The organism is Fundicoccus sp. Sow4_H7 (genome assembly GCF_052115865.1).
GTDB lineage: Bacteria > Bacillota > Bacilli > Lactobacillales > Aerococcaceae > Fundicoccus_A.
Window position 1 is genome coordinate 1 of sequence record NZ_JBQKME010000005.1, and the last position, 115,343, is coordinate 115,343.

Below are 115,343 nucleotides of genomic sequence, written 5' to 3' on the forward strand. Positions count from 1 at the left end.
TGAGTATGGGATTAAAGATACCGGCATAAAAAAATACCATGTATGATAAGACATCATACATGGCACAAATATTTTGTTTATTTACCTGTCTACTTGACAGGGGGCAGTTCATATGTGACTTGATTTTTTTCTTTGGATCTGGTTCATAGAGTCGTGTCATTAATAAAATACAATCTCTAAAATAACTGAAATTGCGATATCCATAAGCAATTCTTTTCTACTTTTATTTTAACTATTTGTGCCTTGAAACTACCAGATCCACTACCACCACTTCTAAGACTAGATTTAGCTAAAAATATTTGTCGTTCCTTATGATTCTTCAATGCAATTGCTAATGCCTCTTGTACCCAATCACCATAGCTAAAACCAGTAACGTATTTTAGTACACCGTCAACTATATATCCTGAAAGCATACCACCTACGAATACAGCAATTATTCCCGTTACACTCTGTATGGAGTAGCTTGAAGAAGCAGAATCATCTATTTAGATAATCGTATATGAAATATCATCATTTTGTTCATGTGCATAAATCAATACAGAAGATATATTATTCAGATGTAATGTACTTGTTAATGTTGTGATAGTTATTTTTTTTCATATGAGACATCCTCTCTTAGTGTCTTTTATTAAATTAAATACTAGTTCGATTAATTTATAAGCAACTGATAAATTACAAAAAAATTATACTCATTCTACTCTAGCAAAATAGTTATCATCTATCCGGATGATAACGCTCACTTGTTTATATGTCAATTTATTTACATTTAGAATATATAATATACATCATACTTTAAAATAAAGAACAAGACGGTTCATTAGCTGTTAAGTTTTTTGATAAAACATATTATCAATTAGTTTATGAATATATCTTGTATAGATGTACTTGTAACTAAAGTTTTAGCGATATATATAAGCTGTTGTTATTGTTGTTCTTCTGCTTATTTGTTATTTATGAAATTATTATCTAATTTCAAAACTTTAGAGGTTTACTCTAATAGCAACACCTTTAAATGCAGGTGATGCTTTAACCGTTAACAATCAATCAGTTAAATCTTGCTTTAACTTCATAAGTTAGGTATGATAGTGAAACTAAAAATAAAATACAATAAGATTGTATCTATTTTTATGTGTTGTATAATAGATTGTAAGTAATAGGGAGGTGACCGTTGATGGAGATGGAGCATATTAATGAAAATTTAATTAAAGTCATGATAGACATGGACGATTTAGAAGAACGTGGCATTGATTTCCTAGATTTAATTGGAGATCAAAGTAGTATAGAACAATTTTTCTACTCTATCTTGGAAGAAGTTGATGTGGACAATCATTTCCACGACTCAGAGGCTGTCACATTCCAAGTCATGCCGAATTCTGAAGGTTTGGAATTATACATCAGCCGAACGAATTTTGATGAAATGGATGCTTTTTGGGAAGACGAATTAACCAATCGCTTACATGAACATCGTAGACAACCACGAAAAAGTCGGAATACAAAAGCTAAAAATGATGAGAATCAAACAAATGATGCAGTACAAAACGAGAAAGAATCAAGTTCTTATTTTAATTTAAACAAAAAATATAGAAACAAATTAGGTCAAATCGTACGTTTCCAAACATTAAATAATTTTCTTGCGTTGGCACGTGAAATACCAATCGATACTATCCAGACGAATTTATACCATATGAATGGTAATTATTATTTAGTGATTAAATCAATTGATGAAGACTTAAGTGAGAAAAAAGCTTACTCATATGTATTAAAAATATTAGAATTTAGCGAACCATTCTCGACTACCGAAGATATTTTGATGGAATATGGTGAACTTTTACGTGAATCAGATGCCTTAAAATTTTTCGGCGAAAATATTTAACACAATTGTAATAATGCATTTCCCCTTTTTTTACGTATATATGTAAAAGGGGGATTTTTTTTATGAATGTAGCAAAAAATCAAAATGGTAAAGTTTATTACATTACACAGCCGCTCAATCTACCGCAAAAACAAAAATGGTATTGTCTCAAATGTGATCAGCCTATGTACTTAAAGAAAAGCAAGAGAGATGTCTATTATTTTAGTCATATTACTGCTTGTGGATCAGGACTGCAGAAAAAAGCTGCTCGTGAAACATCGATTCACCAAAAAGCTAAAAAAGAATTATGCAACTTTTTAAAGCCTACTGCTAAAGCTGTTCACAATGAATTTCTATTTCCGCGCATTCAACAGACGGCAGATGTCTACTGGGAGACAAATGAATCAAGTAAAATTGTCTTAGAATTTCAGCATAGTCCCATTCCGCGAAATGAAGTAATAAAACGCCATAAACTCTATTTAACAGAGGTTGACCAATGCATTTGGTTACTAAACGAAGATGATTTTAATATTAATAAAATGAATTTTTGGCATTTTTCAATGCTGCAATACAATGATGCTTATAAAAATTATTGGATAAGTTTGGATTTAGTCCGTAATCTTTTGGTTGTCCGTCCCTTTATCCCGCTCTTATATAAACAAAATTCATCTATAGAAGAGCGTTTTTATCCGATTGATTTTAATCTAGGGGACATACTAAAAGTTGATGTTAATTCTTTTAACTATCGACAAAAAATGACTCCCTTAAAGAAAACTAAAACCAAAAGCTTTGAACAACAATTAAATGCTGTTTTGCGTAATAAGCATTATTATCTTAGTCTTCATAAACTTTATCGTCATCATTTGGTATTAAGCCGGGCACCCCGTTGGATACTGGAAGAAAATTGGTATTCACCCCTGGTCCATCAACCGATGTGGGAGTTTTTTGCTTGGCTTATTGTTGAACTTAAGGAGTATGTGCTTGACTATATTGATTTAGATGATTTGAAATCATTAATAATGGACAATCCTATCAATAGTCATTTTCATTTTTGTTATTTACCTTTGATTGATGAAAAATATCAACAAGTATTTTTTGAAGATTTAATAAAATTACTGGTAGATAAAGGTCTTTTATATCCAGCCAAATGTGGTTTTTATAAAATATTAGTAAAAGCAGTTTTATTAATTTAAAAACGTGGGTGATTATGATAAGATATTTCTAATGATTTTTTTAGGAGGAATATAATAAATGGTAGAAAGTTATCAATCTCGTAATGATGTACCTGTTGAAAGTACTTGGGACTTAACCGTTCTTTTTGAAAATGATGAAGCTTGGGAAATAGCTTATAAAGATGCTGAATTTGAATTAGAAAAAATTAGTGCGTTGAAAGGGACTTTAGCAAATTCAGCTGAAGCTTTAGTTCATGCAATTGATACTATTTTAGCCGCTTCAAGAAAAGTATCGAATGTTTATACTTATTCGCATTTAAAATATGATCAAGATTCCACAGACTCAACTTACCAATCTTTAGATGCGCGTTCTAATCAATTATATAGCAAACTTTCAGAATTAACGGCATTCTTTCAACCAGAAGTTTTATCGATTCCCGAAGAAAAACTAGCTGAATTTATTGAATCTAATGAAACTCTAAAAGAATACCAACAATATTTAGACAATATGACGCGTCAAAGAAATCATGTGTTAGCTCCTGAACAAGAAGTCATCTTAGCGCAAGCTAGCGAGGTTTTATCGGCTGCAAGTAAAACTTTTGGTGTTTTAAATAACGCTGATTTAAGTTTTCCAGAAGTAGAAGATCAAAAAGGTGAAAAGATCCAACTTACACATAGTATTTATGGTAAATTACTAGAAAGCACAGATAGACGTGTTCGTAAGGATACATTTGAAAAATTCTATTCAGTTTATGATCAATATAAAAACACTATGGCTTCTTTACTAAGTACCAATATTAAAGCGGACAATTTTTCTGCGAAAGTGCGTAATTTTAACTCAGCACGTGAAGCAGCGTTATTTACTAATAATATTCCTGAATCCGTTTATGATACTTTATTAGAAACAGTAGGTGAACATTTACCAAGTTTACATCGTTACGTTGCTTTACGTAAAGAATTACTAGGTATTGAAGATTTAGAGATGTACGATATGTACACACCGATTTTAGGGGAAGCACCTTTAAGCTTCAATTATGAAGAAGCTAAGGAAATTACGCTAGAAGCTTTAGCACCATTAGGTGAAGAATATATTTCGATTATCAAAAAAGCTTTTGATGAACGTTGGATTGATTTATATGAAAACAAAGGAAAACGTAGTGGAGCCTATTCTTCAGGAACTTATGACAGTAATCCATATATTTTGATGAACTGGCAAGATAATGTGAATTGGCTGTATACATTAGTCCATGAATTAGGGCATAGTGCACACTCCTATTTAACTCATAAAAACCAACCATATATTTATGGTAATTATTCCATCTTTTTAGCAGAAATTGCTTCCACTACGAATGAAAACTTGTTAACGAGTTATTTATTAGATCGTTATACCGATCCAAAAGTGCGTTTATATATTATTAACCACTTCTTAGATGGGATGAAGGGTACTGTTTACCGTCAAACTCAATTTGCAGAGTTCGAACATTTTATGCACACGGCAGATGCGGAAGGCAAACCATTAACACAAGCCTTTTTATCTGAAAATTACAAAGCGATGAATGAAAAATATTATGGTCCAGATGTCAATTCAGATTCAGAAATTGCCCTTGAGTGGAGCCGTATTCCTCACTTCTACTATAATTACTATGTGTTCCAATATGCTACAGGTTTTGCTGCAGCCACTGCCTTATCGGAAAAGATTTTAAGTGGAGACAAAGAAAGCTTGGATAAATACTTGAATTACCTTAAAGCAGGTAAAAGTAATTATCCAATCGAAATCATGAAACAAGCTGGTGTTGATATGACGCAAAAAGAGTACTTAATGTCTGCCTTAAATGTATTCGAAGCGCGTTTAAATGAATTTGAAAACTTGCTGAAAGAACAAAAATAAGAAACATCATCAATAAATATTAGGAAAAGCCACCATAAACGTTTATAAAATAACGTTCATGGTGGTTATGTGTTTCAAATTTCTTTTTGAGGAAAATAAGCTTCTAGTCGATAAATACGTTGGCCTCTAGCAGAAAACTTCATCTCATATTCTGTTTCAATGTTACCTTCAAAATCTGATTGATGTAAATCTAGCCATACTTGCTTTAAGATAATACCAAATTGTGACATACTTGCTAATGAATATTCAAATAAGCCTTGGTTATCGGTTTTAAAATGGATTTCACCTTCTGGATGTAAAATTGATTGGTATTGTTCTAGAAATTCAGGACTCGTTAAACGTCTTTTAGCATGTTTTTTCTTAGGCCAGGGATCGCTGAAGTTTAAATAGACACGATTAACTTCGCCGTGTTCAAAGTATTGATTTAAATGACGTCCATTAGTGTGTAAAATTAAAAGATTCGGAAGATTTAATTCTAGTTGTAGTTCGAGAATTGAAACAACGACACTAGTTTGAAGTTCGATGGCAATAAAATTAAACTCCGGATAAGTTTTAGCCATTTCTGTTATAAAACGACCTTTTCCAGAACCAACTTCTATAAAAATAGGTTGTTGCTTTTGAAATTTGTCTTGCCACATTCCCTTATATTGTTCAGCTTGGGGTACAACAAATTTTGGGTGTTGATCAATTAAATCTTGTGCCCATGGCTTATGTCTTAAACGCATTAAAAATCTCCTTTTTAAAAAATAAAAGTTATTTAACTTGATTATAGATGGACTTGATTAACAAAATCACTTCATTCATACGTTGATAGCGATTTTCAATCGAAAAATGTTTAACCAATAACAAACAATTCATCAGTGAGTACCATTGGACGCGTTTAAATACCTTTTTATCCACTTCGATTTCATAGGAATTAAACCAAGACATCCATTGACTCGGCTCAAAGTATTGACATAACAACCAAGTGATGTCACTGATTGGATCAGCAATCCGCACATTTTCCCAGTCCACCAAATACAATTGATTATCATTACTCAATAAAAAATTGTGATGATTTAAATCACCATGACAGACGACATAGTCAACCAGATAAAAATCATCATCAATTTGATTTTCTAGAAATTGAATCACTTCATTAAAAAACATATGAGACTTTAACGAAGGAGGCAAATCTTTAAAATAAATATCAATAAAATCGAGTGGCTTACAAACACGATTATCAATCCGTCGTAATGTCATCAGCAAATTTTTTGACTGATGGATGTGACGAATCATTTTAATCACTCTGTCATCGGCCATATTTTTTTTGCTTAAGGTTTTTCCTTCTGCCCATTCTTGAGCGGTTAAAATATCACCTGAATAGGTTCGCTGTGTCCATTTCAATTTGGGGGTAATCCCGTCTGCGGCTAAAGTGGCTATTAAAGGAGATGAATTTCGCTTGAAAAAAATTTTTTCATCTTGTTTTGTCCCCATGAACGCTTGGCCAGTTGCACCTAATATCGGACGCAACTCCCATTGTTCTTCATTTTCAACCAAAATATCACCTCCGATAAATAATTTTACAAATGAAATATCATTGTATCACGTTTAGTAAATCAAGCAAGACAAAGTATGATTAGATTTCAGTCAAATCAATAATTTCTCCTGTGTAAATATCACTAGCAAAACGATAAGTTGTTACTTTATCCATTTCTTTTGTCGAAATTTCTCCAATATACACTAAAGGTTGACTTTGAAATTGCTCATAAGGAATTGGATCATAATCAATCCATGAACCGATCACAGTGTTGTTGTCTTTAAAATCAATTAAGAGTTGTTCGAGTACTTTGCCGGCATTCATTGGTTTATTTTCTTTGATGAGTAATGTTGTAGCAACTCCAACGATAACACCAGTTACTAGAAGTAATGTGCCAATAATATTGTCTTTTTTTGATTCGTTCATGCTTAAACATCCTTTCGATAAATGTTGGTATTCTTCATTGTAACATGATTCCCGTCGAAATAAAAAATGAATAAATTAGGCGTTTAGCATTTTTTATAGGCTAAGGATGTAACAAGCCTCAAAAAGCTCACAATAGATAACTTTCCTTAATTGATTTATCTGTCAAATTATGACACAATAAAATAACTAAAATGTATTTGTTAGGAGGAAACCGAAAGCTCATTTCGGTAATATTATGCAAAATAAAACATTCCAATTAATTAAAGATTTAACTGAATTACAAGCTACTTCAGGTAATGAAAAAAATGTACGTAACTATATGAAACATTACATGGAACCGTTGGTAGACCATGTGGAAGTTTCACCATTAGGCAATGTCTTTGGAGTTAAAGAAAGCAAAAAAGATGATGCACCAACTCTTTTAGTTGCTTCACATATGGATGAAGTAGGATTTATGCTGAGTCAAATTACTGATAACGGACTTTTTAAAGTTGTCCCCTTAGGTGGTTGGAATCCTTACGTTGTTTCAGCCCAAAGATTTACACTACAAACATCAAAAGGTGATTATCCATGTGTGTCTTCTGCAGTAGCCCCTCATTTATTAAGAGGTAAAGAAGGTAATCATAATGTTGATATCAGTGATATTTTATTTGATGCAGGTTTTACTTCCCGAGAAGAAGCAGAAGCATTTGGTGTTCGACCAGGCGATACCATTGTTCCGTTAGTTGAAACGATCTATACAGCCAATAAAGAATCGATTATTAGTAAAGCTTGGGATAATCGATATGGCTGTGTTGCTGTTTTAGAAACGTTGGAAGAAGTGAAAGATTTAGATTTAAATAGCCGATTAATTATGGGAGCGAGTGTTCAGGAAGAAGTTGGCTTGCGCGGTATTAAAGGGGCAGTGCATCAATACCAACCAGACGTATTTATTGCGGTTGATTGCTCACCAGCAGCAGATACTGACGGTAAAAAAGATGCCTCTGGTCGCTTAGGTGATGGATTCCTTCTAAGAGTACAAGATCCTGGTCATTTAACCCACCGTGGAATGGTAGAGTATTTACTTGATACAGCTTCTTCAAATAATATCCAATATCAATACTACTTCTCTAAAGGTGGAACAGATGCTAGCGCAGCACACGTTATGAATCAAGGAGTTCCAAGTGGAGTTATCGGTGTTCCAGCTAGATATATTCATGGACATCAAACGATTTTTAGAATTTCAGATTATGAAGCTGCTCGCGAAATGTTACAAACAGTAGTGAAAACATTCGACCGAACAACTTTAAATACTATTATGGAAATGAATTAATTAAGAGGAGTGTATGATTTGTTAGCTTTTTATAATAAAGATAACGTAGGCGATACATTAATGTTAACTTTTGGATCTGTTGGAGAACATGGTGTGGACGTCGAACAAAAAGATACTGTTACAGTTATTAAAGACAAAACGACTCAAGATGTGATTGGGATTAATGTATTTAATATCAGTGATTCTATGTCTTTAGTTGGAAATGGACCAATTAAACTAACAGACGAACAAATTAATCAAGTTAATGATTTGTTAGAAAAGAATGGTTTTGCTCCATTAAGTGACACAGACCAATTAGCTAAATTAGTAGTAGGATATGTAGAAAGTTGTGTGCCACATGAGGACAGTGACCATTTAAGTGTCACACAAACACGTGTGAATAACGACGAAGTATTGCAAATTGTCTGTGGAGCTAAAAACATTGATGCTGGACAACATGTTATTGTAGCAAAACCTGGTGCTGTTATGCCAAGTGGAGAAATTATTTGGGCCGGTGAGTTACGTGGCGTTAAAAGTTCAGGTATGATTTGTTCGACGAGAGAACTTGATGCCACCGATATTGAAGACTTACCAGGAATTTGGGAATTAAATGATTCATTTGAAGTTGGAACGCCTTTAGAAGAAGTTTTAGAATGGTATCGTAAGAACTAATAATAAATAGAGGAGGCACTGAGATGTCCGACAACGAAACATCCCAAAGAAGAAAATTCTTAGATAAAAAAGAATATCGTTTCGAACAAAATATTAATCGTGATTCAAATAAATCACGTTTTACACCGGCACTCAAAGCCGAAAAACAAAAGATTTTAGAACCGCTAAATAGCGAATTAACTGTAAATGATAAAAATCAAGATGATTTTCAGTCAGAATATATTGACTTAGATCAAAACTTATATGATTTTGATAAGATTGACCCTAATAGTTTACAAGCTGAAATGAAGGCTTATAATAACAAGGAGAAGGGAAATCTCGAAGTTTCAACTAATGAGCAAACAATCGACTCTTCAAAAGTTGTTGAGACTTCAAAACGTTCAAGACCATTAGAAGATTATCAAATACCATTTTTGAAGCAAAACAAAGCAGCAAAAGAGTTTTCAGATTATTATGTTTATTTAGAAAATGAAACAGAGCAAGTCCAGGAAGTGAGTTCTGTAAAGCAAGAAGAGACGATTGATTCTGATATTGATCATCATGAGTCAATTCATCCTCCCTCTAGCCGTTCAACTTATACCCCTTCTTTCAAATTAACAAATAGATATGAAAGGGTAGATTCAAAACAAAATCATCCCTTAAATCAAGATTTGGAAGTTGAAGTAGAACATGCCAAAAATCAGTATGAAATCGTTGATGCAAAAGCATCCACTTTCGTACCTAAGAAAATTCCTACACCATACAAAGAAAAAATAACAAAGTACCATCAAGTGGACAACCAATTAAGAGTATTAGCAAAGCGTTTGGTCAAAACAAAGGATTCTTTTCTTCGTTTTGAAAATTAGGAGGCAAATAGTAACAATGTTAAAAAAAGATACAATTTATCATTTTGTAGGAATAAAAGGCTCTGGAATGAGTGCCTTGGCTCTCATTTTACACGGTGAAGGTTACCAGGTCCAAGGTAGCGATATTGGTAAATATTTTTTCACCCAACAAGAATTAGAGAACCAAAACATTCCTATTTTTGAATTTAATTCAGATAATATAACTGAAGGATTGACGATTATTGCGGGAAATGCTTTTGGGGACGAACATCCAGAACTGGTAAAGGCGAGAGAATTAAATTTACCAATCCAACGTTATCATAAATTTTTAGGTGAATTAATTAATGGCTATACTAGTATTGCGGTTACAGGTTCACATGGTAAAACTTCTACCACAGGATTACTGTCGCATACACTTAAAAATCTAGCTCCACTCAGTTATTTAATTGGCGATGGGACAGGTTTTGGAGATGAAGAAGCCAATTATTTTGCATTGGAAGCCTGTGAATACCGCCGTCATTTCTTAGCTTACAGTCCAGATTATGCGATTATCACCAACATTGATTTTGACCACCCTGATTATTACCAATCCATAGAAGATGTTGCTGAGGCATTCCAAACGTTTTCGAATCAAACGAAAAAAGCAATCATCGCTTGTGGTGATGATGAGTACTTGAAGGAATTAACTACAGACATTCCAATCTATTACTACGGATTTGACGACAACAACCATATTCGTGCAATCAATATTGACCGTAGTGTTAATGGTTCTAGTTTTGATGTGATCGTTAATGACACTTTATTTGGATATTTTGAACTTCCAGTATATGGAAAACATAATATTTTAAATGCATTGAGTGTTATTACAGTGTTAAATTTAGAAGGTTTTCAAGCCGAGGATATTGCAGAACATTTGGCAACTTTCACAGGGGTAAAACGTCGTTTTTCTGAAAAACAAGTTGAGGGACTAACAATTATTGATGATTATGCACACCATCCTTCTGAAATCAAAGCGACTATTGATGCTGCCAAGCAAAAATACCCTGATCGTCGTGTGGTGGCTGTTTTCCAACCGCATACTTTTAGCCGGACCATAGCCTTATTACAAGATTTTGCGGAATCTTTAAATTTAGCTGATGATGTGTACTTGGTTGATATTTTTAATTCGGCAAGAGAAGAAGCTGGGAATGTATCGATCATAGACTTGGCTAATCGCATTGACAAAGATGTTGAGATTATTTCTCAAGACCATCTTTCACCGTTAATGGCGTATCAAGATGCAGTCATATTATTTATGGGAGCTGGAGATATCGATGTAATTGGTAATCAGTTTGTATCTTCGTATGCTCAATTAAAGCCAAATACATTGTAGTTGAACAAAATGATACGAATAATAAATCATTTCTAAGCAGCCCGTACAAACGTAGTTGTAGATGATTTATTATTCTTTTTTGTCTTATAGAACATGTCCGTAAACTATCTTAAATGAAATGAGGAATATATCATGTCCAACCGTAAAATAATGTTAATTGATGGGAGTAGTTTAGCTTTTCGCGCCTTCTTTTCTATCTTAAACTTTGAACAATTCAAAAATAAGGCAGGTTTACATACCAATGCTTTATATAGCTTCAATTTAATGTTAAATACCGTTTTAGATCAATTTGAACCGACACATATTTTAGTTGCATTTGATAAAAGTGAAACAACTTTTAGAACCGAAAAATATACTGAGTATAAAGGCGGAAGACAAAAAACACCGAGCGAATTTAAAGAACAGATGCCTTACTTTAGAGTGCTACTAGACGCTTATGGGATTAAACATTATGAAATTATACGCTATGAAGCGGATGACATTATTGGAACACTAGCGCATCAAGCGGATGAAGACGACGAAGTGATTGTTATTTCAGGTGATAAGGATTTAATCCAATTAGCAAGTGGCAATACAACGGTTTATATTACCCGTAAAGGTGTCAGTGATTTAGAAGCTTATACTCCTGAAACGATTCAAGAAAAATATGGCTTAACCCCTCATCAAATTATTGATTTAAAAGGTTTGATGGGTGATAGTTCAGATAATTATCCTGGTATTACTCGTATTGGAGAAAAAACAGGCATCAAATTACTCAAAGAATTCGGTAGTATTGAAAATATGTATGACAATTTAGATGATATTAAACCATCTAAAATGAAAGACAATATTATTAATGATAAAGACAATGCTTTTATGAGTAAAGATTTAGCTAGAATTTTAACAGATGCCCCTTTAGAAATTTCAATCAACGATATTGAATTAATAGGTAAAAATATCGATGCCTTAGCAGAGTTTTATCGCAATATGGATTTTCATTCGTTCTTAAATAACTTGCAGACAGAATATAGCGATCAACTAATTGATGAAGGAGATCAATTAGAATTGGATCAATATGAATACGAATATTTAGATGAGCTGCTAGCATCCCATTTACCTAAACAAGCAGTTATTTATTTTGAAACACTAGAAGAAAATTATCATTTTGCAGACATTAAGGCTGTCGCTTGGTTAGATATTAATGCTAAAAAAGCTTATATCACATCGGCAGAAATAGCCTTTGCTAGTGATGCTTTTAAAGAATGGCTAGCTTCAGAAAACCATGCGAAAATTTCTTGGGATTCAAAACGCGATACTGTTTTAGTATCTCATTTCGATACTACTTTAAAAGGCCTTCAATTTGATACTTTAATTGCAGCTTATTTAATTGATTTGAATAATACCAAGGATATTACAGATGTCCTTTCGATTGCTGAATTACCAAGTATTGTTAAAAATGATGAGGCTGTTTATGGTAAAGGGGCTAAAGCTTCGATTCCAGAAGATCAAGAAGTTTTAGGGCAACATCTTCTAACTAAATTAGTAGCATTAGAGCATTTAATGCCAGAGTTGGAAAATCGTTTAGCGGAGCTTGAAATGATGGATTTGTATTCTACCATCGAATTTCCTCTAGCAAAAATATTGACTTCAATGGAAATACTAGGGGTTAAGGTAAACGGATCTGAACTTGGGGAAATGAATGCCGAAATGTCCGAAACCCTTGCCAATATGGAAGCTGAAATTCATGAATTAGCTGGTGAGGAATTTAATGTTAATTCGCCAAAACAATTAGGGGTTATTTTATTTGAAAATCTAAAATTACCTGTCATAAAGAAAACAAAAACAGGCTATAGTACAGCTGCGGATGTTCTTGAAAAACTTTCAGGTAAGCATCCAATCGTGGATAAAATCCTCGATTACCGTCAATTAGCTAAATTACAAGGAACTTATCTTGCAGGCTTACCGCCATTTATTAAAGAAGATGGACATATTCATACACGCTTTGTTCAAACCTTAACCCAAACTGGACGATTAAGTAGTACTGATCCAAACTTGCAAAACATTCCTATCCGTATGGAAGAAGGGCGCAAAATTCGGAAAGCTTTTGTACCTTCAAAAGAAGGTTGGTTAATGTTTGGAGCGGACTATTCACAAATTGAGTTGCGTGTTTTAGCTCATATTTCAAAAGATGAACATATGCAACAAGCCTTTATTGATGGCGAAGATATTCACTCAGCAACTGCAAGACGTGTATTTGGTATAGGAGAAGATGAAGCAGTTACTTCTGAGCATCGACGTCAAGCTAAAGCTGTTAACTTTGGGATTGTCTATGGAATTAGCGATTATGGTTTATCTCAAAATTTAAATATTAGTCGTAAAGAAGCGAAAGACTTTATTGATCGTTATTTTGAACAATATCCTGGGATTAAACAATTTATGGATGATATAGTTAAGGAAGCAAAGGAAAATGGCTATGTAAGTACCTTGTTCAATCGTCGTCGTTATTTACCAGATATTCATTCAAGTAATTTTAATTTACGCTCATTCGCTGAACGAACAGCCATGAACTCACCAATCCAAGGAACAGCGGCAGATATATTAAAAATTGCCATGGTATCCCTACATCAAGCCATTATTGATGAAGGCTTACAAGCAAAAATTTTATTACAAGTCCATGATGAGTTGATTTTAGAAGCACCAGTTGAAGAAATTGAACGCTTAAATGAACTCGTTCCACAAATTATGGAAGGAGCCGTCGAGCTATCTGTTCCTTTAAAAGTTGATTATAACAGCGGAACGAATTGGTACGACTTAAAATAGAAAGGAAATAGGCATGCCGGAACTACCCGAAGTTGAAACAATACGTCAAGGATTAGAGCCATTAATAAAGGAGAAGGCAATTGCTTTAGTTGATGTTAGTTGGCCTAGAATTATTAATACCGAATTGGATTTGTCAGATTGGCAAAATGCTCTAGTCGGACAAACAATTCATAGCCTGTTAAGACGGGGCAAGTATTTAATTTTCCAACTCAGTAACTGTTATTTAATTTCGCACCTTCGAATGGAAGGTAAGTATTTCTTTTATCCCGCTAGTGAAGTGCCGCTGGTAAAAGAAAAGCATACGCATGTTCGTTTTATCTTCAAAGACCATTCAGAATTGCATTATCATGATGTTCGTAAATTTGGCAGGATGGAACTCATTGGTTTAGAGGATTTAACGTCCTATTTTCAATTAAAAAAATTAGGACCAGAACCGACAACAGAATCCTTTAAAATAAATAACTTTGCTGAAAAACTAAGTCGTATTAAAAAATCCATCAAACCAGCATTGCTCGATCAATATTTAGTAACAGGTTTAGGTAATATTTATGTGGATGAGGTTTTATTCCAAGCAAAGATTCATCCCTTAACCTCTTCCCAGCAATTGACCTCAAGTCAAATTAAACGATTGCATCATGCCATCATTGATGTTTTAAGTCGAGCAAGTGAAGCGGGCGGTTCAAGTATTCGAACATATCGCAATGCTTATGGTAAAGAAGGGACTTTTCAACAACATCACCAAGTTTATGGAAAAGAAAATCAGCCATGTCCTATTTGTGGCACAAGTATTGAAAAAATCTCTGTCGGTCAACGAGGAACACATTTTTGTCCGAATTGCCAGATTTTTGAGGAAAAGTAGGAGAGTCGATCCATGTATATCATTGCATTAACTGGAGGTATCGCTACAGGGAAATCGACAGTCGCGAATTATTTGTTAGATAAAGATTATCCTGTCATTGATACGGATCTGCTGTCAAGAAAAGTAGTAGAACCAGCCGAAGTCGGCTTAAAAAGAGTTGTTGAAACTTTTGGAAAAGTTGTTTTGACAGCAGAAGGTGAACTTAATCGAAGTCAATTAGCTGCAATCATTTTTAACGATGAAGATAAAAAAGAAACTTTGAATGCTATTTTACATCCATTGATCTTTGAGGAAGTTGATCGTTTACTAGAATTGTATAGGCATGAGGAAGAAGCGTTAGTATTTGTGGATGTCCCTTTATTATTTGAGATTGGTCGGAACAATTATTATGATGAAGATTGGTTGGTTTATACCAAACCAGAGCTGCAACTGGAACGACTCATTAAACGTAATGCTTATTCGCAAGAAGAGGCCACAGCGCGGATTAATAGTCAAATGCCCATTGATACAAAAATTGAATTAGCTGATATTATTATCGATAACAGTGGCACCGTAGATGAAACCTATCGACAGCTGGATATAGAATTGAATCGTTTAAATGAGAAATTAGTTAACTAGACTTTTTACAATTTGCTTACTATGTTAAAATAATGAAAACAAGTTTATTTGAGAGGAGGTTAGCTTAATGGAATGTCCAAAATGTCGACATCAGCAATCAAAAGTGATTGACTCACGTCCAGCAGATGATGGAGCCTCAATCCGTAGACGTAGGGAATGTTTAAATTGTGGTACTCGTTTTAATACTTATGAAAGAGTCGAAAGAGCGCCATTATTAGTCGTAAAAAGAGATGGGACACGTGAAGAGTTTAACCGTGATAAAATGTTAAGGGGTATTATACGTGCTGCCGAAAAGAGACCTATTTCTCGTGAACAAATGGATCAACTTGCTGCCAATGTAGAAAACGCAGTACGAGAAGAATCTGATACCGAAATTGCTAGCGAGCGTATTGGGGAATTTATTATGCCTAGACTAATGGAAATTGATGAAGTGGCTTATATTCGCTTTGCCAGTGTTTATCGTCAATTTCAGTCACGTGATATGTTCATTAAGGAGCTTGAAGCCATGAACCACAAAATGAAAGCTGACGGCTCATCTGTTGAGCTAGAATCAAATGAAACTGAAACCGAATGATCAATTTCAGGTGATTTTTCATCATTCGGTAGGCGCCAATGAATTAGAAAGACTTTCGCTCTTATATCAACCTATCATTGGAAGTTTAGCTGTCACCTTATACCAACGATTGATATTTTTTGCAAAACAAAAAAATACTTGGTCAGACTGTATTAAACACGCGACCTTCCTGCCACTTATCAATAGCGGTATCGATCAGTTTGAAAAAAGCCGTCATGCATTAGAAGCAGTTGGCTTAATGAAATCTTATGTCAAAAAAGAAGAACAGTTAGATTATCAAAAAATATTATATTACGAGCTCTTACCAACTTTAACGGCTCAAGAATTTTTAAGCCATCCCTTATTAAATACAGCTTTATATCGTCAAGTTGGTGAGGAAAGCTATCTTTCTATTGTTGAATATTTTAGCGTAGATGACTGGAACAAAAACGATTTTCAAAATATTTCTAAATCATATTCTGATGTCTTTAGAGTTTATCAAACAGATGTTCCTGTTAATGAGTCTATTCATCAGGATAATTCTAATGTAAATTCTGTTGAAATGCCGCCTACATTTAATTACAGTTTGTTTTTAAGGTATTTAATTGCTGAAGGGATTGAACATACTCAATTCACATCGCAGCTGCGCGAAAGTATTGCAGCTATTCATCAAGTTTATCAACTAGACGAAGAAGAAATGTTAGAAGTTATTAAAAACAGTTTAAATCCTCTCAAAAATACGATTCAATTAAATCAATTGAAGATCTTTGCTGAACGAAAAGTTCAACAAAAAGAAAAACAAAATGTTGAGAAAAAACCACGTCCTGTGAGTCTTCCTAAACAAGACCATAATCCATTATTATCTCAAGCAGATATGGAATTAGTAAGTCTTTGTGAACACATTCCAGCGCCAGTTTTCTTAAATAAAATAAAGCAAAATGTTGGTGGATTTGCGACAGACAGCGAAAGTTACTATTTAATAACTCTTTCTGAAAAGTCAGAACTGAATGAAGCTGTGATTAATATGTTAGTTTATTATTTGTTGGTATTTAAACAAAGAGACAATATTTACAAAGGTGAACTTGAACGAATGGCAAATTTATGGCAAAAGCAAGGGATTGATACGGCAGCTAATGCATTGTTAGCTATTTATTCAGAAGAAGAGAAGGCTAAAGAAAAAGAGACGAAGCAAACTAATTCTCAAAGTAAAAAATGGTATCAAAAAGATCATCGTCGTGTGGAAGAATTACCTGACTGGCTAATTGAACAAGAAAAAAATAAGAATGATGGACCCTCTAATGTTAAGGAAACTAAAAAGATTGCAGATGCTACTTCCAATGAACGAGAGCAAGAAATTCGTAGCAAATTAAACCAACTATTAAATGAGGGAGGTGACTAAATTTGCAATCAATGAATGATATTGTTAATAAAATGATTGGTGGAAATAGTCGCTACCAAGAAAGTTTAAATCAAACGATTAAGTCTACTTTAGCTTTTGAACCTATTCAAGCGTTTGTCAATGCCAATAGTGATCGCATTTCTGAAGAAATGATTCAGAATAGCTTTTCAAAATTAAATGAATTTAAAATTGAGTTTGAAGCTATTCAACGTGGAGAATTAGGGCAAAATCCTGGGTTTGAACCGAAGTTATTTATTAATGAAGGTTATATTGATGTGACTTATGTTCCAACACAGACCTATTATAATCAACAAGAGATGCGTAAAAAAGCCGCTTTGTTGGATAATCGGATGATGTCGCGGGATGTGCGAAATGCCAGTTTAATGGATTTTGGTACGGAAAATTCTCCTAGCCGCCAAAAGCTACTTGAAGAAGTCATGGCTTTTATTGATGTATATTTTGCAAATCCTAAACAAGCGCAAGGTCTTTTTATTGTAGGGCCTTTTGGTGTGGGAAAAACATTTCTATTGGGAGCTTTAGCTAATTATTTAGTAAGCCGTGATGTAGCGGTGACTATGTTGCATTATCCTAGCTTTGCCAGTGATATTAAGGCTTCAATTAGTGACAACACAACACAACAAATTTTACAAAAAGTAAAATCAGTGGATGTGTTGATGATAGATGATATCGGTGCTGAATCAAATTCAGTTTGGTTACGGGATGAAGTTTTAAGTGTTATTTTGGAATACCGTATGAAAGAAGCCTTAGCTACATTCTTCACTTCAAATGGCTCTATTGCAAATTTAGAATCACATTTAACTCAGTCGAGAGAAAGTGTTGAACCATTAAAAGCGAAACGATTAATGGAAAGAGTTAATTTTTTAGCCAAAGAAATTCATTTAACTGGCGATAATCGTCGCCGCATGCAACGTAATTAAAGAAGTAGGGGGTCGAATATGAACCATTATAACTCTGAAGAAGAAAAAAAGGCTCAACGTATGTTAATCGTTAATATTACGATTAGTTTTATTATTCAAATTGTATTACTATTAGTTTATTATTTTGGAGAAAAGCTAACCTTATTAGCCTTTCCAATGCTTTTAGGGATTTTAATTACAGGGAACGCCTTAGTCCAAAGTATTCAAGCTTATCGAAGACATTAGTTTGATATTTGCTTGCTTTTAAAGATAAAGAATGTTATAACTTAATTAACTTATTTGAAGACAACTAACTTTTCGTGATAGTTACAGAGAGAGACGGCTTGCTGAAACGTCTTACTTAGCAAAAGCTTAGACCCCTTCATCTTAATCTACTGGAAAATTTATTGAACAGTAGACGTCATGACTCGTTACGTCAATAATAAGTTTGTAATGATTATTACATTAATTTGGGTGGAACCGCGATAAAACGCCCCATTGTTTATTTTAACAATGGGGCGTTTTTTTCGATTTTAAGGAGGTAAATAATTTATGGAAAAAATTAAATTAACTTTCCCTGACGGAGCTGTCAAGGAATTTGATAAAGGTACCACAACTGGTCAAGTTGCTGAATCGATTAGTAAATCATTAGCTAAACAGGCTCTGGCTGGGAAATTAAATGACGAGCTGATTGATTTACATCGTCCGATAGAAGTAGATGGACGCATTGAAATCATTACTGAAAAAAGTGAAGATGCTCTACAAATCTTACGTCATTCAACCGCACATTTAATGGCACATGCCTTAACACGTTTGTATCCAGAGATACATTTTGGAGTTGGACCTGCGATTGAATCTGGCTTCTATTATGATACTGATATGGAAAACCAAATCCAAGAAGAAGCTTTACCGGCTATTGAGAAAGAAATGAAAAAAATCATTTCGCAAAACTATCCAATTGTAAGAAAAGAAGTTAGTCGTCAAGAAGCTTTAGAAATCTTTGCTAAAGATCCTTATAAAGTAGAATTAATTAACGATTTACCTGAAGACGAAGCTATCACTGTTTATCAGCAAGAAGATTTTGTTGACTTATGCCGTGGCGTTCATGTACCTTCAACAGGAAAAATTAAAGTATTCAAGTTATTATCATTAGCTGGTGCTTACTGGCGTGGAAATTCAAATAATAAGATGATGCAACGGATTTACGGAACTGCCTTTTTCAACCAAGAAGATTTAAAAGAATTTTTACGTTTGCGTGAAGAAGCCCGTGAAAGAGATCATCGTAAATTAGGTAAAGAATTGGATTTATTTATGATTTCGCAAGAAATTGGATCAGGTCTTCCTGTTTGGTTACCAAAAGGAGCTGCGATTCGTCGTACAATCGAGCGCTATATTGTGGATAAAGAAGTCGAATTAGGTTATGAACACGTCTATACACCTATTATGGCGAAAGCAGACTTGTACAAAACTTCTGGCCACTGGGATCATTACTATGAAGATATGTTCCCGCCAATGGATATGGGTGATGGTGAAATGTTAGTTTTAAGACCAATGAACTGTCCACACCATATGATGATTTATAAAGATGATGTCCACTCTTATCGTGAGTTACCAATTCGAATTGCTGAATTAGGAATGATGCATCGTTACGAAAAATCAGGTGCACTTTCAGGATTGCAAAGAGTGCGTGAAATGACCTTGAATGATGCGCATATTTTTGTTCGACCTGATCAAATTAAAGATGAGTTAAGACGTGTTATTGACTTAGTTCTAGCAGTTTATGAAGACTTCAATATTTCAGATTATCGTTTTCGTTTAAGCCTACGTGATCCAAACAACAAAGAAAAATATTTTGATGATGATAATATGTGGGAAAAAGCTCAATCCATGTTAAAAGAAGGCTTGGATGAGATGGGGATTGAATATTTTGAAGCAGAAGGGGAAGCTGCCTTCTACGGACCCAAATTAGATGTTCAATTTAAAACAGCGATTGGGATTGAAGAAACAATGTCAACTGTTCAATTGGATTTCTTATTGCCTGAACGTTTTGACTTAACCTATGTAGGTGAAGATGGAGCTAATACCCACCGTCCAGTTGTTATTCACCGTGGTGTGTTATCAACGATGGAAAGATTTGTTGCTTATTTGATTGAAGAATATAAAGGTGCATTTCCAACTTGGTTAGCTCCTGTTCAAATGATTTTACTACCTGTTAGTCTTGATGCTCATCAAGATCGAGTGGAAGAATTATATCAAACTTTCCGGACCAAAGGCTTTAGAGTAGAAATGGATTTACGTAATGAAAAATTGGGATATAAGATTCGTTCAGCTCAAACAAGTAAAATCCCATATCAAATTGTGATTGGTGATGAAGAAGTTGAAAACCAAACAGTTAATATCCGTAAATACGGTACAAAAGAGTCTAAGTCTTATTCGCTTGGTGAATTTATTGAACTTCTGAATACAGATATTACAGCTAAAAGCCGGTCAATTTAATTTTTGAATTCAATAATTAATACAAAAAAACCAAACTTTTGATATGTTAAAAGTTTGGTTTTTTGCTTATCTATAATTTTATTGGAAGAATTTAAAGATATCCCGCATGAAATTAGTAATAGGGTTATCTCTTCGATTTTCAAGTTCAACTGTTTCATCAGATGATTGATTGGCTTCTTCTTCAGCTTTGATAGATGCTTCTTCCGCTTCACGTTCAGCGCGTGTTTTATGCTTATTGGTTGGTAAAGCTTCATTTTGATACATATCTGGATATTCTAATAATCCATCTAGTAAGATTTCGATTTCCCAATAAGATGTAACTTCTAAGCCATCAGCACGATTAAAGAGTCCCATAGAAACAGCAATTAAATCCCGATCATTTTCATTAACTGTCGCTACGAATGTCCGACCGGCACCATCGGTTAAACCTGATTTTAATCCCGTTGTCCCAGGTCGACCATAGGTTAAGCCGGGAAGTAAAAGGTTACTTGTAGTAAATACCGATTCATAATCTGTGCCTTCCATAAATACATAATCGATTTTAGAAGTGACATCGAGTATTTCTGGATACTCCTCAACAATGTATTGTGCGACAAGGGCTACATCGGCTGCCGATAATTTGTTCTCATCATTTTCAGTTGAACCAGGCATCCACCATTCCTCGGGAACGTACATATTAGGTACACCTGAGGTTGTGTAGAATTCAAAATCAGTTATGCCCCAATCGGTTAATACTTCACGAATTTTTTGAACGGCTGTTTGTTCATCACCAAATAATTTCCACATCATCGTAGAAGTCGCATCATTACCTGATAACATCATGATTCCATGAATGAGATCTTCAACGCTATATTCGACGCCTGCATATAAACCAACAGCGGAAAGTTCTGGGTTGAAAGAGAGGTAATCTTCAATTGCTTGAGGTACTTCTACCATTGTGTCCATTGAAATAGTTCCTTCTTCAATGGCTTGATAGATTAAATATACAGCTAAAATTTTTGACATAGAAGCGATAGGGTAGGGAACAAATGCTTGTTCTTCTGCAAGAATACGATTCGTTTCTACATCGACAACCACATATGAACGTGCGTCCATGTTGGCTGCATACCAATCGATCAATTCTTGAGGATAATTATCTGGTAGTTCTGCTTCCGGGTATTCTTCAATATCTTCAGCATCACGTTCTAAACTAGGCGTCTTGGTAATATCCTCAACTTGAGCCAATACCTTAAATGGGGTTGAGAGTGAAATTAATAAGACTAAAAAGATAGAGAATAAATGCTTGTAGATTGATTTTTTAAAGATCAAGCGTAACGCCTCCTAATATTGATTACTTTACTATTATATACAAGTAGCACAAACTTTCCAATAATTGTTTAAAAATAATAAAATTTTTAAGTATATTAGTAGGACTAATATTACTAACAATCCAATGATTTTGAATGTATAATAGATTCATCATATCTTTTGAATGGAGAATTATATGAATAAGCTTAGACATCTTAATAATCATTCAGATATCGAATCAAATAGGCAAAATAGATTGTTTATTATGACAACCGTAGCGATCTTATTACCTTTTTATATTGGTGCCGTGGTATTGATTGTCCATTTTCTCTATTTAATATGGACAAATAGAAAAAAGTTAATTCAACAAATTAAAGAAATGGGCTGGATTGCGGTTTTCATTTTATACACCGCTCTTGTGTCGCTTGAAAATCGAAATTATATAGGATTAGCGATTTCGCTTGCCTTGTTTCTTGTTGCTCTATATTTCAGTAGTTATTTAGAAAGCTTTTCTGCTAAACTTTATATCAGTCTCTTAAAGACAATTAGCTATGGAAGTTTCTTTGTTGGGATATTTAATTTAGTCAATTATATTATTTATATTGTTAAAAATAATTTATCGATCTTCTATATATTACAAACATCCAATCCACAGTTTCGAGCAGAAGCAACATTTTTTAATGCCAATTACTATGGCTTGTTTTGTATCTTTTCTATCTTGATTTCGATTTATTTATTGAATTATACGCGTGAACAACGATTGCGAATGTTCCATGCTTTAATTATTTCAATTAATCTTATTAGTATTATTATGACAGCATCAAGGATGTTACTTCCAACCGTTGTTATTGCTATTTTTGTACTGGTCTTCTTCATCCATAAAAGAATCGCTCTTGTCTTGTTAGGGACTGGCCTCCTCGGTTTAATTGGTGTCATGCTATTCCCAACTCTATTTCCAAGGTTTGAAACACTGGCCTATGGTTTTGAAGATCGGTTTGGTTTGTGGAATACAGGTTGGAATATCTTTTTAACCAAGCCTTTAACGGGGAGAGGGCCTTTGTCCTATATCAATTTTTATTATTTATTTATTAATGAAACAGATATGCATGCACACCAACTACTGATTGATAGCTTGGCTAACTATGGTTTGTTTGGCATTTTTATTTTGTTTAATGCTTTATTTGATTATGTTAATCGATTGATTGAAGCGTTGAAGATTAGCGAAATACGTTTAGAAGTAGGACTTGTTTTAGCCTTTATAGTGGCAGTCTTAGTCCACGGTCTTGTTGATGTGTCTATTTTTTGGCTGCAAACGGGTTTTGTCTTTCTCATCGTTTGCCTATGCCCAACTGAAAGCATGTTAAAAGTTCGTTATGAACAACTAAAAAAGCTGGAGCAAGATTAAAATGCCCCAGCTTTTTGTATTGATATTTATTTTTCAATAAAAATATTGGTTAGACCAGAATTGTCTTTAAAAGTTAATTGATTTTCTTTTACACTGTAATAGATATCTTGTGCACTCAGTTGTTGTGAAATATAGGCAATGTCATCGGCAGTTGCATCCCAAACTAGAGCCCGCAAACCTTGCTGGTTTTCTTCTGGCTGTGGTAGGTTAGCACCTAACCAAATATTTGCTCCTAAATGATGGTGATAATCACCTGATGCCATAAATATAGCTTGGTTACCATATGGGTATTTAAAACCTAAACCAACATTTGTGATATAAAATTGTAAGGTTTCAGCTACATCGCCTACATGAAGATGAATGTGCCCCATGGTAGTCCCATTTGGAATTCCTTCATAAGTTGAGCTCGCATTACTTAAAACATCGTCAATATCCATTGCTTCTGTAATCCCACCGATAAAACCATCTTCGCGAATATCCCATTCACTACGATCTTTATCTGCGTAAATTTCAATGCCATTACCTTCAGGATCTGTTAAATAAATAGCATTGCTGTAACCGTGGTTAGATGCACCTTCAAGGGTAACTTCTTCCTTAACTAAATGCAGTAAAATAGTACCTAAATCTGCTTTTGTTGGTAGTAATAAAGCTAAATGATACAGTCCTGTTGTGCGTTTCGATTTTTTAACGTCAGTAGGGAATATTTCAATTAAAATAGTATGGTCAGGAGTCCCAAAGGCAAAATAACCATTATTTTCTTCGATGAGGGTTAAACCAATTTTTTCTTGATAAAAAGTGGCTAAACTTTTAGAATCAAGTGCATTTAATTGTACTCTAGATGTCACAACGGCAGTTTTTGATTGTGTTAGTGGATTTGGTGTCATAATTTTCTCCTCAATATTCAAATATACGTTTTAATGATAGTCGATAGCATTATTTTTGTCAATCATATATTTACTAAAATTAGAAATTTACTAGATTAGTTAAACGAAGAGTGCTATACTAATCGGGTTGATATTTATTAATAAAAATCAAAATTCCATTTGCATTTAATATTGTTATGTGATATTATCTAGTAGTTGAGAAAATAAGTAGGAACAAGTCGTTTCTCGCCACTTGTTAAGCAAGATGGCAAATAAAGGATGTAAACAAGTGATATAAGCTTGTTTTATTTCTTTGTGAGTAAAAGACTAGTTTTCGAACTAGTCTTTTTTTATACAACGAATCTACAAGAAATCTCAAACAATATATGGAGGTGGAAAGTTATCGTTAAAGAGCTTATTATTAACGAGGACATTCGCGCAAGAGAGTTACGTCTAATTGGTGATAATGGAGAACAAATTGGTGTTAAATCCCTTGATGATGCATTAGTACTTGCAGAATCATTTGGATTAGATCTAGTACTTGTATCGCCGCAAGCCAAACCACCAGTAGCACGAATCATGGATTACGGTAAGTATCGTTTTGAGATGCAGAAGAAAGAAAAAGAACAACGTAAAAATCAAAAAATTGTGTCAGTTAAGGAAGTTCGTTTAAGTCCTTCTATTGAAGAACATGACTATCAAACTAAATTACGTCAAGCGATTAAATTCTTAGAAAATGGCGATAAAGTAAAGGCATCTATTCGTTTTAGAGGTCGTGCAATTACACATAAAGAATTAGGTCGTGAAGTTCTAGAAGATTTTATTGCAGATACAAAAGAACTTGCAGTTGTTGAATCTCAACCTAAAATGGAAGGTCGTAGTATGTTCATCATGCTAGCCCCATCCAAAGGTGAGTAACATACTTTATTTTTTAGGAGGAATTGTCAATGCCAAAACAAAAAACACATCGTGGTTTAGCTAAACGCGTTAAGAAAACAGGATCAGGTAAACTAAAACGTTCACGTGCGTTTACTAGTCACCGTTTCCACGGAAAAACTAAAAAACAACGTCGTCAATTACGTAAAGCGAGCCTAGTATCACCAGGCGATTACAAACGTATTAAACAACAAATTTCAGCACTATAAGATAGATTACGAGGAGGATTAAATTATGGCACGTGTTAAAGGTGGATATGTTACGCGTCAACGTCGTAAACGTACATTAAAATTAGCAAAAGGTTATTACGGAGCAAAATCAAAACTTTACAAAACAGCTAAGCAACAAGTAATGAAATCATATACTTATGCTTACCGTGACCGTCGTCAAAGAAAACGTGATTTCCGTCGTTTATGGATTACACGTATCAATGCAGCTGCTCGAATGAATGGTTTAAGCTATTCAGTATTAATGAATGGTTTAAATAAAGCTGGTATTGAAATTAACAGAAAAATGTTAGCTGATTTAGCAGTTAATGACGAAGTTGCGTTCTCTGCATTAGTAGAACAAGCAAAACAAGCATTAGCTTAATTCAATTTAGACGTAGTATTAGCATAAGATTTTCTTGGGATTGAAAGAAATCTTATGCTAATACTACGCTATTTTTTTGATTAATATTATTGAGATTTATTTTTATTTGATTGAAATCACATTCAGATTGACGAATGAATGTTAAAATTGTTATCTTTAAAGTGGCATTATTTATTATTATTTTTAGAGGAGGTCAAAAATGGACTATATTTGGCGTTATATCAAAAAATATCCAAAACTTCTAACACTAGATGTTATGGGTGGTTTTTTCTTTGTTCTCGTTAACTTAGGATTACCAACAGTTTTTGCCTTTATGATTGATCAAGCAATCATACCTGGAAATAAAGATCAACTTTATTTTTGGAGTGCGGTTATGTTAGCAGTTATTATTGCAGGGTTATTTGGGAGAATTGTTTTATCATACGCTTCTAGTAAGTTAACCAACAACATGATTCGGGATATGCGAAATGATTTATATAAGAAAACACAATTATTTTCGCATGAAGAATATGAAAAAATAGGTGTTTCATCAATGGTAACGCGTATTACCAATGATGCGTTTGTTTTAATGCAATTTGCTGAAATGTCGTTGAGATTGGGTGTGAATACACCATTAATGTTCATTGGTAGTGTCGTTATGATTATTATGACTAGCCCATCGTTGGCTTGGTTTATGATTGCTGCACTTCCTCTATTGGCGATTGCTATTTATGTCATCGCAAATAAATCACGACCTTTATCCGAAAAACAACAAACATCTTTGGATAAACTGAATCAATATGCTCGTGAAAACCTGACTGGTTTACGTGTTATACGTGCTTTTGCAAGAGAAGAGTATCAAGAGAATAAATTTACACGTGAAGCGCAAGAGTACACCGATACTTCCAGTCATTTATTCAAATTGATGGGTTCGGCTATGCCGATTTTTACGCATATATTGATTTGGATGATTGTATTAATTATTTGGTTTTCACTAGGTGATATTGAGGCAGGAAACTTGGAAGTCGGAAACGTGGTTGCCTTTATTGAATATGTATTCCATGCTTTATTTTCATTTATGATGTTTGCCAATTTATTTATGATGTATCCACGGATGGCTGTATCTTCAAGACGATTACAAGAAATTGATACAATGGAGATTTCGATTGATCCAAATCATGAAGGTGTAACAGAAACAAAAACAAGAGGTTACCTGGAATTTAAAAATGTCACCTTTGCCTATCCTGGTGAAACGGAAAATCCAGTCCTACATGACATTAGTTTTAAATCAAAACCTGGAGAAATTGTTGCTTTTATCGGAAGTACAGGGAGTGGTAAATCGACCTTAGTTCAATTAATTCCACGCTTTTTCGATGTAACTCTTGGAAGTATATTAGTGGATGGCGTTGATGTTCGTGACTACAATTTAAAAGCCTTACGAAAGAAAATAGGTTTTATTCCACAAAAAGCTTTACTGTTTACTGGAACAATCGGAGATAATTTGCGTTACGGAAAATACAATGCAACAGATAAAGAAATTGAACGGGCAACGGATGTTGCGCAAGCAAAAGATTTTGTATATAAGACACAAGAAAAATATCATGCTTTCTTAGCTGAAGGTGGTAGCAACTTATCTGGTGGTCAAAAACAACGATTGTCGATTGCTCGTGCGCTTGTTCGTACACCAGATATTTATGTGTTTGATGATAGTTTTTCAGCTTTAGACTATCGGACAGACGCAGAATTACGTCGACGTCTTAAAGAAGTAACCAAGGAATCAACAACCGTTATTGTTGCACAAAGAGTGAGTTCTATCATGAATGCCGATCAAATCATTGTCCTTGATAAGGGAGAAATTGTTGGTCGCGGAAAACATGAAGAATTAATGAAAACGAATGAAATTTATCGAGATATCGCACAATCACAATTAAAAAATGCGTCATTAGAAGGATAGGAGGATAAAAATGAATTCTAATAGTGGACTGATTAGTAAAGTTTGGCAATACATGAAACCCTATAAAGTGTCATTATTTATATCTATCTTTTTGACATTCATCCAAGTTATTACTAGTGTTATTGAACCTTTTGTTTTAGGATTGGTTATCACAGAAATAACAAATAATGTTGTAGCGATGGTACAGGAAGTAGAAGGCGCAGGGATTAACTATTCCTATATATTTATGATGCTAATTTTTTATCTGATTCGTGGTTGGATAAATCAAGCATCTACCTATGGTGCTAATTATTACATTACTGAAGCGGTTCAAAAAATGATTAGAGATTTACGAATTGATATTATTCATAAACTGAATCGTTTACCTATTGCTTATTTTGATAGAAATCAATTCGGTAATATCTTAAACCGTATTACTAGTGATGTTGAATCAGTGTCCAATGCTTTGCAACAAGCTTTGCTTCAAATTGTTTATGCTGTTCTTTCCATTATATTTGTCACTTTAATGATGTTTTACTTAAATTGGCAGCTGGCTTTAATTGTTATAATTAGTATGCCTATTTCCTACTGGGTTGCACAAACAATTGTAAAGATATCGCAAAAACACTTTAAAAGTCAGGCAGATATTTTAGGAAAACTAAATGGTTTTGTCCAAGAAAACTTTACAGGTTTTAATATCATCAAGCTGTATAATCGGGAAGAAAAATCTGAAGAAGAGTTTGAATCGATTACGAATCAATTAGCAGAAGTAGGCTTTAAAGCATCCTTTTTATCTTCAATGATGATGCCGATTGTCAGCGTGGTTTCACATCTAGCCTATTTAACTGTTGCTTTAGTAGGTGGTTTGTTGGTTATTGAAAGACGCCTAACAATTGGTAACTTACAGGCCTTTACACAATATGTATGGCAAGTGAATCAACCGATTCAAACGATTACGCAATTATCTGCTCCTTTACAAAGTGCACGGGCAGCGATTGACCGTATTTTTGAAGTTTTAGATTATCCTGAAGAAAACAATGAATTTGTTACTCATGTTAAGGGTGAATTAAGTGGACAAGTTTCATTTAATAATGTTTCATTCCAATATACTGAAAACAAACCTTTAATCAAAAACTTCACAGTTGATGTTAAACCGGGTGAAATGGTAGCCATTGTTGGTCCTACGGGAGCTGGTAAAACAACCATCATCAACCTATTGATGCGATTTTACGATGTAGTAGACGGCTCGATTACCGTCGATGGGGTCGATATCCGCGATTTACCTAGACAAGAATACCGCAGTCAATTTGGGATGGTCCTACAAGACGCTTGGCTATATGAAGGTGAAATTAGAGAAAACCTTCGTTTTGGTAATTTACATGCAACAGATGAAGAAGTTATTGCTGCTGCAGAAGCTGCAAATGTTGATCATTTTATACGTACCTTACCGGGTGGATATAGCATGCGGATTAACCAAGAATCAAGTAATATTTCATTAGGGCAAAAACAGCTATTAACCATCGCTAGAGCTTTGTTAGCTGATCCGAAAATCTTGATTTTGGATGAAGCGACGAGTTCAGTTGACACGCGTCTTGAACTCTTAATTCAAAAAGCGATGCATCGTTTAATGGAAGGGCGGACAAGCTTTGTTATTGCCCACCGTTTATCAACGATACAAGAAGCGGATAAGATTCTTGTTATGAATGATGGTCAAATTATAGAACAAGGAACGCATGAATCCTTGCTAGCCGATAAAGGATTTTACTATAATCTATACCAATCGCAGTTTTCTAATTAAATGATCTACGTTAAATAAAGTTTGAAAATAACTTTGTTTAACGTATTTTTTTATCGACTTGTAAAAGTAACAAGATTAAATTAAGATGATAACTATGATTAGAAAGTTAAGATAGAAAAGAGTGGACATATGAAGATAGGTTATCAAGGTGTACCAGGTGCGTATAGTGAAATGGCTTTACGTAATTATTTCAAAAACTATGACGACAAAGAGATGACAGTGATTGAGTTTAATCGATTTGCAACATTGATCCAAGCTGTTGCAAAAAAAGAATTAGACTATGCCGTTGTTCCAATTGAAAATTCAACGACTGGGCTTATTTCTCGAACAATGGATCTATTTCGATACCAGCCAATAACGGCAATCGACCATGTGCTTCAACCCGTCAAACATATCCTTTGGGGAATCGAGGGGAGTCGACTGGAGGAAATTAAGGAAGTTTTTTCACATCCTGAAGCTTTAGCTCAAAGTCAGTCGTTTTTTGATCAGTATCCCTTGATAAACGCTCAAGCTTATGAAGATACAGCTAAAGCCGCTCAATGGGTTTTTGAACAAAATAATCCATCCTATGCAGCATTAGCCAGTCAAAGAGCGGGGGAATTATATCATTTAGTTCCTTTAAGAGAAATGATCCAAACTAAAGAATCAAATACAACACGCTTTTTCATTATTCGCCATCAAGAACATACCAATGAAGAAGGCAATCGATTAGTAGTTTATATTGAAACAAAACACCAACCGGGAGCTTTATTGAAGATATTACAAAGCTTTGACGTCTTTAATTGTAATTTGGAAGGACTCAATGCACGCCCAATACCAGGTCAACCATTTAGTTATGGTTTTTTTATTGAAGTAAATATCGAGCATACTAAAGCATCGCTTAGCCTTTTAAAAGAAGTTTTGCAGCAAGCAGCTGAATATGTTCAACTCATTGGTCGTTTTGATTAACATTGAAGGATGAAGGAGAAGGTAATTTTATGAATATTGCAATTGTCGGTTTAGGGGTTGTCGGAGGCTCGTTTGCAAAAGCCATTCGCAAACATTTTAGTCCCTTAACTAAAGTATTAGGCATTGATATTGATGTTAACACAATTGAAGCTGCCTTAGAACAAGGATTAATTGATTATGGTGAAACGACCAATGAAAGTATTATTCAACAAGCAGATTTGGTTATTATTGCCCTGTATCCCAATGCTGTCGTTCAATTTATGCAAGAACATTCTCATTTATTTAAAGAAGGGGCGATCGTTACTGAAGCAACAGGGATAAAAGTACAATTAATGGAGTCTATTAATAACTTTATTCCTGATACCATTGACTTTATATTTGGACATCCAATGGCTGGACGTGAAAATAAAGGGTTAGACTATGCTTCAGCTGAAGTTTTTGAAGGAGCTAACTACTTAATTACACCGACACCATTGAATCAACAGAAAAACCTTGATTGGTTTACTGGATTTATTGAAACCATAGGCTTTAGACGTGTGAGCTTTGTTGATGCGAGTAATCATGATGAAATGATTGCTTATACCAGTCAGCTTGCCCATGTGATTGCTGTTTCATTAATTAATAGTGATTTAGTTGATCGGAATACTGCTTTGTTTGTTGGAGATAGTTACCGTGATTTAACACGGATTGCTAAACTAAATGAGGATTTGTGGTCAGAGTTATTTTTTACGAATAAAGAAGAGTTGTTAAAAGCGATTGAACGTTTTGAAGAAAAGGTCATCGATATGAAAATGGCAATTGTCGAAGGTAATCGTGAACAAATGAAAGATTACTTTATTGAATCAACCAAGCGTCGTTTGAAATTGGAACAAGAGGACCGAAAATATAAGCAGTAAAAAACCAATCTATTCATTTATTTGATTATACAAATGAATAGATCGGTTTTTTATTATCATAGGAGACGGATATAATTTTGTTCTTTAGGACTTGATTGGTCGACTTCTTCTGAAATAATCTCATCTAATTGGGCTATGACAGTTTCCTTCGTTATATAATCATCTTCAATAATATATCCTTTATTGGAAGAAATTTGTTCAAAGATGACTAATGAAGGTGTTTTTTCAACATTCATACTGCTAGCAATTTTTTGATTATTTAAATAGAGTTCACGAACGAAATCTGAATTGATATCTTCCATAAAGACATCAACATCAAGGCCTACTTCTTTAGCAATTTGTTTAATGAAATCTTCATTGTAACGATCGATTTGATCATCAATGCGTTGTTGCATTTTCATTAAAAATAAGCGACCTTTTCGCTTTCCTTGCATAGATGCCGCTTTTGTCGCTAATGATGCATGATAAACAATTCGGTATATGTGGTTTCTTGTATTTAAATCGGTTAAATCGATATTTAATTGTTTTATATAATCTGTAACGATTTTTTGATTATGGAAACACACGATGTGTAAGTCTACTTTTGACGAAATCATTTCGAGAGCTGCATTGACTTCTTGTTCGCTATAGTAGCATTTACGTCCGAGTGGATTTACAAATAGATAAAATTCGAATAATTTTGGTTTCCCGTTTGTCCGATAATCTATTTGATAGTTACTTAACATGTGTTATTCCCTCCTTTTCTCTCACTATAGTAGTATTTTATCAAATTTAGTCAAAAAATGCGACTATCTTGATTTATGAATAAATTGTTATCTATTTTGTGCATGCTTTGAAGCCCGAGCAATCTTCTTGTCGGCTTTTTGAAAAGGGATGTCTAATTGTTTTAATAATTTATCTAAGTATATTTGGCCTTCTACTAAATTCGATGTTTCAAGTTCTAGTTCATAATCAACTTGGTCGTAATAGGTCGATTGATCAAGTGCCAAAAGGCCATCATCGACTTCAATATTCCATCGCAAAGTGGTTAATTGGATCGTTTTTTCTAGTTGGTCAATATCAATGGCTTCTTTTTCAAAAAAAGCACTGATCTCAGAACCTAATATGTCTTTTGAAAGTTTTATATTTTCATCTAATCGTTGGTCATTTTCTTTTGTTATTTCAATGGCAGTTAGTTCACTTTGTGTTTGTTTGATCGTCCATTCGCTGGTATTATCAAACAGTCTTAGTCTAAACGCTGCTTTTTTCTTTTTTAGCTGCTGATCCAAAGTATCAAAATAAATATTGACTTGCTTAATCGGTTCAATAGAATTCAGTGAAAAAAATGATTGGAGACGGTTAAAATCATTTTGACTTAACATGGTTTTTATTTCTTTTTCGATTTGAATGCTCATTTTGCACATCCTTTCAACATAAAAACTATCGTATCAATTTTTAATTCGATTCACAAGTAATTTACTCTGTTTTTAAAATGCAGATATATGCTAAAATATAAAAGTAAAAGCAAATTTTAATAATAAATATCTGATATGATTAGAAAGGAAAAGTTGTCGATGGTAGAAGATAATTTTGTAGATGATTGGGTAAGTTTTCTAGCGCCATACGAACAAGCAGTCGCTGAATTAAAACTTAAATTAAAAATGATGCGTGATGAGTTTCAAATGAAACATCGGCATACGCCCATCGAATTTGTAACAGGAAGAGTTAAAACCCCTGCAAGCATTTTAGAAAAAATGGAAGTAAGAAACATTAAGCCTGAAGATTTTTTAATTGGGGTCCAAGATATTGCAGGTATTCGTATTATGTGTCAGTTTGTTGAAGATATTTATGAAGTGGCAGAATTATTAAAAAGAAGGCAAGATTTCAAAGTATTACTTATAAGGGATTATATAAAATATTATAAGCCAAGTGGTTATCGTTCCTACCATATGGTATTAGAATATCCTGTTCATCGCTCAAATGGGATTGAAACAGTGATTGTGGAAGTTCAAATTAGAACGTTAGCCATGAATTTTTGGGCAACAATTGAACATTCTTTAAATTATAAGTATAGTGGAATATATCCTGATGATATTTTGCAGAGATTACAGCGAGCATCTGAGGCGGCCTTCCAATTAGATGAAGAGATGTCTGAAATCCGTGATGAAATCCGCGAAGCCATTCAGTATTTTGAAAATTAGAAGAAAATAATAGCGAGGAGCATTATAATTGCCGAAAAATGTATTGATTTTGTCTAATGATAAACCTGAATCAAAAGATATTAAAACTCGTTTAGTTAAATATCTAAAAAATACCGCTGTCTTGGTCAATAATTTGGAAGTGGATCCTGACATCATTGTATCGATTGGTGGGGATGGAACCTTATTATCCACTTTTCATCAATTTAAATCGCATATAAATACCGCACGCTTTATCGGTATACATACTGGGCACCTTGGTTTTTATGCTGACTGGCAAGGATACGAAGTTCAAGAACTAGCCGCAGCCATTGTTGATGCTAATGGAGAGTCTATCAGTTATCCACTTCTAGAAATTGATATGGAGCTAACGGATGGTACACGACATAAGGAATTAGCTTTAAATGAATTTTCAATCCGCTCTGTTAGTGGAACCATGGTCAGTGAAATTTATATAAAAGATCATTTTTTTGAAACATTTCGAGGTGATGGCATCTGTGTTGCCACTCCAACTGGATCCACAGGTTTAAATAAATCATTGGGCGGGGCAGTCATTCATCCTCGACTTGATGCTATTCAACTTACTGAAATTGCATCGATTAATAACCGTGTCTTTCGATCGTTAGGTTCACCTATGATTATTCCGCGTGATGAATGGTTTGAACTCAAACCTCAAGTCTATTCAAATAACAAAAATATGATTGTTAGTATTGATAATATGGCTTTTTCTGATAAAATTATTTCTTGTGTTAAATTAAAAGTTGCGAATGAACGCATTCATTTTGCTAGCTTTAAACATACGCATTTTTGGGATCGGGTTAAAAATTCATTTATCGGTTTATCTGATAATGAAGCAAACCATAAAAACCCTGATAACTATTTAAAATAAGGAGCAAGAAAATGCAACGATTAAGAGCGATTATTTTATTTATTGTCAGTGTATTTTTTTTAACGGGCTGTTTTTCAAACGCTGAAGATAAGGCGTTGACGGATACAATAAAAGAAACGGTAGAAGAAGCATCACGTGTTGATGGGATTATATCAATTGATGAATCCAGCAACTTAACTGCCATGGATGAATCAGAAAAGCAAGCCATTTACGAATCATTAAATGAAATCATTATGGATACTCAATCCGTCAATGAGATTGCAAGTTATTCAATGGTGACTGAGTTAGACTCTGAAGAAAGTTATATTGACTTTCTTAAATCAACGGATGATGAGGTAAAGATTATTTATTTAGGTTTTAATGAATGTCCCTATTGCGTGGCATTTAGTCCTAAATTAAATAAAATTGCTGAAGAATTAGCTGTAGATATTTATTTTTATAATACACAAGCTAGGGCAGATGACAATAATTTTGCTGTTGCAATGGCGAATTACGATGTTTCGACCGTACCTCATGCGTTTATTGTAGAAAAAGCTAAGCCGATTCAAGCAATTAATCACGAAAGTAGTATGGAAGCGATAGAAGCATTCGTTACATATGCTAAATCATTACAATAATTGGAAAAGGGACAAGAATATTGGAATTTGTTTTCGACTATCAATTGCCAGACGCAATGTTAATTAAGCAGTATTTACATGAGTTAAAATTGCCACGGAGTTTTATCTCGCATGTTAAATTTGCAGGAGCCATTTTATTAAATGGATCGCCGGTAACGGTAAAGCAAGAAATTAAAATGGGAGATCAATTAATTTTGATTCAACCAGCAGAAGACGGACATGATACCGTTATCCCATCTTATGAAAAACTTGATATTATATATGAAGATCGTGATATCTTAGTGATTAACAAAGCCGCACAGACGGTGTCCATACCTTCAATACAAAATCCGAGTTCATCTATTGCCAACCACGTAAAAGGTTATTATGTTGAACAAGATTATGAAAATAAAGTTATTCATATTGTTACGCGACTAGACCGTGACACGACTGGTTTGATGTTAATTGCTAAACATCGTTTAGCCCATGCTTTACTTGATCGTCAAATAAGAAACCGCCAAATTGAACGATTTTATTTTGCACTTTCTTCAAAGCCACACTGGGAGTCTCATGGTTTTATCGATGCTCCAATTGCAAGAGACCCGGAGTCAATTATTACCCGAATCGTTGACTCATCAGGGAAAGATGCCTTGACAGAATATTTCTTATTACAAGCATTTCCAGACTCAGCTTTCTTAAAATTGCAGCTTCATACGGGTAGAACGCATCAAATTAGAGTACATATGAATCACGTTAACGGACCATTAATTGGGGATGATTTATATGGTGGGCCTTTAACGAAAATTCTATCACGGCAAGCTTTGCATTGTGGTGAATTGGTATTTCTACATCCATTTACAAACGAGAAGATGAGACTAACTGCAGCTTTGCCGGATGATATGCAACAATGGATTTTTGAACGAACGAAGGAAAGTTGCTAGCAAATTAGTGTGATTACATTTGTAATGTTAAAGCTGTCGTAAGATAAGGAGAGATAAAGATGGAGATTTTTCACCGATCATTTGAAGAGAATCTAGACGTCTTAAAACAACATTTAACCAATAACCGGATGACGCGTTTTCGAACAGAATTTCTTGCATTGCATTATTATGACCAGGCAAAATTATTTGAAGCATTTGATAATGATGATCGATTAAAAATATATCAATATCTGTCTCCTTCAGAATTAGCTAATATTTTTGATCAGCTTGAGTCGCAAGATGAAAGAGTAGAAGGTTATTTTGAAGCAATGTCCAATCCATATGCAGCAGCTGTTCTTGGCGAGATGTTTGCCGACAATGCTGTTGACGTATTAAACAATATCACTGACCGTGAACGTGTCAACATATTTATGCATTTAATGAATTCAGAAAGTGCTCGTGAAATCAGTCAATTAATTAATTATTTGGATGATACAGCTGGTTCGATTATGACGACTGAATTTATTTCAATCGAAGCCAATTATACGATAAAAGATGCATATCTACATTTAAAATCGGAAGCTATCCAAGCTGAAACGATTTATTATGTATACGTGGTTGATTCTGAAAAACGTTTAGTAGGCGTTATTTCCTTAAGGGATTTAATTATTAGTGATGATAACAAATTAATTAGCGAAGTAATGAACACACGAATCATTTCTGTTCAAGTTAACGATAACCAAGAAGAAGTCGCAAAAATGGTTAAAGATTATGACTTATTAGCTTTACCAGTCGTTGGTTTTGACCGTGAGTTATTAGGTATTATTACGGTCGATGATATTTTAGACGTTATGCAAGAAGAAGCTGATAGTGACTACTCTGGTTTGGCTGCTGTTAACGTTAGTGTGGAACATGAGAAGCCATTATCAGCTTCAAAAAGTAGATTACCTTGGTTAATTACTTTATTGTTCCTAGGAATGGGAACTTCAACTTTAATTAGTCGTTATGATAATTTAATTGCTTCAGCAAGTGTTTTATCAGCATTTGTAACGTTAATTACAGGTACTGCAGGTAACGCAGGAACGCAAGCTTTAGCCGTTGCCGTCCGTAAAATAACCAATAAAGCGGAAGACGATAGCTTCTTTGATTCAGTTATTTTTGAATTGATTACAGGAGTTATTACGGGGCTGATTGTTGGTCTCACCATTGCGGTAGTCGCTGGAGTTTGGCAAAAGAACTTTCCGCTGGGTATTGTCATTGGTATTTCAATGGCAGCTGCTATTATCGTAGCCAATTTATCTGGGGCGCTTATTCCAAAATTGATGACACGCTTAGGCTTTGATCCAGCTGTAGCAAGTGGACCTTTTATTTCAACCTTAAGTGACCTTACCTCTGTATATATATACTTTACAATCGCCTCAATTTTTATTGATTTAATCCTTAAATAAATATCACAAAAAAAGCACGCATATCACTTTGAATGATATGGCGTGCTTATTTTTATACAACATTCTAGATATAAAGGACTTTAACCATATCGTGATGCGGGATACGAGCATCGAGATATCCCTTGGGATTACTGATACTAAAACCCGATTTCTCATAGAAGGGAATAACGTGGTCTTGTGACGCTAATACTAATTCCTTTACATTTTTAGTTTTTGCCCAGTGCTCAATTTCTTCAATTAATGTTTTACCAATGGATAAACCTCTTTGATCAGCATCCACACAAACTCTTTGTATCTTCAGTTTTGACTCATCAATAAATGATACGCGAGCCGTTGCGACAGCGTCGTTATCTTTATACAAAACAATATGCCAACACTGAGAATCAAGGCCATCAATTTCTTCTGATTCTAAAACATTTTGTTCATTAACAAAAACTCTTTTTCTTAGTGCAAATGCATCGTTTAAAACTGAACCATTATCACCATATTGCCATTTTACGTCCATGATGTATCCTTCTTTCGATAATAATAATCAATAGCTTAATAATTATAGCATAAGTTTGAGTGGTGGATAGAATAAAAAGATATTCAAAGTTTGTGAAAATATATCTTGTTTATGATAAGTGAATGTTATAACAAAAACCTTATAAAAATATATTATATTTAAATTTATATTATACTAAATATGCTAGGGGAAATAGTGTTGACACTTCTTTATAAAGTTGATATGACAATAATTCACTAAAATTCAAAGTGGAAATAAAATCATCTAAAAAAAATATTTTTTCCTTTTCAAATTAAAATGTATATGTTACAATGTGAACATAGTAAGAATATATAGGAGGCTACATTATGAAAGTTGTAGTAATTGGTTGTACCCACGCCGGAACATCCGCAGTAAAGACGATTTTAAACGAAAATCCTGATGCGAATGTCATCGTATATGAAAGAAATGACAATATTTCGTTCTTGTCTTGTGGGATAGCGTTGTATGTTGGGGGAACAGTCAAAGATCCTCAAGGACTTTTCTATTCAAATCCTGAAGAATTATCTGCTCTTGGTGCTGACGTTCATATGGAACATGATGTGACTAAAGTAGATGTTGAAAACAAAAAAGTTTATGTAACAAACTTAAAAGACAATTCAACTTTAGAAGAAACATATGATAAATTAGTTTTAACAACTGGTTCTTGGCCAATTATTCCGCCATTAGGTGGTTTAGACCTAGAAAATGTTTTATTATGTAAAAACTATAACCAAGCTCAAGAAATTTTCACGCGTCAAACAGATGCTGAAAAAGTTGTAATCATTGGTGGAGGTTACATAGGTATTGAATTAGTTGAAGCATTTGCTGAACAAGGTAAACAAGTAACTTTAATTGATGGTTTAGATCGTATTTTAAATAAATACCTTGACCCTGAATTCACTGATATTTTAGAAGAAGACTTACGTTCTAAAGGTATCACTGTTCGCTTAAATGAAATGTGTCAAAGTTTCGAAGGCGAAAACGGTAAAGTGAATAAAGTTATCACATCAGGTGGCGAGTACGAAGCTGATATGGTTATCCTATGTGTTGGATTCCGTCCAAACACAGATTTAATTAAAGGCCAAATCGATACTTTACCAAATGGTGCTATCTTAATTGATGACTACATGAAAACTTCACACCCAGATGTATTTGCAGCTGGTGATAGCTGTGCTGTTAACTACAACCCTAATGGTGGACATGCTTATATTCCATTAGCAACTAACGCTGTTAGAATGGGTACTTTAGTTGGTAAAAATATTAATGGTGATAAAGTGCGTTACCGTGGTACACAATCAACTTCTGGATTGTATTTATTTGGATGGAATATTGGTTCAACAGGTGTGAATGATGCAAGTTCTAAAGTAATGGGACTTGACACACGTTCAGTTTATGTTGTTGATAACTACCGTCCAGAATTTATGCCAGAAAATGAAAAAATCTACATGAAATTAGTTTATGAAGTAGGAACAAACCGTATCGTTGGTGGACAAATTATGTCTAAATACGATGCAACTGCATCAGCTAACACATTGTCATTAGCTATCCAAAACAAAATGACGATTGAAGATTTAGCTTATGTAGACTTCTTCTTCCAACCTGTGTTCGACCGTCCTTGGAACTACTTAAACATTTTAGCTCAAGCTGCCGTTGAACAAGAAAGACTAATCAGTCTTGAAGAATCTGCTAACGCTTAATTAATTCTTAAACTTTAGTTTAAATCGAGTCATTTATATGCCAAACGTACTGAAAATGATACGTTTGGCTTTTTCTTTTCTAAAATTAATGCAAGTATATGTTTTTTTTGCTAAAATAGATGAACGAGTACAATGAGTGAGTTTTAGAATAGAAGGGTGAACTATGAATTTATCACAGAATTTGAACGTTAGCTTATTTGGCTATAATCGACTGCAAGTAGAACAAATGCTTCAAAAACAAAAAGATCAAATTGCAAAACTAGAATCCCAAGCCGAAGATAATAATAAGCGCCTTCAGGAGTTAGAATCACAATTAGCCTATTACCAAGGGATTGAAAAAGATTTAACTGATGGCGTACTAGATGCAAGAAAAGCAGGAAATCAAATCATTGCTGAATCCAATGATGAAGCAGAGAAACTTATTACTAAAACCAACCATCAAGTTTCACAATATAAAGAAGATGTAGCTCATTACAGCCGTCAACTGACTGCAAGTGGAAGTTCACTAAGACAGCAGCTCAATGAAATGAAAGCTGAAATGGAATCAATCTTGAAACAATATCAAAATGTAATTGAGTCGACTGACTTTGATCGTTTGTTTCCAGCAGAAAAAGTTGAACAATTTAGCTTGCAGGTTGACGAGTATATGAATGATGATTTAAGCTCACAACGTGAAGATTCTCCCTTAAAATGGCAAGAAAATAATAATTTGTCTGAGGAAGAAAAGAAAGAACTTGAAAAACTCATTCATGAAGTGATAGCTAACGAAGGCAAAAATGTACAAACTGATCAAGATACGAATGTTGATTATTTAAAAAATGAAAAGTTAGTACGTTTAGTCAGCAACAAAATAAATTAATAAAAAAACGAACAATCAGGTAAAATTAGTTTTGCCGTGACTTGTTCGCTTTTTTGAGTGAATGATTAGTATAAAATTTGAAATCAAGGTGATTAAATGAAAGAAAATTTAAATCAAAAGGTAAAAAGCAGACGGACGTTTGCGATTATATCCCACCCGGATGCTGGGAAAACAACAATTACAGAACAATTGTTGCTTTTTTCTGGTGCTATCCGTGAAGCTGGGACAGTAAAAGCTAAAGGTAAAAAATCCAATAAATTTGCTAAATCTGACTGGATGGAAATTGAAAAACAAAGAGGGATTTCCGTAACAAGTTCAGTTATGCAAGTTGACTATGATGGTTTTCAAGTCAATATTTTGGATACACCAGGACATGAAGATTTCTCAGAGGATACATATCGAACATTAATGGCAGTGGATGCAGCCGTCATGGTAGTGGATAGTGGTAAGGGGATTGAGCCTCAAACCAAAAAATTATTTGAAGTATGTAGTATGCGAGGAATTCCGATATTTACTTTTATGAATAAGTTAGACCGTGATGGACGTGAGCCGCTTGAATTGGTGGCTGAATTAGAAGATGTTTTAGGTATTGATGCTTACCCAATGAATTGGCCGATGGGGATGGGAAGAAACTTACTAGGTTTGTATGATTTATATAACCAGCGCGTTGAATTAAGGCATGATGATTCTGAAGTATATATTCCTTTGGATGAAGATGGTGAAGCTGAAGGAGACCATGATTTTAAGTTATCGAGTATCTATACACAGGCCATCGAAGATGCCCAGTTATTGCATGTAGCGGGTAATGAATTTGATTTGGAAAAAATTAGTAAAGGTAAGTTAACTCCTGTCTTTTTTGGTTCAGCTTTAACAGGTTTTGGTGTACAGACATTTTTTGATGCCTTTGTTGATTTAGCCCCAGCACCAAGCGAAACAGAAACAGTTGATGAAGAGAAAGTAATCGAACCCGATGATAAGCAGTTTACAGGCTTTATCTTTAAAATCCAGGCCAATATGAATCCGGCACACCGTGACCGTATAGCGTTTATCCGCATTTGTTCAGGTACATTTGAAAAAGGGATGACCGTTACCCTTAATCGAACAAAAAAAGAACTCCGCTTAGCTCATACGACTCAATTTATGGCCGATGCTCGTCAAGAGGTTGAAACAGCCGTAGCAGGGGATATTATTGGTTTGTATGATACTGGAAATTTCCAAATTGGAGATACTATTTATTCTGGTAAACAAAGTGTCCAGTTTAAACCGCTACCTCAATTTACACCTGAATTATTTATGCGTGTTTCACCTAAAAATGTGATGAAGCAAAAATCATTCCATAAAGGGATTGAACAACTGGTTCAAGAAGGTGCGATTCAACTTTATAAAACTTATCATACTGAAGAGTATATCATTGGTGCTGTTGGACAACTACAATTTGAAGTTTTCCAATACCGCTTACTCCATGAATATAATGCTGAAGTTATCATGACACCTTTAGGCAATAAAATTGCTCGTTGGATTGATCCAAAAGATTTAAATCCAAATATGTCCTCAAGTCGAAATTTATTAACCAAAGATCGTTTCGGAAACCCAGTTTTTCTTTTTGAAAATACTTTTGCAGAAAATTGGTTCAAAGATAAATATCCAGATATCGAACTAAAAAGTTTATTGTAAAATCAGTAAAGCCGAATTTTAAAAAAGATAAGAGAACTGTCATAGCTTTTGTAGCTGACGCTTTTATCATTTTAAAATTCGGTTTTTTAGTTGATATTAGACTTTTGCTTCAATTTCTACAAAGTTATGACCATAGAGAATTTCTAAATTATCGCGTGATGTAAGGTTGAAGAGAAATTCAATCGTAAAATCTATCTCACGATCGTGAATTTTACGGACTCTATTCACTAAAATAATATTTTGATGTGTTGCTGCTTGAGTATGAATAACGGTTGTTCCACCTATCGAATACACTTTAACATGATATGCATCGGTATTTTCTAACTGATTGTTGACTAAATCAAAATGGTTATTGGTAACATCGATAATTTTCATAAATAACTCCTTTCTCAAATCCAAGATTAATAATGTGTTTTTAGTGAAATAATTTATATATTTATTATACGCCTTTCTTTTTAGTAATTATAGTTATCAGCAGAAATTTTCTTTAAAAAATGGTAACGCTTTACAAAAAAGAGTAAAAATTGCAAAAACTTGATTAAATTAAGGTTTAATCTTGTTGAATCGTAAAAAAAATGGTATTCTTTATAGGAAAGGATTTATCAAAAATTAAATCCTTAATACATTGTAAAAGGGGTCAATTGATTATGGAGAAAAGAGAATTTAAAGTTGCAGCCGAAACAGGTATTCATGCACGTCCAGCTACTTTATTAGTACAAACTGCAAGTAAGTTTTCATCTGATTTAAATTTAGAATACAAAGGTAAATCAGTAAACTTAAAATCAATCATGGGAGTTATGTCTTTAGGTGTTGGCCAAGGTGCTGATGTTGTTATTACAGCAGATGGTTCTGACGAAAAAGAAGCGATTGAAGCAGTTACAGAAACAATGAAAAATGAAGGTTTAGCTGAGTAATCATGGCTAAATTTAAAATATTAGGTACAGCAGCGAGCGATGGCATTGCCATTGCTCCTGCTTATTTATTGACGGAACCAAATTTAGAATTTAAACGAGTAACCGTAGAAGATAGTGAACAAGAGATTAATCGTCTTGCCGATGCTATCGAAGTTGCTCAAGGTCAAATTATAAAAATTCATCAAATTGCTTTACAATCCTTAGGTCAAGAAGAAGCTCAAGTATTTGAAGCACATTTGTTAGTATTAGATGATCCTGAATTTAAAGGTCAAATCGAAGCTAAGATTACAGAAGAAAAAGTAAATGCAGAATCAGCTTTAAGTGAGGTAGCGAATTTATTTGTTACTATGTTTGAAAGCATGGTGGATAATCCATATATGCAAGAACGTGCGGCGGATATTCGTGATGTATCGGATCGTATTCTTGCAGCTTTATTAGGAGTAAGTTTGCCAAATCCTGCTACAATTTCTGAAGAAGTTATCATTATTGCAGACGATTTAACACCAAGTGATACAGCTCAATTAAACAAACGTTATGTAAAAGCATTTGTAACAAATATTGGCGGAAGAACTTCACACTCAGCGATTATGGCTCGTTCGTTAGAAATTCCTGCGGTTGTTGGAACACAATCTATTACAGACCAAGTAAAAGATGGAGATTTACTAATTGTTGATGCCCTTGAAGGTGTCATCTTAGTGGACCCAACAGAAGAAGAAATTGCAGAATATCAAGAACGTGCAAATGCGTATACAGCTCAAAAAGCTGAATGGGCAAAATTAGTTTCTGAGCCTACCATTAGTAAAGATGGTGTCCACTTTGAAGTGGGGGCCAATATTGGTACACCTAAAGATGCTGATGGAGCCGTCGAAAATGGAGCAGAAGCTGTTGGATTATATCGAACAGAATTCTTATATATGGACTCTAAAGATTTTCCAACTGAAGATGAGCAATATGAAGCTTACAAATCTGTTTTAGAGAAGATGGCAGGCAAGCCAGTGGTGGTACGTACGATGGACATTGGTGGCGATAAAGAATTGCCATACTTACAATTACCTGAAGAGATGAACCCATTTTTAGGCTATCGTGCAATCCGTATTTCATTGGATCAAAAAGAAATGTTTAAAACTCAACTTCGTGCGCTATTACGTGCATCGACAGCTGGTAAATTACGTATTATGTTTCCAATGATTGCAACATTAAATGAATTTAGAGCAGCAAAAGCTGTTTTAGAAGAAGCAAAACAAGAATTACTTAATGAAGGACAGACAGTTTCGGAAGATATTCAAGTAGGTATTATGATTGAGATCCCCGCTGCTGCTGTTTTAGCTAAGCAATTCGCTAAAGAAGTTGACTTCTTTAGTATTGGCACAAATGACTTGATTCAATATACAATGGCTGCTGACCGTATGAACGAACGCGTTTCATACTTATACCAACCATATAACCCAGCAATTTTAACATTAATCAAAAATGTTATCGACGCTGCTCATGCTGAAGGGAAATGGACTGGTATGTGTGGTGAGATGGCTGGCGATCAAACTGCAGTTCCTTTACTTGTTGGTCTAGGCTTAGATGAGTTTTCTATGAGTGCTTCAAGCATTTTAAAAACACGTAGTCTAATTAAAAAATTAGATACTAACAAGATGAAAGAATTAGCAGACAAAGCGATCAATGATTGTCAAACTGTTGAAGATGTTATTGCATTAGTTGAAGAAGCTAAAGCTAATTTAGACTAGAAAGTTAAAAGTTAAGAGTCTGGAACAAAAGGTTTCAGCTATCCAAAAAAGACAGGAATCACTAATTCATTTATGAATGAGTGGTTTCTGTTTTTTTATTGTCTTTATTTTGGGTTCTTTGGGTATATGGGGGAAAATAAAATGTGAGTTTTTAATGTCAGTTAGTAAATCAAATGCCCGCTCGCATGAAACTGGCATTTCAACCGAACGCAGGTCAACCGTTTGCAAAACGACACTCAGAAAACTTTCTTTTATCCCCAACTATTTTGCAAAAAAAACTACGACTTTAGGTGGAAAGTGATAATAATCATGTGCCTTTTGTTGATTCGACTTTAAATTTCATTAAATTTTACTTATAATAGAACTAATAAATAGAGATAGTTGGTGTATTCATGAATATAGGATTCTTTACAGATTCATATTTTCCTCAAGTTAGTGGTGTGGCTACATCGATTCAAACGCTTCGTAATCAATTGGAGGAGCGTGGACATAAAGTCATCATTTTTACAACAACCGATCCTAATGCCAAAATGGAGGCTGGTATCGTTCGGATTCCGAGTGTTCCATTTGTTAGTTTTCAAGACAGAAGAATTGCTTATCGAGGATTTGATCGTTGTTTAAAGATTGCTAGAGAATATGATTTAGATATTATTCACACCCATACGGAATTCAGTTTAGGCTTAGCAGGAAAGTATATTGCAAGTCGTTTAAAAATACCAAATGTACATACCTATCATACGATGTATGAAAAATATACACACTATATTTTTAATGGTGAGCTTGTTCAGGCAAGCCATGTTCGAGTCCTATCTCGGATGTTTTGTGAAAAAACGCAAGGTGTGATCACACCAAGTACGATAACGGCTAATAAATTAAGAGATTATGATATCAAAGTACCCATTGCTGTGATTCCCACGGGGGTAGATATTCCAGAATTTGATTATTACGGACGTCAAGAATTTCGCAAACAACTAGGTTATTCCAAAAACGATATTGTTCTATTATCTTTAAGTAGATTATCTAAAGAAAAAAATGTCGATCAAGTTATTGATTCATTTAAAGAAATCAATTTAGAAAATCCTGCAACGAAATTATTAATTGTAGGTGATGGTCCTGCAAGGGAAGAGTTAAAAAAGCAGGCAGAAGATTGTCCTGCGATAAGTTTTGTTGGTGAAGTGGGCCATAATCAAGTGGCTAAATTTTATCAAGCAGCTGATTTATATATCAATGCTAGTGATTCAGAAACGCAAGGATTAACGTACTTAGAGTCTTTTGCTAATCAGCTTCCTATCGTTGCTCGTGGGAATTCATATTTGGAATCGATCATGCTAGGTGTTCAATTTGGAGCCTTATTTGATGAAGAGAACAGTTTAACTGATGTTGTCTTAGAATATCTAGATGATAAAGCAAATGGTATAATTCCGGAAATTGAAGCACATTCACTTTTTGAGATTTCATCCGAGTATTTTGGTGAAAAAGTAGAAACATTTTACCATCAAACCATTTTAAATTATTTGCAACAAGACCATACAATGTTTGATAAACTTTATAATTCTATGAAAGAACTGATTCATGATGTTGTCATAGGAGGGGGAAATAAGGGTGAGTAAAATTGGATTTATTGGGCTAGGTGTCATGGGAAAAGAAATGGCGCGGCATTTACTGAGTGCAGGTCATGAAGTTCACGTCTATAATCGTACGAAACAAAAAGCCGATGAGTTAGTTGCATATGGTGCAAAGTGGCAAGATACTCCAGCTGAGATTGCTGCTAGAACAGATTATGTCTTAACAATCGTTGGTTATCCACAAGATGTCGAAGAAGTCTATTTTTCTGAACAAGGATTATTTAGCGTTGCGAAAAAAGGACAAGTTTTTATTGATTTAACAACATCGACACCAAGCTTAGCAAAAAAGATATTTGATTTTGGACAAACAATCGGTGTTGAAACCTTGGATGCGCCCGTGTCCGGAGGTGATATTGGTGCAAAAGAAGCGCGCTTGACGACAATGGTCGGTGGAAATGAAACAACTTTTGAAAAAGCTAGTCAAATTTTAAGTGTATTTAGTGGAAAAGTGACTTATATGGGCGAAGCGGGCAGTGGGCAACATACAAAAATGGCTAATCAAATAATGATTGCCAGCACCATGGTTGGTATGGTTGAAACCCTATTGTATGCGGAAACGATGGGGCTAGATAAAGAAAAAGTTATTGAGATTTTAGGTTCAGGAGCAGCCGCTAATTTTTCTCTAGCCAGTTATGGACCACGTATTCTTACAGAAGATTATTCTCCTGGCTTTTTCGCTAAACATTTTTTAAAAGACTTAAAAATTGCTTTAGATGAAGCAAAAGCTAAAAACTTAACATTACCTGGTACCCAATTAGCTACCGATTTTTATCAACAAGTAGTCGATAAGGGATATGGGGATTACGGGACACAGGTGCTAATGAAGTTTTTGTCTGAATCAAATTAATAAACTGAAAAAGATATTATTAAAAATCGGCAGATAGACTCTTTTTGTAGTAGAGTTTATTCTGCCGATTTTTATTTAGTTATTTATTAATGAGGGATTAAGAAAAACTAGATTTATTTTTTGATTTTTTAAGTTGGTTAACTTGCAATTTCGCTGTATTTTGATACTATACTATAAGAAAAATACCTATCGAAATTTATTTTTCGATTATTCTAAGATAGAAAGGATTTTCTTATGAAACCATCTGTATTGATTAATATTATTCAACGTTTAGAAGCTATGACGACTACAGATAATGACTTTGAAGTTCGTCGATTTGAAATTGATGGTGTTGAAAAATGCCAAGTCTCATATGATAACTCTACTGATATGTTTGAATTAACTGATAGTGAAACGAGTGGTGTCTTTCAATTTGATGATCTCGATTTAGTTGCAATTGAGATATACGAATTACTTGGTTAATCACAAGCAGTGAATAGTATTTATTAGAGGGATTGAGAATGTTAGGCAAACATAACTTAATTGCTAAAAAGCCGAATTTTTAAAATAGTGGAATCTGCCCTTGGCTCTTAATAATGGCTATTGGTTCGAGTTTACCACTCTTTTAAAAGTTCGGTTTTTTGTTATTGACTAGACAAAGACATTCAATATTTTAAACATACTGTGCTATAATAGAACTATTAAAATTAACTGAATCTAAAGGTTCATAGATATGCAGCTAATCATTCTAAAATTAGAACTGTGTTTCTATTCTCCAGGAGGACAAATGAAGAAGTATTTTACACCGGATTGGAAAATAAATTCCATCTATTTTATCACAGCGGAAGCTTTGTTGGAACGCGGTTATCGTGCGATAATTGTCGATCTTGATAATACATTACTGGCGTGGGATCAAGAAGAACACACGCAACAAATGGCTGAATGGTTGGAAGATTTGGTTCAAGACGGCATTAAAGTTTATATTTTATCTAATAATAAACTTCATCGGGTTGCGAAGGTCGCAGAACCATTAAAAATTCAATTTGCTGCAAATGCAATGAAACCTTTTTTAAAGAGTTTTAAACAAGCTGTAGATTATTTAGCTGTTCCCAATGATGAAATAGTTGTCATTGGTGATCAGTTATTAACTGATGTCTTTGGAGCTAAAAGATTTGGCTTAGATGCCATTTTGGTTCGTCCGATTGCAGCGAATGACATTATATATACTAAATTAAATCGTGTTTTAGAAAAAGTTATATTTAAGTTTGTTGGAATTGATCGACATGCGGATTGGGGAGTAACATTAGATGACTGAAATGATACAATGTGTAGGTTGTGGAGCAATTATTCAGACAACAGAAGTAGATGAAGCAGGCTATCTACCTGAATCTGCTTTAAGAAAAGGATTAGAAAAAGGAACGTTATATTGCCAACGCTGCTTTAGACTGCGTCATTATAATGAACTAAAAGATCTTAATATTTCAGATGATGTCTTTTTAAATCGATTAAGTGAGATTGCAGAAGATAAAGCCTTTGTGGTGAGTATTATTGATATTTTTGATGTCGAAGGTAGTTTAATCCATGGTTTACCACGCTTTATTGGCAATCAGCCTTTTATCGTTTTTGTTAATAAAGTTGATTTATTACCTAAATCAACTAATTTAAAGCGCGTTGAGCATTGGATTCGTCGTATTTTAAAAGAGAACGGACTGTTTCCTAATGATGTTATCTTAGGAAGCGCCAGTAAAAACCATACATTAGCTGCTCTAAGAACGGTGATTGAAAAAGAAAGTAAACACCGCAATGTATATATAGTTGGGGTTACTAATGTGGGTAAATCGACACTAATAAATAATTTAATTGCCTACTATGGAGGAGAAAAAGAAGTCATAACGACATCTAACCATCCTGGAACGACATTAGATATGATTAGGGTGCCTGTTAATGAACAATATGCCATTATTGATACTCCTGGTATCATTCATCGCACTCAATTAGGACTGCATTTAAACCGCGAAGAACTAAAAATGGTATTGCCAAGTAAGTTAATGAAACCAACAACCTTTCAATTGAATCCAAATCAAACAATATTTATTGGCGGAATTGCAAGAGTAGATTTTAATAAAGGTGAAAGAACTTCTTTTACATTTTATGTTTCAAACGATATGTACTTACATCGAACTAAAACGGAAAATGCAGATGGATTTTATCAAGCACATATTGGTGAATTGTTACAACCTCCGTTCAAAGAAAATGTTGATTCATTTGGTACATTAAGTCCGAGAACCATTCAACTAAAAGCTGACCAAGATATAGCAATTTCTGGTTTAGGTTGGTTTACAGTCAATCAAGATGTTGAGATTGTATTATGGATTCCAAAAGGTGTTGGTATATCCATCCGTGAGTCTATCATTTAAGTGAAAGGGTAAATCGTATAGGAGGAAAAAGCGTGGAACTAAATAAAGCGCAATTAAAATACTTAAGAAAATTATCACATAAAGAAAAGCCTTTATTTCAATTAGGTAAATTAGGGCTAACAGATGTATTTATTGAACAAATAGATGCAGCATTAGAAAAACGTGAATTAATCAAATTTGTTATCTTACAAAATAGTGATGAAGATTTAGAAGATGTTAGTTCTGAAATAGCTGAAAGAACTAATGCTACCATTGTGCAAACAATTGGTAATACGGCAATTTTATATAGAGAAGCATTAAAAGATAAGCATCAGAAGATTAGTCAAGAAGTACATAATTTAGTTTAGGAGGATTAACATGGCACTTGAGACTAAAATTCAAATTTTTGCTTCATTGGATGAAGTCTTTGATGTATTGACATTTTCTCAAGAAGCAAAGCAACCTTCGAAATATGATCGAAATCGTATAGGTATTCTTGGTGGTACATTTAATCCTCCCCATATGGGGCATTTATTAATGGCGGAACAAGTTGGAAATCAACTTGAATTAGATGAAATCTGGTTTATGCCTACGGCTAAGCCGCCACATGCTCCTGGGAAAAAGACGATTGCTGCTCAACATAGGCTGCAAATGGTGCAAAAAGCAATTGACGGCAATCCGCTTTTTAAGCTACAACCATATGAAGTGAATAAAGGTGGAATCAATTATACTGTTGACACCATGCGACATTTTATAGAGGAGTATCCATTATCCGACTTTTATTTCATCATCGGTGGCGATAGTGTGAATGACTTGACGACTTGGCGTGAAATTGATGAATTAAACCAACTGGTGCAATTTGTTGGGGTAAGACGTCTTGGATCACGGCCTTATGATACGCCTTATTCTGTTATTTGGGTTGACTCACCCTTAGTAGACTTATCATCAACCGAAATACGTTTAAGGGTGTATTTAGAACAATCGATTCGTTATCAAGTGCCTCTTGCAGTTGAAGAGTATATTATGAAACATCGCTTATATATGGAACAATAGATTGAGGTTAGAGATGGAATACACACAAAATCTTATCAATTGTAGTCGGGATGAACTTCTTGATCAATTAAAAGATGTCGTAAAGACAAAAAGGTTCAATCATATTTTACGTGTTGAAGAAACAATTATGACTTTAGCTGAAAGATATGGTGTTGATCAAGAAAAAGCTTCGATTGCTGCTTTATTACATGATTTTTCAAAAGATTTGGAATCACAAGTAATGCGTGAATTAGCAAGACAATATTGGAATGAGCCTTTATTAGAAGCTAGTTCGGATGAAATCTGGCATGGATTTGCAGCAGCCCAAATTGCCCAAGATCATTTTAATGTAAAGGATAAGAGTGTCCTCACAGCTGTCGCTGGACACACAATTGGATGGTTTGAGATGGACCAGTTGTTTAAGATTCTTTATTTAGCAGACTACATCGAACCTGGCAGAGACTTTCCTGGTGTAAAAAAAGCTAGAAAACTTGCTGAAAATGATTTAGATGCTGCTGTAACGTTTAAAATGTCAGCAACCATTAAACATTTAATTGATAAAGAGCAAAGTATCTTTTTACCAACAATTGATATTTACAATTGCTGGATTTCAAAAAATTAGGAGGAATTAATATTAAATTAGTCGAAGAAAAATTAGAATTATTTGTTAAAGCCATTGATGATCGCTTTGGCCAAGACATCGTTGCATTAGATGTTAAGGAACTGACACCTTTAGCGGATTATTTTATTGTAACGCATGCAAGTAACGACAGACAGTTAGATGCTATCGTTGAAGCAATAAAAGATGCAGCTGAAGAAAATAGTTTTCCTATTAAAAACATTGAAGGAAAAGATGGTGGTAAATGGGTACTCATCGACTTAAACGATATTGTCATCCATGTGTTCTACCACAGTGAGCGCATGCATTATAATCTTGAGAAAGTTTGGCAAGATGCCCCATTAGTTAACTTAACAGATTGGATAACACCACAATGAGTTTTTCGAAAATAGCTGATGTTTATAATCGCTTTAACAATTTAGCTGTTTATGATGATTGGTTAGATTTTACAATAGATTATCTGGATGGACCAGGTATGAAGATATTAGATCTTGGATGCGGTACAGGTTATTTTACACAATTATTAGCACCTTTGAGTGGTCAAATAATAGGAGTGGATATCGATTCAGAAATGCTAAGACAAGCAAAAGCAGCTTATTCTATAGAGAATTTGGTTTTTAAAGAAGCTGACATGCTTGATTTAAGTCCACTTGCAAATGACTTTGATTTGATAACCTGTTTTGCGGATACTCTTTGTTTCTTAGATAACCTTGACCAAGTTCAACAAGCTTTTAAACAAATGTCTCAACACTTAAACAAAGATGGTTTGTTATTGTTTGATGTTTGGACCCCTTATCAAATAACGGAAGGCTTTGATGATTTTAATTATTTTGATCAAGATGAATCAGCTGTTTTAACATGGAAAAGCACGACTTTTCCTAAGGAATTAAAAGTAGATCATCATTTAACGGTTTTATCTCAAATCAACGGTAGTTCCAATTATGAACGTAACGAAACATTCTTAGTTGAAAAAACCTATACACTTAAAGAATATAAAAATGCTTTGAAATTAGCAGGTTTCTCAAATATTGAAGTATTTGTCGAATATGGGGAAGAAGAGTATGATCCAGCAAACCATCCTAGTCCTAATCGTTGGTTTTTTGTAGCAAGCAAATAGTAAGTAGGTGATTAGTCATTAAAAGTATCGGTGTCATCACAGAATATAATCCTTTTCACTTGGGACATGCCTACCAGCTTCAACAAATGAAAATGCAAACTAATGCAGAAGTAGTTATCGTTGCTATGAGTGGCAATGTTGTTCAAAGAGGCGAATTTGCTATTATTGATAAATGGAAAAGGGCAGAATTAGCGATTGAGTCCGGAGCTGATTTAGTCATCGAGTTACCCTTGTTAGCAAGTTTACAAGCAGCCGACTATTTTGCCCATTATGGTATTCAAGCCCTCAACCACTTTAAAGTAAATACCTTTGCTTTTGGCACAGAAACTGCCCATACAAATCAGTTACAAACTTACGTTGAATCTTTAATAAGAAATCAAGATCGGATTGATGAAGCGATTCCTAATTTGATTTCCCAGGGTTATAGCTATGCAGCTGCCATTCAAATGGCAACAGAAGCATTGATGGAAGACGTTGTTGTTGATTTTAATCCAAGTTCATCGAATCATATTTTAGCGATTCAGTATTTAATATATAATCAAAAATTAGACACAGCTATGCAAGCTATAGCAATCCCTCGATTGAAAGAAAATAATCATCATACTTTACTTTTAAGTGGGAGCCAAATCCGTTCTAAATGGTTTAATCAAGCATTAGAGCGAAATGATCTACCACAAATGACTTATGATGCCTTATTAAATGGCCCAACGATTAAATGGGACGATTATTGGTCTTTGTTAAAATATGCCGTTTTGTCAAAAACATCGCTTGAATTAAGTCAGATGTTGCATATGCGTGAAGGATTTGAAAATCGATTAATCAATGAAATTAAACTTTCTGAAAGTATCGATGATTTAATGCGTTCGTTGACATCAAAACGCTGGACGACGTCATCTATACAGCGTATCTTAATGGCTGTTTTATTAAATATAAGTAAAGTAGAATGGGAAAGCTATCAAAAGGCTTTTCAAAATCAACCATTCTACCGTATTTTAGGCTTTAATGAACAAGGGCAGCGATATTTAAATTATTTAAAACAAAATAAAATAGATTTTCATACAAAAATATATGAAAATAAATCTAAAGCTTATTTTGGAAATTTAAGAGCAGATTTAGTCTATGCGTTAAATCCCAATCATCAGGTCCGCGAACAAAATTACCAAACCTTACTATATATAAAAAAATAAGACCAAGAACAATTGACATAAAAGCAAAATTTGCGTATAATTCAATTTGTCGTTTTAGAGGTGATTAAATGAAATGGACGATTCGACAAATTCAAGAAGCTCCGGAAGGAATCTTGAGTTTTGATGAATTTCTCAATATAACTGAAGCTATCCAAGCACGTGATAAGTCCGTTATAGATCTTGAACCTGTTCAAGTAAAAGGGTATTTATCTGCAATTGATAGAGAGGTCATCTTACAGTGTCAAGCACTTGTTAATATTACGCTGCCTTCAACACGCAGTTTAGAGCCGGTGCCTTTACAATTGACAATTCCAATTATGGAAAGATATGTGTATCCAGACTATGACACAAATCTTCAAGACTATGAAGAAACAACCATTGTACTTGAGCATGATTACATTGACCTTGATTCTGCTGTTATTGATACTGTATTGATTAATTTACCAATGCGGGTGATTGCAGCTGATGAAGAAAATCATGATTTGCCAAAAGGCAAAGATTGGGCAGTAATTACAGAAGATGATTATAAAAAACAGCAAAATGAAGAAGCTAATCAAAAAATTGATGAGCGTTTTGCTGGATTACAATCCCTATATAACGAATTGAACGAAGAAGAATAGTAACTTCTTCTAATAAAGACCAGGAGGTGTAAAAAATGGCAGTACCAAAAAGAAAAACATCCAAAGCTAGCAAAAGAAAACGTCGTACACATTTTAAATTAGAAGTTCCAGGATTGAATAATTGTCCTGAATGTGGTGAGTTAAAATTAAGCCACCGCGTTTGCCCATCATGTGGTTATTACAAAAACAAAGAAGTAATTGAAGTAGCAGAATAATGATTAAAATCGAAGCTTAGTCTTCGATTTTTTTATTTATTTTAAAGGTCAAAACTAAAATGTTGACCTTTTTTGACCAATGAGGTATACTAACAAAGAATTGATTTTATAAGGAGGAAGTTATATGAATTTAGTTCCTACAGTAATTGAACAATCTGCAAGAGGTGAACGTGCATATGATATTTATTCACGTTTATTAATTGACCGTATTATTATGCTAAGTGGTCCAATTGATGACAATGTTGCCAACAGTGTTATTGCACAATTGTTATTCTTAGAAGCGCAAGATCCAGAGAAAGATATTTATTTATATATTAATTCTCCAGGAGGAAGTGTCACAGCTGGGTTAGCTATTTATGATACGATGAACTTTATCAATGCTGATGTGCAAACAATTGTTATTGGTTTAGCTGCATCTATGGGTTCATTCTTATTAACTGCTGGTACGAAAGGTAAACGTTTTGCTTTGCCAAATTCTGAAATTATGATTCACCAACCTCTAGGTGGTGCTCAAGGACAAGCAACTGAAATTGAAATTGCTGCTCGACATATTTTAGCAACACGAGATCGTTTAAATAATATTTTAGCAGAACGTACAGGACAACCACTTGAAGTCATCGAGAAAGATACCGATCGCGATAACTTTATGACAGCTGAACAAGCTAAAGAGTATGGGATCATTGATGAAATTATGGAGAAAAACTCTCAATTAGGTAAGTAACCCTACTTCAATATAAGTCAATCCGAACTATCTAATAGAGGAATCGATAATTGCTATAAAAGTAATTTACGCAGGCGGTTCTTAGTGCTATTAAGATGGTTCGGATTTTTTTTGCCGTAGGGATAGTGGGCGAAAAAAGTCCAGGTGTTGATAAAATTCTTATATCCAAATTCGATGCTATATTGTTTGCACCCTATTATATTTAATGTTACAATGTATACGTAATGAAGAAGTTTTACTTTTCCTTTACATTTCAAAAATAAATTTTTTGTCATTTGCCGATTGGTCGATAAATGTCCAATTAGGAGGGTCAAATTTGCATGATGTACTTTCAATGATAAAAATAATTATGCCTGAACTGGAAGAGTTGTTAGAACAACGTTTACAAATTTTACATCAACTAAAACAATTGGATAGTCGGATAGGACGTAAACGATTAGCTGAAAAACTTGATTTGACTGAACGTAGTTTAAGAACAACACTTGACGTACTTAGACAACAAAATTTAGTTGATATTAGTTCTAAAGGTATCCAAATCACTTCTTTAGGTTTGAGGATGCTAACAGAATTAGAAAATGATTTTATCAATCATCATCCATTATATCACGAAGAACAACAGTTAGTTAAATTGTTAGGTTTAGACCATTGCTATATCGTTCCGGGTGATGCAGAAAAAGATGATGATGTTTATACTGCAATTAGCAAAATTGTTCAAGATGTCTTAGTTGATATTTTAAATCCATCGGAACGAAATGTTATCGCGGTAACTGGAGGATCTACACTTGCTAGAATTGGTGAAAATTTCACACCTGACTTAACCAAAGAGCATGATATTACTTTTGTGCCTGCTCGGGGTGGAGTTGGTGGTTCATTCCATATTCAATCTAATTCGGTGGGTGGCGTCATGTCACAACAATCAAATGCAAAATATGTCCCTTTATTTATTCCAGAAGGTATCGATCAAAAAATGTATGAGCTTTTATTATCTGATACATCGATTCGTCGAGCGGTTCAAATGAGTAAACAAGCAAATACCTTGTTATTAAGTGTTGGAACTGCTAATGTTATGGCGAAAAGAAGAGATATTTCGAAAGAACAAATTAATTTCTTAATTGAAAAGAAAGCAGTTGGCGAAGCTTTCGGAATATTCTATAATAGAGATGGAGAAATAATTTTAAGGCTTCCACGAGTAGGAATACAAATGGAGGACTTGAGTACAATTCCGAATCTTATGACGATTGTAGCAGGTAGTACAAAAGCAGAAGCGCTCATTGCTTTTTATAAAATGACTCAAGCTCACGGATTGTTAATTTGTGACGAAGGTCTTGCAAAAATGGTTTTAAGTGGGTTGAATGCCCGTTAAAATAAAAATCTTTAGGAGGATGTCATCTTATGACAGTAAAAGTTGGTATTAACGGTTTTGGACGTATCGGACGTTTAGTATTTCGTCGTATTCTAGAAACAGATTCAGATTTAGAGGTAGTTGCAGTTAACGACTTAACAGATAGCGAGAACTTAGCATACTTACTTAAATACGATACTGCTCACGGTCGTTTTCCATATGATGTTGAAGTAAACGAAGAAGGCTTTGTAGTAGATGGAAAAAATATCAAAGTTTATGCAGAAAAAGATGCTAACAATTTACCATGGGGTGAATTAGAAGTAGATATCGTTTTAGAATGTACTGGTTTCTATACTTCTGCTGAACAATCTCAAGCACACATTAATGCTGGTGCAAAACGTGTATTAATTTCTGCTCCTGCAAAAAGTGCTGAAACAAAAACTGTTGTTTTCGGTGTTAACGAAGATATTCTTGACTCTGAAGATACAATTATTTCAGCAGCTTCATGTACAACTAACAGTTTAGCTCCAGTAGTTAAAGTATTACACGATAACTATGGAATTAAAGTTGGTAACATGGTAACTGTTCACGCTTATACAGCAACACAAGTATTACAAGATGGACCAAGCAGAAAAGACTTCCGTGGTGGACGTGCAGCTGCTCAAAACATTATCCCATCTTCAACTGGTGCAGCTAAAGCAATTGGTAAAGTAATTCCAGAACTTAATGGTTTATTAGATGGTTCTTCATTAAGAATTCCTACAATTACTGGATCACATACAATTTTCTATACATTATTAGAAAAAGAAGCTACTGTAGAAGAAATTAATGCAGCTATGAAAGCAGCATCAAGTGATTCATTCTTATACAACGAAGATGATATTGTTTCATCTGATATTATTTCTACACATGCAGGTTCTATCTTTGATGCTACTTTAACAGAAGTTCAAGCAGCTAGCGATGGAACACAATTAGTTAAAACTGTTGCATGGTATGATAACGAAGCTGGTTTCGTAGGAAACATGGTTCGTACATTAGAATACTTCGCTAAATTATAATTTGATTTAAAGTATAGCGTTTTTTAAGCGTCTATCCAAATTGGCGGGAGGCATGACGCCTCCCGCCTTATTTTATAATGTTAATACGTAAAGGAGAAAAATTATGACAAAAAAAATCGTAACCGATCTAGATGTTGCAGGTAAAACAGTTTTAGTACGTGTTGATTTTAACGTTCCAATGAATGATAGAGCGATTACCGATGACAATCGTATTGTGGCTGCTTTAGAAACAATCAAATACCTAATTGATCAAAAAGCTAAAGTTGTTTTATTCTCACATTTAGGAAAAATTAAAAATGATGAAGATAAAGCCGATAACAGTTTAACAGCTGCTGGTGTCCGTTTAAGTGAATTATTAGGACAAGGCGTTGCTTTTTCAAGAGCTACACGTGGAGAAGAGCTTGAATCAGCTATTGCGGCATTAAACGAAGGCGATGTATTGTTAGTAGAAAATACTCGTTACGAAGATATCGATGGTAAAAAAGAATCTGGTAATGATGAAGAGTTAGGAAAATATTGGGCATCTTTAGGTGATTTATTTGTTAATGATGCTTTTGGTACTGCACACCGTGCGCATGCATCGAATGTGGGTATTGCATCTCATCTAGATTCAGCAGCTGGATTTTTAGTTGAAAAAGAACTGAAATTCTTAGGTGAAGCCGTTGATAATCCAGAGCGTCCTTTTGTGGCGATTTTAGGTGGTGCTAAGGTTTCAGATAAAATTAAAGTAATTGAAAACTTATTAACTAAAGCTGATAAAGTTATTATCGGTGGAGGTATGGCATATACTTTCTTAAAAGCTCAAGGAAAAGAAATTGGTCTATCTTTATTTGAAGAAGACCGTGTTGAATTAGCAAAAGATCTATTAGATCGCGCTGGCGATAAAATTGTATTACCAGTTGATATTGTTATTGCTGATGACTTCTCAAACGATGCGAATCGCAAAGTTGTTTCAGTTGATGAAATACCAAGTGATTGGCAAGGTTTAGATTGCGGACCAAAATCAGTTGAATTATTTGCAGATGTGTTAAAAGATGCAAAAACTGTTGTTTGGAATGGACCAATGGGCGTATTCGAATTCGAAAACTTTGCTCAAGGTACAATTGGAGTATGTGAAGCAATTGCTAAGTTGGATGATGCAACTACTATTGTTGGTGGTGGAGATTCAGCAGCTGCTGTTGCTCAGTTAGGATTTGAAGATAAATTCACACATATTTCAACAGGCGGTGGCGCTTCATTAACTTATCTTGAAGGAGAAGCATTACCAGGCGTAGAAATTATTGCTGATAAATAGTTATTGTATTAGATTAAGGAGGAATTGACGTATGTCACGAAAACCGATTATTGCTGGAAACTGGAAAATGAATAAAAATCACACTGAAGCACGTTCTTTTGCAGAAGCAGTAAAAGATAAAATTCCAACTAATGATTTAGTTGATTCAGTGATTGGTTCACCAGCTTTATTTTTAGAGTCATTGAAAAATGAACTTGAAGGATCCGATGTTAAATTAGCAGCTCAAAATTGCTATTTTGAAGAAGAAGGTGCTTTTACAGGAGAAGTTAGTCCTAAAGCACTTGCTGATTTAGGTGTTGATTATGTCATTATCGGACACTCTGAACGCCGTGAATATTTCGGTGAAACAGATGAAGATATTAACAAAAAAGCACATGCTATTTTCCGTAATGGAATGATTCCAATCATATGTGTTGGTGAAACATTGGAACAACGTGAAGCAGGTGAAACGGATGAGTTTGTTTCTGGTCAAATAAAAGCTGCCTTAAAAGACCTAACTGAAGGTCAAATTGAATCATTAGTCATCGCTTATGAACCAATTTGGGCAATCGGAACAGGTAAATCCTCTTCAGCTGAAGATGCTAATGAAACATGTGGTGTTATTCGTCAAACGATTAGTGAATTGAGTTCACCAGCAGCTGCAGAAGCTGTAAGAATTCAATATGGTGGTTCAGTTAAACCAGCAAATATCGCTGAATATATGTCGCAAGAACACATCGATGGCGCATTAGTTGGTGGAGCAAGTCTTGAAGTTGATTCATTCTTGGCTTTATTGGAGGCTGTTAAATAATGACTAAAGCACCTGTTGCATTAATCATTTTAGATGGCTTTGCTATTCGAGATGAAGTAAAAGGAAATGCAGTAAAAGCCGCAAAAAAACCTAATTTTGATCGTTATTGGAATGAATTTCCACACAATCAATTAAAAGCTTCGGGAGAAGATGTTGGTTTACCAGATGGTCAAATGGGTAACTCAGAAGTTGGTCATATGAATATCGGTGCAGGACGTATTGTCTACCAATCATTAACCAGAATTAATCTAGCGATTCGAGATAAAAGCTTTTTTGAAATTCCTGAATTAAATGAAGCGATTGATCACGCAATTGAAAACGATAAAGCACTGCATTTAATGGGATTATTATCTGATGGTGGGGTTCACTCGCATTACGAACACTTATTTGCCTTATTGCAATTAGCAAAAAATAAAGGCTTGGAAAAAGTTTATGTTCATGGTTTCCTAGATGGACGAGATGTTCCACCTCAATCAGCAGTAGATTTGGTTAAAGACACCGAAGAAAAAATTAAAGAAATTGGTGTAGGACGCATTGCATCTATTTCTGGACGATATTATGCAATGGACCGTGACAAACGCTGGGACCGTGTAGAATTGGCCTATAATGCAGTGGTTAAAGGTCAAGCGCCGACAGCTACCTCTGCTGTTGAAGGAGTAGAAGCGTCTTATGCTAACGGAGTAAATGATGAATTCGTAATTCCTTTCGTTATCGAAAATGAAAATGAGCATCCAGTAAAAATTGAAGACAATGATTCTGTCATCTTCTTTAATTTCAGACCGGACCGTGCGATCCAATTAAGTACAGCTTTATCTAATCCTGGATTTGATGGTTTTGATGTAGGTACTGATGCTCCTAAAGATTTAGACTTCGTCACTTTTACAGAGTATAGTGCAGAAGTTATTTCTAAAATAGCCTTTAAAAAAGTCGATTTAACGAATACAATCGGTGAAGTATTAGCTAAAGCGGATAAAACACAGTTGCGTATAGCTGAAACTGAGAAGTTTCCGCATGTGACATTCTTTATGAGTGGTGGTCGCCATGAAACATTTGATGGTGAAGAACGCATCTTAATTCCTTCACCAAAAGTAGCCACTTATGATTTGAAACCTGAAATGTCTGCCTATGAGGTAAAAGATGCCTTAGTTAAAACGATTAACGAAGATCGCATCGATGCGATTATTCTAAACTTTGCTAACCCTGATATGGTTGGTCATAGCGGGATGTTAGAACCAACTGTAAAAGCAATTGAAGCCGTTGATGAGTGTTTAGGTGAAATCGTTGACTTAATTTTATCTGAAGGTGGAGCTGCCATTATTACAGCTGATCATGGAAATTCAGATGAAGTGACAACCCTTGAAGGTAAACCGATGACGGCACACACAACAAATCCAGTTCCAGTTATTGTAACGAAAAAAGATATTACTGTTAGAAGTGGTGGACGATTAGCCGATTTAGCACCTACCATGCTCGATTTGTTAAATATTGAAAAACCTGAAGATATGACAGGTGAAAGTTTGATTGAAAAGTAAAAAAAACTTTGCATTTTGATTGAATAATGAATAGAATAAGAATAGGTTAGCTATAGCGAAAATGCTGCTAAGTTAACAATAATATTAAGGAGAGAAATAAATGCCATATATTACAGATGTATACGCTAGAGAAGTCCTTGACTCACGTGGTAATCCTACCATTGAAGTAGAAGTTGAAACAGATAGTGGAGCTAGAGGACGTGGAATGGTTCCTTCAGGTGCTTCAACAGGAGAACACGAAGCAGTTGAATTACGTGATGGTGATAAAAGCCGTTATTTAGGTAAAGGAACTACTAAAGCTGTTGACAATGTTAATAATATTATTGCTGAAACTTTATTAGGATATAGTGTTTTAGAGCAGCAACTAATAGACCAAACAATGATTGAATTGGATGGTACACCAAATAAAGGTAAATTAGGTGCTAATGCTATTTTAGCAGTATCTATTGCTGTTGCACATGCAGCTGCTGATTACTTAGGAATTCCTTTATACAGATATTTAGGTGGAGTGAATACTAAATTATTACCTACACCAATGATGAATATCGTTAACGGTGGTTCTCACTCTGATGCACCAATCGCATTCCAAGAATTCATGATTATGCCAACAGGAGCTCCTACTTTCAAAGAAGCTTTACGTTGGGGTGCTGAAATCTTCCACGCATTAAAAGACATCTTAAAAGGTCGTGGATTAGAAACTTCAGTAGGTGACGAAGGTGGTTTTGCTCCTCGTTTTGAAGGAACTGAAGACGGTGTAGAAACAATCTTAGAAGCTATCAAATCAGTTGGTTTAGAGCCAGGGAAAGATGTATTTATTGCATTTGACTGTGCTGCTTCAGAATTCTACGAAGATGGCGTTTATAACTACGCTAAATTCGAAGGAGAAAATGGTGCAAAACGTACTGCTGAAGAACAAGTAGACTACTTAGAAGAATTAGTTAATAAATATCCAATTATCTCAATTGAAGATGGTATGGATGAAAACGACTGGGATGGATGGAAATTACTTACTGAACGTTTAGGTGAACGTGTACAATTAGTTGGTGACGACTTATTCGTTACAAACACTGAAATCTTAGAACGTGGTATTAACGAAAAAGTAAGTAACTCTATTCTAATTAAAGTGAACCAAATTGGTACATTAACAGAAACATTTGATGCAATTGAAATGGCTAAAAAAGCTGGTTACACTGCTGTTATTTCTCACCGTTCAGGTGAAACAGAAGATGCAACAATTGCTGACATTGCTGTTGCAACAAATGCTGGTCAAATCAAAACAGGATCACTTTCAAGAACTGACCGTATCGCTAAATACAATCAATTATTAAGAATTGAAGATGAATTAGCAGAATCAGCTCGTTATGATGGTGTTAAAGTATTCTACAATTTGGAAGATTAATAATTCTGATTTAAACAACTCCCGCAAATAAAAATTTGCGGGAGTTTTTACATTTAATTTACATAGATAACATAGTTGCTTTACAATGATTTGATATACTGAAATTAAAACAATCATTCAATAAGGAGCTAACATGGAGTATTACGATCAACATTTACACACATTTTTTTCGCCTGACTCGACAGAAGAATTTGAAAATTATTTACGTTTAACCGATATTTATCTGGTCACCACTGAACATTTAGACTACTATGCCAATAGTCAAGTAGTTCTTGATTATGCTAATTATAGCAAGCATATTGATCAATTGAATCAACGATACAATAACCGAATTCTTAAAGGAATCGAAGTGGGTTATACTCGAAATGATAAGCAAGAAATTTTAAACTATTTAAGTGATAAAAACTTTGATATTATTTTATTAAGCATCCACCAAAATGGAAAGCACGGTTTTATGACATTAAATCATGATACAAAACCAATTGAAACTCATTTAGAAGAATACTTTTCACTAATGCTTGAAGGGATTCAGTTTGCTGAATTTGCTAATGTACTAGCTCATTTTGATTTTGGGCTAAGAGGTTATGATCCGGTAGAAGTCGATCATCTAAGACCCTTCGAATCAATTCTTAAGGATATTTTCGCTATTATTATTGAACGCCAACAAGCCCTTGAACTGAACACGCGTAGTATGTATCGCTACCATGATGCACATTTATATGAATACGTCATCGATTTATATCAAAGTGTTGGTGGAGAATTATTTACGGTAAGTTCTGATGCCCATGTTGCTTCCGATTATCGTTTTGAATTTGATAAAGCATTTAGCATGTTAAGAAAAAGAGGCGTAGATCAACTGGTAGTCTACCAAAAACAAAAAGCAATTATGGTTGACCTACCAAAATAATAAAATTTAACATATATTATCAATTGGAATAAATGAGCATAAATTTATTCGTAAATTCATATAAAAAGAAGCCTGAATTCTAGAGTTAAAAAATTTAGGCTTTTTTGCATTTCTAAAATAAAAAATTAAAAAACAAAAACAGAAATATCTAAAAAAATAAATAATATTTCATCAACAAGTCGTTGATTTAATAATAAAATATGCTAGTTTTATTTTATAAAATATTGTAAAAAAGGGAATTGAATGATATTAAACATGAGAAGTATATAGTTTTAATGTAAAAATATACATCTCAATAAAGTGTTTGATGCTCAAGAAATGACTAGCAATAATATAAAAGAAAAAAATAAAATATATTCAATAAAATATATAATGAATATAGATATTTAATGTTTTTGTTGTTAGTCATTGGTTTGTTTTTCAATTCGTTTTTAACGACCTATTCAATCTGTACAAATGAGAACGCTTTATTAGAGTGTATAGAATCTGAAAGTGAAGTCACTGAGAGGACTATACTCTTTGATCAACCAACACATACTAATTTACGTACGAGTAGTGATATCGTTATTCCAATAAAAATTGAACATTTTGGAGAATCACTAGAAGGAGCTAAGCTACGCTTTTTAATTACTCAACATTCAATTTTATTACAAGCAAACATTGACGATTACTTTCCAGATTTAGATATTTTAGCTGAAATTAACTCTAATGAAGAAACGCAATAATATCAGATTGACCTTTCATTAGGCAGCTTAAAGGATGGAGATATTGCATACCGAGATTTACATTTAAAAACGTTAGATGATGACAGTAAGCGCAATAATGAAATATTAACTGTACAAGCTCAATTAATTTATCAAGAAAACATAATTACACAAACGAATGCATTAGATTACCAATTTGTCACACGTCGCCCGCTAGTGAATGCACATGTAAATTATTTAGATGCTAATCAAGATGATGAAGAAGCAAGTGATATTGAAGTGGATTTTCAAATTTAATTTGATAAAAATGGGACTGGAAATGGTTCAGGATTAGTTGCATGGGATTCTATTTCAATCACATCCCTCACACCAGAAGGCTTGCTTGCAAGTGATCTAAACACAGAATGGATGCTTGATAATCAAACTACAAAGTTTGAATTCTCTAAAGAAGTTCTCAATTCAGACACGTTATAAAATCGTTGTTTTTGTTAGCAAAAGATTCTTTTGATGGTGTGATGACTACTACTTTATCATTTAATGATGCAAATAGTGAGCCTGAAATGATTTCAATAGATACTCCTATTAGTATAGAAACTGTAAGTGAAGCAACGATATCTATCACGCAAGCGGAAATAAAAGCAGAATATGTTTCTTTTATTCCATCAACTAAAACATTTTTTAATCCAACTGAAATCATTACATCGCATATTTTCATCAATGGAACACCTATTTTAGGAAATTTACAAGGATTCTATATGGATGTTCATGTACCTGCAAGCTATCAAGTAGACACATTGCCTCTGACAAGAAGTGCTTATTTAGATTTCTTTAGTATTCCCCCTGGTCAAGGTTTAATTAATCGCGTTGAGCCACGACGTGCTGAAAATGGTGAAACCATTATTCGATTATATTTTGATGATCTACAAAGTATTAGTAGAATTCTTATTCCTTACTCATTTAGTTTCGCAGATCGTATTACACCAATCGATTATACAATTCAACCATATGCTATCTTTTACGATGATGAAGGTAATATACTAGACCGAGTAGAAGGTAAAGAATATGGTGCAACTTATCCAACGCTTACTGTGATTAAATTAGCGGTGCCGTCCTACTTATTATTAGTGGCAAGAATAAAAAAATCAACAAAAATAATCATAACACATGAAAAGTAATGACTCTTACTACAGCTTTTTAGCTATTAAGAGTCATACTTTTTTAATAAATTTATTTATATTTGTTTATATGACAATTTTTCAACAATACAATATTTTAAAATCATTATGCTATTGAATATGGATTCATGTTATAATCAGGTATAAACTATTTTTAAGGAGAATGTTAGATGTCAAAAACAATGGCAATTAATGCAGGTAGCTCAAGTTTAAAATTCCAAATTATTGAGATGCCTGAAGAAGTTGTTTTAGCAAAAGGTTTAATCGAAAGAATTGGCTTAAATAATTCTGTGTTCAGTTTAGAATTTGGGGACAAAGAAGTTGAAATTTCTCAAGATATCCCTGATCACGATTTAGCTGTTAAAATATTATTTGACCAATTAGCGGAGCATCAGGTAGTAGACTCACTAGAAGAAATTACGGGTGTTGGTCACCGAGTTGTTGCTGGTGGAGAGTTATTTAAAGAATCTGCAGTCGTGACAGATGAAGTCATTCAACAAGTAGCAGATTTAGGAGAATTTGCACCATTACATAACCCAGCAGAAGCTGTTGTTATGCGTGCATTTAAAGAACGTTTACCACATGCATCAATGGCTGCTATTTTTGATACATCTTTCCATACAACTATGCCTGCGGTTAACTACATTTATAGTTTACCTTACGAATACTATGAAGATTTCCAAGCAAGAAAATATGGTGCACATGGAACAAGTCATGCCTATGTCAGCCGTCGTGCGGCAGAAATTCTTGGTAAACCATACGAAGAATTAAAAATCATTACATGCCACTTAGGAAATGGTGCTTCAATTACAGCAGTAGAAAATGGACAATCTGTTGATACTTCAATGGGCTTTACACCTTTAGCAGGTGTAACCATGGGGACACGTACAGGTGACATTGATGCATCTCTACTACCATTCTTAATGGACAAATTAAATATCACTGATGTAAATGAAATGGTTAATATTTTAAACAAAAAATCTGGACTCTTAGGTGTTTCTGGCGTTTCATCTGATATGCGTGACGTTGAATCAGCTGCTGCAGAAGGAAATGAAAGAGCTCAATTAGCTTTAGACATTTTTGTTAACCGCGTTCAGAAATATATCGGTCAATATGTTGCGGTAATGAATGGTGTGGATGCGATTGTATTCACAGCTGGTATTGGAGAAAACTCTGCGTCAACACGTGCTAAGATTATTAATGGTATTACAGCATTTGGTTGTGATATCGACGCAGAACGTAATAATACACGTAAAGAAGCAATTGTTTCATCAGATGATGCGAAAGTTGCAGTTATTAACATTCCAACCGATGAGGAAATGGAAATCGCACGTGAAGTAGAACGTTTAAAATAATTGTTAAATAAATATCTGTACTTAAACCGTATGAGGTTTTGTCTTGTCGACAAGCTTCATATGGTTTTTTTATTGCAGAGATATTTATTTTTGTTGACGAAAGATAGGAGAATAGGCTATCGTAATGGTAGATTAGTCATGAAAGTGAGCGAGTGATTATGGTAGAACGAGAATTACTGGATGGGAAGGCAATCGATCGGACGCTGAAACGGATTGCACATGAAATTATTGAACGCAATAAAACGACGGATGATTTAATTCTTGTGGGTGTCAAAACAAGGGGTGAATTTCTTGCGCAACGTTTAGCGATGAAAATTAGTGAAATTGAAGCGAGTGAAGTAGCGATTGAGGCCTTAGATATTACTTTGTATCGGGATGATTTGAGCTTCGTTTCGCAATCAGGTGATCCTGAAGTTATTCAACCAGTATTTGGGCAGTCTTTAGAAGGTAAAACGGTCATTATTGTTGATGATGTTCTGTATACAGGTCGAACGGTAAGAGCAGCTTTAGATGCCATTTTAGAGACAGGTCGACCAAACTATATTCAATTGGCTATCTTGGTCGATAGAGGTCACCGGGAGTTGCCGATTCGGGCTGATTTTGTTGGAAAAAATGTACCGACTTCGAAAAGTGAACAGATTAAAGTTCGCTTAACGGAAGTCGATGGTATTGATCAAGTGATGATTGTAAATGCTTCTTAAACAGATAAAATAGCCAGAGAGTTCACAATGAACTTTCTGGCTTATTTGGTTCTACAATTTTATTTTAGTAAAGCATAAAAAGAAAATAACATGAGGGTTGTTAAAATAAGTGAGACAACAATCCAAACAATGACCCAAAAGTCTAATTGGTTAAGAACTAGAACAAAACCTAAGATAGACATGAGTAAATAACTAATGCTAAATGCATTGATCAAAGTTGGTTTGTCGATTTTTAATAATTTTACTAAGGAATGACGATAAATGAAAAGATATAAGGCGATTATCATCATCATAGAGGGAAAAGCAAAAAATAATATATCTAGCATGACGGCTCCTTAAATAACTAAATTAATTGATAAAAAAAGACTGGCACAGGCCAGTCTCTACAAAATATCCGGTGATGCCGTCTCTATGCTTACATGTTTTGAACCCGCATGTATATGCAGGTGGGCTCCACAAACATAATTCCTGACTTCCAAGTGATAAGGCATGTCATCATTATTATCTGACAGGATCCCAAGGTAAAAATAAATGATCGGTCCACACAATGTAAACACAACGCACATCTCAGACATCTTGTATCTATTTAAATTATAACACTATCTGTAGTTTTAGCAAGTGAATTGTAATCGTATGCATAAAAAAATCAATATCTTTGTTATAAAAGTTTATTTTTGTGACTTTAATTGTTGGTAATAATCGGCCAATGCTTTCTCGTATTTACCTGTTGGTTCCGCCTTGAAATATTGTTGGTTTTTTAAGTTATCTGGTAAATACTGCTGTTTTACCCAATGATTTGGATAGTCGTGTGGATATAAATATTCGACACCTCGACCTAACTTGCTTGCTCCTGAATAATGAGCATCTCGCAAATGATCTGGTACTTGTCCAACATTACCCTTTTGTAAGTCAGCAATAGCGCTATCGATGCCACGAACAGAAGTATTCGACTTAGGACTTAATGCCAGTTCGGTCACAGCATAGGCTAAAGGAATTCTTGCTTCAGGTAAACCTAGTTTTTCTGCTGCAATAACGGCAGCAACTGTTCTTTCGGTCGCACCAGGATTTCCAAGACCAATATCTTCATAGGCAATGACTAGAAGGCGTCTGCATGCAATAATGAGTTCGCCTGCTTCCATTAAAATGGCTAGGTAATGTAGGGCTGCATCGACATCACTTCCGCGAATTGATTTTTGAAAGGCTGAAATTACATCATAATGAGCATCGCCGTCTTTATCATGAGATAATTGTTTGCGCTGTAGGCATTCTTCTGCAATTTCTTTTGTTATAACAATGTCACCATTTTCATTTTCTTGCGTGGATAAGACCGCAAGTTCAAGTGAATTGAGTGCTGTACGAATATCACCGTTAGTCACTTGCGCAAAATGTTTTAGCACACTATCTTCTATGACAATAGAATACTTTCCAAGACCTCTTTCTTTATCGCTTATAGCACGCTCTAAGCCTAGGACAATATCATCAACCGCTAGAGGTTTAACTTCAAATATTTGTAATCGACTACGAATAGCGGGGCTGATGGCGATATAGGGATTCTCAGTTGTAGCACCAATTAAAATTACTCGGCCGTTTTCAAGATGAGGTAATAAATAATCCTGTTTAACTTTATTGAGTCTATGAATCTCATCTAAGAGTAAGATAACAGTCCCGGACATTTTACCTTCTTCAACAACTATTTCAAGATCTTTCTTGCTGTCAGTGGCCGCATTTAAAATTCTGAAGGCATATTTTGTACTTCCAGCAATAGCACTGGCAATACTCGTTTTACCCGTTCCAGGGGGGCCATATAATATCATGGAAGATAATCGATTAGCAGAAACCATGCGATGGATTATTTTACCTGGGCTAACCAAATGGGTTTGACCTAAAACTTCATCAATACTTTTAGGTCTCATTCTATAGGCTAGTGGTTGTTGCATTTATTTTCACTCCTTGTCACTCTCTCAGTGTTTGTATTATATCACAGAACGTTTGTTCGTGTTCGATAATTGACTTAAACTTGTCGGCTTTGTCTGTGAATTCATCTTGGACTATGGCATAATATTTAACACATTGGATTTAGATATCAATCAGACGAACCAATGGTGTTTATTTGTCCGATTCATTGTTGATCTGATGAAATACTGGTGTCTATTCGTCTAATCTCTGGTCAATCAGACAAAACGCCGGTGTCTATTCGTCAGATTAAGAATCGCATAGATATTTACTTAAAATAAAGGTTTATTTTCAATCAAATGAATGTTATAATGATAAGGTTGTAAGTATACTGTAAAGGAGGAAGACATATGATATACTTGGATCATGCAGCGACAACGCCTATTCACCCTGAAGTTGTTGAGACAATAACGGAAGCTCTAGTGTCGGATTATGGAAATCCATCCAGTATTTATCGAATTGGTAAACAAGCAAAAAGAAAGATTAATACGGCGCGAGAGAAGATGGCAGAACTGTTAGCTGTTAATTCGAATCATTTGTATTTTACAAGTGGGGCAACGGAAGCCAATAATTGGGCATTAGTGCATCAAGCTCGCCTAGCCAAAAAGCTAGGTAAAGGTAATCATATTGTTGCGACTGCGATTGAGCATCCTTCCGTCCGTGAAAGTTTGTTGTCTTTGGAAAGTGAAGGATTTGAAATTAGCTGGATCCATCCAGATGACAATCATCAAATTACAGTTGAAGCTTTTGATGTAGCTACAACACCACAAACTATTGGTTGGGTAGCAATGGCGGTTAATAACGAGGTCGGCTCTATTTTACCTGTCAAAGAATTAGGACAGCGAGCCAAAGTAAATAACTTGTGGTTCCACGTTGATGGCGTTCAAGCGATGAATGGAACGGTTAAAGAAATTATTCCATATGTGACGTCTTTTTCAGCTTCTGCTCATAAATTTAATGGGCCAAAAGGGATAGGTTTTTTAATTTATCAACCTTGGGATACTGAAATGATGTTAGAAGCATTGATTCATGGAGGCTCACAAGAATTTAGTAAACGAGCTGGGACAGAAAATACACCCTATATTCTTGGTATGGCAAAAGCTTTAGAATTAATCTTAAATGAAAGCTTTGATGAAGAAGGACATTTCAATCATTTATTTCAGTATTTAATTGAACAACTTGACATAAATAATATCGAATATAAACTAAATGGTGATGGTGAACATCATTCAAAACATATTGTTAATCTATGGTTTCCAGGTCTATCTTCTAGTCAATTTTTGATTCAGATGGATTTGGCTGAAATATATATATCAGCAGGAAGTGCTTGTTCAGCTGGTTCACTTGAAGATAGTTTGATTTTAAAAGCTTATTATCCCAAGGAAGCTCAACGTTGGCAAGAGAGTATCCGTATTTCATTTGGTAGACAAACCCAGATTGAAGAGATAGATTATTTAATAAAACAAATAAAATTAATGAATGAAAGGAGCTAAACAAATGGCATTTAGTAATGTAGCAACACTTAAAGGGTTTAATCGTTCATTTAAGATTAATCCGGAATGTCGTCCGTATACGCTGCGTGATAATGGTTTTGAAGATACAAGAGGTGGCAATTTCCAATATAAACGTCCATTGGATGTGGAACACCGCAATGGCTTAGTTTTAAAAGTTACTATAAACAGTGATTTGACACAACTTAAAATTTCAACGGTTAATACTAAAGGTTTACAAAGTGTGGATGTTATGAAATTAGCTAACAATGATATGGTTGTAGAGAAGATCAACTTTATTTTTGATGGCTTTGTTGATAGAGATGTATTTATTGAAGTAGAGTAATTTTAGAATATTATTTAAGAAAGGAGAAAATTGATGACTGATAATAGTAAAACACGTGTCATTATTGGTATGAGTGGTGGGGTTGACTCATCTGTTGCAGCATTATTATTAAAGCAACAAGGTTACGATGTTATTGGGTTGTTCATGAAAAATTGGGATGATACAGACGAAAGAGGCTATTGTACTGCAACTGAGGACTATGAAGATGTGGCTAAAGTAGCGGATCAAATTGGGATTCCTTATTATTCAGTTAATTTTGAAAAGGAATATTGGGACCGTGTGTTTGAATATTTCTTAGAAGAATATCGTAATGGTCGCACACCTAATCCAGATGTTATGTGTAATAAAGAAATCAAATTTAAAGCCTTTCTTGATTATGCGATGGGTCTAGGTGCAGATTATGTGGCAATGGGACATTATGCTCGTCTAGAACGTGACGAAAATGGTGTTGTGCACTTATTGCGTGGAGTTGATAGCAATAAAGATCAAACCTATTTCTTAAGTCAATTATCACAAGAACAACTTCAAAAAGCGATGTTTCCCCTAGGTCATTTAAACAAAAAAGAAGTAAGACAAATTGCCTTAGATAATAATTTAGCGACAGCTACAAAAAAAGATTCTACCGGTATTTGTTTTATTGGTGAAAAAGATTTTAATACTTTCTTATCCAACTATTTACCAAACCGTAGTGGTCAAATGATGACACGTGACGGTGAAGTGAAAGGGACACATGCTGGTTTAATGTATTATACAATCGGCCAACGTCATGGTTTAGGTATTGGTGGCGGTGGTGAAAGCAATGATCCATGGTTTGTGATTGGGAAAGATTTAGCGACACAAACTTTATATGTTGGTCAAGGCTATCACCATCCAGAACTTTATGCAGATTCACTCGATGCATCTAATATCCAATTTACTACAGCTGATTTACCAAATAGTTTTGAATGTACGGCTAAATTCCGTTACCGTCAAGACGATGTGAAAGTAAAGGTTGTATTAGACGATAATCGAACTACTGCTAAAGTTTACTTTGATGAGCCTGTTAGAGCTATTACACCTGGACAAGCTGTTGTATTTTATGACGAAGAAGAGTGTTTAGGTGGCGGAATTATTGATGCTGCTTATGTTGCGGATGAAATGCGACAATACGTTTAATAAATATCCATATTTTGCTGAAACTATCTCGCAATTTCAACTTATTTATGCTAATATTACATACGGACTATTTTAAATAGGGGGATATTAATTTGTATAATGCATTGGTAGTAGCATTAATTGTTGTTTCAATCTTATTAATTATTTTAGTAGTAATGCAACCTTCAAAAAGTAATGCAGCAAGTAGTTTAACAGGAGGAAACGCTGACGAACCTCAAGCAAGGGTTAAAGCCAGAGGATTTGAGGCTTTTCTACTTAGAGCAACGACTGTTTTAGGTGTTTTATTTTTTGTTTTAGCACTTGCAATCACTTATTTAGCAGGTAAATAAGAGGAAGCTTCTGATTAAATAATCAGAGGCTTTTTATTTTAGTGCTCATAATTGTTTTCAATACTATTTCGATGAATATAATGATATAGTGAATATAAGGTATTTATACTTAGTACGAAAGGTGGGCAATTATGAGCCTAACAAGTTTAGAAAAAAAAGTACTGGCATTTTTAAAAGAAAATAACGAACGAGCATATAAACCAGACGAAATCGCACATCAATTAAATTATTCTGGCAGTAAAAATTATAAGAAATTAATTAAAGCCTTGGCTTTTTTAGAACGTGTGAATGAAGTTGAAGTCGATCATCGTGGTCGTTTTCAATCTTTAAATCAAGAAAAACTTATTGTAGGAACTTATCGTGCCAATGACCGCGGCTTTGGTTTTATTGATTATGCTCCTGAACAACCTGATTTATTTGTACCCCCTGGAAAATCAGGTGTGGCTATGAATGGTGATACGGTTGAAGTTTTGGTGACTAAAGCAGTTGATCCGTCTACAGGAAAAGGTTCAGAAGCAGAAGTGGTACATATCGTTGAACGTTCGGCAACAACTTTGGTAGGAGTATTTACTTCGTTTAACCAGATTTTAAGGGAGTCAACGGGCTATTTAGGGTCGTTGAAACCTCAAGGTGATTACAGTGATTTAGTAACGGTCTTTATTAAAGAAGATGGCATTCATCCAGCCGATCAAACGATTTGTTTGGTAGAAATAACAGAGTATCCACAAGCTGATGAACCCAACCATTTAGAAGGTGTTGTTGTTAAGGAAATTGGTCATAAGGATGCACCTGGTGTGGATATTCTTGCTATTCTTTATCAGTTTGGCATTCCGTCAGAATTTCCAGAAGCGATCATAGAAGAAGCGGAACAAATTCCACAAGTGATTGATCAAGAAGAGGCTAGTCGTCGCCGGGACTTGCGTGATGAATTGATTATCACCATTGACGGAGCGGATGCTAAAGACTTAGATGACGCGATATCTTTAAAACGTCTTGAGAATGGGAATTATTTATTAGGGGTTCATATCGCGGATGTGTCCTACTATGTAAAAGAAAATAGTCCTATAGATCAAGAAGCTTTTGAAAGAGGGACATCAGTTTACTTAACAGACCGTGTTGTACCAATGTTGCCACAACGATTATCGAATGGGATTTGTTCTTTACACGCAAATGAAGATCGACTAGCTGTATCTTGTGAAATGGAAATAGATGGTAAAGGGAAAGTTGTTAATTATGATATTTTCTTAAGTGTCATTAATTCATCATACCGTATGACCTATACCGATGTTAATGCGATTTATGATGGGGACGAAGCATTAAGAGAAGAATTTAAAGAAATTGTTCCAATGTTAGATGATATGTTGAATTTACATTTAATTTTAGAAAAAATGCGCCATCAAAGAGGGGCTTTAAACTTTGATGCACCTGAAGCTAAAATTATTGTTGATGAAAATGGTCATCCGATTGATATTGAATTGCGTGAAAGATTCCAAGGGGAACGCTTAATTGAATCATTTATGCTAGCAGCTAATGAGACAATTGCTGAGCATTATACACAAAAGCAAATTCCTTTTATCTACCGTATTCATGAACAACCTGATGAAGATCGGATGCAAAAATTTGCTGAGTTTCTTACATCATTTGGTGTCATCTTAAGAGGCAACGTTGAAACCATTCGACCTAAGCAACTACAAGAAGCTTTGGATGATTTAAAGGAACATCCATATTATCAAGCTGTTTCTACTTTAATGTTGCGTAGTATGAAACAGGCCAAGTATAGTGAAGAACCTTCAGGGCATTATGGTTTAGCTGCGGAAGATTATACGCACTTTACTTCGCCAATCAGACGTTATCCGGATTTAATTGTGCATCGTATCATTCACTTAGACTTAGAACGTAAATTATCTAATAAAGAACAAGCACGCTGGGAAGGCATTCTGCCTGAAATTGCTGAACATTCATCGAAAATGGAACGTCGTTCAGTGGATGCAGAACGAGAGACCGATGCTTTGAAGAAAGCTGAATATATGGTGGATAAAGTTGGGCAACAATTTGAAGGAATTATTTCATCTGTCACTTCCTTTGGTATTTTTGTTCAATTACACAATACGGTAGAAGGATTAATTACGTTACGTAAATTAACGGATGACTTTTATCAATTTAACCAAGATCATATGATTTTAATTGGTGAAAAAACAAATAAAATCTATCGTATTGGACAATCAGTCACCATTGAAGTAGAAAGTGTTGATGTAGCTGAAAAAGAAATTGATTTTAATTTAATTGATGCTACACCGATAGAAGATTTTGATTTAAAACAATTAAACCGTCAAAAGCAAATAACAAAAAACAAAAAAGATAAAGATCGAAATAAAAATAATATGCGTCGTCAAGCACGAAAAAGTAGCAAACAATCTAATCGTTCAAGCAAAAGGCAGAATCAATCGAAAACGAGAAAGAGAAAGTAAATAATTGCAGTTGTAGGTGAAATTAGACTATGAATAAAACAAAAGATAAACCATTAGCACAAAATCGTAAAGCACGGTATGATTATGAAATTATCGAAACTTTTGAAGCAGGTTTAGTTCTTAAAGGGACTGAGATAAAGTCTGTTAGAAATGGTAAAATAACCCTTCAAGATGGTTACATATCAATATATGGGGGAGAAGCATGGTTAAAAAATGTTCATATTAGCCCTTATGAACAAGGGAATATTTTTAATCATGATCCCCTACGTGATCGTAAATTACTTTTACACAAAAGTGAAATTTCAAAATTGGAAAATGAGACCAAGCAATCAAGTATGACGGTTATACCACTAAAAGTCTATCTTGTCCGTGGTAGGGCAAAAATATTAATTGGCTTAGCGCGTGGTAAAACAAAATATGATAAACGTCATACTTTAAAAGAACAGCAAGCAAAAAGAGATATCGACCGTGCTTTAAAAAGCCGTTAGTTCAAATAACTCGTAAGACTGTATACAGCAGCTTACGAGTTATTTTTATTTAATCTATATTTTCTTTTTCAAACAAAAAACCAGTATATCGTATTAAAGCTTTTCCTCTTTGGATTTCTTGTGTAAATTGCGTATGATAACTATGATCAAAGCGATTAACATGATATTCAAACTGCTGAATAGAAGGGACGAACTGGATGTTCATATAGTCGCTATGAAATTGCTGTCCTTCAACAATAGGTTGCTTCCATTCAAATTGACGATTTCGTTGGCGTTGATTGGCCAAACGATAACCATTTGATAATAAATCATCTTGAATAAGATAAAAAGCTGCTAACCAATCAGTTTTACCTTCATTTAACTGCGGATGATTTAAGTATTGATAGCTTGCGTCAGGCATAATTTGACCAAAACAGTGCAAGTCAGCCATAGAAGAGCAATAATTTAATCCTATTTCATCCACAAAGACTTCAGTATAATACAACCAAAAACGTTCGTGATCACCTTCGGTCTCAAGTTGTTTAATACCGAATTGGCAGTTTAATGGCCATGCTTGGATGACACTATGATTAGCGTCTATTTCTTGATGGATTAAATTAATTTGTGAACTGATTGTTTGCTGTAAATCTTCGCTAATCAAATCAGTATCTACTGTTAAAAAATTATCCAGCATTAAATAATGGATTTGAGCTAAATAGTAATTTTGATAAGCTTTATTTTGAGAACTTTGTGTATAATTTAACCTAAGAATCCCCCAGTAGATCAACTGACTAATCACCATAAACACAAGAACGATTGGCATCGAATAGGCAAGCTTAGCTTGTTTGCTTCTATTTTTCACGCATTCACTCCCTTAGCTAAGTCTAATTTTGCCTGATTAACAAACGACTTTCAAAAACTTGAAGATTTTGAAATTGCAGGCGAATATCAATAATATTATCATTTAAGTTAAGCGTCCAGTTTTTGACTTGATATAAATAAGGATGGTGGCCAGGTGTTTTGTAGATTTTATTATTTTGATAAATAATTTGATAAGCTTGATTATTTGTTGGATCTCTTAAATAAATAATATTATTTTGAACTTTTTCAAATTTAAATTGTTCTAATTCTTTTTCTAAAGTAATAGTGAATAGCTGCCATTCAGTCGATTGATCAAAACGAATGTACTCATTAATTTGATTGTAATGGTTAAAACAGGCCATCAAACCACTGATAATTAAACTGAAAACAAACAAGGATAATAACATTTCTATGAGCGTAAAAGCTTCCTTATGTTTTTTATCCATCATTTTGCATCAATAGCTCAATTTGATAAGAGCTTCCATCATTAAAAAATATTTGACAGTATAAAGGTTGACATTCAAATGCATCGACTGTGAATTGAGCATGTTTTGCTGGATAAACTATTCCTTGTGTCTCCATATCCATCTTGACGTGCTCATAAAAAATTCTCAATTTGCTGGCTTCAGCATATTCATTCTTGATCCGTTCAACTTCTTGAAAATAAGCGGGGACATACAACATCAATATGAAACTAAAAACACTAAAAGCAATTAAACTTTCAAAAAGAGTGAAAGCTTGTTTGTTAACGTATTTCAAAACGACCACTTCCTAACTGAAATACCAATGAAATACTCTTATTTTCTTTTTGATGATAAAATGTTATGGTATCAAAACGATTGGTTCGACCATTAGCAAGATAGAAAAAGCTGTAAGTCTTTTTTATTTGCCAATCCTCTGGAAAATATAAATAAGTTAAAACATGAGCTGAATCTAGCGATTCGATGCTGAGAAGTTGATGTGTTTGATTAAAAAGAACGCGGATGGTCTGATTTCTCGTAATGGCCTGCGTTTGAGCATCATTTAATTCTTGAGTTAGTTGATCAAAGAAAATCCGATTATTGATGGAATCCATTAAATGATTGTTTGGAATCCAAGTAAATATCACTAACATAAAACCAATAATTAATAGAACTAGTAGTGACTCTAATAAAGTGTATCCACTTTTTGTATGCATTATGGTTCAGTTGTTAATAAAGGTGGTGTCAGGGTAACATCATCGGTTAAACCTAATAAGGTTTTGGCTTCATTAGATTGCTTAACAGTAATATAACCTCCTGTTGTTAATTTAGCTAAAGTAATATCATTATCACCTTCAACTAATTCATAAGTATTCATTTGCATTTCAATGATTTCTGCAATATTAGACTTAGCTTGTTCCTGAATACGATTTCTTTGACCGGCAACGTTTGGGATAATAATCGCCATTAATAGTGCTACAATCACCAACACGACCAACATTTCTACCAACGTAAATCCGGACTTCTTTTTCTTTATCGTTTCTTGTTTTCTAATTTCCATTATTATAACCTCCTAAATTCCTTCCATGGTTAACATAGGTAACATCATCATTAAATACAGTGACATGATTAAAACAGCAATTATCATGAACAGTATAGGTTGCAACATATTCAGTTTTTGTGTTAGATCTTCCATTAATTCCGTGAAAATACTACTACTATAAATCAAACATTTTGTTCCAACTTGACTAATTAACTCACCTTGATAAATAACTAAGGGTAATTCATTCGTAAAAATTTGAAGGTCACTGACAATTTGCGTTAAAGCTGTTCCGTTAATAAATTCTTTGTTCATATAATTCGCAATTTCAGTCATAAAGGGATCAATCGGGTAACTAATCCATAAATCAATGATTTGCTGGATGGAATAACCACCACTAAAAAAGTGACCTAATTCCTTTGTTAAACGGTAAGAGCAATATTGTCTGATCCACTTATTTATTAAGGGGATTTTAACGAGAATCTGATAACGTTTAAGGTGAGTTAATCGCATTAAGTAAAAATCAAAAAATAAATAAAACAGTAAACTAATAGCTAAAAGTAAACCGAAAATCTGAGGCAAGTAATTGAAAAAGTTTACCAATAGACGAACTAAAAAATTTTGTTCAAACACCTCCTGACTGATAAAAGATGCAATTTGAGGCAGTAAAAAGGTCCGCATGCCAAATAGAAGGAAGATAAGAAAAACACTCATTATTAAAGGATAGGTCACAATTTTAAGGATTTGTTTACGATAACAATCAGCAGTTTCGATTTGTTTGGCATTGTCCATTAAGGCCTCAATAAAACGACCTTGTTTTTGAGCATAAAATAGTTGAGCGACTGTGTTTAGAGAAAATCCTAATTCTTGAATGCTTTTTTCAAAAGGGATTCCTTGAGCTAATTGTTTTTCAACCAATTCAATTAAATGTACTTTTTTCAACATCAGTAGTTTTAAAAAGTGTAAACTTTGATTAATTGAAAAGCCTTGACTTAATAGTTCAGAAGTCGTTTGTAAGAAATAAGCTTTTTGCTTCTCCTTTAATGTTGTTGCTGAACGACTAAACAAGTTCAAATTGTTGGTATGCTTTTTGGTTGATGTATCCATATGCCCACGCCTTTCTTAATTTACGATTAAGTGAGAGTTTAGGAAAATGATCTTGTTTAGTATGATTTAAAGCTTTTTGTAGTTCGTTGCCAGTCAGTAATTCTAAAATGGCTGCTCTTTTTTGATTGGTTGGCAGATGATTACATGACATATGGCATCGGCCCTGACATAAAAAACAATGGCGTGGAACAAGGCGTTGTGAAACAATACCAATGAGCGTTTGCTTTAGTTGTTCATCTGTAACACCTAATTCTTGTAAACGAGCAATCACCCCCTCGGCATTTTTAGCATGAATTGTTGCAATCATTAAATGACCGGTTAAGGCGCCACGAATGACCATTCTTGCTGTGAGTTCATCTCGGATTTCACCTATTAGCAGAATGTCTGGATGATGCCTTAAACTTGCTCGAATAAGCGTATCATAATTAATTCCTGCTTTTTCATTTACTTGTGTTTGTAAAAATGCTTGTTCATAAATTTCAACAGGATCTTCCATTGTCATAATCTGTAATGGTTCCTGTTCGACTCGCTCACGCAGTAATTGATAGATTGTGGTTGTTTTTCCAGATCCTACAGGACCTGAGAATAGTATTAATCCACTTTTACGCATAAATAATTGACGTAATATGGTTAAATCATTAGGAAAATAAGTCTGAATTGCTTGACTTACTTTTGGTTGTTGTGCAAAAATCCTTATAACTAGTGATTCAAGTAAATTAACATTGGTAATTGTCGACATACGCAGTTCAACAATTTGATCATTTAAAGATAATTGAGTAGCCCCAGATTGAGGTTTTCGCTTTTCACCTACATCCATATCTGCTAAAAATTTAAAGTGACTAATAAATCTCTTGCCTAATTCAATGGATAAATGTTGATAAAAAACTAATTGACTATTAATTCTGAAATAAACATGATACATTTGTGCTTGTGGCAAAACATGAATATCTGATACTCCTGAAGTAACGGCAGCCTTTATAATTGCTTGAACTAAAGTTTCTATCATAAGTAAGTACTCCTTTAATCGACATGTCATACATATATACACAAAAAAACGCGATTTCCATTTTTTATTTAATAAAACTTTTTGCCTATAAAAAATATCCCTTAACTATACTTGAATTCTTGGATATGTTAAAATGGTAGAGTGAAGATTGTTGTCTTTTCAGCAATATAATGAAAAACTATGAAAGGAAGTAAGTAATATAATGATTTTTAAAATTATTTATCAAGAAAACCCAAGTCAAGTTCCATTACGTGAAAATGCGAAAACACTTTTTATGGAAGCAGACAGTAAAGTAGAGGTTCGTCAAAGATTAGCTGATAATACTCCATATAATATTCAGCACATTGAAGAAATTTCAGGAGCCTATTTAGAGTATGAACAAAGTAGTCCTGACTATCGTTTAACGGAGTTTTAATATGAGTGTTAATGTTAAAAATAATGAAGTAGGCGTCTTCGCCTTAGGTGGATTAGGTGAAATTGGGAAGAATATGTATGGAGTCCAATTTCAAGACGAAATAATTATTTTAGATTGTGGCGTACTATTTCCCGAAGATGAACTACTAGGGATTGATTATGTGATCCCTGATTTTCAATATATCTTACAAAACAAGCATAAAGTAAAAGCGGTCATTATTAGTCATGGACACGAAGACCATATTGGTAGTATTGCTTATTTATTACAAGAACTAAATGTGCCTATTTATGCGGGACAATTAGCAAGTGCTTTAATCCGTAATAAATTACAAGAAAAGAACTTATTACGTGATGCTGAAATTCATGAAATTAATGAAGATTCAGTGATCCGTTTTAGAAAAACAAGTGTCGCTTTTTATCGTACGAACCATAGTATTCCAGAAGCTTATGGGATTGTTGTTAAAACACCTCCAGGAAATATTGTCTTTACCGGTGACTTTAAATTTGATTTTACGCCAGTAGGTAAACCTGCAGATTTGCACCGTATGGCTCAAATTGGTTCTGAAGGTGTTTTACTACTAATGGCAGATAGTACTAATGCTGAAATACCAACCTTTACCCAGTCTGAAACAGTTGTGGGACAATCGATAAAAAATATTATTCAACAACTGGATGGCCGCGTTATTTTCGCAACCTTTGCTTCAAACGTATCAAGACTTCAACAAGTTTTTGAAGTTGCTAGAGAAACAAACCGTAAAATTGCAGCTTTTGGACGAAGCATGGAAGGTGCCATCAAAATTGGATTAGAGTTAGGCTATATTAAAGATGATGAAGAATTGTTAATTGATAACCGTGATATTAATCAATATCCAGCCGAAAAAATGATTCTTTTAGTAACTGGCTCACAAGGGGAGCCGATGGCTGCTTTAAGTCGAATTGCTAATGGCACACACCGCCAGATTACAATTCAGCCAAATGACACAGTAATCTTTTCAAGTTCACCAATTCCGGGGAATACAATCAGTGTCAACCGCTTAATTAACCAACTTATGGAATTAGGTGCAGAAGTTGTTTATGGAAAAGTCAATAACATCCATACTTCTGGACACGGTGGACAATTAGAGCAATTAATGATGTTAAGATTAATGAAACCGAAGTTCTTTATGCCAGTGCATGGACAATACCGTATGCAAAGTATTCATGCTGTATTGGCACAAAGAACCGGAATACCTAAAGAAAACTGCTTCATTATGCAAAATGGTGATATGCTAGCTGTGACAGAAAATACTGCACGCATTGCTGGTCGTTTCCAAGCGCAAGATATTTATGTTGATGGTAGTGGAATAGGCGATATTGGTAATATAGTGTTACGCGATCGTAAAAGTTTATCAGAAGACGGTCTAGTCATTGTTACAGCAACGATTGATTACCAAGATAAAGCTATTATTTCAGGTCCAGATATTATGTCGCGTGGTTTTATTTATATGCGTGAATCAGGCGATTTAATTAGTGATATTCAACAACAAATAAAAGCTGCCGTAAATCGTGGTTTAAACGAAAATGGCAATCAAATCAATGAACGCATGATTCGCGAAATCATTCTTGACACAATTAAACCATTAATTTATGAACGAACACAAAGAACCCCAATGATTCTCCCTGTATTATTGGATGTCAATAAAGGAGTCCGTAATCGTAAAAAGAAAACGAATAAAGTAAGTAACGAAGGCTAAGAGATTTAAGTAAGAAAGTAGGAAAATAATTGACTAATCGTATAGAAGCATTAAGAGAGACATTTGGTAATCAAAATATAGAAGCAATTCTTGTAACAGAATCTAAAAACTTACGTTATTTAGCGAATTTTACAGGTAGTGCAGGAGCTGCCCTCATTACCAAAGACGAAGCATATTTTATCACTGATTTTCGTTACACAACGCAAGCTAACGAACAAGCTAAAGGATTTACCGTGGTAATTCATAAAGCGGGCATTTATCAAGAAGTCAACCAATTATTAGTAAAACATAATATTGATATTGTTGGTATTGAAGCTCAAAGTATGAAAGTACAAGATTACATCACTATTCAAGAATTATTTGAAGCTAAAATTGTGCCGACGGTAGGTGTCATTGAAAAAAATCGTGAAATAAAAGATGAGGCTGAATTAGCCATTATAAAAGAAGCATGTAAAATTACAGACGAATCCTTTGAACATATTTTGACTTTTATAAAACCAGGTGTAACAGAAATTGAAGTGGCTAATGAATTGGAACGTTTCTTGAAAACCAAAGGTGCTTCTGCGATGTCATTTGATACAATTGTTGCCTCAGGGGTTCGCTCAGCGATGCCTCATGGGGTAGCGAGTGAAAAAGTCATCGAAGATGGTGACATCATTACGTTAGATTACGGTTGTTATTATAAAGACTATAGTTCAGATATGACTCGTACGATAGCAGTTGGTAGTATAGATCCTAAGCTAGAAGAAATTTACCATATTGTCCTGGAAGCTCATGAACGTGTTAATGCAGGTGCTAAAGCTGGAATGACTGGTAAGGAAGTTGACGCTTTAGCAAGAGATTACATTATTGAAAAAGGTTATGGTGAATACTTTGGTCACAGTACGGGTCATGGATTAGGCTTGGATGTACATGAGTTACCATCACTTTCATTTAGAAATGAAGAACCATTGAAAGAAAATATGGTTGTTACGAATGAACCAGGAATTTATATTGAAGGACTCGGTGGTGTAAGAATTGAAAATGATTTAATTGTCCGCAAAGATTCAGTTGAACAATTAAATAACAGTCCTAAACATTTAATCATACTATAAAATAGGAGGGGTATTATGGCAAAATCGAAAACTGTACCATTTGAAATGAACCAAAATCCTGCCGGTGAAATAAATATCACCCTTAGCGTCTTAGAAACAATTGCTGCAAAAGCTGCAACAGACGTCGAAGGTGTCAATAAAATGCACACATCTTTCCAAAAAGAAGTAGGTGGATTTTTTGGCATGGACCGTGAACGTATGGGGGCAACAGTAAAAAAAGAAGGCAATAATTTAACGATTGATATTCTTGTGCATTTACAATATGGCTATTCCGTTCCTGATGTCGCTTTTAAAGTGCAAGAACGTGTTAAAGAACAAATTTTGTTCATGACGGATTTAGTTGTCCAAGCAGTTAATGTTCATGTTGTATCGATTGATACCAATCCTGATCGTGATACTGGATTTTTAAGTTTAGAAGATGAATTAGGTGAATAATTTTGAGTCATGCTAGACAATTAAGACAATCTCGTATTTTAGCGGTGCAGACCTTATATCAATTTACAGTACCTACTGAAGACTCAATTTCAAAAGATGAGGCGATTGAGTTTGCACTTGTATCTGGAAATGACCCAGATACTGGTTATAAATCAATTCCACATCCTTATTTTTATACTTTAGTTGATGGGGTTATTTTCAATCAACAACAAATTGATGAATCAATTTCAACCTATTTAACAAATTGGAACTTTGACCGGGTAACGCCTTTGGATCTAACTATTTTAAGACTGGCTTTTTTCGAAATTCAGTACAGTGAGAATCCCGTACCTTTTAAAGTTGCAATTAATGAAGCAATTGAATTATCTAAAGTTTTTAGCGATGATAAATCACGTCGATTTATAAGTGGTATTTTAGGGAAGTTAAGCCAGTCAGAAGAATTAAAATAAAAATTACCAAAAAAACAGATAGAACTCCATTCAATTGAGTTTCTATCTGTTTTTATTTTTAGATAAAGATCTTTATTGAATTACTGATACAGAATAAAACACGTACATATCATGAATAATTCTGTAACTAAAAGTCACGTATTTAATTATTTTTATAATAAAGCTTGACAAGTTTTTTTTGTATAGTGATTTTGAAATCGATTTCATACAGTTGTTACTTTTTCCTATCTCTAGTCCAAAGCTTATTACCAATAATCAAATGTCGGATATTAAAATTAGTATATTTTATAAGGAGATTGATTATGAAACAGTACTAATAAATCAATAGCTGGTTCAGGACTCTGGTCACAAGCTAGCTTAACTAAAATTCCTCCAGCTGGTTTAAGTTATTACTATAATATTGAATAAAACGTCACTAGACTTAAAAGAAGCAAAATTAGCTTCTTTTAAGTCTTTAATTGCATAATTAGTATTTATTTTCAAATATATCCTTGAAAGTGGGGTTGATAATATTGAAAACTAGCATCAAAGTGATTTTTGTTTTATTGCTTGTTGTACCAACATTAATACTCATGAATTTATTTCAAACGAATGAACGAGATCGCCTGCAAGCGATAGAACAAACTGAATTTTCGGAAAATTTCTATTTAACAGATGCAAATCAAACAATTGAAGAAGTATTAAATAAATTCGTTGAGCTCAGTGAAACAAATTCAGTCAATATTTTTAGAACTGATAGATTTGATGGTGCTATCGTTAAGTCTGTTATGTATAATGAGCAAAGTTTTCCGACAGAAAATTTTCGAATTCCACAAGAAGTTTTATTTGAAAATACAAGTGATGTATATGCTAGTTTTGCTGAGGACAAGAATTATACGATACTAGTATTCTCTAGTCGAAATAAGATCATTCTGCAAACTTTAGAGAATTACTGCTCAGATACTAGTAAATCTGTCAATGGAACCTATACGGTTGTTGCTAATAATAACGAAGATTTAGATCAAACAATCAATCAATTAAGTGAATTTTTTGCTATAGATAGAACTCATCTAATTTCCCCACCATTCGTAGGTAGAGTTGGATATATCAATATAGACCTTATCCTAATGGTTGTGGTTTTTATTCCAGCTTTTTTAATTTTAATGTTATGTATTACTTATTATCCTATTAAAGAAATAAAAGCAATTGGTGTGATGAAATTACATGGTTATAGTTCACACAAGATAATTTTTCAACTCATTAAAGAACCGCTTGGGATTGGACTTATAGTCTGTATCATATTATCCATTATTATTTTTTCTACAATAAATTACATTCCAGAAAATTTTGTTCTTGCTTTATTTTTAACTTATTTCCTAGTTTCTCAATTATTTTTGTTACTAAATTTAGCAGGTTACTTCCTCATTAGAAATGTTACCATTAGTAGTATGTTAAACGGTTTCACCAATTTCAAAAGTGGCGTCATTTTAGGCTATATGATTAAATTTGGTCTTGTTGCAATCGTTAGTCTAGTTTTTATTAACCTTTCATTAACTTTTGATGCAGTGAAAGAACAATCTGATTATGTTGCTAATTGGGCAAAACAAGGTGATTTTATAACATTTGAAAACTATCGTACGAATGGGGAGTATACTCAGAATGCGTTATTGAGTAACGATGCCTTTGAAGATATTTTTTTTGATTTATTCGTAAGGCTAGAAGAAGAAACTAATGCTTACTATGCTTATGGTGAAACGTATGAACCTGTTCAAAACTTTACTGCTTTAGAGTCATATTCTTCTTTTACAACTGCAGATAGTTTTAATGTTATGTACGTAAATGAGCTATATTTAGATTCAATTAACATGAGTTACCCAAAGCTAGATTCCAATATGCATCAGTACTTAATACCTGAAAACCTTAAAAATGATGAAGACAAAATATTTTTATTTTGTCAGAGCTTAGTGTACAGTAATTTATCTTCCAATCAACGTGAAGAGACGAATCTTTTTGAAATTCCAGTTCAATTAACTTATTATCAAACTGATTATCAAGTTTTCCCTTTTAATTCAAGGTTATCTGATTCTTTTGAAAATCCTATTTTCTCAATAGTTAATCTAGATAATATTAGAGATTTTGAAAAACCGATTTTAACGAATACTGGAGAAAATAACCCTATTAAAATTAAAAACACTCCCGAGAATAGATTAAAAACTGAAAAAATTCTAAGTGAAATTAATAATCGTGATTTAACAATTAATTTATCATCTTTAAGCACGATCACACAAGAGATGCGAGATTCATTTATTCTAGGGATGAATTATAATATAATCATTATTGTTGTATTAATTGTTTTGAATTTGTTTTCATCCATATTTTTATTTGCAACAATTATACAAAGTGTAAAAAAAGAACTCGCTATTATGAAATTTTTAGGAATAAAATTGATGGAAAGATATAAATGGCCATTAATAAGTTATTTATTGCTTTATGTTATTCAGATGATTTTGATGCTGATATTGAGTCATTCAATTTGGATTTTACTTGCGGTTCTTTTATCAATAGCTATTGATTTTCTAGTCGTACTAGTCTTTATCCGTAATATAGAAGGAAAAAGTTTGGTATTAGCCCTAAAAGAGCACTAAGTGACTAGGGTAGGGAGGAGAATAAAAATGATTGAATTAAAGAATATCAATAAAGCTTTTGGTTCAAAAGAGATCTTAAAGAATCTTGATTTGAACATTGAAAATGGTGAATTGGTAGCATAAATTGGTCAGAGTGGGTCCGGAAAATCAACTTTACTAAATATCATTGGCTTAATCGAACCATTTGATTCAGGAGAACTTAATTTTAATGGAATCAAAGATATTAAAGTTAATACATCAAAGTCTCAAGCAATCATTAGGGATCAAATTAGTTATTTATTTCAAAACTATGCGTTAGTCGATAATGAGACTGTCAAATATAATTTAGACTTAGCTTTGAAATACACCCAAAAATCAAAACAAGAAAAAAAGATATTATTTCAAATATTTTATCAAAAGTTGGACTAGCTGATATTGAAAGTAAAAAGATATATGAATTATCTGGTGGGGAACAACAACGTATTGCAGTTGCCAGAGCATTTATCAAACCAAGTAACCTTGTTTTAGCCGACGAACCAACAGGCTCACTGGATGATGAGAATAGAGAAAATATTTTAAATCTGATTATAGAATTAAATAAAAGTGGAAAAACTGTTATCATCTTTACACATGATCAATATGTAGCTCAAGCATGTTCAAGAATCATTGATATTCATGCGATTCAATCAATGACATAAGTATAATAATAGAAGATGGGATGAATTTCATTTGTGTGAATATAAATGAAATTCATTTTTTTGCTTTGAAATGTAGTTTATAGCCCAAATTTTCTATCTTTTACAATTTAAAATGCAGAGATATTTATTTAACGACAGTTCATTTGACTTAAAAAAAATATTGGCTTACAATAGTTAAGGATATTAATTTTATTCACGTACTAGGTGAAAAATGTAGATTTTAAAATCTATATTATGTGTTTTAATATAGGGCTGCCATAGCTAAGTCGATTCGGGGTGTTATTCTGTTTTTTTAAAAGACAGAAAAGTACTCTTTTTTTATTTTATTAAGATGCATGTCATTTTTTCACTTAGTTGAAGCAAATTCAATTTAATTTGGAAGAGGGGAATTTATGTTAACTTTATGGAAGATGATGGATAAGAAAAATCTTATCAAAATATTTCTATTGATTTTATTTGAAGCAATAATGTTTATGCTGTTACCAACATTAGCTTCAGATATCTTAAACTATAGTGCATTGAATGGAGATGTTCGTTTAGTTTGGATAGTAGGAATTGCGATGCTATTACTTAATACGCTCTCATTAGTTCTAGCTTTTATCAGTGTTAAAATGAGTGCAAAAGAATCTCAAGGTTTAGGGCATAAAATACGTAAAAATATGTTTGAAAATATCATGAATTTTTCACAAGAAGATATTGCGAAATTTGGAACGTCCACACTGATTACACGTACAACTAATGATGTCATGCAGGTTCAGTTAGTAACCCAAATGGTTATTCGTTTAATTATCATTTCACCTGTTATCATGTTAGTTTCAATTTACTTTGCTTATCAAAAAGAGTCACAATTAGCATGGGTTTTTGCTATAACACTTCCATTAATTGTTTTAGTTGTTAGTATCATCTTATATTTTGCGAGTCCAATTTTCCGTTCAATCCAAGGGAAAACTGACCGTTTAAATAAGGTCTTTAGAGAAGGACTAACAGGTATTCGAGTGATTCGTGCTTTTAATACGACTGAATATGAAGAGGCACGTTTTGATGATGCCAACACTGATTTCAGAAATACTTCCATTAGAGCCAATTCGATTCTTGCTTTTATGTTACCAGGCTTGTTACTTGTCATGGCAGTATCAAACTCGCTGATATTCTTAAATGGTGCTCAATTAATTAGTATTGGCGAAATGGATGTCGGTAACTTAATTGCTTTTGTTCAATATGGTTTTATGATTTTAAACAGTGTAATACAAGTAGCTTTTCTGTTGTTCTTCTTACCAAGGGCTCAAGTTGCGGCAGAACGTATTTTAGAAGTGATGGAGACTGAGCCTTCAATTGAAGACTTAACTAAAGAAGTGGATGTTCTTGAAAATAGAGAAGTTACCTTAACCTTTGAACATGTCGATTTTGGCTTCCCAGGAGCTGAACGTCCTGCAATCGAAGATATTAATTTTACTGCTTCTAAAGGCGAGACACTTGCAATTATTGGAGGAACAGGTTCAGGGAAAACCACAATCGCAAACCTCATTCCAAGATTGTATGAAGCAAGTAAAGGTAAAGTTCGGGTTAACGGTGTCAATGTAAAAAATATTCGTCAAGAAGAATTACGTTCTAAAGTAGGATTCGCCCCTCAAAAAGCTTTACTGTTTTCAGGAACCATCCGTAGCAACATGCAATACGGGAAAGAAGATGCAACGGATGAAGAAATCTGGGAAGCTTTAGAGATTGCGCAAGCGGATTTCGTTAAAACCTTAGATAAAAAATTAGACACAAGAGTTGATCAAGGTGGTGTCAACTTCTCAGGTGGACAACGTCAACGTCTAAGTATTGCGCGAGCTATCATTAACAAACCAGATATTTATGTTTTTGACGATACTTTCTCTGCCTTGGACTTTAAGACAGATGCTAATCTAAGAAGGGCCTTAAAACCAGTAACAAAAGATTCTATCACCGTTATTATTGCACAGCGAGTAAATACTGTAATTGATGCAGATCGGATTCTTGTGTTAGAAAATGGTAAAATTGTTGGGGAAGGTACGCATCAAGAATTAGTGGCCAATAACCCGGTTTATCAAGATATCGTTTCATCACAAATGAAAGGAGATGATCAGTAATGGCAGAAAACCAAAAAAATACAAGCCAAAGAGAAGCAAAGCCAAGAAATTTTTGGGGTACTATACAACGATTAGTTAAATATATGTCGAGCCTTGCTTGGTGGATGTTGCTCGTAATTATTTTTGCAGCTATTTCCGCTGTTTTACGCGCTCAACTCCCTAGAATTATGGGTAATATCACAACAATTGTCTTTGAAGGAGTAAGTAAAGGCTGGCAAGGGAATGGTGAAGGATACTTCCCAATCGATTTTGAAGCTGTAACAAATACCGTATTAATTTTAGTAGCTACATATGTCCTTTCTGCAATTTTCAGATATTCACAACAATTTATTACAGCTCGAATTTCTCAGCATACTGTATATCGTTTAAGACGTGATATCAAAGCCAAAATGGGCCGTTTACCGATTTCATATTTTGATTCACATTCTTACGGTGATATTTTATCCAGAGCTATTAATGATATGGACCAAGTGGCAGGATCATTAGGGCAGTCACTCACACAGTTAACGACAAGTGCTGTTTCGCTAGTAGCAGTATTGTTTACTATGCTTTATTTGAGTGGTAGCTTATCGTTTATTGTATTGTTAATGATTCCTTTGAATTTGATTGTTATTCGTTGGGCTGCACCTAAAGCTCAGAATCAATTTAATTTACGTCAACAAGCTTTAGGGAATTTGAATGATTTTATTGAAGAAAAATATTCTGGGCAAACTGTTGTTAAAATTTACAATCAGGAGAAAACAGAAGCGAAAGAATTTAATAAGCGGAGTGAAGAATTAAATGAAGCTTCATGGAAAGCAGAATATTATGCCGGATTAATGAATCCATTAGTGGGTACCGTGAAAGATATGATTTATGCGTTAATTGCGTTATTTGGTGGGATTGGCATTATTAATGGAACTACTACAATTGGTGTTGTTCAATCGTTCTTACAATATACCAACCAATTTAGTAATCCGTTTCGTGAGCTGGCCAACTTAGCCAATACTATTCAAATGACAGTTGCAGCAACTGAGCGTGTTTTTGAAGTTCTTGATGAAATTGAAATGGAAAACCCTAAAGGTTTAGAAGATAAAAATGATAGCTCATATAAAGTTGAATTTGAACATGTTCAGTTTGGCTACAACAATAATCAACTATTAATGACTGATTTTAATTTAAAAGTTAAAGAAGGTGAAATGATTGCCGTTGTAGGACCAACTGGTGCTGGTAAAACAACATTGATTAATTTACTTGAAAGATTTTACGATGTTTCTGGTGGAGCAATTCGTTATAATGGACGCGATGTTCGTAATATGAGTCGTGAAGATTTAAGAAGTAAGTTCTCTATGGTTTTACAGGATACTTGGTTGTTCAATGGAACCATTTGGGACAATTTAAAATATGGTGCTGACGAGAATATTTCGAATGATGATATTTTAAATGCATCAAAAGCTGCTCACGTCCATGATTTTGTTCGTTCGCTTCCAGATGGTTATCAAACAATGTTAACCGAAGATGGGACGAACTTATCACAAGGTCAGCGTCAATTGATAACGATCGCTAGAGCTTTCTTACAAGATCCAGATGTACTGATTTTAGATGAAGCTACTTCAAGCGTGGATACAAGAACTGAAGTATTAATTCAAAGGGCGATGAATCGTCTGCTTGAAGGCCGTACGAGTTTTGTAGTGGCTCACCGCTTATCAACTATCCGCGATGCTGACAACATCATTGTAATGAATCAAGGTGATGTGATTGAATCAGGTAACCATGACGAATTGATGGCACAAGATGGCTTTTATGCTCAATTATATAATGCGCAGTTTGCATAAGGATTTTAGTCTTTATTATAAATAATATAAAATTTGGGACAAAAACTTTAGCTATCTAAATAAACAGAAACCGCTATTTCATTCATGAGTAAGTGGTTTCTGTTTTTTTGTGTTAAATTAGCTGCATTTCTTAATTTGTAGGTCATTATGGTTGAGCTAATGTCGGTCAACGTATTACTTGACCTACAATAACGGTTTTTAATGTCGGTGAACTAGCGACTTGACCAACAATAAAAGTCTTTAATGACAGTGGACGCCTCCGTCGACCGACAAAAGCCGCAATTAATGTGAGTTAACTCTACACCAAACCAACATATAACACATACAATTTTTGATAAACGTTACTTTCATCTCAAGCACTATATTTTTTGCTTCAATGAATGCTTTCTATAGTATAATGAAAAGAAAAGGAGCTTTTTATGCCAAATATCACACTAGATTACGTCAAAAACCATTTGCCTATCAGAAAATTCGATGCATATAAAGCAAACTTTGGGCGTGTTTTATGTATTGGTGGCAATCATGAAATGGGAGGCGCTATTATGTTAGCAGCGGGGGCTGCTTTACATACAGGGGCTGGTCTTGTTACGATTGCATCCGATCAAGTTAATCGTACTAGTATTCATGCACGTACGCCTGAGATAATGTTCGCGGATATATCTGATTTGTATCGGTTAACAGAGTTGGTGTCGAAAATGGATATTATTTTAATAGGACCAGGCTTGGGTCGAAGTGAGGAAGCCTCACATATCTTTAATACAGTCATGCAGTCAATGAGCGAAAAGCAATATTTAGTAATCGATGCAGATGGTTTATCGTTTTATAAAAAATATCGACAAGAATATACGCTATCTGCTAAAAAAATTATTTTAACCCCACATTTAGGTGAATGGGAAATGTTAACTGGAGTCAAAGCCAATGAAGAACATCATGAAATAAATAAAACTGCCCAAGAACAGCTTGGAGCTATTGTTGTTTTGAAAAAAGCTCGAACAGAAATTTATTATGATGATGAGGTCTGGACAAATACTTCGGGTAATCCAGCGATGGCTACTGGTGGTATGGGGGACACATGTGCAGGAATGATTACTGGCTTTTTAGGACAATACGCTGATGCAACTCAAGCGATTAATTCAGCTGTCTTTTTACATAGTTACATAGCGGATCAATTAGCTAGAAACCAATATGTAACTTTACCCAGCCGAATCATTGAGTGTATCCCAATGACCATGAAAGATTTTATAAAAGGAAAAATATGATGACATTATATGAGTTATTTGATGAGTTACCTAAATATGCAGATGCACAAAATAAAATGGCTATGGAACGCTATATGCGGAATCAGTTTGTATTTTTTGGCATTAAGACGCCTTTAAGGCGTGAAATCAGTGGTATTTATTTAAAGGAAGCGAATAAAAGAGCGAAGGCTGCGAGATATGCAAGGGATTCTGTTGATTGGGATTTTGTGAGTATGTGCTGGAAGAGGCAAGAACGAGAGTTTCAAATGTTGGCAATTGATTATTTGCTTGCTTTAAAAGAATGCTTGGCGCCAGAAGATATCGATTATTTACAAAAGTTAATCATCAGCAAATCGTGGTGGGATTCTGTAGATGCATTGGCTAAATTAGTAGGTCATATTTGTTTAAAGAAAGAGTCAATGCAGGCTTTAATGCTTGATTGGAGCCTTTCAGACAATTTATGGCTACGTCGAACGGCAATCATTCACCAATTAGCCTATAAAAAGAAGACGAATCCAGAACTTTTAACCCGAGTTATTCAAAATAATTTAGCAAGCCAGGAGTTTTTTATCAATAAAGCCATTGGATGGGCTCTTAGAGAATATGCTAAGACGAATCCTGACTGGGTTATTACATTTTTAATTGAAAAACAAGATGTAATGAGTGCTTTGAGTATGAGGGAAGCTCGCAAAAATTTGAAGTAATTATAAATAAATGACGTAGAAAGGGAAATTGAATGAGCCAATACTTGTCAGTCGTTATTGTGGATGATGATCCAATTCAACTTGTTTATATGGAATCCTTGTTACAAGAAATAGGTCAACAGTTAAAAGTTGCCATCAAGGTCGATCAATATACTCATGGAAAGGCATTTTTGTTTGATTTAGAGGATCGCCTCGATTGGCAAATCGCTTTTTTAGATATTGAAATGCCAGAATTAAATGGTATGGAAGTGGCTAGAATTATTCGTGAAAAAGATTTACAATTAAGTCTTGTTTTTGCTACCGGTTTTGCTGAATATGCCATTGAAGGCTATGAAGTGAAAGCTTTAGCTTATTTGTTAAAGCCAATTAAAATAGAAAAAGTTAAGCGTGTCATTGAAAGTTTCCTGCAGTCTCAGCCTGAGGAAGAAAAGTCGGTTGTGATTGAAACAGAGGGAACACAGGTAAGAATCTTATTGAATGAGTTAATTTATCTTGAAGTTAAACAACGTGAGTTAGAAATTGTAACAACGAATGCATCTTATTTAATTAGACAACCACTTTCTACATTTCAAAACCAATTAGATCATCGATTTATACAGACCCATCGCTCATGTGTAGTTAATTTGGATTTTGTTAGTCACATTTTAAAGCAAGATGTTCTACTACTGAATGGAGATAAAGTTCCTTTATCGCGTCGTCAAGCAAAAACGATTCAAACAGCATTTATAGATTATCATAAACAGAAGGTAACCTTACAATGAATTATTTATTTATATTGCTTATCTTACTCATTTTACTCGTTTTAGTTCTTATTATTCGGATATTATATCAGCGGAAAGAATTAACCTTTCATAAGCTTCAACAAGAAGAATTGGATGATTATGCTATTGAAGTTGAACATATTTATCGGCAATTAAAAGCAATTCGGCATGATTATCGTAATCATTTACAAGTTATGGATGTATTTGTAAAATCAAAACAATTTGAATTATTAGAAGTGTACATCCAACAACTAAATAATGAATTGAACCAAGTAGATACTATTATTCAAACAGGTAATACCTTAATAGATGCTTTAGTAAATACGAAATTGTCTATTGCTAAGCATAAAGGGATTAGATTAGATGCCACAGCCATTGCCCCTGTTATATTGCCCATTCAGAATGTTGATTTATCAGTGATTATTGGAAACTTGTTGAGCAATGCCATCGATGCAACGACCAATCAACTTCAGCAAAACACGAAATCGAATCCTTTTATCCGTTTATACATTGCACCTATGACTAATAATTTGTACATTAGTATTACTAACACAATGGATAAAAATCCTCAGAAAAATTTTATGTCAATCAAAGCTCCCAATCGGCAAGGCTATGGTATTAGACGGATTGATGAGACCGTTCAAAAATATCAAGGCTTTGTTAACCGACAATGGGAAGAAGGAGTGTTCGTTACTGAAATCACGCTTCCCTTATTTAACAAAACCTTAGATTAAGTAAAACACTTATTCTAAGGTTTTTACCTTTTAAACCAAAAAACCAACCGTTTAAACACAAATAAGTAATTCCTTCAAAAAATTATATATGATACAGATGAGGTGAAGAGAATGAAGAAAAAATGGAGCAATTTTATATTATTATTAAAAGAAATAACATCGTATTCAAAAACCATTTGGGTTTGGATGACGGTGAATGTGTTGGTAAAAACGATTCTGCCTTTAAGTCGAATTGTTCTTTCAGCAATGATTATTGAATGGTTAATAGAAGGAATACATATTGAGCAGTTTTTATTTCAATTAGCCATTGGCATTGCTATTGTATGTCTTTTAGAGTTGGTCGATGAAGGTCTGTTATTTTATTTTGAATCAGAACGTGATCGCTTTAGATTAGGAATTGGGACAAAGATTTCTGGTCAAATTCTTTACTTGGATTTTCCCAATATACAATCTGAGGAAGGTCAAGAAAAATATACGTCTGCACTTGGATTAGCCGGTAGTCCTGCAGCTCTGTTTGGACGTATCATTACAGACCTAATGGAATTAAGTAGTGCGGTTTTTAGTGCTTTCCTTTATGCTTCCTTAATATTTCAAGTGGATCGATTATTTCTTATTATTATTGCTGTGATGATTATCGGCTTGTTAATCTTTAATGTGTTACAAAAACGGGTGAATGAAAGAATTAACTTGAAAAAATCTGCCAATAACAGACAAAATTCATATTTACGTCGTTTGTATGGTGATTTGCGTTTAGCAAAAGATATTCGACTTTATCAGATGATGGATTGGTTTATGGAAATTAAGCAGGGTATTTCAGCTGCTTATATTGACATCATGCGTCCTAAAAACAGATTAATATTTTTTGAAAATATTTACCTTTCAATTGGAACAATTATTTTAACGTCCTTTGCTTACATTACAAGTATTCAAGAATTTGAAACTGGCGCTTTGAATGTGAGTGGTTTTGTGGTGTATGTTGGGGCGATTACTCTACTAGCTTCTACGATTACCGTTTTAATTAATCATGTTTCAATTTTAGATCAAGATTTAGAAGAAGTTCAGTATTATGCTGATTTTATGAATCAACCAGCAGTATTTAATCATGGTAAAGGTCAAGTTTTACCAACAGATGATATTAGCGTGGAGTTTAGAAATGTTAGTTATACTTATTCAAGTAAGTCTGAAATGGCTTTAGAAAATATTAGTTTTACATTTAATCCACGTGAAAAATTAGCCATTGTCGGCGAAAACGGAGCAGGTAAGACAACCTTAATCAAATTGATGAGTGGTTTAATTAAGCCAGATTCGGGAGAGATTTTGATTAATGGCATTAAGCAAGAGCAGTTTAATATCGAGGAATATTATGAATTGTTTTCAACGGTTTTCCAAGATAATTATTTATTGACCTATTCAATAAAAGATACCATTATTCAAGGAATGCCTTTTGAAGAAGACCGCTATCGTAAAGTATTAGAGCAAAGTGGCGTCGAGAAGTTTTTAAATCAATTTAAAGATGGTGACGAAACGAAAATTGTGAAGGATGTCGATCAAGATGCGGTTCAACTATCAGGCGGTCAACTACAAAAATTAAAATTGGCCCAAGCTTTATATAAAGATGCGCCGATATTAATTTTAGATGAACCGACTGACGCCCTTGACCCCATTTCAGAACATGAAGTTTATCAAGATTATTTAACTTTTTCACAAAATAGATTATCTTTATTTATTTCCCACCGTTTAGCTTCTACTCGTTTTTGTGATCGTATCCTTTATTTACGTGAAGGGAAAGTAACTGAGGTAGGCTCACACAATGAATTGATGGCACTAAAAGGAGATTATTATAATCTCTATGAGGCGCAAGCCTACTATTACCGTAACAATACTGAGTTAAAGGCGGAAATGGAAGAGCTAGAAATTGAAGTTGGAGGGGTGATTTAATATGAGAAATAGAGCTTTATTTATTCGGGCTTTTAAAGATTTATGGCGGGTAGGCAAGACATATTATTCGCTTACTTTTCTACAATATTTGGCAACTGCTAGCCAAACCTTTATGTCATTTATTTTTATGAATCGATTGATAACCTTGATGAGTCAACAAGAAATGATTAGTGCTTTTAATTTGATTGTTATTTATTTAGTTGTTTTCGCTATTTTGCAATTAATCTCCACTCTTATTCGGCCATTAGTTAATAATGCTCAAGAATTAACTCAAAGGCGTATCCAAGAATTGCCTTTTGAAAAAATGTTAACTTTGCAATACCATTTAGCTGATAGTGCCGAAACGAAACTAAGTCTTGAACGTATACGGATTGGTAATTTGTCGCGTCAATCAAGTCTAAATTTAATGAATGTCCGCATCCCGTATTTAATCGATTATTTTATTCGTATTATTTGGTCGATCATTTTGTTGATCCCTATGTTTACACAAACTAACCACACTGTTGCTGAGCCATTTGTTTGGTTAACGAGTCCCTGGGTTTCATTAATTTTTGTGGTAGGTATCATTCTATCGATTTATATCCAGTCGCTAAGTTCTGGTAAAGCATCTGCTTTTATGGAAAATATTGATGAATCGATTATCCGCACCAATACCATGTTTAATTATGAAAGAGATATTTTAGCAAATGCTGAATCAGGAAAAGAAATTCGTTTATATAAGTTACAGGATAAAATCTTTCAAAATCAACTAGCATTAGATAAGTCTACAGGTGAGTTAATCGTTACATTAACCCATATAGGTATAAGCGGACATCTTTTAACGACAGTTGTTAATCAAGTACTCCAATACTTTGCTTATGCTATTATTGGGATCCGTGTCATGTTAGGCTTGTTACCTATTGGACAAATTGTTCAGTTGTCGAGTGCCATGACCCAGTTACTTGTCAATTTACCAAACTTTATTCAGTATTTAGTTATGATGCTTTCGCAACCAGACGTTTTAGAAGAATATTATGCCTTTATGGATTTACCGGATGAAAAAGAAGTTGGCAGTTTACCGATTGAAAAGCGTTTAGATAATAAATATCACTTATCCGTTGAAAATTTATCCTTTGCATATCCGGGGACTGAAACAAATGTTTTAGATGACATATCTGTCGATTTCGAAGTGGGTAAAAAGTATGCTTTAGTAGGAGAGAATGGGTCAGGGAAGTCTACCTTTATTAAGTTACTCATGCGTTTATACGATCCATCAGCCGGGCAAATAACATTGAACGAAATTAATGCCCAGAAATATCGTTTAACAGAGTACTTTAAATTGTTTTCAGTTGTTTTCCAAGATTTTAGATTACTTAGTTTAACTTTAGGGCAAAATATTGCGGTCAATCAAAGTTATGATGCTGAACGTGCCATGGAACATATTGAAGAACTTGATTTAAAACAAATGGTGGATCATTTACCAAAACAATTGGATACTTATTTAAGTAAAGAATTTGAAAGCGATGGGGTGAATTTATCAGGTGGTCAAGAACAAAGAGTTGCTTTAGCCAGAGCTCTATATAAAGATGCACCCATTATGATATTAGATGAACCGACTGCAGCTTTAGACCCGGTGACTGAATTTAAAATTTACCAACAATTTGATGAATTAATTAATCATAAAACAGCCTTTTATATTTCACATCGTCTATCAAGTTGTCGTTTTTGTGACGAGATTTTGGTTTTCGACCAAGGCAAAATCATTCAAAGAGGCTCACATGAGGAATTAGTAGCTGTTGAAGGAAAATATGCAGACCTTTGGAATGCACAAGCTCAGTATTATCAATAAAAGGAAATAAAATTTGTCCACCCTCAACGTAATGATGAGGGTGGACAAATTATTTCATACACTCACCATTATCTTACTTCTTAAATTTTTCATTGAAAAATTGTGTAATAAGTTTGAATAATTGATGAATTAGCTAATTAATAAGAAGATTATGTTATAATTAAGCTGTTAAAAGAATAGGAGTGATAAGAAATGAAACGTATAAATAAATACATTGCTTTAATTTCAGCAGGCTTATTATTAACCCCCATAGCGGCATCAACGATTGCGTTAGATACTGTATCAGCCCAAACGGTCGCTCTAAATCAAGGAACGCGCTTGTTATCCTTAGGAGCAAGCTTAAATGAAGCAGAAGCATCCCAAACAAGGCAACTATTAAATGCGACAGATGTAGCAGTTGATAATACGGTATACATAGATGGTGTTACCATTAATAATTATTTAAATGATGGATCAACAGCAGAAACAGATGTTTACTCATCAGCTCTCATCGAACAATTTGGACCTGGACATGGGATCCAAGTACAAATTGTCACCCCAGAAAATATCCAACAAGTTAGTGCATCGACTTATCAAAACGCTGCAATTACTGCAGGTTTTTCGAATGTAACCATTCGGATTGCAACTCTATATCCAGTGACGGGTGAAGGAGCATTAACAGGTGTTTATGCCTTATTAGAAAATGCGGGCGTCCAACTTAACCAACAAGATATACAAGTAGCCCAAAAGGAGATTCAAGTTATTGGGTCAGTTGAAGAAAAAACACAGTTAACACAAGACCAAATTAACTTAATTATATCGCAAATAAAACGTGAAATTAATCAATATATCTTAGAAAATGGATCCATTACGGATGAGGTGATCCTTGAAATTGTTCAAAATAATTTTAAAGATATTGAGATTGATGAATCAACTTTACAAGAGATTATTGATTTAATCAGAGAATTTGCGGATACAGAAGCAGCTTCTGATGAAGGTACACAAGAACAAATTGACTCAAGTTTATTAAATCGACCATGGAGCGAAGTTCTTGCTTCAACTGAAACAATCGCATCTGTTGAAGATATTTTAGCAATGGATAGACAAGATTTTTCTGATCAAGCTGTTTATCACCCAATCATGCAAGCTTTTCTTGATCGTTTCTATGAAATAGCTGAAGCTGGCGAATCAGCAACTTACCTATATTCACATACTTTCATCTTTGAAAATATGACAGCAAACATGACTCCGGCAGATACACAAGCTTTAAATTGGATTCGTACATTGATTTACCAATACACTGAAGCTAGCACACTCGAAATGCGTAAAGCAGAATTTGCAGCTATGGGTATTGAACCGATTAGTTTACAAACGCAGTGGTTAGATCAAATTAATGCCTACCAATCGCTTGCAAGCAATGACCCGGTAATGTATGAGTTGTTTACTCAAATTGCCAATGCCAGTGGTTTAGCTCCAGAAGTATTTATTTATGGGGATGTTCAACAAGAGGAGTCATTGATTACATCGATGATTTATTCTGATGAAATTTCTCATTATTCTGTCGTAGATAGCTACCAAATCAATACCTTAGATGATGCGATTTCTTACATCGATCCAACAACTTTAGAAGCTACAACGGTTAATCCAAGCTTTGATTTCTTAGCAAATTACGGTGTCGAAGTTGAAAATCAATATCAACCATTAATAACGATCCCGGCTGACTTCACTATTCCAGGTTACGAAGCACCTGTTGAGGAAGAGACCGTTGAAGAAGAAACTGTTGAGGAAGTTCCAGAAGAAGAGGAAACCGTTGAAGAACTTCCAGTAGAAACTTCCGAAGAAGACTTAAGTGAACTTCCTGCAGAAGATAGCGCAGAATAACTTCTTTTTAATAATCAAACCAATAAATATCTTTGCTCATATCCAATGGGCAAGGGTATTTTTTTCTTGATAAAAAATAATATGAAAGATATCATATCGTCTTATTTTAATCACTTGTTATGTGTGTGCTTAGTAAAATATGTTAAAATAGATATGTTAATGTAACCATTGTGTGAGGAAGTGAAAAATGGAAAAAGAAACACAAACTAAATATTTAACTGTCACCGCTCTTACGCAATATATTAGTCGTAAATTTGATGCTGACCCTTATTTACAGAATGTATGGGTTGTGGGTGAAATTTCAAATTTCCGTTACCGTCAATACGGTCACCAATACTTTAGTTTAAAAGATGAAAATGCGAGTATTAAGGCTATTGCATTTAAACAACATTTTAATAAAATTCCTTTTAAAGTTGAAGAAGGCATGAAAGTTCTTGCAACGGGAAAAATTGGCGTCTATGGACCTAATGGTGACTATCAAATTTATGTTGAACATATGGAACCCGACGGTGTTGGAGCTTTATATCAAGCTTTGGAACAGTTAAAAGAAGAATTCAGGCAGCAAGGGATGTTTGAAAAACTTCAACGATCATTAGCCCCTTATCCTAGAAAAATAGCTGTCATAACAAGTCCGACCGGCGCGGTTATACAGGATATTTTAACAACCATCAAAAGAAGATATCCGATTGTGGATATAACTGTCTTTCCAACAAGGGTTCAAGGCAAGGAAGCTGTTGGAGAAATTGTAAAAGCATTTGATGCCTTCGATAAAGTAGCTGAAGAATATGATACCTTAATTTTAGCTCGTGGAGGTGGTTCGATTGAAGACTTATGGTGTTTCAACGATAAAGCCGTCGCTTTTTCTATCCTTAATTGTAAAGTCCCTGTCATTTCTTCGATTGGACATGAAACGGACACTACGATTGCGGATTTAGTAGCAGATGTTAGAGCGGCTACACCTACTGCAGCTGCAGAATTGGCCGTACCCATGTTAATTGATGTCGTTAGTAAGTTAAATCAATACCATGATCGCTTATTTTATGCGATGAATCAAAGACTGATACAGATGAGAAAACAGCTTGAACGGTTTTCAAATTCTTATGTATTAAAACAACCAGAACGATTATACCAAGCCTATAGTCAACAACTTGATATGGCATCCAATCAATTGATGGGGTTGACACAGCAATTATTAAATCGAAATAGTCAGCAGTTATTATTTTTCAAACAGCGGCTACAATTAAACCACCCCAACAAGCGTATTAGTGAAGCTTATAAATTGTTAGAACAACAACTTGAACAACTGAATCGTAATATGAATCAAAATTTGTTGTGGTCACAAAGAGCTTTGGTTGAGCAGATTAATTTATTAGATGCTTATAGCCCATTAAAAATTATGTCACGTGGCTATGCTGTTGTTGAGCAAAACGAGACTGTAATCAAGTCCGTAAAAGATATTGAACTGGACCAAGAAGTGACGTTGAACTTTAGTGATGGTAAATCGAAAGCGAATATTATAAGCAAACTTGAAACAAATGAAGAAGGAGAGTTCATTAATGACTGAATTAAGAAAAGAGCCTGAAAGCTTTGAACAAGCATTAAAAGATTTAGAAAAAATTGTTCAACAATTAGAGCAAGGAGAGCTACCTTTGGAAAGTGCTTTAAATGCATTTCAAGAAGGAGTTGCTTTAAGCCAATACTGCCAAAAAACACTTAGCGATGCAGAAGAAACTGTTGCAAAAATGATGACAAAACAAGGAGAAGTGCCATTAAATGGAGAATAACTTACTAACAACTCTAAGAACGTTATTTGATAGTGCTTTAGACGACCAAATTCGTTATGTTATGACTCCCATTGAAATGTTAAAACCAATGGTTTATTCTTTAAAAAATGGAGGAAAAAGATTAAGACCGCTACTCTTACTATCAACATTATCGATACAGTCAACAGATTTAATTAAATCAGGATTAAAATCTGCGATTGCCTTAGAGTACATCCATACCTATTCATTAATTCATGATGATTTACCAGCGATGGATGATGATGAGTTACGTCGCGGACAGCCGACCAACCATATTCAATTTGATGAAGCAACAGCAATTTTAGCAGGAGACGCACTACTTACTGATGCTTTTGGTATCATTGTTGTAGATGAGCTGCTTTCTGATGAAATTAAAACCAAGCTGATTTTTGAATTAAGTCGTTCGGCAGGCTCGCATGGAATGGTCGCTGGTCAATTAAGTGATGTTAAAGCTGATATTAATCAGACAGAATTCGATGATTTAGTAACCATTCACAGTTTAAAAACAGGCAAGTTATTTACTTTTGCAATAAAAGCAGCTGCGATTATTGCGATGCTTGAAGAAAATGAAATGCAACAATTAGTGGCATTTAGTGAGCATTTTGGACGCGCTTATCAAATTCACAATGATATTATGGATGTAGAGGGGAATGAAGTATCTACAGGCAAGAGTGTTCACAAAGATGAAGATCTTGATAAAGTTACCTATCCGATTTTGCTTGGCTTAGAACAAAGCAAAATCGAATTAAATAAAGAACTGACTGCTGGCCGTGACATTTTAAATCAACTGAGCCAACAAACTCAAAAAGACTATGGACAACTGGAAGTCTTTTTAAATCTTTTAGAATTGAAAGAAGCATAAATAGGATGAAAAAAGAACGTGTAGATAAGTTAGTTGTTCAAGCTGGCTTAACTGAATCAAGAGAACAAGCTCGCAGAATGATTATGGCAGGCCAAATCTATGATGAAAATAATCAGCGGTACGATAAACCTGGTGAAAAAATTGATATAACTAAAGAACTTCATATTAAAGGTAAAAAACTCCCTTACGTTAGTCGAGGTGGTTTAAAGCTTGAAAAAGCCATTAAGACCTTTAACATCGATATGACAGGTCAGATTTTATTAGATATTGGTGCTTCGACCGGTGGTTTTACAGATGCAGCCTTACAGTTTGGTGCTAGTCGAAGCTATGCTTTGGATGTAGGATATAATCAACTCGCTTATAGTTTAAGAACAGATGAACGTGTTTTTGTCATGGAGCGGCAAAACTTTAGGTATTCAACTGCTGATGATTTTAAATTAGGACAACCGACGATTGCCAGTATTGATGTGTCATTTATATCATTAAAACTAATCTTGCCACCTTTAATAACTATTTTAAAAGCCAACGGGAGTGTTCTCGCCTTAATCAAGCCTCAATTTGAAGCTGGCAGAGATCGAATTGGTAAAAATGGTGTCATAAAAGATGAAAAAGTTCACCATGATGTGTTGGAAGAAGTATTGCAATTCATCTGTGAAATAGGTTTTGTTGTAAAAGAAGTAACATTTTCACCGATTACCGGTGGAGAAGGTAATGTAGAGTTTTTGGCTCACTTAATCAATCAAAATCAGCCAAATAATGATTCCTGGAAAGACATTAATATTAATGAAGTTGTTCAAGCAGCACATAACACTTTTGAAAGATAAGTAGGGATAAGTATGTTAAGTAGTCTAACCATCCAAAATTTTGCCATTATAGATGAAGTTTCAATTGTTTTTGATAGCGACATGACAGTATTATCTGGTGAAACGGGTGCAGGTAAATCCATTATTATCGATGCTTTAGGGATATTAGTAGGTGGTAGAGGTTCAACAGATTTAATTCGATATGGTAGTGAAAAACTGGTGGTGGAAGGGCTATTTCAATTTAATTATTCATCAAAAATAGGACAACTTCTTGAAAGTAAAGGAATCGATTGGGATGAAAGTGAAGAATCCCTTATTATTCGACGCGAAATCCATGCAAATGGTAAAAATACGATTCGAATTAATGGACAGTTAACGAATGTGACTTTTTTGAAATCAATCGGTCAATATTTAGTGGATATCCATGGACAAAATGAACACCAAACGCTTTTAGATAAAAATTATCATTTAATGTTATTAGATGAATATGGTGTTAATGCTTACGGATCAATTTTAAAAGCTTACCAAACTGTATTTAATGACTATAAAAAACTTAGACAAGATTTTTTATCTGCTCAAAGAAATGAATCCGATCATGTTCAAAGGTTAAACTTTTTAGAATTTCAACTAAATGAAATTGAACAGTATCATTTGGTTGCTAAAGAAGATGAAGAACTTGAAGCGCTCAGTCAAAAATTACAAAAAGCCAATGAAAATGAACAAGCTTTAGGAACAATCAATTATTTATTTAGTGAAGCTGAATCCAGTGTCATCACTCAATTGAATCAAATTCTTCATGTTTTAGATAGCATAAAAGCTCATAATCCACAATTAGAAAACAATTATCAACGTTTAGAAGCCGTCTTAATTGATGTAGAAGATATCGCTCAGGAAATCGCGCTTGAATCTTTAGATAATTTTAGTGACGACCAGTCATTAGATGAAGTTGAAAGTCGCTTAGCTCAGCTAGGACAAATTAAGCGTAAGTATAATATGTCGATTGCTGAAATTATCGCTTATTATGATGAAATATCAGAAGAGATTTATCAAATCCAACACCGTGATCATTACTTACAACAATTAGGAGATCAAATAAAACTTGCCTACGAGAAATGTTTGCAATTAGCGGACCAACTGCATGTTGAACGTGAAAATAATGCGCTTAGCATGACACAAGCGATTGATTTTGAATTATCTGCTTTATATATGGATAATAGCCGCTTTAAAGTTGATTTCTTGATGGTGGATTTAGATAGCTCATTATCAGAACTCATTGGTGAAGAATGGCTTCGTCTAAATGAAACAGGTTATGACCAAGTCGAATTTTATGTTAAAACGAATGTGGGTGAAGAATTTAAACCACTCGTGAAAGTCGCTAGTGGGGGAGAACTTTCGCGCTATATGCTAGCGTTAAAATCCGTCTTTTCTCAACATGAAGATTCTAAAACAATGGTATTTGATGAAATTGATACGGGTGTCTCAGGTAGAGTCGCGCAAGCAATAGCAGAAAAAATGTACGGCATGTCGAATGAACATCAAGTCCTGTGTATCACACACTTACCACAAGTCGCTGCTATTGCTGATCAGCAACTGTATATTCGAAAAGACGTTGAAAATGAACGTACCTTTACTACCGTTACTTCTTTAAATGACAGTGAACGTAGTGAAGTCATTGCCCAAATGATGTCAGGGAAAGTCATTACACCAGCCTCATTAAAATTAGCAAAAGAACTTTTATCCGAATTACAAAAGCACTAAAATCCTAGGAGATGTTAGAAAATGGTAAAGATTTATGCTCATCGAGGAAACAAATCAGAATTTTCAGAAAATAGCTTAGAAGCTTTTGATTCCGCTGTCTACTTAGGCGTTGCTGGCATCGAGTTAGATGTGCACTTAAGTAAAGATCATGAATTAATCGTTATACACGATGAAACGATTGATCGCACAAGTAATCAAGCCGGCTATGTCAAAGACTTGACGCTAGCTGAATTAAAAGAAGCAAAGCTTTTAAACCCAGACGGAACTGTTAGTGACAATAAAATTCCAACACTAGATGAAGTCATTGACTTACTAGCAGAAAAGAAGTTTACCGGTGAATTAAATATTGAATTAAAAACAGATCAAATTGAATATGAAAATATCGAAGCTAATGTTTTGCAATTAATCGAGCAAAAAGATGTGTCCTTTGATGTTATTTATTCAAGTTTTAACTGGAATTCCTTAAAACGGATTAGAGAGATTGATGCGGATGCCACGATTGCACTTTTAGTAGTCCAATCCCTATTAGATAAATATGCCGATCGCATTCCAGAGCTTCATGCGAATGCCTTGCACATCGATTACCTCTTAACTGAAACACTTCCAGAAAACCTTTTAAATAAATATCCCCTTAGAATTTGGACGGTAAACGGCCAAGATAATTTGAAACATTATTTATTTGATTCAAAAATCGAATTAGAGGCGCTTATGACAGATGAGCCGTTTCAAGCCTTAGAATTGATTCGTTTACACAGTCAAATAGTATAGTAAAATGGAGTTGAGAGTATGACAGACAATATTCCACTAATCGTCATTAGTGGTCCAACAGCCGTAGGGAAAACAGCTTTGAGTGTTGAACTTGCAAAACACTTTGATGGTGAAATCATCAATGGTGACAGCATGCAAATTTTTAAAAGCTTAGATATTGGCACTGGGAAAATCTCAACAGAAGAAATGCAAGGAGTTCCCCATCATTTATTAAGTTTTTTAGATGTTGAGGCTAGTTATGATGCGAGTCAATTTAAAGAAGATGCACATCAATGTATTGTAGATATTTATTCAAGAGGGAAATTGCCTATATTGGTGGGCGGTACTGGACTCTATTTGGAAGGTTTATTGTATGATTTGGAGTTTGGTGGCGATAATAGCCATTCAAAAGAAGTACGGGCTAAATTATATCAACGATTGGATGCGATTGGTGAAAAAGCTCTTTGGGATGAATTAAATGAAATTGATCCACATGCAGCGGCAAAAATTCCATATCAAAATGCCCAACGGACCATTCGTGCGCTAGAAGTGATGGAGCTAACAGGCAAATTGTTTTCAGAGCAAAGTTCACATCAAAATCAGGAATCTAGCTATGCTGAACTTATTTTGGTGCTCGACCGTCCAAGAAGTGAATTATATGATAGAATAAATGCACGTGTCGATCAAATGCTAAACGGAGGTTTAGAACAAGAAGTAAAGACCTTATATGATAGAGTGGCTGGACAAAGAGTTGCTAGTAGTAAGGGGATTGGCTATAAAGAATGGTGGCCTTATTTTGAAGGTTCAATTGGACTGAACGAAGTTGCTGAGGCAATTAAGCAGAATTCACGACGCTATGCTAAAAGACAGTTAACCTGGTTTAGAAATCGTTTAAAAGAGACACAATGGATTGAAAATCAAAATGAAGCTGATGCTCTAGCGACAGCAAAATCCATTATTAGTCAACATTTGTTAACAATTAAGGAAGGGAAATTGAATGATAGAAGTTGAAAGGCAGGACCCCGAACGTGTCCTATTAGTCGGTGTAGCTACCGATGAGTATGACAGTTCAAAATTTAATTTGTTAATGAAAGAATTATCTGATTTAACGATTGCTGCTGGAGGAGTTCCAGTTGAAAAAGTTGTTCAAAACCTTGCAAGAACCGATAATCGGACACTTGTTGGTAGTGGAAAACTAGACGAAATTGAATCAATTGTTGAGAATGAAAAGATTGATTTAATGATTACGCTCAATGATTTAACGAATAGTATGAATCGTAACTTAGAAGAACGTTTAAATATTCGTGTTATCGATCGTGTGCAATTGATTCTCGATATTTTTGCCTTACGGGCTAAAAGTAAAGAAGGTAAGTTGCAGGTGCAAATTGCACAATACGAATATTTTTTACCAAGATTGTCTGGACAAGGCAAGCATTTGTCTCGATTAGGTGGTGGGATTGGAACTCGTGGTCCTGGTGAGACGAAATTAGAATCAGACAGACGTCATATCCGGTCACAAATGTTTCGTGCCAAAAAAGAATTGGCGAATATGGAAGAACATCGCGAAAGAAACCGTGTCAAACGCCAAAGTGGACGTGAGTATAATATAGGTTTAGTAGGTTATACCAACGCTGGTAAATCAACCTTATTAAGGGAATTAACAGCCAGTGAAACCTTTGTAAAAGACCAATTATTTGCGACGCTTGATCCACTGACAAGACGCTTTTCAATAAATGGACACGATGCTTTCACCTTGACGGATACGGTTGGATTTATTGAAGATTTACCAATCCAATTAATTGATGCTTTTCGTTCAACATTAGAAGAATTACGCTATGTGGATTTGCTTTTACATGTTGTGGATGCAAGTAGTCCAGATTATTATGCTCATGAAAGAGTTGTTCATGAATTATTAAATGATTTGGATATGCAAATGATTCCGATGATTACAGTTTACAATAAGAAAGATTTAGTAGATGAACAGTTCATTCCAAATAATCAACCTCAAATACTCCTTTCCGCGCTTAATCATGAGGACTTGCAGTCCCTTAAATCCTTAATATGGAATGTTTTGATGGATGCATCTGAACCTTATACGGTAGAAGTACAACAAGATGAAGCAAATTTGCTTGCCTTATATCGCCAAAAAACACTCATTCAAGAGATTACATTTGATGAAGAAAAACAAAGCTATCAAATTGTAGGATTTAGAAGAAGGTTAAATGATAATTAAGAAGCAATTGGGGGAGATTAAATGATTACAATGGACAATTTTGTTCCAGAAAACCATCCAATTTTACGAGAAGTTGCTGAGGAAGTTCAATTTCCTTTAGATAATGACACAGTAAAATTAGCAGATGAAATGTTAGAGTTTTTAATTAACAGTCAAGATGAAGAACTTTCTGAAAAGTATGAATTACGTGCAGGCGTTGGACTAGCAGCTCCACAAATAGGAATCGGCAAGCAAATATTTGCGATTCATTTAATGGAATACGATGAAGATGGAAATCCTACTGAACCGATAATGAGCCAAGTGATGTTCAATCCGAAAGTCATCAGTCATTCGATTGAAAATGCTGCCTTGCAAGACGGTGAAGGTTGCCTATCAGTCAATCGAAACGTACCTGGCTTTGTCCCACGCCCACGTCGAATTAAATTTTCATACCAAGATGAAAAAGGCGCTAAACATGTCTTAAGATTACGTGATTATGAAGCCATTGTTATCCAGCATGAATTAGATCATTTGAAAGGGATCATGTTCTATGATCATATTAACGAGACGGATCCATGGGCGAAAGATCCTAAATTGACTATTATTTAATGTTTGTATTGATGGATGCTTTCGAATAATATAGATGGAAACAGCCTATAAATATACATTTTATGTGAAATTTTTATTGACAACCTCTCTCTATCTCGGTATAATGGAGAAGTTGTTATGTCATAGTAGCTCAGCAGGATAGAGCATTCGCCTTCTAAGCGAACGGTCGGGGGTTCGAATCCCTCCTGTGACGTTTTACACCGATTTTTAACCTGAGTTAGCCTATAAAAATGCTTGATAAATCAACATTCTTAGTTTTAGCTAAACCTTGTTTTTTAAAACATTTGGCCAAAAGATTTCAGAAATCTTTAAAAACAGAAATCACTAATTCATTTATGAGTTAGTGATTTCTGTTTTTTTTGTTGAATTAGTGGGTTATTAAGCCAAATAGGTGTAAGATTTTACTATTGTTATACCATATGTCACTCAACATTGCAGTTGACCGACAATAAGGGTTTTTAATGTCAGTGAACTAGGCGATTGACATACAATAAACATCTTAAATGTTAGTGAACTAAGCGATTGACATACAATAAACCTCTTTAATGTCAGTGAACTAAGCGATTGACATACAATAAACCTCTTTTATGTCAGTGAACTAAGCAGTTGACATACAATAACCAAAACTTTAATCTCACTCGGATTCATAATAGTCCGACAATTTCTGGATGGTAATACAATATGTATCTTAAAAGTTTATATTGTTCTAAAATTTGTATTTTTAGTATGTTTTACGACTCAATTCAATTTCTCAATAAAAACTAAAATAATATAAAATTAAAATCTATTTAGATATAGACAAAATAATTTTATAAGATATAATTGAAATGTACTAATGAAAATTAGTACAAGTGCTTCTTTGATTAAGCACGTGCGTTTGGGCTACCTAATCGGTAGTCCTTTTTTTTGTTAATCAATATAATATAAAATTATTAAAATGATTTCTTAAACGAAAAGAAATATGCTATAATTTTCCTTAAATCGGAGGGATAACTATGGATAACGCATATGTAAAAAGAGTTTACAATAAATTAACAGAATCAAATGCTCATGAAACTGAATTCTTGCAAGCAGTCAAAGAATTCTTTGAGGCTATTGAAATTGTAATTGATGAAGATGATAATTATGAAAAACATGCTATTCTTGAACGCTTAGTCGAACCAGAACGTATTATTAGTTTTCAAGTACCTTGGTTAAATGACCAAGGAAAAATAGAGGTAAACCGTGGTTATCGTGTTCAGTTTAATTCAGTGAATGGACCTTACAAAGGTGGTATAAGGTTTCATCCAACGGTCACTCAAAGTGTACTTAAGTTTTTGGCATTTGAACAAACATTTAAAAACTCTTTAACTAATCTTCCGATAGGTGGGGCAAAAGGAGGATCAGATTTTGATCCTAAAGGTCGTTCAGACAATGAAATTATGAATTTCTGTTATAGCTTTATGACAGAGTTAAATAAGTACATCGGTAGTGACTATGATGTTCCAAGTGGGGACATAGGAGTAGGTAAACGGGAAATATCTTTTTTATATGCCATGTACAAAAAATTAAATGGACCACATTTAGGTGTGCTTACTGGTAAGCCCACAGATTTATTTGGTAGTTATGGTCGAACAGAAGCAACGGGCTATGGATTAATCTATTTTCTTAATGAAATGTTAGCTGTTGCCGATCAGTCTCTTGAAGGGAAGAAAGTGATTATTTCAGGTTCCGGAAATGTTGCTTACTATGCTGCTAGAAAGGTACAAGAACTAGGTGGGATTGTTGTCAGTATGAGTGATTCAAATTCAACTGTCTACAACACTAATGGCATCGACTTAGACCAGATTGAAATTCTCAAAATTAATTCAGCTAATCGTATTAAAAATTATCACACGTCAGATAAAGAGACAAAAATTGAAGAAAAGTCGGTTTGGGATATTGATATTCAGGCAGATATAGCCTTGCCTTGTGCCACTCAAAATGAAATCAATGAAGAACAAGCCAAACGTTTAATGAACAATGGCGTTAAATTCGTTTTAGAAGGAGCTAACATGCCTTCGAAACCAGAAGCAATAAAAGTGTTTAAAGAAGCAGATATTTATTTTGCGCCAGGGAAGGCTTCGAATGCTGGAGGTGTCACAGTATCGGCTTTAGAGATGTCACAAAATTCCATGAGGTTACAATGGACAACGGACAAGGTTGACAAAGAGCTTAAAATAATTATGCAGGGAATCTTTGAGCAATGTGTCAAAGCCTGTGAAGATTATAATCTAGGTAAGGATTTTGCAGTGGCTGCAGACATTGCGTCCTTCAAAAAAATAGCCCATCAAATGATCGAAATGGGCATGTATTAATTTAAAAGCGTTAGAGTCTCTCCTAAACAAGAGATTTTAGCGTTTTTTTGTTTTAAGAATTAATAGTATAAAGTTAATAAACTCTTAAAGGTATGGTATGTTGACAAATTTATTAAGTTAATATAAACTTTGAATATCAAATAGTTTGATATTCAAAGTATTAAAGGTGAGGTGATATGGATTGGATTTTGAACTGACGAACGAGATAAATGACTATTTGATGAAAATTTTTAATGAAGTTTTGCTTATCGAAGAAGGAACTTTACAGCAGTCAGAATTTAAAGATATTTCTGTAACAGAGATGCATACCATCGAAGCTATTTCATTAGCGGGAAATTTAAGTTCGACTGAAGTGGCCCGGAGACTAAATATCACCGTGGGAACTTTATCGGTTGCTATACAAAACTTAGTTCGAAAAGGTTATGTGGAACGAGTAAGGTTACCTGAAGATCGCAGAGTCGTTCGTTTAAAGTTAACCAAAAAAGGTAAACTCTTATATCGTTTACACCGAAGGTTTCACTTGAACATGGTTGAAGCGGCAGTTGATGGGTTAACCGAAGAAGAAATTCCAATCTTAATAAAGGGCATTATAAATATACATCAATTTTTATTTGAGATTAAATCACAGATGAATGAGGAAGAAAAGAATGAGTAAGATTGTTGCAACAGGTTCGTATTTACCTGCTAATTACTATAGTAATACAGATTTAATTAATAAATATGCGATCGATTCTAGCCATGAATGGATTCAACAACGATCTGGAATTGAAGGAAGATATTTAGCCATTGATGATGAATCTGTTGGAGATATAGCGATTAAGGCGGGTCAAAATTTGCTTTCTAAACTTAATCATGATATTTCTAAGGAAATTTCATTTATCGTTGTAGCAAGCATGTCATCTTTTTCCCCAACGCCTAGTTTAGCCAATCAAGTTCAAGCAGCACTTGGTGCGACGAATGCCTGGGCAGTAGATATCAATGCAGCTTGCAGTGGTTTTATTATGGCACTAGAATTAGCCAACCAAGTCTCACGGAATTATTCGAATGGCTACACTTTAGTCATTGGAGCTGAGAAAATGAGTAATATTTTGAACTTTGAAGATCGCTCAACAGCTGTTTTGTTCGGAGACGGAGCAGGCGCTGTATTAATTAAAAATGATGGTCAACAATTAAAAGGTTATCAGCATTATTTAGCAACGGCTAGTGATGAAGCTTTATCGATTCATTTAAAACGGCAAGAAGAAAAGTTTTTCCTTACCATGCTAGGCCGTGATGTATTTAATTTTGTGAATCGCACCGTCGTCAATAGTTTGCAAGACTTTATTGAAATACATCAATTATCATTTGATTATTTAATCTGTCACCAAGCCAATCAACGACTGTTAGATATATTTGCAAAAAAACTTAAAATTTCGATGGTTAAAATACCAAGTAATATTAAAGATGTTGCTAATACATCGGCAGGCAGTATTCCGATTTTGATTGACCAGATGGTAACAGACAATTTATTGAAGTTAGATGGCACCCAAAAAGTGATATTATCAGGTTTTGGTGGTGGACTCTCATGGGGACATTTGTACTTTGAAATATAATGTAAGTGAATAACTTGCACCAAAAAATATATAAAATTTACGGAGGAATTTATTATGTTCGAAAAAATTCAAGTAATTATCGCAGATCAATTAGGTATTGAAGAAAATGAAGTGACATTAACAACAGATTTTGAAAGTGATTTAAATGCAGATTCATTAGACGTATTCCAAATCATTAGTGATATTGAAGATGAATTAGATATTACAATCGATACAGATCAAAATTTAAGAACAGTTCAAGATTTAGTGACATATATTGAAGATTTAGAAGCTTAGGAATGATTAATAAATGAAAACAGCAATTACAGAACTACTAAATATAGAATATCCGATAGTTCAAGGGGCGATGGCATGGGTTGCTGACGCTGACTTAGCAAGCGCTGTTTCAAATGCAGGTGGATTAGGTGTTATTGGTACAGGACATGATCCTGTTGAAGTGGTAGAAAAAAAAGTGACATTGATGAAAGAAAAGGCTTCGAAGCCTTTTGCAGTCAATGTCATGCTTTTAAATCCACAAGTTGATGCTGTTGTTGATTATTTAATTGAAGCTGGAATTAAAATTATAACAACCGGAGCTGGCAATCCTGCAAAATACATGAAGCGATTTAAAGAAGCTGGAATAGCTGTTATTCCAGTTGTTGCTTCTGTTGCCTTAGCTAAACGAATGGAACGTATTGGCGCAGACGCAATAATCGTTGAAGGAATGGAAGCAGGAGGGCATATTGGTAAATCAACTACCATGACACTTTTACCTCAAGTGGTTGATGAAATAAATATCCCCATTATTGCTGCCGGTGGTTTTGGTGATGGACGTGGGATGGCAGCAGCCTTAATGTTAGGTGCTGACGCTATTCAAGTTGGAACGCGATTTGTTGTTTCTCATGAATCAAACGCTCATCCGCGTTTTAAACAAGCGATTATCGAAGCAAAAGATATTGATACAGTTGTTACAGGTCAAATTACAGGACATCCTGTCCGCGTTTTAAGAAACCCATTAACCACTCAGTATCTACAAGCTGAAAAAGAAGAAACGAGCAAAGAAACACCTGACATTCTGCGTTTAGATGAAATTGCTAAAGGAGCTTTACGTCGCGCCGTTGTTGAAGGAGACTGGCAATCAGGATCTTTTATGGCAGGACAAATTGCTGGATTAGTTTCTAAAGAACAATCATGTCATGATATTATTCAAGATTATATCAATGAATGTAAAGAGATAATTAAAATTAACCAGAAATTTGTGGATTAATTTTATAAATAGTTAAAGGAGTCATTATCGATGAAATTAGCCATTATATTTAATGGACAAGGTGCGCATTATGAGAATATGGGTGAAGATTTCATTGCTGAATATCCTGTTGCCAAAGAACTTATGCAACAAATAGAATCTGTTACGGATTATCCTATTCAGGAATGGATTAATCAGGATATCGATGTTTTATCAAAAACTAAATTTGCGCAACCGGCGATAGCAGCCATTAGTTTGGTTATTTATCAAAGTATTGCTCCTCTTTTGCCAGCCGTATCTTATATGGCTGGTTTAAGTTTAGGGGAATACTCAGCCCTAATAGCAAGTGGTGCCATCTCAATTGAAGCTGGATTTTCTTTATTAAAAGCTAGAGGAGAAATAATGTCCAAACAATGTCGTAAACTGAAAGATACGACAGATGTACAGATGGTTGCGGCCTTAAATATGCCATTAGAGGTCATACAAGAAACATTATTAGAAGTTGATCCATCACTGCCTCTTTATATTGCTAACTATAATTCACCAGGACAGATTGTTTTAGGTGGGGTGGTGGAAGCAATTAATCAATTTTCTGAGATAGCTAAAGCAAAAGGTTATCGAAAGATTATGCCATTAAAGGTTGAGGGTCCTTTCCATACACCATTAATGCAAGACGCAGTAAATGATTTCGAGAAAGCTTTAGCTGATATTGAATTTGGACAAGCTAATGTAGAAGTTATGTCTAATTTAACTGTTGAACCTCATCAATTATCAACGATAAAAGAACACTTAGCAAATCATTTAGTTCAACCTGTTCAATGGCAACAAACAATTGAATTTTTTGTAGACCAAGGCGTAACACATCTTATTCAAATTGGACCAGGAAAAACATTGGCAGCTTTACTAAAACGTCAAGAAAATGTCCCTAAAGTATTAGTTATCGATAAAGTCGAAGAT

113 protein-coding genes, 1 tRNA gene, 1 other RNA gene, 1 pseudogene and 1 other annotated feature (1 of these 117 running past the window's edge) are annotated in these 115,343 nt (G+C 34.2%); of the genes and pseudogenes, 96 read left to right on the forward strand and 20 right to left on the reverse strand.

The window, feature by feature from the left end:
• Positions 1-176: 176 nt before the first annotated feature.
• Positions 177-413, reverse strand: a complete 237-nt coding sequence (locus ACTQ54_RS06150) for a hypothetical protein (RefSeq protein WP_441755260.1) — start codon at positions 411-413, stop codon at positions 177-179.
• Positions 414-1,171: 758 nt separating this feature from the next.
• Here ACTQ54_RS06150 and ACTQ54_RS06155 point away from each other — a divergent pair.
• The 3 genes from ACTQ54_RS06155 (at position 1,172) to pepF (ending at position 4,912) form a co-directional block, all read left to right on the forward strand.
• The gene (locus tag ACTQ54_RS06155; protein WP_441755261.1) at positions 1,172-1,873 is read left to right on the forward strand and encodes an adaptor protein MecA; all 702 of its coding nucleotides are present in this window, start codon (positions 1,172-1,174) and stop codon (positions 1,871-1,873) included.
• A gap of 62 nt (positions 1,874-1,935) precedes the next feature.
• The gene (locus ACTQ54_RS06160) at positions 1,936-3,045 is read left to right on the forward strand and encodes a competence protein CoiA family protein (protein ID WP_441755262.1); all 1,110 of its coding nucleotides are present in this window, start codon (positions 1,936-1,938) and stop codon (positions 3,043-3,045) included.
• A 58-nt stretch (positions 3,046-3,103) separates the two neighbouring features.
• Entirely contained in the window at positions 3,104-4,912 is a 1,809-nt protein-coding gene (gene pepF, locus ACTQ54_RS06165) for an oligoendopeptidase F (RefSeq protein WP_441755263.1), read from the forward strand.
• A 74-nt stretch (positions 4,913-4,986) separates the two neighbouring features.
• On the opposite strand, the gene trmB is transcribed toward pepF, so the two are convergent.
• The 3 genes from trmB to ACTQ54_RS06180 form a co-directional block, all read right to left on the reverse strand.
• The gene (gene trmB / locus ACTQ54_RS06170) at positions 4,987-5,637 is read right to left on the reverse strand and encodes a tRNA (guanosine(46)-N7)-methyltransferase TrmB (RefSeq protein ID WP_441755264.1); all 651 of its coding nucleotides are present in this window, start codon (positions 5,635-5,637) and stop codon (positions 4,987-4,989) included.
• Between the two features lie 28 nt (positions 5,638-5,665).
• Positions 5,666-6,451, reverse strand: a complete 786-nt coding sequence (locus tag ACTQ54_RS06175) for a phosphotransferase family protein (protein WP_441755265.1) — start codon at positions 6,449-6,451, stop codon at positions 5,666-5,668.
• A gap of 79 nt (positions 6,452-6,530) precedes the next feature.
• Positions 6,531-6,857, reverse strand: coding sequence for a hypothetical protein (locus ACTQ54_RS06180; protein ID WP_441755266.1), 327 nt, complete (start codon positions 6,855-6,857; stop codon positions 6,531-6,533).
• A gap of 235 nt (positions 6,858-7,092) precedes the next feature.
• Between ACTQ54_RS06180 and pepA the strand changes: the two genes are divergently transcribed.
• The 12 genes from pepA (at position 7,093) to thrS (ending at position 20,657) form a co-directional block, all read left to right on the forward strand.
• Entirely contained in the window at positions 7,093-8,169 is a 1,077-nt protein-coding gene (gene pepA, locus ACTQ54_RS06185) for a glutamyl aminopeptidase (protein ID WP_441755267.1), read from the forward strand.
• Between the two features lie 18 nt (positions 8,170-8,187).
• Positions 8,188-8,820, forward strand: coding sequence for a YtpR family tRNA-binding protein (gene ytpR, locus ACTQ54_RS06190; protein WP_441755268.1), 633 nt, complete (start codon positions 8,188-8,190; stop codon positions 8,818-8,820).
• A gap of 23 nt (positions 8,821-8,843) precedes the next feature.
• The gene (locus tag ACTQ54_RS06195; RefSeq protein ID WP_441755269.1) at positions 8,844-9,665 is read left to right on the forward strand and encodes a hypothetical protein; all 822 of its coding nucleotides are present in this window, start codon (positions 8,844-8,846) and stop codon (positions 9,663-9,665) included.
• Between the two features lie 16 nt (positions 9,666-9,681).
• Complete coding sequence (murC, locus tag ACTQ54_RS06200; protein ID WP_441755270.1) at positions 9,682-11,016, forward strand: UDP-N-acetylmuramate--L-alanine ligase; 1,335 nt, start codon at positions 9,682-9,684, stop codon at positions 11,014-11,016.
• A gap of 132 nt (positions 11,017-11,148) precedes the next feature.
• The gene (gene polA, locus ACTQ54_RS06205) at positions 11,149-13,815 is read left to right on the forward strand and encodes a DNA polymerase I (protein ID WP_441755271.1); all 2,667 of its coding nucleotides are present in this window, start codon (positions 11,149-11,151) and stop codon (positions 13,813-13,815) included.
• A 13-nt stretch (positions 13,816-13,828) separates the two neighbouring features.
• Positions 13,829-14,674 (forward strand): DNA-formamidopyrimidine glycosylase, encoded by an 846-nt coding sequence (mutM, locus tag ACTQ54_RS06210; RefSeq protein ID WP_441755272.1) that lies wholly within the window; start codon positions 13,829-13,831, stop codon positions 14,672-14,674.
• 12 nt (positions 14,675-14,686) lie between these two features.
• Positions 14,687-15,292: a dephospho-CoA kinase gene (gene coaE, locus ACTQ54_RS06215; protein ID WP_441755273.1), complete on the forward strand. Its 606-nt coding sequence runs from the start codon at positions 14,687-14,689 to the stop codon at positions 15,290-15,292.
• A 67-nt stretch (positions 15,293-15,359) separates the two neighbouring features.
• Positions 15,360-15,866: a transcriptional regulator NrdR gene (nrdR, locus tag ACTQ54_RS06220; protein WP_441755274.1), complete on the forward strand. Its 507-nt coding sequence runs from the start codon at positions 15,360-15,362 to the stop codon at positions 15,864-15,866.
• The gene (locus tag ACTQ54_RS06225) at positions 15,847-17,244 is read left to right on the forward strand and encodes a DnaD domain protein (RefSeq protein ID WP_441755275.1); all 1,398 of its coding nucleotides are present in this window, start codon (positions 15,847-15,849) and stop codon (positions 17,242-17,244) included. Before nrdR ends, ACTQ54_RS06225 begins: the two co-directional genes overlap by 20 nt.
• Positions 17,245-17,255: 11 nt before the next feature.
• Positions 17,256-18,182, forward strand: a complete 927-nt coding sequence (dnaI, locus tag ACTQ54_RS06230) for a primosomal protein DnaI (protein ID WP_441755415.1) — start codon at positions 17,256-17,258, stop codon at positions 18,180-18,182.
• A gap of 18 nt (positions 18,183-18,200) precedes the next feature.
• Positions 18,201-18,407: a hypothetical protein gene (locus tag ACTQ54_RS06235; RefSeq protein WP_441755276.1), complete on the forward strand. Its 207-nt coding sequence runs from the start codon at positions 18,201-18,203 to the stop codon at positions 18,405-18,407.
• Between the two features lie 41 nt (positions 18,408-18,448).
• Positions 18,449-18,662 (forward strand) — a binding site (T-box leader).
• 51 nt (positions 18,663-18,713) lie between these two features.
• Entirely contained in the window at positions 18,714-20,657 is a 1,944-nt protein-coding gene (gene thrS / locus ACTQ54_RS06240; protein WP_441755277.1) for a threonine--tRNA ligase, read from the forward strand.
• Positions 20,658-20,735: 78 nt separating this feature from the next.
• Here the strand turns inward: thrS and ACTQ54_RS06245 are convergent, their stop codons facing one another.
• Positions 20,736-21,965 carry a D-alanyl-D-alanine carboxypeptidase family protein gene (locus ACTQ54_RS06245; RefSeq protein WP_441755278.1) on the reverse strand — a complete coding sequence of 410 codons (1,230 nt, stop codon included), beginning with the start codon at positions 21,963-21,965 and terminating at the stop codon, positions 20,736-20,738.
• Positions 21,966-22,140: 175 nt separating this feature from the next.
• Here ACTQ54_RS06245 and ACTQ54_RS06250 point away from each other — a divergent pair, with 175 nt between their 5' ends.
• Positions 22,141-23,349 carry an O-antigen ligase family protein gene (locus tag ACTQ54_RS06250; protein ID WP_441755279.1) on the forward strand — a complete coding sequence of 403 codons (1,209 nt, stop codon included), beginning with the start codon at positions 22,141-22,143 and terminating at the stop codon, positions 23,347-23,349.
• A gap of 26 nt (positions 23,350-23,375) precedes the next feature.
• Here ACTQ54_RS06250 and ACTQ54_RS06255 read toward each other — a convergent pair whose 3' ends face one another.
• Entirely contained in the window at positions 23,376-24,233 is an 858-nt protein-coding gene (locus ACTQ54_RS06255) for a VOC family protein (RefSeq protein ID WP_441755280.1), read from the reverse strand.
• A 396-nt stretch (positions 24,234-24,629) separates the two neighbouring features.
• Here ACTQ54_RS06255 and infC point away from each other — a divergent pair, with 396 nt between their 5' ends.
• The 7 genes from infC to ACTQ54_RS06290 all read left to right on the forward strand — a co-directional run bounded on the left by infC (position 24,630) and on the right by ACTQ54_RS06290 (position 31,293).
• Positions 24,630-25,130 (forward strand): translation initiation factor IF-3, encoded by a 501-nt coding sequence (gene infC / locus ACTQ54_RS06260; protein WP_441755416.1) that lies wholly within the window; start codon positions 24,630-24,632, stop codon positions 25,128-25,130.
• A gap of 29 nt (positions 25,131-25,159) precedes the next feature.
• The gene (gene rpmI, locus ACTQ54_RS06265; RefSeq protein WP_441755281.1) at positions 25,160-25,357 is read left to right on the forward strand and encodes a 50S ribosomal protein L35; all 198 of its coding nucleotides are present in this window, start codon (positions 25,160-25,162) and stop codon (positions 25,355-25,357) included.
• Between the two features lie 25 nt (positions 25,358-25,382).
• The gene (rplT, locus tag ACTQ54_RS06270; protein ID WP_441755282.1) at positions 25,383-25,739 is read left to right on the forward strand and encodes a 50S ribosomal protein L20; all 357 of its coding nucleotides are present in this window, start codon (positions 25,383-25,385) and stop codon (positions 25,737-25,739) included.
• Between the two features lie 199 nt (positions 25,740-25,938).
• On the forward strand, positions 25,939-27,672 hold the full coding sequence (locus ACTQ54_RS06275; protein WP_441755283.1) for an ABC transporter ATP-binding protein: 1,734 nt from the start codon (positions 25,939-25,941) through the stop codon (positions 27,670-27,672).
• A 10-nt stretch (positions 27,673-27,682) separates the two neighbouring features.
• Complete coding sequence (locus ACTQ54_RS06280; protein WP_441755284.1) at positions 27,683-29,449, forward strand: ABC transporter ATP-binding protein; 1,767 nt, start codon at positions 27,683-27,685, stop codon at positions 29,447-29,449.
• 129 nt (positions 29,450-29,578) lie between these two features.
• Positions 29,579-30,397 (forward strand): prephenate dehydratase, encoded by an 819-nt coding sequence (locus ACTQ54_RS06285; RefSeq protein WP_441755285.1) that lies wholly within the window; start codon positions 29,579-29,581, stop codon positions 30,395-30,397.
• 29 nt (positions 30,398-30,426) lie between these two features.
• Complete coding sequence (locus tag ACTQ54_RS06290) at positions 30,427-31,293, forward strand: prephenate dehydrogenase (RefSeq protein ID WP_441755286.1); 867 nt, start codon at positions 30,427-30,429, stop codon at positions 31,291-31,293.
• A gap of 56 nt (positions 31,294-31,349) precedes the next feature.
• On the opposite strand, the gene ACTQ54_RS06295 is transcribed toward ACTQ54_RS06290, so the two are convergent.
• Entirely contained in the window at positions 31,350-32,018 is a 669-nt protein-coding gene (locus tag ACTQ54_RS06295) for a DsbA family protein (RefSeq protein WP_441755287.1), read from the reverse strand.
• 87 nt (positions 32,019-32,105) lie between these two features.
• The gene (locus tag ACTQ54_RS06300) at positions 32,106-32,687 is read right to left on the reverse strand and encodes a CYTH domain-containing protein (protein WP_441755288.1); all 582 of its coding nucleotides are present in this window, start codon (positions 32,685-32,687) and stop codon (positions 32,106-32,108) included.
• A 159-nt stretch (positions 32,688-32,846) separates the two neighbouring features.
• Between ACTQ54_RS06300 and ACTQ54_RS06305 the strand changes: the two genes are divergently transcribed.
• The 5 genes from ACTQ54_RS06305 to mgtE are packed head-to-tail and all read left to right on the forward strand — an operon-like array spanning position 32,847 to position 37,323.
• Positions 32,847-33,473, forward strand: coding sequence for a GTP pyrophosphokinase (locus ACTQ54_RS06305; RefSeq protein WP_441755289.1), 627 nt, complete (start codon positions 32,847-32,849; stop codon positions 33,471-33,473).
• A gap of 28 nt (positions 33,474-33,501) precedes the next feature.
• The gene (locus tag ACTQ54_RS06310) at positions 33,502-34,359 is read left to right on the forward strand and encodes an NAD kinase (RefSeq protein ID WP_441755290.1); all 858 of its coding nucleotides are present in this window, start codon (positions 33,502-33,504) and stop codon (positions 34,357-34,359) included.
• A gap of 11 nt (positions 34,360-34,370) precedes the next feature.
• Complete coding sequence (locus ACTQ54_RS06315) at positions 34,371-34,976, forward strand: thioredoxin domain-containing protein (RefSeq protein WP_441755291.1); 606 nt, start codon at positions 34,371-34,373, stop codon at positions 34,974-34,976.
• Positions 34,977-34,996: 20 nt separating this feature from the next.
• Positions 34,997-35,896 (forward strand): RluA family pseudouridine synthase, encoded by a 900-nt coding sequence (locus ACTQ54_RS06320; protein ID WP_441755292.1) that lies wholly within the window; start codon positions 34,997-34,999, stop codon positions 35,894-35,896.
• A 59-nt stretch (positions 35,897-35,955) separates the two neighbouring features.
• Positions 35,956-37,323: a magnesium transporter gene (gene mgtE, locus ACTQ54_RS06325; RefSeq protein WP_441755293.1), complete on the forward strand. Its 1,368-nt coding sequence runs from the start codon at positions 35,956-35,958 to the stop codon at positions 37,321-37,323.
• Between the two features lie 64 nt (positions 37,324-37,387).
• On the opposite strand, the gene ACTQ54_RS06330 is transcribed toward mgtE, so the two are convergent.
• Positions 37,388-37,828, reverse strand: a complete 441-nt coding sequence (locus ACTQ54_RS06330; RefSeq protein WP_441755294.1) for a GNAT family N-acetyltransferase — start codon at positions 37,826-37,828, stop codon at positions 37,388-37,390.
• Between the two features lie 347 nt (positions 37,829-38,175).
• On the opposite strand from ACTQ54_RS06330, the gene ACTQ54_RS06335 reads away from it, so the two are divergent.
• The 3 genes from ACTQ54_RS06335 to ACTQ54_RS06345 all read left to right on the forward strand — a co-directional run bounded on the left by ACTQ54_RS06335 (position 38,176) and on the right by ACTQ54_RS06345 (position 42,079).
• On the forward strand, positions 38,176-39,546 hold the full coding sequence (locus ACTQ54_RS06335) for an FAD-dependent oxidoreductase (protein ID WP_441755295.1): 1,371 nt from the start codon (positions 38,176-38,178) through the stop codon (positions 39,544-39,546).
• A gap of 163 nt (positions 39,547-39,709) precedes the next feature.
• Complete coding sequence (locus ACTQ54_RS06340; RefSeq protein WP_441755296.1) at positions 39,710-40,405, forward strand: DivIVA domain-containing protein; 696 nt, start codon at positions 39,710-39,712, stop codon at positions 40,403-40,405.
• A gap of 96 nt (positions 40,406-40,501) precedes the next feature.
• A complete protein-coding gene (locus ACTQ54_RS06345; protein WP_441755297.1) occupies positions 40,502-42,079 on the forward strand; it encodes a peptide chain release factor 3 in 1,578 nt (525 codons plus the stop codon).
• A gap of 96 nt (positions 42,080-42,175) precedes the next feature.
• Here the strand turns inward: ACTQ54_RS06345 and ACTQ54_RS06350 are convergent, their stop codons facing one another.
• A complete protein-coding gene (locus tag ACTQ54_RS06350; protein WP_441755298.1) occupies positions 42,176-42,454 on the reverse strand; it encodes a DUF1827 family protein in 279 nt (92 codons plus the stop codon).
• Positions 42,455-42,726: 272 nt separating this feature from the next.
• On the opposite strand from ACTQ54_RS06350, the gene ACTQ54_RS06355 reads away from it, so the two are divergent.
• The 27 genes from ACTQ54_RS06355 (at position 42,727) to pyrR (ending at position 67,344) form a co-directional block, all read left to right on the forward strand.
• A complete protein-coding gene (locus ACTQ54_RS06355; protein ID WP_313793694.1) occupies positions 42,727-42,993 on the forward strand; it encodes a phosphocarrier protein HPr in 267 nt (88 codons plus the stop codon).
• A gap of 2 nt (positions 42,994-42,995) precedes the next feature.
• Positions 42,996-44,729, forward strand: a complete 1,734-nt coding sequence (gene ptsP / locus ACTQ54_RS06360; RefSeq protein ID WP_441755299.1) for a phosphoenolpyruvate--protein phosphotransferase — start codon at positions 42,996-42,998, stop codon at positions 44,727-44,729.
• Between the two features lie 392 nt (positions 44,730-45,121).
• On the forward strand, positions 45,122-46,339 hold the full coding sequence (locus ACTQ54_RS06365; RefSeq protein WP_441755300.1) for a glycosyltransferase family 4 protein: 1,218 nt from the start codon (positions 45,122-45,124) through the stop codon (positions 46,337-46,339).
• On the forward strand, positions 46,326-47,201 hold the full coding sequence (locus ACTQ54_RS06370; protein ID WP_441755417.1) for an NAD(P)-dependent oxidoreductase: 876 nt from the start codon (positions 46,326-46,328) through the stop codon (positions 47,199-47,201). The genes ACTQ54_RS06365 and ACTQ54_RS06370 overlap by 14 nt, the downstream gene beginning before the upstream one ends.
• A 234-nt stretch (positions 47,202-47,435) precedes the next feature.
• Positions 47,436-47,663, forward strand: a complete 228-nt coding sequence (locus ACTQ54_RS06375) for a YkuJ family protein (RefSeq protein ID WP_441755301.1) — start codon at positions 47,436-47,438, stop codon at positions 47,661-47,663.
• Positions 47,664-47,967: 304 nt separating this feature from the next.
• Positions 47,968-48,495 (forward strand): YqeG family HAD IIIA-type phosphatase, encoded by a 528-nt coding sequence (locus ACTQ54_RS06380; protein ID WP_441755302.1) that lies wholly within the window; start codon positions 47,968-47,970, stop codon positions 48,493-48,495.
• Entirely contained in the window at positions 48,488-49,597 is a 1,110-nt protein-coding gene (gene yqeH, locus ACTQ54_RS06385) for a ribosome biogenesis GTPase YqeH (RefSeq protein ID WP_441755303.1), read from the forward strand. The genes ACTQ54_RS06380 and yqeH overlap by 8 nt, the downstream gene beginning before the upstream one ends.
• A 32-nt stretch (positions 49,598-49,629) precedes the next feature.
• A complete protein-coding gene (locus ACTQ54_RS06390; protein ID WP_441755304.1) occupies positions 49,630-49,944 on the forward strand; it encodes a YhbY family RNA-binding protein in 315 nt (104 codons plus the stop codon).
• 10 nt (positions 49,945-49,954) lie between these two features.
• Positions 49,955-50,629 carry a nicotinate-nucleotide adenylyltransferase gene (locus tag ACTQ54_RS06395; protein ID WP_441755305.1) on the forward strand — a complete coding sequence of 225 codons (675 nt, stop codon included), beginning with the start codon at positions 49,955-49,957 and terminating at the stop codon, positions 50,627-50,629.
• Positions 50,630-50,642: 13 nt separating this feature from the next.
• Positions 50,643-51,230, forward strand: coding sequence for a bis(5'-nucleosyl)-tetraphosphatase (symmetrical) YqeK (gene yqeK, locus ACTQ54_RS06400; protein WP_441755306.1), 588 nt, complete (start codon positions 50,643-50,645; stop codon positions 51,228-51,230).
• Entirely contained in the window at positions 51,209-51,604 is a 396-nt protein-coding gene (gene rsfS, locus ACTQ54_RS06405) for a ribosome silencing factor (protein WP_441755307.1), read from the forward strand. Before yqeK ends, rsfS begins: the two co-directional genes overlap by 22 nt.
• On the forward strand, positions 51,601-52,344 hold the full coding sequence (locus ACTQ54_RS06410; protein WP_441755308.1) for a class I SAM-dependent DNA methyltransferase: 744 nt from the start codon (positions 51,601-51,603) through the stop codon (positions 52,342-52,344). The genes rsfS and ACTQ54_RS06410 overlap by 4 nt, the downstream gene beginning before the upstream one ends.
• A gap of 26 nt (positions 52,345-52,370) precedes the next feature.
• Positions 52,371-53,531, forward strand: a complete 1,161-nt coding sequence (locus tag ACTQ54_RS06415; RefSeq protein WP_441755418.1) for a tRNA(Met) cytidine acetate ligase — start codon at positions 52,371-52,373, stop codon at positions 53,529-53,531.
• Positions 53,532-53,599: 68 nt separating this feature from the next.
• Positions 53,600-54,151 (forward strand): YceD family protein, encoded by a 552-nt coding sequence (locus ACTQ54_RS06420; RefSeq protein ID WP_441755309.1) that lies wholly within the window; start codon positions 53,600-53,602, stop codon positions 54,149-54,151.
• Between the two features lie 35 nt (positions 54,152-54,186).
• A complete protein-coding gene (gene rpmF / locus ACTQ54_RS06425) occupies positions 54,187-54,366 on the forward strand; it encodes a 50S ribosomal protein L32 (RefSeq protein WP_441755310.1) in 180 nt (59 codons plus the stop codon).
• A 124-nt stretch (positions 54,367-54,490) separates the two neighbouring features.
• Complete coding sequence (clpP, locus tag ACTQ54_RS06430; protein WP_441755311.1) at positions 54,491-55,087, forward strand: ATP-dependent Clp endopeptidase proteolytic subunit ClpP; 597 nt, start codon at positions 54,491-54,493, stop codon at positions 55,085-55,087.
• Between the two features lie 316 nt (positions 55,088-55,403).
• The gene (locus ACTQ54_RS06435) at positions 55,404-56,450 is read left to right on the forward strand and encodes a sugar-binding transcriptional regulator (RefSeq protein ID WP_441755312.1); all 1,047 of its coding nucleotides are present in this window, start codon (positions 55,404-55,406) and stop codon (positions 56,448-56,450) included.
• A gap of 29 nt (positions 56,451-56,479) precedes the next feature.
• A complete protein-coding gene (gap, locus tag ACTQ54_RS06440; RefSeq protein ID WP_441755313.1) occupies positions 56,480-57,487 on the forward strand; it encodes a type I glyceraldehyde-3-phosphate dehydrogenase in 1,008 nt (335 codons plus the stop codon).
• Between the two features lie 103 nt (positions 57,488-57,590).
• Positions 57,591-58,781, forward strand: coding sequence for a phosphoglycerate kinase (locus ACTQ54_RS06445; protein WP_441755314.1), 1,191 nt, complete (start codon positions 57,591-57,593; stop codon positions 58,779-58,781).
• A 31-nt stretch (positions 58,782-58,812) separates the two neighbouring features.
• Positions 58,813-59,571 carry a triose-phosphate isomerase gene (tpiA, locus tag ACTQ54_RS06450; RefSeq protein ID WP_441755315.1) on the forward strand — a complete coding sequence of 253 codons (759 nt, stop codon included), beginning with the start codon at positions 58,813-58,815 and terminating at the stop codon, positions 59,569-59,571.
• Positions 59,571-61,103, forward strand: a complete 1,533-nt coding sequence (gpmI, locus tag ACTQ54_RS06455) for a 2,3-bisphosphoglycerate-independent phosphoglycerate mutase (protein ID WP_441755316.1) — start codon at positions 59,571-59,573, stop codon at positions 61,101-61,103. Before tpiA ends, gpmI begins: the two co-directional genes overlap by 1 nt.
• 100 nt (positions 61,104-61,203) lie before the next feature.
• Positions 61,204-62,502, forward strand: coding sequence for a phosphopyruvate hydratase (gene eno, locus ACTQ54_RS06460; protein ID WP_441755317.1), 1,299 nt, complete (start codon positions 61,204-61,206; stop codon positions 62,500-62,502).
• 133 nt (positions 62,503-62,635) lie between these two features.
• A complete protein-coding gene (locus ACTQ54_RS06465) occupies positions 62,636-63,409 on the forward strand; it encodes a PHP domain-containing protein (protein WP_441755318.1) in 774 nt (257 codons plus the stop codon).
• Positions 63,410-63,798: 389 nt separating this feature from the next.
• Entirely contained in the window at positions 63,799-64,134 is a 336-nt protein-coding gene (locus ACTQ54_RS06470; RefSeq protein WP_441755319.1) for a hypothetical protein, read from the forward strand.
• A 464-nt stretch (positions 64,135-64,598) separates the two neighbouring features.
• Complete coding sequence (locus tag ACTQ54_RS06475; protein ID WP_441755320.1) at positions 64,599-65,288, forward strand: hypothetical protein; 690 nt, start codon at positions 64,599-64,601, stop codon at positions 65,286-65,288.
• 170 nt (positions 65,289-65,458) lie between these two features.
• A complete protein-coding gene (locus tag ACTQ54_RS06480; RefSeq protein ID WP_441755321.1) occupies positions 65,459-66,643 on the forward strand; it encodes an acetate kinase in 1,185 nt (394 codons plus the stop codon).
• Between the two features lie 158 nt (positions 66,644-66,801).
• Entirely contained in the window at positions 66,802-67,344 is a 543-nt protein-coding gene (gene pyrR, locus ACTQ54_RS06485) for a bifunctional pyr operon transcriptional regulator/uracil phosphoribosyltransferase PyrR (protein WP_441755322.1), read from the forward strand.
• 59 nt (positions 67,345-67,403) lie between these two features.
• Here the strand turns inward: pyrR and ACTQ54_RS06490 are convergent, their stop codons facing one another.
• From ACTQ54_RS06490 to ACTQ54_RS06500, 3 genes are all read right to left on the reverse strand, one after another.
• Positions 67,404-67,670: a hypothetical protein gene (locus tag ACTQ54_RS06490; protein WP_441755323.1), complete on the reverse strand. Its 267-nt coding sequence runs from the start codon at positions 67,668-67,670 to the stop codon at positions 67,404-67,406.
• Positions 67,671-67,731: 61 nt separating this feature from the next.
• Positions 67,732-67,921, reverse strand: a non-coding RNA gene (gene ssrS, locus ACTQ54_RS06495) — 6S RNA.
• Between the two features lie 91 nt (positions 67,922-68,012).
• A complete protein-coding gene (locus tag ACTQ54_RS06500; RefSeq protein ID WP_441755324.1) occupies positions 68,013-69,281 on the reverse strand; it encodes a replication-associated recombination protein A in 1,269 nt (422 codons plus the stop codon).
• Between the two features lie 366 nt (positions 69,282-69,647).
• On the opposite strand from ACTQ54_RS06500, the gene ACTQ54_RS06505 reads away from it, so the two are divergent.
• From ACTQ54_RS06505 to smpB, 6 genes are all read left to right on the forward strand, one after another.
• The gene (locus ACTQ54_RS06505; RefSeq protein ID WP_441755325.1) at positions 69,648-70,790 is read left to right on the forward strand and encodes a cysteine desulfurase family protein; all 1,143 of its coding nucleotides are present in this window, start codon (positions 69,648-69,650) and stop codon (positions 70,788-70,790) included.
• 4 nt (positions 70,791-70,794) lie between these two features.
• Positions 70,795-71,133 (forward strand): cysteine desulfurase, encoded by a 339-nt coding sequence (locus tag ACTQ54_RS06510; RefSeq protein WP_441755326.1) that lies wholly within the window; start codon positions 70,795-70,797, stop codon positions 71,131-71,133.
• A 33-nt stretch (positions 71,134-71,166) separates the two neighbouring features.
• Positions 71,167-72,288: a tRNA 2-thiouridine(34) synthase MnmA gene (gene mnmA, locus ACTQ54_RS06515; RefSeq protein ID WP_441755327.1), complete on the forward strand. Its 1,122-nt coding sequence runs from the start codon at positions 71,167-71,169 to the stop codon at positions 72,286-72,288.
• A gap of 92 nt (positions 72,289-72,380) precedes the next feature.
• Positions 72,381-72,617 carry a preprotein translocase subunit SecG gene (gene secG / locus ACTQ54_RS06520; protein ID WP_441755328.1) on the forward strand — a complete coding sequence of 79 codons (237 nt, stop codon included), beginning with the start codon at positions 72,381-72,383 and terminating at the stop codon, positions 72,615-72,617.
• A gap of 131 nt (positions 72,618-72,748) precedes the next feature.
• On the forward strand, positions 72,749-75,085 hold the full coding sequence (gene rnr, locus ACTQ54_RS06525) for a ribonuclease R (protein ID WP_441755329.1): 2,337 nt from the start codon (positions 72,749-72,751) through the stop codon (positions 75,083-75,085).
• A 29-nt stretch (positions 75,086-75,114) separates the two neighbouring features.
• Positions 75,115-75,573 (forward strand): SsrA-binding protein SmpB, encoded by a 459-nt coding sequence (gene smpB / locus ACTQ54_RS06530; protein WP_441755330.1) that lies wholly within the window; start codon positions 75,115-75,117, stop codon positions 75,571-75,573.
• A 49-nt stretch (positions 75,574-75,622) separates the two neighbouring features.
• On the opposite strand, the gene ACTQ54_RS06535 is transcribed toward smpB, so the two are convergent.
• The 7 genes from ACTQ54_RS06535 to comGA are packed head-to-tail and all read right to left on the reverse strand — an operon-like array spanning position 75,623 to position 80,026.
• Positions 75,623-76,414: a hypothetical protein gene (locus ACTQ54_RS06535; protein ID WP_441755331.1), complete on the reverse strand. Its 792-nt coding sequence runs from the start codon at positions 76,412-76,414 to the stop codon at positions 75,623-75,625.
• A 22-nt stretch (positions 76,415-76,436) separates the two neighbouring features.
• Complete coding sequence (gene comGF, locus ACTQ54_RS06540) at positions 76,437-76,859, reverse strand: competence type IV pilus minor pilin ComGF (protein ID WP_441755332.1); 423 nt, start codon at positions 76,857-76,859, stop codon at positions 76,437-76,439.
• On the reverse strand, positions 76,852-77,172 hold the full coding sequence (locus ACTQ54_RS06545; protein ID WP_441755333.1) for a hypothetical protein: 321 nt from the start codon (positions 77,170-77,172) through the stop codon (positions 76,852-76,854). The genes comGF and ACTQ54_RS06545 overlap by 8 nt, the downstream gene beginning before the upstream one ends.
• Positions 77,159-77,590 (reverse strand): competence type IV pilus minor pilin ComGD, encoded by a 432-nt coding sequence (gene comGD, locus ACTQ54_RS06550; protein WP_441755334.1) that lies wholly within the window; start codon positions 77,588-77,590, stop codon positions 77,159-77,161. Before comGD ends, ACTQ54_RS06545 begins: the two co-directional genes overlap by 14 nt.
• Positions 77,590-77,934, reverse strand: a complete 345-nt coding sequence (gene comGC, locus ACTQ54_RS06555) for a competence type IV pilus major pilin ComGC (protein WP_441755335.1) — start codon at positions 77,932-77,934, stop codon at positions 77,590-77,592. Before comGC ends, comGD begins: the two co-directional genes overlap by 1 nt.
• 12 nt (positions 77,935-77,946) lie before the next feature.
• The gene (gene comGB, locus ACTQ54_RS06560) at positions 77,947-79,020 is read right to left on the reverse strand and encodes a competence type IV pilus assembly protein ComGB (RefSeq protein ID WP_441755336.1); all 1,074 of its coding nucleotides are present in this window, start codon (positions 79,018-79,020) and stop codon (positions 77,947-77,949) included.
• On the reverse strand, positions 78,974-80,026 hold the full coding sequence (comGA, locus tag ACTQ54_RS06565; RefSeq protein WP_441755337.1) for a competence type IV pilus ATPase ComGA: 1,053 nt from the start codon (positions 80,024-80,026) through the stop codon (positions 78,974-78,976). The genes comGB and comGA overlap by 47 nt, the downstream gene beginning before the upstream one ends.
• Before the next feature lie 202 nt (positions 80,027-80,228).
• Between comGA and ACTQ54_RS06570 the strand changes: the two genes are divergently transcribed.
• From ACTQ54_RS06570 to ACTQ54_RS06725, 32 genes and pseudogenes are all read left to right on the forward strand, one after another.
• Positions 80,229-80,441, forward strand: a complete 213-nt coding sequence (locus ACTQ54_RS06570) for a DNA-directed RNA polymerase subunit epsilon (RefSeq protein WP_441755338.1) — start codon at positions 80,229-80,231, stop codon at positions 80,439-80,441.
• Position 80,442: 1 nt separating this feature from the next.
• A complete protein-coding gene (gene rnjA, locus ACTQ54_RS06575) occupies positions 80,443-82,173 on the forward strand; it encodes a ribonuclease J1 (RefSeq protein ID WP_441755339.1) in 1,731 nt (576 codons plus the stop codon).
• A 29-nt stretch (positions 82,174-82,202) separates the two neighbouring features.
• Entirely contained in the window at positions 82,203-83,267 is a 1,065-nt protein-coding gene (locus tag ACTQ54_RS06580; RefSeq protein WP_441755340.1) for a M24 family metallopeptidase, read from the forward strand.
• Positions 83,268-83,282: 15 nt separating this feature from the next.
• Positions 83,283-83,702: an Asp23/Gls24 family envelope stress response protein gene (locus ACTQ54_RS06585; RefSeq protein WP_441755341.1), complete on the forward strand. Its 420-nt coding sequence runs from the start codon at positions 83,283-83,285 to the stop codon at positions 83,700-83,702.
• 2 nt (positions 83,703-83,704) lie between these two features.
• Entirely contained in the window at positions 83,705-84,151 is a 447-nt protein-coding gene (gene nusB / locus ACTQ54_RS06590) for a transcription antitermination factor NusB (RefSeq protein ID WP_441755342.1), read from the forward strand.
• Positions 84,152-84,663: 512 nt separating this feature from the next.
• On the forward strand, positions 84,664-86,775 hold the full coding sequence (locus ACTQ54_RS06595; protein ID WP_441755343.1) for a hypothetical protein: 2,112 nt from the start codon (positions 84,664-84,666) through the stop codon (positions 86,773-86,775).
• Between the two features lie 123 nt (positions 86,776-86,898).
• Positions 86,899-87,452 (forward strand): annotated as a pseudogene (locus tag ACTQ54_RS06600) (ATP-binding cassette domain-containing protein).
• Positions 87,453-87,844: 392 nt separating this feature from the next.
• Positions 87,845-89,563, forward strand: coding sequence for an ABC transporter ATP-binding protein (locus tag ACTQ54_RS06605; protein WP_441755344.1), 1,719 nt, complete (start codon positions 87,845-87,847; stop codon positions 89,561-89,563).
• Complete coding sequence (locus ACTQ54_RS06610; RefSeq protein ID WP_441755345.1) at positions 89,563-91,377, forward strand: ABC transporter ATP-binding protein; 1,815 nt, start codon at positions 89,563-89,565, stop codon at positions 91,375-91,377. Before ACTQ54_RS06605 ends, ACTQ54_RS06610 begins: the two co-directional genes overlap by 1 nt.
• 419 nt (positions 91,378-91,796) lie before the next feature.
• A complete protein-coding gene (locus ACTQ54_RS06615; protein ID WP_441755346.1) occupies positions 91,797-92,636 on the forward strand; it encodes an NAD(P)H-hydrate dehydratase in 840 nt (279 codons plus the stop codon).
• A complete protein-coding gene (locus ACTQ54_RS06620; RefSeq protein WP_441755347.1) occupies positions 92,633-93,319 on the forward strand; it encodes a DNA alkylation repair protein in 687 nt (228 codons plus the stop codon). Before ACTQ54_RS06615 ends, ACTQ54_RS06620 begins: the two co-directional genes overlap by 4 nt.
• 32 nt (positions 93,320-93,351) lie before the next feature.
• The gene (locus tag ACTQ54_RS06625; protein WP_441755348.1) at positions 93,352-94,080 is read left to right on the forward strand and encodes a LytR/AlgR family response regulator transcription factor; all 729 of its coding nucleotides are present in this window, start codon (positions 93,352-93,354) and stop codon (positions 94,078-94,080) included.
• Positions 94,077-94,814: a sensor histidine kinase gene (locus ACTQ54_RS06630; protein WP_441755349.1), complete on the forward strand. Its 738-nt coding sequence runs from the start codon at positions 94,077-94,079 to the stop codon at positions 94,812-94,814. Before ACTQ54_RS06625 ends, ACTQ54_RS06630 begins: the two co-directional genes overlap by 4 nt.
• A gap of 111 nt (positions 94,815-94,925) precedes the next feature.
• Complete coding sequence (locus ACTQ54_RS06635; protein WP_441755350.1) at positions 94,926-96,752, forward strand: ABC transporter ATP-binding protein; 1,827 nt, start codon at positions 94,926-94,928, stop codon at positions 96,750-96,752.
• Between the two features lies 1 nt (position 96,753).
• Positions 96,754-98,580, forward strand: coding sequence for an ABC transporter ATP-binding protein (locus ACTQ54_RS06640; RefSeq protein WP_441755351.1), 1,827 nt, complete (start codon positions 96,754-96,756; stop codon positions 98,578-98,580).
• Positions 98,581-98,772: 192 nt separating this feature from the next.
• The gene (locus ACTQ54_RS06645) at positions 98,773-100,440 is read left to right on the forward strand and encodes a DUF1002 domain-containing protein (RefSeq protein WP_441755352.1); all 1,668 of its coding nucleotides are present in this window, start codon (positions 98,773-98,775) and stop codon (positions 100,438-100,440) included.
• 187 nt (positions 100,441-100,627) lie between these two features.
• Complete coding sequence (gene xseA, locus ACTQ54_RS06650) at positions 100,628-102,004, forward strand: exodeoxyribonuclease VII large subunit (protein WP_441755353.1); 1,377 nt, start codon at positions 100,628-100,630, stop codon at positions 102,002-102,004.
• Positions 101,997-102,224 (forward strand): exodeoxyribonuclease VII small subunit, encoded by a 228-nt coding sequence (locus ACTQ54_RS06655; protein WP_441755354.1) that lies wholly within the window; start codon positions 101,997-101,999, stop codon positions 102,222-102,224. The genes xseA and ACTQ54_RS06655 overlap by 8 nt, the downstream gene beginning before the upstream one ends.
• Complete coding sequence (locus ACTQ54_RS06660) at positions 102,214-103,104, forward strand: polyprenyl synthetase family protein (protein WP_441755355.1); 891 nt, start codon at positions 102,214-102,216, stop codon at positions 103,102-103,104. The genes ACTQ54_RS06655 and ACTQ54_RS06660 overlap by 11 nt, the downstream gene beginning before the upstream one ends.
• A gap of 5 nt (positions 103,105-103,109) precedes the next feature.
• Positions 103,110-103,928, forward strand: coding sequence for a TlyA family RNA methyltransferase (locus ACTQ54_RS06665; RefSeq protein WP_441755356.1), 819 nt, complete (start codon positions 103,110-103,112; stop codon positions 103,926-103,928).
• 12 nt (positions 103,929-103,940) lie between these two features.
• Positions 103,941-105,665 (forward strand): DNA repair protein RecN, encoded by a 1,725-nt coding sequence (recN, locus tag ACTQ54_RS06670; RefSeq protein WP_441755357.1) that lies wholly within the window; start codon positions 103,941-103,943, stop codon positions 105,663-105,665.
• 21 nt (positions 105,666-105,686) lie between these two features.
• Positions 105,687-106,433, forward strand: a complete 747-nt coding sequence (locus ACTQ54_RS06675; RefSeq protein ID WP_441755358.1) for a glycerophosphodiester phosphodiesterase family protein — start codon at positions 105,687-105,689, stop codon at positions 106,431-106,433.
• Positions 106,434-106,451: 18 nt separating this feature from the next.
• Positions 106,452-107,423 (forward strand): tRNA (adenosine(37)-N6)-dimethylallyltransferase MiaA, encoded by a 972-nt coding sequence (gene miaA / locus ACTQ54_RS06680; protein ID WP_441755359.1) that lies wholly within the window; start codon positions 106,452-106,454, stop codon positions 107,421-107,423.
• A complete protein-coding gene (gene hflX, locus ACTQ54_RS06685; protein WP_441755360.1) occupies positions 107,410-108,645 on the forward strand; it encodes a GTPase HflX in 1,236 nt (411 codons plus the stop codon). The genes miaA and hflX overlap by 14 nt, the downstream gene beginning before the upstream one ends.
• A gap of 21 nt (positions 108,646-108,666) precedes the next feature.
• Positions 108,667-109,233: a peptide deformylase gene (gene def, locus ACTQ54_RS06690; protein WP_441755361.1), complete on the forward strand. Its 567-nt coding sequence runs from the start codon at positions 108,667-108,669 to the stop codon at positions 109,231-109,233.
• 119 nt (positions 109,234-109,352) lie between these two features.
• Positions 109,353-109,426: transfer RNA gene (locus ACTQ54_RS06695), tRNA-Arg, on the forward strand.
• A gap of 796 nt (positions 109,427-110,222) precedes the next feature.
• Positions 110,223-111,569 carry an NADP-specific glutamate dehydrogenase gene (gdhA, locus tag ACTQ54_RS06700; RefSeq protein WP_441755419.1) on the forward strand — a complete coding sequence of 449 codons (1,347 nt, stop codon included), beginning with the start codon at positions 110,223-110,225 and terminating at the stop codon, positions 111,567-111,569.
• 220 nt (positions 111,570-111,789) lie between these two features.
• Positions 111,790-112,224 carry a MarR family winged helix-turn-helix transcriptional regulator gene (locus ACTQ54_RS06705; protein WP_441755420.1) on the forward strand — a complete coding sequence of 145 codons (435 nt, stop codon included), beginning with the start codon at positions 111,790-111,792 and terminating at the stop codon, positions 112,222-112,224.
• On the forward strand, positions 112,217-113,161 hold the full coding sequence (locus tag ACTQ54_RS06710) for a beta-ketoacyl-ACP synthase 3 (RefSeq protein ID WP_441755362.1): 945 nt from the start codon (positions 112,217-112,219) through the stop codon (positions 113,159-113,161). The genes ACTQ54_RS06705 and ACTQ54_RS06710 overlap by 8 nt, the downstream gene beginning before the upstream one ends.
• Positions 113,162-113,212: 51 nt before the next feature.
• Positions 113,213-113,437 (forward strand): acyl carrier protein, encoded by a 225-nt coding sequence (locus tag ACTQ54_RS06715; RefSeq protein WP_441755421.1) that lies wholly within the window; start codon positions 113,213-113,215, stop codon positions 113,435-113,437.
• Between the two features lie 13 nt (positions 113,438-113,450).
• Positions 113,451-114,407, forward strand: a complete 957-nt coding sequence (fabK, locus tag ACTQ54_RS06720) for an enoyl-[acyl-carrier-protein] reductase FabK (RefSeq protein ID WP_441755363.1) — start codon at positions 113,451-113,453, stop codon at positions 114,405-114,407.
• A 30-nt stretch (positions 114,408-114,437) separates the two neighbouring features.
• Positions 114,438-115,343, forward strand: the 5' portion of a protein-coding gene (locus ACTQ54_RS06725; RefSeq protein ID WP_441755364.1) for an ACP S-malonyltransferase. Its footprint extends 30 nt past the window's final position; 906 of the gene's 936 nt are visible here — the first part of the coding sequence; its start codon is at positions 114,438-114,440; its stop codon lies beyond the right edge, outside the window.

Bases quoted from the DNA above. Each gene is read 5' to 3' on its own strand.
- ACTQ54_RS06655 (WP_441755354.1), top strand. From the start codon at position 101,997: ATGACTGAATTAAGAAAAGAGCCTGAAAGCTTTGAACAAGCATTAAAA.
- ACTQ54_RS06295 (WP_441755287.1), bottom strand. From the start codon at position 32,018: ATGTTAAGTAACTATCAAATAGATTATCGGACAAACGGGAAACCAAAA.
- rpmF (WP_441755310.1), top strand. From the start codon at position 54,187: ATGGCAGTACCAAAAAGAAAAACATCCAAAGCTAGCAAAAGAAAACGT.
- recN (WP_441755357.1), top strand. From the start codon at position 103,941: ATGTTAAGTAGTCTAACCATCCAAAATTTTGCCATTATAGATGAAGTT.
- ACTQ54_RS06610 (WP_441755345.1), top strand. From the start codon at position 89,563: ATGGCAGAAAACCAAAAAAATACAAGCCAAAGAGAAGCAAAGCCAAGA.
- rnjA (WP_441755339.1), top strand. From the start codon at position 80,443: ATGAGTGTTAATGTTAAAAATAATGAAGTAGGCGTCTTCGCCTTAGGT.
- ACTQ54_RS06305 (WP_441755289.1), top strand. From the start codon at position 32,847: ATGGTAGAAGATAATTTTGTAGATGATTGGGTAAGTTTTCTAGCGCCA.
- ACTQ54_RS06290 (WP_441755286.1), top strand. From the start codon at position 30,427: ATGAATATTGCAATTGTCGGTTTAGGGGTTGTCGGAGGCTCGTTTGCA.
- trmB (WP_441755264.1), bottom strand. From the start codon at position 5,637: ATGCGTTTAAGACATAAGCCATGGGCACAAGATTTAATTGATCAACAC.
- ACTQ54_RS06365 (WP_441755300.1), top strand. From the start codon at position 45,122: ATGAATATAGGATTCTTTACAGATTCATATTTTCCTCAAGTTAGTGGT.
- ACTQ54_RS06235 (WP_441755276.1), top strand. From the start codon at position 18,201: ATGAACCATTATAACTCTGAAGAAGAAAAAAAGGCTCAACGTATGTTA.
- mgtE (WP_441755293.1), top strand. From the start codon at position 35,956: ATGGAGATTTTTCACCGATCATTTGAAGAGAATCTAGACGTCTTAAAA.
- ACTQ54_RS06625 (WP_441755348.1), top strand. From the start codon at position 93,352: ATGAGCCAATACTTGTCAGTCGTTATTGTGGATGATGATCCAATTCAA.
- ACTQ54_RS06645 (WP_441755352.1), top strand. From the start codon at position 98,773: ATGAAACGTATAAATAAATACATTGCTTTAATTTCAGCAGGCTTATTA.
- ACTQ54_RS06275 (WP_441755283.1), top strand. From the start codon at position 25,939: ATGGACTATATTTGGCGTTATATCAAAAAATATCCAAAACTTCTAACA.
- ACTQ54_RS06375 (WP_441755301.1), top strand. From the start codon at position 47,436: ATGAAACCATCTGTATTGATTAATATTATTCAACGTTTAGAAGCTATG.
- def (WP_441755361.1), top strand. From the start codon at position 108,667: ATGATTACAATGGACAATTTTGTTCCAGAAAACCATCCAATTTTACGA.
- tpiA (WP_441755315.1), top strand. From the start codon at position 58,813: ATGTCACGAAAACCGATTATTGCTGGAAACTGGAAAATGAATAAAAAT.
- ACTQ54_RS06675 (WP_441755358.1), top strand. From the start codon at position 105,687: ATGGTAAAGATTTATGCTCATCGAGGAAACAAATCAGAATTTTCAGAA.
- ACTQ54_RS06285 (WP_441755285.1), top strand. From the start codon at position 29,579: ATGAAGATAGGTTATCAAGGTGTACCAGGTGCGTATAGTGAAATGGCT.
- pyrR (WP_441755322.1), top strand. From the start codon at position 66,802: ATGGTAGAACGAGAATTACTGGATGGGAAGGCAATCGATCGGACGCTG.
- comGB (WP_441755336.1), bottom strand. From the start codon at position 79,020: ATGGATACATCAACCAAAAAGCATACCAACAATTTGAACTTGTTTAGT.
- ACTQ54_RS06585 (WP_441755341.1), top strand. From the start codon at position 83,283: ATGGCAAAATCGAAAACTGTACCATTTGAAATGAACCAAAATCCTGCC.
- clpP (WP_441755311.1), top strand. From the start codon at position 54,491: ATGAATTTAGTTCCTACAGTAATTGAACAATCTGCAAGAGGTGAACGT.
- ACTQ54_RS06225 (WP_441755275.1), top strand. From the start codon at position 15,847: ATGAAACTGAAACCGAATGATCAATTTCAGGTGATTTTTCATCATTCG.
- ACTQ54_RS06420 (WP_441755309.1), top strand. From the start codon at position 53,600: ATGAAATGGACGATTCGACAAATTCAAGAAGCTCCGGAAGGAATCTTG.
- miaA (WP_441755359.1), top strand. From the start codon at position 106,452: ATGACAGACAATATTCCACTAATCGTCATTAGTGGTCCAACAGCCGTA.
- ACTQ54_RS06465 (WP_441755318.1), top strand. From the start codon at position 62,636: ATGGAGTATTACGATCAACATTTACACACATTTTTTTCGCCTGACTCG.
- mnmA (WP_441755327.1), top strand. From the start codon at position 71,167: ATGACTGATAATAGTAAAACACGTGTCATTATTGGTATGAGTGGTGGG.
- gap (WP_441755313.1), top strand. From the start codon at position 56,480: ATGACAGTAAAAGTTGGTATTAACGGTTTTGGACGTATCGGACGTTTA.
- ACTQ54_RS06280 (WP_441755284.1), top strand. From the start codon at position 27,683: ATGAATTCTAATAGTGGACTGATTAGTAAAGTTTGGCAATACATGAAA.
- pepF (WP_441755263.1), top strand. From the start codon at position 3,104: ATGGTAGAAAGTTATCAATCTCGTAATGATGTACCTGTTGAAAGTACT.
- ACTQ54_RS06615 (WP_441755346.1), top strand. From the start codon at position 91,797: ATGCCAAATATCACACTAGATTACGTCAAAAACCATTTGCCTATCAGA.
- eno (WP_441755317.1), top strand. From the start codon at position 61,204: ATGCCATATATTACAGATGTATACGCTAGAGAAGTCCTTGACTCACGT.
- thrS (WP_441755277.1), top strand. From the start codon at position 18,714: ATGGAAAAAATTAAATTAACTTTCCCTGACGGAGCTGTCAAGGAATTT.
- ACTQ54_RS06395 (WP_441755305.1), top strand. From the start codon at position 49,955: ATGGCACTTGAGACTAAAATTCAAATTTTTGCTTCATTGGATGAAGTC.
- ACTQ54_RS06410 (WP_441755308.1), top strand. From the start codon at position 51,601: ATGAGTTTTTCGAAAATAGCTGATGTTTATAATCGCTTTAACAATTTA.
- ACTQ54_RS06640 (WP_441755351.1), top strand. From the start codon at position 96,754: ATGAGAAATAGAGCTTTATTTATTCGGGCTTTTAAAGATTTATGGCGG.
- ACTQ54_RS06630 (WP_441755349.1), top strand. From the start codon at position 94,077: ATGAATTATTTATTTATATTGCTTATCTTACTCATTTTACTCGTTTTA.
- nrdR (WP_441755274.1), top strand. From the start codon at position 15,360: ATGGAATGTCCAAAATGTCGACATCAGCAATCAAAAGTGATTGACTCA.
- ACTQ54_RS06345 (WP_441755297.1), top strand. From the start codon at position 40,502: ATGAAAGAAAATTTAAATCAAAAGGTAAAAAGCAGACGGACGTTTGCG.
- ACTQ54_RS06710 (WP_441755362.1), top strand. From the start codon at position 112,217: ATGAGTAAGATTGTTGCAACAGGTTCGTATTTACCTGCTAATTACTAT.
- ACTQ54_RS06445 (WP_441755314.1), top strand. From the start codon at position 57,591: ATGACAAAAAAAATCGTAACCGATCTAGATGTTGCAGGTAAAACAGTT.
- ACTQ54_RS06620 (WP_441755347.1), top strand. From the start codon at position 92,633: ATGATGACATTATATGAGTTATTTGATGAGTTACCTAAATATGCAGAT.
- dnaI (WP_441755415.1), top strand. From the start codon at position 17,256: ATGAATGATATTGTTAATAAAATGATTGGTGGAAATAGTCGCTACCAA.
- ACTQ54_RS06180 (WP_441755266.1), bottom strand. From the start codon at position 6,857: ATGAACGAATCAAAAAAAGACAATATTATTGGCACATTACTTCTAGTA.
- ACTQ54_RS06490 (WP_441755323.1), bottom strand. From the start codon at position 67,670: ATGCTAGATATATTATTTTTTGCTTTTCCCTCTATGATGATGATAATC.
- mutM (WP_441755272.1), top strand. From the start codon at position 13,829: ATGCCGGAACTACCCGAAGTTGAAACAATACGTCAAGGATTAGAGCCA.
- ACTQ54_RS06160 (WP_441755262.1), top strand. From the start codon at position 1,936: ATGAATGTAGCAAAAAATCAAAATGGTAAAGTTTATTACATTACACAG.
- polA (WP_441755271.1), top strand. From the start codon at position 11,149: ATGTCCAACCGTAAAATAATGTTAATTGATGGGAGTAGTTTAGCTTTT.
- smpB (WP_441755330.1), top strand. From the start codon at position 75,115: ATGAATAAAACAAAAGATAAACCATTAGCACAAAATCGTAAAGCACGG.
- murC (WP_441755270.1), top strand. From the start codon at position 9,682: ATGTTAAAAAAAGATACAATTTATCATTTTGTAGGAATAAAAGGCTCT.
- ACTQ54_RS06150 (WP_441755260.1), bottom strand. From the start codon at position 413: ATGCTTTCAGGATATATAGTTGACGGTGTACTAAAATACGTTACTGGT.
- ACTQ54_RS06250 (WP_441755279.1), top strand. From the start codon at position 22,141: ATGAATAAGCTTAGACATCTTAATAATCATTCAGATATCGAATCAAAT.
- ACTQ54_RS06155 (WP_441755261.1), top strand. From the start codon at position 1,172: ATGGAGATGGAGCATATTAATGAAAATTTAATTAAAGTCATGATAGAC.
- ACTQ54_RS06380 (WP_441755302.1), top strand. From the start codon at position 47,968: ATGAAGAAGTATTTTACACCGGATTGGAAAATAAATTCCATCTATTTT.
- pepA (WP_441755267.1), top strand. From the start codon at position 7,093: ATGCAAAATAAAACATTCCAATTAATTAAAGATTTAACTGAATTACAA.
- rpmI (WP_441755281.1), top strand. From the start codon at position 25,160: ATGCCAAAACAAAAAACACATCGTGGTTTAGCTAAACGCGTTAAGAAA.
- ptsP (WP_441755299.1), top strand. From the start codon at position 42,996: ATGGCTAAATTTAAAATATTAGGTACAGCAGCGAGCGATGGCATTGCC.
- hflX (WP_441755360.1), top strand. From the start codon at position 107,410: ATGATAGAAGTTGAAAGGCAGGACCCCGAACGTGTCCTATTAGTCGGT.
- ACTQ54_RS06660 (WP_441755355.1), top strand. From the start codon at position 102,214: ATGGAGAATAACTTACTAACAACTCTAAGAACGTTATTTGATAGTGCT.
- comGD (WP_441755334.1), bottom strand. From the start codon at position 77,590: ATGCATACAAAAAGTGGATACACTTTATTAGAGTCACTACTAGTTCTA.
- ACTQ54_RS06635 (WP_441755350.1), top strand. From the start codon at position 94,926: ATGAAGAAAAAATGGAGCAATTTTATATTATTATTAAAAGAAATAACA.
- ACTQ54_RS06605 (WP_441755344.1), top strand. From the start codon at position 87,845: ATGTTAACTTTATGGAAGATGATGGATAAGAAAAATCTTATCAAAATA.
- ACTQ54_RS06330 (WP_441755294.1), bottom strand. From the start codon at position 37,828: ATGGACGTAAAATGGCAATATGGTGATAATGGTTCAGTTTTAAACGAT.
- gpmI (WP_441755316.1), top strand. From the start codon at position 59,571: ATGACTAAAGCACCTGTTGCATTAATCATTTTAGATGGCTTTGCTATT.
- yqeH (WP_441755303.1), top strand. From the start codon at position 48,488: ATGACTGAAATGATACAATGTGTAGGTTGTGGAGCAATTATTCAGACA.
- rnr (WP_441755329.1), top strand. From the start codon at position 72,749: ATGAGCCTAACAAGTTTAGAAAAAAAAGTACTGGCATTTTTAAAAGAA.
- ACTQ54_RS06255 (WP_441755280.1), bottom strand. From the start codon at position 24,233: ATGACACCAAATCCACTAACACAATCAAAAACTGCCGTTGTGACATCT.
- ACTQ54_RS06705 (WP_441755420.1), top strand. From the start codon at position 111,790: ATGAAAATTTTTAATGAAGTTTTGCTTATCGAAGAAGGAACTTTACAG.
- ACTQ54_RS06500 (WP_441755324.1), bottom strand. From the start codon at position 69,281: ATGCAACAACCACTAGCCTATAGAATGAGACCTAAAAGTATTGATGAA.
- ACTQ54_RS06340 (WP_441755296.1), top strand. From the start codon at position 39,710: ATGAATTTATCACAGAATTTGAACGTTAGCTTATTTGGCTATAATCGA.
- ACTQ54_RS06300 (WP_441755288.1), bottom strand. From the start codon at position 32,687: ATGAGCATTCAAATCGAAAAAGAAATAAAAACCATGTTAAGTCAAAAT.
- yqeK (WP_441755306.1), top strand. From the start codon at position 50,643: ATGGAATACACACAAAATCTTATCAATTGTAGTCGGGATGAACTTCTT.
- fabK (WP_441755363.1), top strand. From the start codon at position 113,451: ATGAAAACAGCAATTACAGAACTACTAAATATAGAATATCCGATAGTT.
- ACTQ54_RS06335 (WP_441755295.1), top strand. From the start codon at position 38,176: ATGAAAGTTGTAGTAATTGGTTGTACCCACGCCGGAACATCCGCAGTA.
- rplT (WP_441755282.1), top strand. From the start codon at position 25,383: ATGGCACGTGTTAAAGGTGGATATGTTACGCGTCAACGTCGTAAACGT.
- xseA (WP_441755353.1), top strand. From the start codon at position 100,628: ATGGAAAAAGAAACACAAACTAAATATTTAACTGTCACCGCTCTTACG.
- ACTQ54_RS06480 (WP_441755321.1), top strand. From the start codon at position 65,459: ATGTCAAAAACAATGGCAATTAATGCAGGTAGCTCAAGTTTAAAATTC.
- ACTQ54_RS06570 (WP_441755338.1), top strand. From the start codon at position 80,229: ATGATTTTTAAAATTATTTATCAAGAAAACCCAAGTCAAGTTCCATTA.
- ACTQ54_RS06510 (WP_441755326.1), top strand. From the start codon at position 70,795: ATGGCATTTAGTAATGTAGCAACACTTAAAGGGTTTAATCGTTCATTT.
- ACTQ54_RS06665 (WP_441755356.1), top strand. From the start codon at position 103,110: ATGAAAAAAGAACGTGTAGATAAGTTAGTTGTTCAAGCTGGCTTAACT.
- ACTQ54_RS06505 (WP_441755325.1), top strand. From the start codon at position 69,648: ATGATATACTTGGATCATGCAGCGACAACGCCTATTCACCCTGAAGTT.
- ACTQ54_RS06350 (WP_441755298.1), bottom strand. From the start codon at position 42,454: ATGAAAATTATCGATGTTACCAATAACCATTTTGATTTAGTCAACAAT.
- coaE (WP_441755273.1), top strand. From the start codon at position 14,687: ATGTATATCATTGCATTAACTGGAGGTATCGCTACAGGGAAATCGACA.
- comGC (WP_441755335.1), bottom strand. From the start codon at position 77,934: ATGGAAATTAGAAAACAAGAAACGATAAAGAAAAAGAAGTCCGGATTT.
- ACTQ54_RS06195 (WP_441755269.1), top strand. From the start codon at position 8,844: ATGTCCGACAACGAAACATCCCAAAGAAGAAAATTCTTAGATAAAAAA.
- comGF (WP_441755332.1), bottom strand. From the start codon at position 76,859: ATGGATAAAAAACATAAGGAAGCTTTTACGCTCATAGAAATGTTATTA.
- ACTQ54_RS06355 (WP_313793694.1), top strand. From the start codon at position 42,727: ATGGAGAAAAGAGAATTTAAAGTTGCAGCCGAAACAGGTATTCATGCA.
- comGA (WP_441755337.1), bottom strand. From the start codon at position 80,026: ATGATAGAAACTTTAGTTCAAGCAATTATAAAGGCTGCCGTTACTTCA.
- ACTQ54_RS06315 (WP_441755291.1), top strand. From the start codon at position 34,371: ATGCAACGATTAAGAGCGATTATTTTATTTATTGTCAGTGTATTTTTT.
- ACTQ54_RS06470 (WP_441755319.1), top strand. From the start codon at position 63,799: ATGTTTTTGTTGTTAGTCATTGGTTTGTTTTTCAATTCGTTTTTAACG.